The sequence below is a fragment of the Acidovorax sacchari genome (genome assembly GCF_042847045.1).
In the GTDB taxonomy this organism is placed as follows: domain Bacteria; phylum Pseudomonadota; class Gammaproteobacteria; order Burkholderiales; family Burkholderiaceae_C; genus Paracidovorax; species Paracidovorax sacchari.
Genome location: NZ_AP035783.1, coordinates 2,439,119 through 2,549,795 on the forward strand (window position 1 = coordinate 2,439,119; position 110,677 = coordinate 2,549,795).

Below are 110,677 nucleotides of genomic sequence, written 5' to 3' on the forward strand. Positions count from 1 at the left end.
GGCGCCGGCCGGTGGCGGGATCCAGGTCCCAGACATGGATGGCCCCGGACTGCATGGCCTGCCGCAGGCGCGAGCGGGACGCCTGCAGGGCCTGCTGTGCCTGCCGCTCCTTGGCCACCATGTCGTCGGCGCGCTTGCGGGCGGCCAGCAGTTCGCGCTCGTATTTGTTGCGTTCCTCCGCCACCATCACGGCGATTTCGTCGTAGGTGTCCTCGCCGCTGGTGCGGCGCACCACGTTGAGCAGCGCTGGGAAGGTGCTGCCGTCGCCGCGGCGGATGTCGAGCTTGACCTCCGAGATGGCGCCCTGCATTTCCAGCATGGGTTGCCAGTGGGTCTGGTGGAAGATCCGGCCGCCCACGGTGAAGAGTTCCTGCAGCTTTTTCTGCCGGACCAGTTCGTGCGGGGGGATGCCGGTCCACTGGCACAGGGTCCGGTTGACCTTGAGGATCAGGCCGGACGTGCTGGTCACCAGCAGCCCGCAGGGCATGCGGTCGAAGAGTTCTTCCGCGTCTACCATCCGATCGAGCCGAGGAATTCGTCCATCACGGCGCTGCACGCGCCGGGGGCGCTGAGGTGCGGGCAGTGCCCGACGTTCTCGATCACCCGCAGCGTGCCGCGGGGCAGGTGGCGGAGCATGTAGTCACCCACCGGGCGGGGCGCGATGATGTCCTCGCTGGACTGGATGACCAGTGCCGGCTCCTTCAGCCGGTGCAGGTCGGCCCGGTTGTCGGAGAGGAAGGTGACGTGCGCGAACTGCCGGGCGATGTCGGGATCGGTGCGGCAGAAGCTGGCCGTGAGTTCTTCGCCCAGTTCGGGGCGGTCGGGCGCACCCATGATGGCGGGGGCGATCTGGCTTGCCCAGCCGAGGTAGTTGGCGTCGAGGGTGTCCAGCAGGGAGTCGATGTCTTCGCGGGAAAAGCCGCCCACGTAGTCGCCGTCGTCGATGTAGCAGGGAGAAGGGCCGACCATGGCGTGGCCGGCGATCCTTCCGGGCCGGTGGATGCCGGCCAGCAGGCCGATCATGGCGCCCACCGAATGCCCCACGAAGACCACGGGGCCGTGCGCGAATTCATCGATGACCTCCAGCACGTCGTCCGCGTAGCCGTGGAGCGATGCGTATTTGCCGGGGTCGTAGGCGCCGAGGTCGGACAGGCCGCTGCCCACCATGTCGAAGGTGATGGTGCGACAGCGCGAGGCATAGCGCGGCGCCAGCAGGCGCCACATGTTCTGGTCGCAGCCGAAGCCGTGGGCGAACACGAGGCAGCCGGCGCCATCGCCCTGGACCTTCACGTTGTTTCTGCGCCCGACCGACATGCAAGCTCCTGGTGATGTCCGGGCGATGCCAGCCACGGTACGACTCGACCATTATGGGACATCTGTCCTGCCGGCCACGGGCCATGACCAGCGGGGCCGTGGGTGAAACGGCGGGGCTGCACGGGTGCGCGATGGCGGTTCCGTCCCGCGGTGTGTTTCGTGCCTGTCCGTGCCGCTTCGCGGGCAGGGCGCGCGGCGGCTTCCCTTGTCCGTAGATTGGGCGGATCGCAGGCTTCCCGCGAGAGCGTGGGAGGCCGTTGTCCGCACTCCATACCTTCATTTGCTGCCATGCCCACTTCGTCTTCCCTGCGTACCGCTTCTGCGTCACCCACCAACGTCGCCGCTGCGCTGTTGCCCCACCGGGGCGCCGACAGCGCGGCCGGGCCCGAGCCCGGGGCTCCGCGCGGCTCCCTGGCGGCCCTGGATGCAGGTTCCCTCCGCAGCCTGCGGCGCGCGAACTCCATGCCATCGCCGCAGGCCGCGGACGCCCTGTTGCGGGCTGACCTGCCCGCGCGCCCCGCCAGCGATGCCGTGGCGCTGCCGGAGCACGCGCTGCCGGTGCTGCACGCCGCGGAAGGGATCGTCCATGCCCTGATGGCACCCGCCCAGGCGCGGGACGCGGAGGTCGTGCAGCGGCTGCAGCGCAATACCCAGGTATTGCTGGACAAGGGCATCGATACCCCGGAGAAGCTGCGGAGTTTTCTCTCCACGGCCTGGCGCCACGACGCGGTGCTCGGTTTCGCGGGGCTGGGTTTCAGCAACGGGGCGGGGTACATGGCCGGGATCACGGCGGCCAACGAGAAGCTGGTATCGCTGCTGCCCACGGACCTGCTGCGGAACACGGCGCGGCTGGGCTTCGTGGTCGGCGTGGGCGTGGGTGCGTTGGACGTGCTGGTGAGCGCGGTCGGCAATGCGGTGGTCGCACCGCGCCTCTACAACGGCCCCTCCGGGCTGGACCGCCTGCCCGCCGCGCTGCGCCCGGACCCGCATGCCGAGCAGATCCGCAATGCGGGCCTGGCGGCAGGATTCAACGTCGCGAAGAACCTGCCGCGCGTGGTGGCGCCTTTCGTGCAGGCGGCGATCGAGGGCCGGGGCGACAACAGCGTCGACCGCGTGTGGGCCGACCGCATCGACGCGTCGCTGCTCGACGGCTTCGGAGGCATGCTGGCGGCGGGTGCCCGGGGCGTGCACAGGCTCTCGCAGGCGGTGCCCTACGATGCGCGCATGCTGCTGCGCAGCGACCTGGGCGAGGTCATCGACCAGACCCGGCGCCCGTGGAAGGAATCGCTGCAGGGTGTCGGCGCGTCGGCGCTCGAGGGCGCGAAGTCCCTCGTGACGTCCCCCGTGCCCGTGGCGGTGGTGGCCACGGTGGGCTGCTTCATCGCAGAGCTGTTTGCGGCCAATGCGTCCATCGACCGCGGCGGATCGCCCGCTGGATTGCCGGCGGACCGGGCGGACGCCGGCATGCTGTCGGGCAAGCGGGCGTCGTCGGTCCTCATCATGGGGCTGATGTCCGGCACGATCGCACTGGGGGCGCCCTATGCCGCGCAGGGTGGTGCCTACGTGGCCCGCACGATCCGCCAGGGCCTGCAGCAGACGTCCTCCAACCTGATGGCCTGGGCCCAGGCCCGCTTCGGCGCCGCGGAGCCGGACCTGGAAGCGGGCCGGCCGCGGTAGGGCGGGTGGCGAGCGGGCTGGGCCCTGGGCCTGCGCGTTTTCCCTGGGTTGGATGGCATCGCAATTAGTTGACATCTAAATCATCTATTCCTAAAGTTGCTGCAGGCCCGGACGGCCCTGGAGACCTGCGCATGAAGATCGTTTGCATCGGTGGCGGCCCGGCGGGCCTGTATTTCGCGCTGCTCATGAAGCAGCAGGACCCCGCCCACGACGTCACCGTGGTGGAACGCAACAAGCCCTACGACACCTTCGGCTGGGGCGTGGTGTTTTCCGACGCCACCATGGACCACATGCGCGCGTGGGACCGCGAGACCGCCGACGAAATCCAGGAGGCCTTCAACCACTGGGACGACATCGAGCTGCGCTTCAAGGGCCGCACGATCCGCTCGGGCGGCCACGGTTTCGTGGGCATCGGGCGCAAGAAGCTGCTGAACATCCTGCAGGCGCGCTGCGAGCGCCTGGGCGTGAAGCTGGTGTTCGAGACCGAGGCCGCCTCGGACGAGGACTATCCCGATGCCGACCTCGTGGTGGCCTGCGACGGGGTGAACTCCCGCATCCGCGGACGCTACGCCAACGTGTTCCAGCCCGACATCGTCACGCGGCCCAACCGCTACATCTGGCTGGGCACGCACAAGCTGTTCGATGCCTTCACGTTCGATTTCCAGCGCACGGAGCATGGCTGGTTCCAGGCGCATATCTACAAGTTCGACGACCGCACGACCACCTTCATCGTCGAGTGCCCGGAGACGGTGTGGAAGGCGCACGGGCTGGACCAGGCCGACCAGGACCAGTCCGTCGCCTTCTGCGAGCGCGTGTTCGCGGACACGCTGGGCGGCGCGCCCCTGATGAGCAATGCGCGCCACCTGCGCGGCTCGGCCTGGCTGAACTTCCAGCGCGTGGTGTGCGCGCAATGGTGGCTGCGCAACCCCCGCGGCAGCCACGTGGTGCTGATGGGCGACGCGGTGCACACGGCGCATTTCGCGATCGGCTCGGGCACCAAGCTCGCGATCGAGGATGCGATCGAACTCGCGCGCCAGTTCGGCCGCCTGGGCGGAGGCCGCGAGGGCATCCCCGCCGTGCTCGCGGTCTACCAGGAGGCGCGCCGCGTGGAGACGCTGCGCATCCAGAACGCCGCCTGGAACGCGATGGAATGGTTCGAGGTGTGCGGTGACCGCTACTGCGACCAGCTCGAGCCCGAGCAGTTCATGTATTCGATGCTCACGCGCAGCCAGCGCATCAGCCACGAGAACCTGCGCCTGCGCGATGCGGGCTGGCTGGAGGGCTACGAGCGCTGGTTCGCGCACCGCGCGGGCATCGACGTGCCGGCTGGCAGCCGGCCGCCGCCGCCCATGTTCACGCCGCTCACCGTGCGCGGCGTGACGCTGAAGAACCGCATCGTGGTCTCGCCCATGGCGCAGTATTCGGCGGAGGACGGCCAGGTGGGCGACTACCACCTGGTGCACTTGGGCGCGCGCGCCATGGGCGGTGCCGGCCTCGTGTTCGCCGAGATGGCCTGCGTGAGCGCCGACGGCCGCATCACCCCGGGCTGCCCGGGCCTGTACCGGCCCGGGCACACGGCGGCCTTCCGGCGCATCGCCGACTGGATCCATGCGAACACCGATGCGAAGTTCGGCATCCAGATTGGCCACGCGGGCGCCAAGGCCTCCACGCGCCGGGCCTGGGAGGGCATCGATCAGCCGTTGCCCGAGGGCAACTGGCCCATCGTGTCCGCCTCGCCGCAGCAGTACCTGGAAGGCGTGAGCCAGCGCGCGCGGCAGATGGCCCGCGCCGACATGTATGCCGTGCGCGAGCAGTTCGCCCAGGCCGCGCGCGCCGCCGATGCCGCGGGCGCGGACTGGCTGGAGCTGCACTGCGCCCACGGCTACCTGCTGTCGAGCTTTCTCTCGCCGCTCACCAACCAGCGGGATGACGAATACGGCGGCACGTTGGAGAACCGCCTGCGCTATCCGCTGGAGGTGTTCGCCGCGGTGCGTGCCGCCTGGCCGCAGGACAAGCCGCTGTCGGTGCGCATCTCCGCCCACGACTGGGTGGAAGGCGGCACCACGCCGCAGGACGCGGTGGAGATCGCCCGGGCGTTCAAGGCGGCAGGGGCGGACATGATCGATTGTTCCTCGGGCCAGGTGAGCAAGCGCGAGAAGCCGGTCTATGGCCGCATGTTCCAGACGCCGTTCGCTGACCGCATCCGGCAGGAGGCGGGCATCGCCACCATCGCCGTGGGCGCGATCAGCGAGGCGGACCATGCCAACAGCATCCTGGCCGCCGGCCGGGCCGACCTGTGCGCGGTCGCACGGCCGCACCTGGCGAATCCGGCCTGGACGCTGACCGAGGCTGCGCGCATCGGCTACACCGCCGTGGAATGGCCGCGGCAGTACCGTTCCGGCAAGCAGCAGTTGGAGGCGCATTTCGAGCGCGAGAAATCCCTGGCGGCGGCCGCGGGCGGGAAGGGCTGAGGATGGACAAGATTCCACGGCATGCCCTGGTGACCGGCGGCACGCGCGGCATCGGCGCCGCCATCGCCCGGCGGCTCGCGGCGGATGGCCTGCATGTGACGGTGCTCGGCCGCGATGCGGAGGCTGCGCGGGCCTTCGCCGCCACCGATGCAGCGCATCTGCACGGCGTGGCCGCCGACGTGGCCGATGCGCGGCAGGTGGCGCAGGCGCTGGCATCCGCCCGGGAGCGGTTCGGGCCGGTGCAGGTGCTGGTCAACAACGCGGGGCAGGCCGAGAGCGCGCCGTTCCTCAGGACCGACGCGCGGCTCTGGCAGCGCATGCTGGACGTGAACCTGACCGGCACCATGGTCTGCACCCAGGCCGCGCTGCCGGCCATGCTGGAGGCCGGCTGGGGCCGCGTCGTCAACGTGGCGAGCACAGCGGGGCAGGTGGGCTATGCCTACGTGGCGGCCTACTGCGCGGCCAAGCACGGCGTGATCGGCCTCACGCGGGCGCTGGCGCTGGAACTGGCCGCGAAGGGCGTCACCGTGAACGCCGTCTGCCCGGGCTACACCGATACCGACATCGTGCGCGAGAGCATCGACCGCATCGTCGCCAAGACCGGCCGCAGCGCCGAGGCCGCGCGCGAGGGCTTCGTGCGCGCCAATCCGCAGGGCCGGCTGGTGGCGCCGGACGAGGTCGCCGACGCGGTGGCCTGGCTGTGCACCGATGGCGCGCGGTCGGTGAACGGGCAGTCCGTCTCGGTCAGCGGCGGCGAGGTCATGTGAGCGGCCGACCGTACAGGACGAAGCACCCCATGGCCACCCGCAAGCAGAGTTTCCGCCTCGTGCAGGCGCTGGGCGACGAGCACATCGGCCTGGAGGCGCGCGCCCAGGCTGGCGACCATCTGGACATCAAGATCTGGCTGCGGCTGCTGGCCTGCAGCACGCAGATCGAGCAGCAGGTGCGGCAGTGGCTGCGCACCCGCTTCGACACGACGTTGCCGCGCTTCGACTACCTCGCCCAGCTGGACCGGCATCCCGGCGGGCTGCGCATGAACGTGCTCTCGCGCTACCTCATGGTCACGGGCGGCAACGTCACGGGCCTGACGGACCAGCTCGTGAAGGAAGGGCTGGTCGAACGCACCGAAGACCCGGAGGACCGCCGCTCCTGGCGCGTGCGCCTGACGGACAAGGGCCGGACCGATTTCGCGGCCATGGCGGCGGAGCACGAGCGCTGGCTCTCCGGCCTGTTCGACGGCCTGCCCGCGGCGAGCAAGGACGCGCTCTACGAACACCTCGGCCTGCTGCGCGTGCACCTCGTGCAGCGGCAGGCCCCGGGCGAGGCGGCCAGCCTTCCGGACACCCCATCGAAACGCAGCAGGAAATCCCTTCCATGACCGAACCCCGCATCGATCCCCGGCTCGTCGCCGGCAACCGCCGGCCGCTCGCCGGCTACCAGGCCGAACACTTCCTGTGGGAGGTGCATGCCGGCGTGGCCACGATCACGCTGAACCGGCCCGAGCGCAAGAACCCGCTCACCTTCGACAGCTATGCCGAGCTGCGTGACCTGTTCCACGGCCTGCGGCTGGCCGACGACGTGCGTGCGGTGGTGCTGGTCGGCGCGGGCGGCAATTTCTGCTCGGGCGGCGACGTGCACGAGATCATCGGCCCGCTGGTCGCCTTGAAGGCACCCGAGCTGCTGATGTTCACCCGCATGACGGGCGAGCTGGTCAAGGCCATGCGCACCTGCCCGCAGCCGATCGTGGCCGCGGTGGACGGCGTGTGCTCCGGCGCGGGCGCGATCATGGCGATGGCTTCCGACCTGCGCCTGGGCACGGCGCGCAGCAAGACGGCCTTCCTCTTCAACCGCGTGGGGCTGGCGGGCTGCGACATGGGCGCCTGCGCGATGCTGCCGCGCATCGTCGGCCAGGGCCGCGCGAGCGAATTGCTCTACACCGGCCGCAGCCTGGGCGGGGAGGAGGGCGAGCGCTGGGGCTTCTTCAACCGCCTGTGCGAGGCCGATGCCCTGCTGCTTGAGGCGCAGGCGCTCGCCGCACAACTGGCCGAGGGTCCGGCCTTCGCCAACGGCATCACCAAGACCATGCTGCACCAGGAGTGGGCCATGACCATCGAGCAGGCCATCGAGGCCGAGGCGCAGGCACAGGCGATCTGCATGCTGACGGAGGATTTCTCTCGGGCCTACCATGCGTTCGTCGCCAAACAGAAGCCCCGCTTCGAAGGAAACTGACATGGCGGACGTGACTTATCTCGACTGGCCGTTCTTCGAGCCGCGGCATGCGCAACTGGCCCGCGACCTGGATGCCTGGGCGCAGGCCCATCTGCATGCCGACCATGGCCCCGACGTGGACGCCGAATGCCGCGCCCTGGTGCGCGCGCTCGGCGAGGGCGGCTGGCTGCACCATGCCGTGGGCGAATCGGGCGCCGCCATCGACACCCGCACGCTCTGCCTGATCCGCGAGACGCTGGCGCGTCATTCGGGCCTGGCGGATTTCGCGTTCGCCATGCAGGGCCTGGGCAGCGGGGCGATCAGCCTGCACGGCACGCCGGAGCAGCGCGCGCGCTACCTGGAGCGCGTGGCGCGCGGCGAGGCCATCGCCGCCTTCGCGCTCTCGGAGCCCGAGGCCGGCTCCGACGTCGCGGCCATGGGCTGCACGGCCCGCGCGGAGGACGACGGGTACGTGCTCGACGGCGAGAAGACCTGGATCTCCAATGGCGGCATCGCCGACTTCTACGTGGTGTTCGCGCGCACCGGCGAGGCGCCCGGCGCACGCGGCATCAGCGCCTTCATCGTCGATGCCGATGCGCCGGGCTTCTCGATTGCCGAGCGCATCGAGGTGATCGCACCGCACCCGCTGGCCCGGCTGCGCTTCGACGGCTGCCGTGTGCCCGCCGCGCAGCGCCTGGGCGCGCCCGGCGAGGGCTTCAAGGTGGCCATGCGCACGCTGGACGTGTTCCGCACCTCGGTGGCCGCGGCGGCGCTGGGCTTCGCGCGCCGGGCGATGGACGAGGCGCTGTCGCGCGCCACCACGCGCCGCATGTTCGGCGGCGTGCTGGCCGATTTCCAGCTCACCCAGGCGAAGCTCGCGCAGATGGCCACGGCCATCGACAGTGCGGCGCTGCTCACCTACCGCGCCGCCTGGCTGCGCGACCGCGGCGCGGTCGTCACGCGCGAGGCCGCCATGGCGAAGATGACGGCCACCGAGAACGCGCAGCAGGTGATCGACGCGGCGGTGCAGCTCTTCGGCGGGCTGGGCGTGGTGAGCGGGCAGCCGGTGGAGCGGCTCTACCGCGAGATCCGCGCGCTGCGCATCTACGAAGGGGCGACCGAGGTGCAGCAGCTCATCATCGGCCGCGACCTGCTCAAGTCCGCGGCGGCTGCCGGGGCCGCCGCCGGCTGACGCCGGCCAGCTGTACGACGGCCTTTTCGCACGACGCCCCATCGATCCGGACCCTGGAAAGGACAAGGAAGACGCCATGCATGCCAGCGCCCACGCCGATACTTTCGCGCGCGACCGCCTTCCGCCGGCCGAGCAGCAGCCCGAGTACCTGTTCGACCTGCCGGAACTGCAATTCCCCGAGCGCCTGAACTGCGCCGATCCGCTGCTGGACGTGCATGTGCGCGAAGGACGGGGCGGGCGGTTGTGCATCCGGGCGCCGGGCGGTGTCGCCTGGACCTATGCCGACCTGCAGGACAAAGCCCACCGCATCGCCAACGTGCTGGTGCACCGCATGGGCCTGCAGCCGGGCAACCGCGTGCTGCTGCGCGCGCCCAACAATCCCATGCTCGCGGCCTGCTGGTTCGCGGTGATGAAGGCCGGCGGCATCGCCGTGGCCACCATGCCGCTGCTGCGCGCCAAGGAGTTGAAGGCCATCATCGACATCGCCCAGGTCACGCATGCGCTGTGCGACGCATCATTGGCCGAGGAACTGGCGCTGGCCGCGCAGGAGCCCGGTTCGTCCCTGCGTGCGGTGCGGCATTTCCACGATGCCGGGCCGGAGGGCCTGGAGGCGCTCATGGCCGAGGCCTCTGCCCGGTTCACCAACGTGGATACCGCCTCCGACGACTGCTGCCTGCTGGGCTTCACCTCCGGCACCACGGGGGTGCCCAAGGCGACGATGCACTACCACCGCGATGTGATGGCCATCTGCCACTGCTGGCCGCCGCATGTGCTGCGTCCACGCGCGGACGACGTCTTCATCGGCAGCCCGCCGCTGGCCTTCACCTTCGGGCTGGGCGGGCTGCTGCTCTTTCCGCTGCACATCGGCGCCTCCACGGTGCTGCTGGAAAAGGCCGGGCCGCCGCAGCTGCTGGAGGCCATCCAGCAGTTCGGCGCGACGGTGCTCTTCACGGCGCCCACTTCCTACCGCGCGCTGGCGGCCGACGGTGCGCTGCTGCGCGGCACGCCGCTGCGCAAGTGCGTGTCCGCCGGCGAGGCGCTGCCCGCCTCGACGCGCGCGCTCTGGAAGGAGGCGACCGGCATCGAGCTGATCGACGGCATCGGCGCCACGGAGATGCTGCACATCTTCATCTCCCACGACGAAGCGGGGGCGCGGCCCGGCGCCACGGGCAAGCCCGTGCCGGGCTACCGGGCCCGCGTGGTGGACGAGGCGGGCCGGGAGGTACCGCCGGGCACCGTGGGCCGGCTGGCGGTGCGGGGGCCAACGGGCTGCCGCTACCTTGCGGACGCGCGGCAGCAGGCCTACGTGCAGGACGGCTGGAACCTGACCGGCGACGCCTACCTGATGGATGCAGACGGCTACTTCTTCTACCAGGCGCGCACCGACGACATGATCGTTTCGGCCGGCTACAACATCGCCGCGCCCGAGGTGGAGGAGGCGCTGCTGGCCCACCCCGCGGTGGCGGAATGCGCCGTGATCGGCGTGCCGGACGCGCAGCGCGGGCAGATCGTCAAGGCCTTCGTGGTGCTGCGTCCCGGCACCGCGGCGGACGACGGCACCGTGCAGGCATTGCAGGATTTCGTCAAGCGCACGGTCGCTCCGTACAAATACCCCCGCGCCGTGGAATTCACCGATCGGCTTCCGCGCACGCAAACGGGGAAGCTGCAGCGCTTTAAGCTACATGCCCCGGCATGATGCCGGCGCGCGGGCCACCGGGCCGCGCGCTTTCCTCCCTTCCATCCACCGCCTGCCGCCCACTGCCAAGGAGCCCTCGATGCCATTCCTCCCGTCCCGCGCGCACCGTTCCTCCACGTCCGCTGCCCTCTGCGCGGCCCTCGCCCTGCTGGCTGGTGGCGCCCAGGCTGCGGACAAGGTCAAGGTCGGCCTGTTGACCACGCTGTCGGGCCCCGGGTCGGGCCTCGGGATCGACATCCGCGATGGCTTCCAGCTCGCGGTGAAGCAGGGCGCGGGCAAGCTCGGCGACCTGCCGGCCGAAGTGACCGTGGCGGACGACCAGCAGAGCCCCGATGCGGCCAAGCAGACGGCCGACCGGCTGGTCAAGCGCGAGCGCGTCGATTTCATGACCGGAATCGTGTTTTCCAACGTGATGCTGGCCGTCGGGCAGCCGGTGTTCCAGTCGCGCACCTTCTACATCAGTGCCAACGCCGGTCCGTCGCAGTATGCGGGCGCGCAATGCAACCCGTACTTCTTCAGCGCCTCCTACCAGAACGACAACATGCACGAGGCCGTGGGCAAGACCGTGCAGGACCGCGGATTCAAGAAGGTGGCCCTGCTCGCGCCCAACTACCCGGCGGGCAAGGACGCGCTGGCCGGCTTCAAGCGTTTCTACAAGGGCGAGGTGGTCATGGAGGCCTACACGCCGCTGAGCCAGCTCGACTACGGCGCGGAGCTGTCCAAGATCCGCGCCTCCGGCGCCGACGCGGTGTTCGTGTTCCTGCCGGGCGGGCTGGGCGTGAACTTCGTCAAGCAGTTCACCGGCGCGGGCCTGGGCAGGGAGATGAAGCTCTTCGCCCCGGGCTTCTCGGCCGACGAGGACGTGATCCGCGCGGTGGGCGATGCCATGGTGGGCATCTTCAACAGCTCGCAGTGGGCGCACGACATGGACAACGCGGCCAACAAGCGCTTCGTGGCCGATTTCCAGAAGGAGTACGGCCGCATGCCGACGCTGTATGCCGCGCAGGGCTACGACGCCGCCCGGCTCATCGACGGCGCGGTGCGCCGCGTGGGCGGCAAGCTGGAGGACAAGGCCGCGCTGCGCAAGGCGCTGGAGGCCGCGCCGTTCGAGTCGGTGCGCGGGCCGTTCCGCTTCAACACCAACCACTACCCGGTGCAGGACTACTACCTGCGCGAGGTGGTGAAGGACGGGCAGGGCCGCATCACCAACAAGACCGTCGGCCGCGTGTTCGAGGCGCATGCCGATGCCTACGCCGGCGAATGCCGCATGCCCTCCTGAGGCCGCGGGCCGGTCGCGCGCATGACGGGGCTCCTGCTTCTCGAGCAATCGCTCAACGGCCTGCAGTTCGGGCTGATGCTGTTCCTGCTGGCCGCCGGCCTCACGCTGGTGTTCGGCATCATGGACATGATCAACCTGGCGCACGGCTCGCTCTACATGGTGGGTGCGTACCTGATCGCGGCCATCGCCACGGCGTCCGGCTCGTTCTGGATCGGCCTCGCGGGCGGCACGCTGGCCACGGCGGCGATCGGCGTGCTGCTGGAGGTGTCCGTGCTGCGGCGCCTCTACCGGCGCGACCACCTCTCGCAGGTGCTGGGCACTTTCGCGATCCTGCTGATGGCCAACGAGGCCGTGCGCATGGCGTGGGGTTCGCAGCCGGTACCGCTGAATCCGCCGCCCGCGCTGGCCGGCCCGGTGGAGCTGCTGCCGGGCTTTTCCTACCCCGCCTACCGGCTCTTCATCATCGGCGTGGGGCTGGCGGTGGCGCTGGCGCTCTACCTGCTGGTCACGCGCACGCGCGTCGGCATGCAGGTGCGCGCCGGTGCCTCCAACCGCGAGATGGCGATGGCCATGGGCACCAATGTGCGCCGGCTGTTCACGGGCATCTTCGCGCTGGGCGCCGCGCTCTGCGCGATCGCGGGCGGCATGCTCGGGCCGCTGCTGGCGGTGCAGGTGGGCATGGGCGAGAGCATCCTGATCCTCGCCTTCGTGGTGATCGTGATCGGCGGCATCGGCTCCATCCGCGGCGCGCTGGTGGGCGCGCTGCTGGTCGGGCTGGTGGACACCGCCGGCCGCACCCTCGTGCCGCTGCTCGCCGAGCGCCTGCTGGGGCCCGCGGCCGCGGCCGGCGCGGGTCCGGCCGTCGCCTCGATCCTGATCTACGTGCTGATGGCGGCGGTGCTGTTCTGGAAGCCGCGCGGCCTGTTCCCCTCCCATGGCTGAAAGCACCATGCCGCCGACCCCATCCCATCCCCCCAGCCTGCTGGACCACGGCCTGCACCCGCGCTGGAGCATCCCGCTGCTGGTGCTGCTGGCGCTGCTGCCCACCATCGCGCAGGCGCTGGACGAGGGCTTCTACATCGGCGTGGCGAGCCGCATCCTGGTCTTCGCGCTGGCCGCCACCAGCCTGAACCTGATCCTCGGCTTCGGCGGCATGGTCAGCTTCGGCCATGCGGCCTTCGTGGGCGTGGGCGCCTACGCGGTGGGCATCCTGATGCAGGAGGGCATCGCCTCCGCCTGGATCGCCTGGCCGGCCGCCATCGCCGCGGGCGCGCTGTTCGCGTTCGTGATCGGCCTGGTCAGCCTGCGCACGCAGGGCGTGTACTTCATCATGATCACGCTCGCGTTCGCGCAGATGCTGTTCTACCTGATGGTGTCGCTCAAGGCCTACGGCGGCGAGGACGGCCTGTCGCTCGCGTCGCGCTCGCAGCTCGGCCCCTGGCTCGACCTGGCGGATGACGCGCGCTTCTACTACTGCGTGCTGGCGATCTGCGTGCTGGTCTTCGTGGGCCTGGCGCGGCTGCTCAACGCCCGCTTCGGCCATGCGCTGCAGGGCATCCGCGAGAACGAGACGCGCATGGCCGCGCTGGGCTTTGCCGTCTATCGCACCAAGCTCGCGGCCTTCACGCTGGCGGGCGCCATCGCCGGGCTCGCTGGCGCGCTGCTGGCCAACCAGGCCGGCTTCGTGAGCCCCGCGGCGCTGCAGTGGAGCCAGTCGGGCATGCTCATGGTGATGGTGATCCTGGGCGGGGTGGGGCGGCTCTACGGCGGCTTCGTGGGTGCGGTGGCGTTCCTGCTGATCGAGGAAGTGCTCGCGGCACACACCATGCACTGGCAGTTCGGACTGGGTGCGGTGCTGCTGGTCGTGGTGCTGGTGGCACCCAACGGGCTGCTGAGCCTCGCGCGGTCCCGCGGTGCGAAAGCGGGGCGGCCATGAGCGCGCGCGTCCTCCTGCGGACCGAGCAGCTGGTGCGCCGCTTCGGCGGCCTGCTCGCCACCGACCATGCGGAACTGTCGGTGCTCGAAGGCGAGGTGCATGCGCTCATCGGCCCCAACGGCGCCGGCAAGACGACGCTGATCCACCAGCTCTCCGGCACGCTGGCGCCCACCAGCGGGCACATCCATTTCGACGGGGAGGATGTCACCGGACTGCCGATCCATGCGCGGGTGCGGCGCGGGCTGGTGCGCTCCTACCAGATCACGAGCGTCTTTCCCCGCCTGCCGGTGCTGGACAACCTCGCACTCGCCGTGCAGGCGCGCACCGGCGGCAGCCGCGGTTTCTGGCGTCCGGCGCGCGCCGAGCGCGAGCGCTATGCCGAGGCGCAGGCCGTGGCGGAGCGCGTCGGCCTGGGCGATCAATCGTCGCAACTGGCCGGTGCGCTGTCCCACGGCCAGCAGCGGCAGCTCGAAGTGGGGCTGGCGCTGGCGCTGCGGCCCCGGCTGCTGCTGCTCGACGAACCCATGGCCGGCATGGGACCGGAAGAATCCGAGCGCATGGTCGGCCTGCTGCAGGGGCTGCGCGGCGAGGTGACGCTGCTGCTGGTCGAGCACGACATGGATGCCGTCTTCCGCCTGGCCGACCGCATCTCCGCGCTCGTCTCGGGCCGCGTGATCGCCACCGGCACCCCGCAGGCAATCCGCCAGCACCCCGACGTGCGACGCGCCTACCTGGGCGACGAACTCGAGGAGGCCACGCCATGAGCGCATTGCTCGAAGTCGAGGGGCTGGAGGCCGCCTACGGCAGCAGCCAGGTGCTGTTCGGCATCGCGTTCGACATCCGTGCCGGCGAGGTCGCCACGCTGCTGGGCCGCAACGGCATGGGCAAGACGACCACGGTGCGCGCGCTGCTCGGGCTCACGCGCGCCAGGGCCGGATCGGTGCGCTTCCGTGGCGAGCGCATCGAGCGGCTGGCGCCTGACCGCATTGCCCGCATGGGCCTGGCGGTGGTGCCCGAGGGACGGCAGATCTTCCCCAACCTCTCGGTGCGCGAGAACCTCGTGGCCTTCGCCGCGCGCCGCAACGCCGCCGCCGACCCGTGGACGCTCGACCGCGTGCATGCGCTGTTCCCGCGGCTGGCCGAGCGGGCCTCGCACATGGGCGGGCAGCTCTCGGGCGGCGAGCAGCAGATGCTGGCCATCGGCCGTGCGCTCATGACCAACCCGCACCTGCTCGTGCTGGACGAGGCGACGGAAGGGCTGGCACCGCTGATCCGCGAAGAGATCTGGCGCTGCCTGGACGCCCTGCGCGCGCAGGGCCAGACCATCCTGGTCATCGACAAATACGTGCGCCGCCTCGTGCGGCTCGCCGACCGCCACACCATCATCGAGCGCGGCCGGGTGGCCTGGCAGGGCGATTCGGGCGCGCTCGCGGCCGACCCGGCGCTGTGGCAGCGCTACGTGGGCGTGTGAGCGCCGCGCAAGAACGATAACGATTTTCGAGAACCGAACGGACAGGAGATTCGCATGCAAGTCCTTCTTCCCCCCGGATGGCCCCGGCCCAAGGGTTACGCCAACGGCGTCGCGGCGCGCGGCCGCATGGTCTTCGTGGCCGGCATGATCGGCTGGGACGCCCAGGGCGTCTTCCATACCGACACGCTGTGCGGCCAGGTGCGGCAGGCGCTGCAGAACATCGTCGAGGTGCTCAAGGAAGGCGGCGCGCGCCCCGAGCACATCGTGCGCATGACCTGGTACGTGACGGACAAGAAAGACTATGTGGCCTCGCTGCGGCAGATCGGCCAGGACTTCCGCGAGATCATCGGCAGCTTCAACGCGGCGATGACGGCGGTAGAGGTTTCGGCGCTGATCGAGGACCGTGCCAAGGTCGAGATCGAGGTCACGGCCGTGGTGCCGGACTGAAGCGCGGGTGGCCTCGATGGCGACGGTGTTTCCCCACGGCTTCCCGAACCAGCAGGAAATCGACGAGGCCTACGACCCCCTGAAACGCGCGCACGATGCCGCGGCCTCGAACCGGCATTTCGCCGAACGCAGCGAGGCCACGCGCCAGGCGCTGCCGTACCGGCCCGCCGTGCCCTACGGCCCCACGCGGGCCGAAACGCTGGACATCTTTCCGGCCGGACGCCCCGGCGCGCCGGTCTTCTTCTTCATCCACGGCGGCTACTGGCGCGCCCGCAGCGCGCGCGATTTCAGCTGCGTGGCACAGGGCCCGCATGCGCTGGGCTTCACCACCGTGGTGGTGGACTACGCCCTGTGCCCGGCCGTCACGATCGACGAGATCGTGCGGCAGGTGCGCGCCGCGGCGGCCTGGGTGGTGCGCCACATCGGCGAGCATGGCGGCGACCCGGCGCGCATCGTCGTCGGCGGGCATTCCGCGGGCGGGCACCTGGGCGCGATGCTGCTGTGCTCGCCCTGGGAGGAAGACTACGGCCTGCCGGCCGACCCCTTCGCCGGGGCGGTGCTCGTGAGCGGCCTCTACGACATCGCGCCGCTGCGCTACAGCTACCTGCAGCCCGCGATCCAGCTGGACGAGGGCACGGTGCGCCGCAATTCGCCCGTGCTGCATGCGCGGCCCAGCGCCACGCCGGTCGCGCTCTGCTGGGGCGGGGCCGAGCAGGAGGCCTTCGCCCAGCAATCGCAGGGCTTCCACGCCGCATGGCGCGCGGCCGGCAACGCGGCCGAGCTGCAGCCGATGCCGGGGGCCGACCACTTCGATGCCGTGCAGGCGTTCGAGGACCCGGCCAGCCTGCCGTGCCGCGCCCTGGTGCGCATGGCGGGCGGGTAGAACAGGAGCCACGGATGACCCTCTTCGCCTACATCATCGAACCGCCCTTCAATGAGCTTGCGGCCGACGGCAGCTTGACCGGCTGCGATGTGGAAGTGGCCCGGACGGTGCTGCGGGCTGCCGGACTATTGCCCTTCCAACCCGTTGAAACCACCTTTGCCGAACTTCTGCCGGGTCTCGCGGCGGGGCGGTGGCAGATGACCACCGGACTATTCGTCACCGAGCAAAGGCAGCGCCTGGTGAGTTTCAGCCGGCCGATCTGGGCGCTGGCCGATGGCATGCTGGTCGCCCGAGGCAATCCGCTGGCCCTGGACGGCTACCGGTCCGTCGCCCTGGATCCCGACTGCCGCCTGGCCGTGGTGCGTGACCAGATCCAGCACCGGACGGCCCACGAAGACTTCGCCATACCGGCCGCCAGGATCCAGCTCTACGACAGCTATGCGGAAGCCGCCGAGGCGGTATCGAATGGCCGGGCCGACGCTTATGCCAGCGTTGCCCGTGCCCATACGGCCTTCGCCCTGCAGAACCCTGCAGCCAGAGTGCAGACGGTGGTCGTCCCCGCGGCGGAAAAGCCGCCGGCGTTCGGCGCCTTCGCCTTCGCCCGGAATGACGGCGATTTGCTCCAACGGGTGGATGCCGTCCTGGACCGTTACCTCGGTAGTCCGGAACACCGCCGGATGCTGGGGCGCTTCGGCTTCACCGACCAGGAAATCGATCTGGTTGTCTAGCAGAGCCTGCGGATACCCCGCTCAGAGCCGGCGCAGCCGCTGCACCGCCTCGCGCAGCGTCTCGTCGCGCTTGGCGAAGCAGAAGCGCACCACCCGGTGGTCGAACCCGTCGCCGTAGAACGGCGACAGCGGGATGGCGGCCACGCCGATCTCGCGCGTGAGCCACTGGCAGAACTCCACGTCGCCCAGGTCGCTCACCTGCGAGATGTCCACGCACTGGAAGTAGCTGCCCGCGCTCGGCAGCAGCTTCAGGCGCGAGCCTTCCAGGCCCTGGCGGAACAGGTCGCGCTTGGCCTGGTAGAAGGCCGGCAACTGCCGGTAGGGCGCCGGATCGGCGAGATAGGCGGCGAGGCCATGCTGCACGGGCGTGTTCACCGTGAACACGTTGAACTGGTGCACCTTGCGGAATTCGGTCATGAGCGGCGCGGGCGCGACCACCGTGCCCACCTTCCAGCCCGTGACGTGGAAGGTCTTGCCGAAGCTCGACACGATGAACGACCGCGCGGCCAGCCCGGGGAAGCGCGCAACGCTCTGGTGCTCCGCACCGTCGAACACCATGTGCTCATAGACCTCGTCGCTGACCACGACCACGTCGGTGGGCGCGAGCAGCGCTTCGAGCGCGCGCATGTCCTCTTCCGTCCATACGGTGGCCGAGGGGTTGTGCGGGGTGTTGACGATGATCGCGCGCGTGCGCGGCGTGAGCGCGGCGGCGATGCGGCCGAAATCCGGCCGGAAGGTGCCGGGCGTGAGCGGCACGCGCACCGCCGTGCCGCCCGCCAGCTCCACGTTGGGCACGTAGCTGTCGTAACAGGGATCGAGCACGATCACCTCGTCTCCCGCCTGCACCACGGCCAGGATCGCCGTCAGGATGCCCTGTGTCGCGCCCGCCGTCACGGTGATCTCGGTGTCCGGAGAATAGGCCCGGCCGTGCAGCGCTTCGATCTTGCGCGCCACGGCCTGGCGCAGCGCCGGCACGCCCGGCATCGGCGGGTACTGGTTGTGGCCCGCGCGCATGGCGCCGGCCACCGCATCGACCAAGGCCGGATCGCAGTCGAAATCGGGGAAGCCCTGGCCCAGGTTCACGGCGCCGTGCTCCGCCGCCAGGGCGGACATCACGGCAAAGATCGTCGTGCCCACCTGGGGCAGCTTGCTGGGGAGGGCCGGCGTGCGCGCGGCAGCGGTGGTGTTCATGTGCGTGGGAGGCAGGAAATCAAAGCTCGTAGTCGTTCACGTGCCCGGTCATCGCGCGGGCCACGAGTTCGCGGTTCAGCCGGTCGCTGAGCAGCTCCGCGAATTTATAGACGAAGTTGCGCAGGTAGGCGCCGCGCTTGAAGGCCACGCGCGCCACGCTCTGTCCGAACAGGTGGCCGACCGGCCGTACCACCAGGTCGCCCAGCGGATCGTCGCGCATGGCCATCTCGGCCACGATGCCCACGCCCAGGCCCAGGCGCACGTAGGTCTTGATCACGTCGGAGTCGATGGCCTCCAGCACGATGCGCGGCTGCAGCTTGCGCGCGGCGAAGGCCTGGTCGATCTTGCCGCGCCCCGTGAACGAGGGGTGGTAGGTGATGAGGGATTCGTGGGCGATGTCGTCCACGCTGATGCGCTCCTGCTGCGCCAGCGGATGGCCCGAGGGCATCACCAGCACGTGCTGCCATTCGTAGCAGGGCAGGGTGACGAGGTCCGGGTAGTCGGCGAGCGATTCCGTCGCCATGCCGATCTCCGCCACTTCGTCGATCACCATGCGCGCCACCTCGTGCGGCGTGGCCTGGTGCAGGCTCACGTTCACCTTGGGATAGGCCTCGCGCAGCTTCGCCACAGGCACCGGCAGCACGTAGCGCGCCTGCGTGTGGGTGGTGGCGATGCTCAGCGTGCCGCTGTCCTGCGCGCTGAACTGCTCGCCGATGCGCTTGAGGTTGCCCACCTCGCGCATGATCAGCTCGATGCTCTTGAGCACGTGCTGCCCGGGTTCGGTGATGCGCTTGAGCCGCTTGCCGTGGCGCGCGAAGATGTCCACGCCCAGCTCGTCTTCCAGTTCGATGATGGCCTTGGACACCCCGGGCTGCGAGGTGTGGAGCGCCTTGGCGGCCTCCGTCAGGTTGAGGTTGCGGCGGGCGGCTTCCTGGACGAAGCGGAACTGGTGCAGGTTCATATCTGATTGCTGCTAAGGATTCCCTTGATTATGCGGCAATCGTCTAAGCCATCGGCGGGACCCGGACGCAAAAATAATCCACTGCCGCCGGCCATGGCGGCGCGCGCACCGCGTCAATGCCCCGCGGGGGGCTCGACCGAGGCGATCTCCGCCATCAGCGCCGTCATGCGCGCATCCTCGCCGATGGCGCCCTGCACGGTGATGGCCATGTCCGGGTGCTCGGCGCGCAGCGCCTGCACCAGTTGCGGAAGATCTTCCCGCGCATGCTTGCCGGTGCCCAGGAACATCGGCACCACCGTGAGCCGGCGCACGCCCCGCGCCGCCAGTTCGCGCACTGCGGCGGGCAGGTCGGGCTCTGCGAGTTCCAGGTAGGCGCAGCGCACCTCCAGCCCGGGCGACTGCTGCCGCATGCGGGCTTCCACGGCCTCGATCGGGGCGCGCCAGAGCGGATCGCGCGAGCCATGGGCGAACAGCACCACGCCGCGGGGGCCCCCGGCCCCGGATGTGTCGTGCACCATGTTCATCGCCTCAGCACCAGCCAGCCGAACGCCCCGAGCGACAGCAGCGAATAGATGATGCCCGGCGCGGCCGCGGTGAGCCAGGGCGACCAGTTCTGCAGGTTGCCCGCATAGCCGAACACGTTGTTGAGCAAAAAGAAGCTGATCCCCGCCATCACCCCGCCGAACACATAGCCGGCAATGCCACCGGAGCGGAAGTGCAGGTAGGCGAAGGGCAGCGACAACACCACCATCACCAGGCAGCTCAGGGGATAGAAGACCTTGCGCCAGAACTCGATCTCGTACTTCTGCGCCGCCTGGCCGTTGGATTCCAGGTGGCGGATGTACTGGAACAGGTCGATCGTCGCCATGCGGTCGGGCTTGAGCAGCGATGCCGCCACCATGTCGGCGCTGATGTGCGTGGGCCAGCGGAAGCTGGGCTCCTGCAGCCGCTCCACGTGCGCCTCGGCCTCGCCGCGGCGGTGGAAGACGCTGCGCCTGACGTCGCGCAGTTCCCAGGCGTCCGCGCCGAACTCGCCCGACGCCGCCTGCAGGGTGGATGCCAGGCGCCCGTCGCCGTCGAACTCGAAGATACGCACGTTGCTCATGCCGCCGTCGTGCCGCAGCGCGCGCACGTTCACCGCCACGGAGCGGTCGCCCTGGCGCTCCTTCAGCCAGGCCCCGGTCGCGCCGGTGGTGATCTGGCCCAGGTAGCGGGCCCGCACGAGCTGCGCGAGCCGGTCCGTCGCGGGCGCGAGGTAGTCGCCCACGGCGAAGGTGAGCATCACGAAGCCCAGGCCCAGCACCAGCAGCGTGCGCAGGGCGCGCCACGGCCCCAGCCCGCTGGTGCGCATGATGGTGAATTCGGAGCTCTGCGCGAAGCGCGCCATCACGAAGATCGTGCCGATCAGCACGGTGATCGGCAGCAGCTCGTACAGGTGGCTCGGGATGCCGAGCGCCACGTAGAGCAGCGCGTGCGACATCTGGTAGCCCTCGACGCGGCCGACGTAGCGCAGCTCGTCCACCATGTCGAAGAAGAAGAACAGCGCCAGGAAGCCCAGGGTGACGAAGCCCACGGCAGCCAGGGCTTCGCGGTAGATGAGTCCGCGGATCGTCTTCATGCGGACCTCCGCGCGCGCAGGGATGGCAGCCGCGGCGACCAGCGGTTGTGGCGCGCCACGAGCAGCAGCATCGCCAGCGCCAGCGTGCCTCCGTGCAGCGCGACCATGAAGGCGCCCAGGCTCAGGCGGCCCGCACCCACCCAGTTCTGTCCGAAGGTCATGAGGTTGTAATAGACCACGAAGGCGAAGAGCGCGAACACCAGGCTGGTGCTGCGCGCTGCGCGCGGATTGGCGCTGGCCACGGCCAGCCCCAGCACCACGAAGTTGAGCGCGGCGAGCGCCAGGCCGAAGCGCCACCCGAGTTCGGCGCGGAACACCGGATCGCTGGAGGCGAACAGCTGCGCCGTGCTGCGGGTCTTGACCGCGGCGTCGTCGCTGGAGCTGCTGGCGGCGCCGCCGATCCGCGTGCCGTACTCGGTGAACTCGCTCACCTTCAGCCCGGGCTTGTCCAGCGTGGTTTCCAGGCGCTGCCCGTCGCTCAGCAGGGCCATGCGCTGGGTGCCCTGGGTTTCCAGGCGCGCGCTGCGGGCCGAGGTGACGGTCTCGCGGCCGTGCTCGCTGGAGGCGATGAACACGTTGGTGGCCTGCTGGTTGTCAGGCGTTTCGCGGTCGATGAAGAACACGCGGGCGCCGTTGGCCGACTCCTGGAACTCGCCCGGGGCGATGCGGTCCACGTCGCTGCGCTGTTCGTACTGCACCTTGAGCTCCTGGATCTGCTGGTTGGCCCAGGGCCAGATCAGCAGCGCCAGCGTGGCGATCGCCAGGATCACCGGCCAGGCGAAGCGCAGCAGCGGCGGCAGCAGGTGCAGCATGCCGCGTCCGCTCGCGAACCAGATGACCATCTCGCTTTCGCGGTACATGCGCGCCAGGGCGCCGACCACGGCCACGAACAGGCTGAGGGTGAGGATGGTGGGCAGCTGGCCGAGCACGGTGAAGCCCATCACGAGCATCACGTCCGAGGGGTTCACGCTGCCGCGCGACGCCTGGCCGAGCGTGCGGATCAGCATCATGGTCATGACCACGGTGACCAGCACCACCAGCGTCGCTCCGAAGCTGCGGGCCAGTTCCTTGCGAATGGATGAATCGAATAACATTGGCTCGAAGGAAAACGCCGATTATGAACTTCGATCTGAAGACCCTGTCCCTGGCCTCCGCCGCCGCCGAGAAATGCGACCTGCTCGCCGTGCTGGTACCCGAGGGCTTCAAGCCCGGCGGCGATGCGCTCTCCGCCCTGGTGGCGCTGGCGATCCGCCAGGGGGACTTCGAAACCAAGCCCGGCAAGAGCCTCGCGCTCTACCAGGCGCCTGCCGTCTCTGCGCGGCGCGTGCTGCTGCTGGGGGCCGGCGACGGCGGCGCGCGCGCGGTGCGCCAGGCGCTGGCCGGTGCGGCAGCGCACTGGAAGGCGCCCCAGGTCAAGCGCGCGGCCGTGTGCCTCGCGGCCCTGTCCGACGGCGGCGCGGCGGCCTGCACGGCCGTGCAGGCCGTGGCGGAGGCCAGCTATGTCTATACGGCCACCAAGTCCCAGTCCGAGCCGCGCGCTCTCTCGCGCGTGGTGGTCGGCGTGGCCGATGCCGCTGCGGCCAAGGCCGGATTCGCCCGCGGGACGGCGCTGGCCCTGGGCATCGAATACGCCCGCGAATGGGCCAACCGCCCCGGCAACCACGCCACGCCCACCCTGCTGGCCGGCGCCGCCAAGGCGCTCGCCAAGCACGGCCCCATCCAGGTCAAGGTGATGGGTCCCGCGGAAGTGCAGAAGCTCGGCATGGGCGCCTTCATGGCGGTGGCCAGGGGCTCCGAGGAGCCCCTGCGCTTCATCGAGCTGCGCTACCAGGGCGCGGGCCGCTCCGAGGCGCCCGTGGCGCTCATCGGCAAGGGCATCACCTTCGATACCGGCGGCATCTCGATCAAGCCCGCCGGCGAAATGGACGAGATGAAGTTCGACATGGGCGGCGCCGCCAGCGTGCTGGGCGTGTTCCGCGCGCTGGCCGAACTGCGGCCCGCCATCAACGTGGTCGGCCTCATCCCGGCCTGCGAGAACATGCCCGACGGCCGTGCCGTCAAGCCGGGCGACGTGGTCACCAGCCTGAGCGGCCAGACCATCGAGGTGCTCAACACCGACGCCGAAGGCCGGCTCGTGCTGTGCGACGCCATCGCCTACGCGGCCCGCTTCAAGCCCTCGGCCATGGTGGACATCGCCACGCTGACCGGCGCCTGCGTGGTGGCGCTCGGCGGGGTGCGCAGCGGCCTGTTCGCCAACGACGAGGCCCTGGCGGCCCGGCTGCAGTCCGCGGGCGAGGCGGCGCTGGATCCGTGCTGGCGCATGCCGCTGGACGACGAATACGCCGAAGGCCTGAAGAGCAACTTCGCCGACATGGGCAACGTGGCGGGGCGCGCGGCCGGGGCTGTCACGGCCGCCAAGTTCCTGCAGAAATTCGTGGACGGCAAGCCTTGGGCCCACCTGGACATCGCGGGCACCGCGTGGAAGAGCGGTGGCGCCAAGGGCGCCACCGGCCGTCCGGTGGGCCTGCTGGTGCAGTTCCTGCTCGATTCCGCGCAGGCCCCGGCGCCCCGTGCGCGCTCCGGCGCGGCCGCGGCGCCGGCCTCCGGCGCGGGCCGGGCACGCCGCGCGGCCCGCGCCGCCTGAACGCGGATGCCGCTGCCGTGCCCCTGGATCCCGGCATGACCGAGATCGCCTTCCACTTCAACGCGCCCGACAAGCTGGCCTATGCGTGCCGTTTCGCGCGCAAGGCCCTGCGCAACGACGCGCTCCTGGTGATCACCGGGCCCGCGCCCGTGCTCGACGCGATGGACCGTGCGCTGTGGGCCCTGAGCCCGCAAGACTTCCTGGCGCACTGCCGCCAGGAAGACGAGCCCGAGTTGCGCGAGGCCTCGCCCGTGCTGCTGGCTGCCGACCCGCGTACCGTCGCGCGCCCCGATGTCCTGCTGAACCTCGGGCCCTCCGTGCCCGAAGGTTTCGAGCGCTTCGCGCGGCTCGTCGAGGTGGTGAGCGCGCACGACGAGGGGGACCGGGCCGGTGCGCGCGAGCGCTGGCGGCACTACGCGCAGCGGGGCTACGGCATCGTCCGCCACGACCTGGTGCTGAAGGGAGGTTGAGCCGTGCCCGTGCCGCCGAAGCAGCCCCCCAGATTCGTGCCGACGCTCACCGATGTGGTGCAGGTGACCGGGGCCATGCCCGGGAGCGGCCCGCTGCCGGGCGTGCAGGCACCGGCACCGGTCCCGGTGGCCCCGCCTGCAGGGCCCGTGCCGGCCGTGGCGCCGTGGCCGGCGATGCCTCCGGCGGGCGAACCGGTCTCCGCCGCGGCCTTGAACCATCTCCCGGCCGCCACACCGGCCAGCGCTCCGGCACCCGCCGCGCCGGTGCCTGCTGCGCCTTCGCCTGCGTCCGCATCATCGCAGCCCGCGCCGGCCCCCGATTTCTCGGGCATCGAGGAAGTGGTCATCCACCGCATCATCCAGCGCGTGGACGTGGTGCTGGACCAGCGCCTGCGCGAAGCCATCGCCACGGTGGTCCAGGAGCAGACCCGCTCCATGGTGCCGCGCCTGCGCGAAGAGGTGGAATCCGTCGTGCGCCACGCCGTGTACGAAGCCGTGGCGGACGAACTGGCGTCGCCCGGCAGCCCTGCGCAACGCTGATACCTGGCGCCCGCGGGCGCGCCCCTAGGGTAACCCCCTGTGGTTTTCGGTCACTTTCCCTCGCATCTACGGGTGCCCTGGCCCATAAATTGCGATATGTTTCCGGCGCTGGGGGAAAAAACAAAGGTTCTCAGCGATCACCCTTTATGGAGATTCATATGCAATTGAAGTTGAAACTGACCGTGGTTGCCGCTATCGCGGCGTTTGCCGGTGTCGCCTCTGCACAAGAACAGGTGGTGAAGATCGGCCACGTGGGACCGGTTTCTGGCCCTCAGGCTCACTACGGCAAGGACAACGAAAACGGCGCCCGCATGGCTGTCGAGGAACTGAATGCCCAGGGGGTCACGATCGGCGGCAAGAAGATCAAGTTCGAATTGCAGGCTGAAGACGACGCCGCAGATCCGAAGCAGGGCACGGCCGCTGCCCAGAAGCTGTGCGACGCCAAGGTCGCCGGCGTGGTGGGCCACCTGAATTCCGGCACCACGATCCCCGCATCGAAGGTGTACAACGACTGCGGCATCCCGCACGTCACCGGCGCCGCCACCAACCCCAACCTGACCAAGCCCGGCTACAAGACCACGTTCCGCATCATCGCGAACGACAACGCCCTGGGCGCCGGCCTGGCCGCCTACGCTTCCGACACGCTGAAGCTCAAGACCGTGGCCATCATCGACGACCGCACGGCCTACGGCCAGGGCGTGGCCGATGTGTTCAAGAAGACCGCCGCCACCAAGGGCATCAAGGTGGTGGACGAGCAGTTCACGACCGACAAGGCCACCGACTTCATGGCCATCCTGACGGCCATCAAGTCCAAGAACCCCGACGCCATCTTCTACGGCGGCATGGATCCGCAGGCCGGCCCGATGCTGCGCCAGATGGAACAGCTGGGCATGGCCAACGTGAAGTACTTCGGCGGCGACGGCATCTGCACGGCCGAAGTGGCCAAGCTGGCCGCTGGCGCCAAGACCCTGGCGAACGTGATCTGCGCCGAAGGCGGCGCCTCGCTGGCCAAGATGCCCGGCGGCACGGCCTGGAAGGCCAAGTACGACGCCAAGTACCCCGGCCAGTTCCAGGTGTACAGCCCCTACACCTACGACGCCACCATGCTGCTGGTCGATGCCATGAAGCGTGCCAACTCCTGGGATCCCAAGGTGTACATCCCCGAGCTGGCCAAGTCCAACTACAAGGGCGTGACGGCCCAGATCGCCTTCGAGCCGAACGGCGAGCTGAAGAACCCCGCCATCACCCTGTACACGTACAAGGACGGCAAGAAGACGCCCCTGAACTGATACGGCTCGCCCGTTTCAGCGAAAAGGCCTCCGCGTGCGGAGGCCTTTTTTCATGGGTCCTGCCCGAGCGGCGTGCCGAAGGACAGCCCCAGGTGTTCCCGCACGGCTTCCCGCAGGAGGGAGGCCAGGCGCTCGGAGGCGGTGTCCAGCGGGCTGCGGGCGCGGCCGAGCACCAGGTCCATCGGCGGGAGTTCAGGCAGGCCGCTGGCGAGCGGATCGATCAGGCGCACGTGTGCCGGCAGGCCGAACGCCGTGCGCACCGACAGGCCCAGGCCGGCAGAGGTCGCGGCCCAGAGTGCGGCCAGGCTCGCGCTGTTGAAGGCATGCCGCCAGGGAATGCCGGCGCGCTCCAGGGCTGCCGTCACGATCTGGCGCAGCGGGCAGGGCGCATCGAGCAGCACCAGCGGCAGCGGATGCCGCTCCACTCCACCCGGTCCGGAGAGCCCCAGCCACCAGGGCGCGTCCAGCGTGTCGAGGGCGGCGGGACCGATCCAGTGCAGCGGCAGGCGCATGATGGGCTCGGCCCGTACGCACGACAGGTCGATTCCCGCATCCCACAGCAGCGCCAGGTCGAGCTGGCCCAGCGCGAACCGCTCGCGCAGTTCGGCGCTGCGCGCGACGCAGACCTCGATCCGGACATGCGGATGCGCCCGGGCGAAGCGGCCCAGTACCGCCGGCAGGAGCGTCTCGCCCAGGTCTTCCTGCAGCCCCAGGCGGACCAGGCCGCGCAACTGGCTGCCGCCGACGGCGGCGACCGCTTCGTCGTTCAGCGCCAGGAGCCGGTGGGCGTAAGCCAGCAGGGTTTCGCCGGCATCGGTCAGCACCAGCCCGCGGCCGGACTTGCGCAGCAACGGTGTACCGGACTGGGCCTCCAGCTTCTTGAGCTGGGCGCTCACTGCCGAAGTCGAGCGACCCAGGCGGTCCGCCGCGCTGGCGAAACTGCCGAGCGCCACCCCCGTGGCAAAGGTACGCAAAACGTCGAGGTCATACAGGACACGGGTCATGGAGCATGCAGTGTGCAATGTGAATCGTCCCAAAAACCAGGACGATCGATCAAATATTTTCTGATATTCATCATGATCCAGGACGCGCACACTGCCGGCCATGACAAGCGCCTGCTCCTTGCCCCAGCCCGTGGATCCCTCGCTGGCCATCCGTTCCCGGCACCGCTGGAAGGTGCTGGCCGCCGGCGTCTTCGCCAATGCAGCGTTCTCGGTCGCCTTCAGCGGCATTCCGATGACCGCGGTGCTGATGCGCACCAGCTACCAGCTCGACAACGCGACGCTGGGATGGATGCTCGGCATGCTGGGCCTGGGCATCGCCGTCAGCGAGCTGCCTTGGGGGATGCTGACCGACCGCTGGGGAGACAGGCCGGTGCTGTTGGCCGGTCTCGTGGGGACTGCGCTGGCATTGGCCGCCCTGGCGCTCTGGGCGGTGCCGTCGCCCGGCCACGTGCCTGCACCCGCCTGGGTGGGCTGCGGGTTGATGCTGGTCGGCCTGACGGGCGGAAGTGTCAATGGCGCCAGCGGGCGGGCCATCATGCTGTGGTTCCCGGACGGTGAACGCGGCCTCGCCATGAGCATCCGCCAGACCGCCGTGCCTCTCGGCGGGGCCATCGGAGCGCTGCTGCTGCCGCTGCTCGCGGTGCGCGGCGGCTTCGTGGCCGTCTACGGCGTGCTCTCGTCACTGAGCCTGGCAGCCGCCGGATTGGCATGGGCGTGGGTCCGGGAGCCGTCACGCACGCAGGCCCGTTCCCGGTGGCCTGCCGCCATCGCAGCAGACCGCACGGGACCACTGCGTAACGCGGGTGCGTGGCGCCTGGCAGCGGGAATCGGGATCCTGTGCGCCCCGCAGTTCGCGGTGCTGTCCTTCGGAACGGTGTTCCTGCACGACTTCGCGCATGCACAGCTGGCGTCCATCTCCATGACGCTGGCGCTTGTCCAGGCCGGCGCCATGGTGATGCGCGTCTGGAGCGGCCGCTGGACCGACCGCAGGCGCAACCGTCCCGCCTATCTGCGCGCCTGCTGCAGCCTGAGCGTGCTGCTGTTCGCCGGCCTGGCGGTGGCCAGCCTCCGGGGCGCCGCCGTGCATTCCGATAGCGTGCCGCTCCGGCTGTTCCTGATGTCATTGCTGGCAGCCTGCGGCATCTGCATTTCCGCATGGCATGGCGTGGCCTATACCGAGCTCGCGGTGCGTGTCGGTGCCACCCATGCCGGCACGGCGCTGGGTATGGCGAACACCAGCGTCTTCGTCGTGTGCTTCGTGGTGCCCCTCGCCATTCCGCATCTGCTGGCCCTGCAGGGGTGGGCCCTGGTGTGGAGCCTTGCCGTGCTGTGCGCGTGGGCCGGGGGACGATTGCTGGTGGGCCGTTCGCCGCCGCGGCCTTGAATGGCATATCTTCGTCGGTGCGGGCTATCGGGTGCTGAAGAAAGCGGCAGCCAGATCGTTGCCTGGCACGGCATGCTGCGGCGCGCGCCGCTGGGTGGACCGTCCATGGGTTCGAGGCTTCCCCTGTTCGACAGGGGGGCCGACATACACGGCGCGGGGCCGGATCAGGCCGGGTTGCCCGCGTTGCTCCAGTCCGTGTGCGATCCATCCGATCGACCGGCCCAGCGCGAACAGGCCGAACGCGGCACCCGCGGGAAGCCGCAAGTGCCTGCGCAACGCCACGAGTGCGAGGTCCATGGACGGCTTCTGGCCCACCAGTGCCGTCCCGGCATCGATCATGCGTTTCCATGGGGAATGGCGCGGCAGAATGCGCGCCAACAGATACGCCGCGCGCGCGTCGCCATCGGGGTACAGGGCGTGTCCGAAGCCTGGCAAATCGTCTCCCCTCGCGAGCCTGTCCTGCATTTTCCGTTCGATGTCCCGCGTACCGAGTTCATCCCACAACGCCTCGACGCGCCCCGTGGTGGCGCCGTGCCGTCCGCCGGAGAGGCCGGCCAGGCCACCGATCACGACCGCCCGCAGGCTCGCGTTGGTCGAGGCCACGCACCGGCCCGTGAAAGTTGATGCGTTGAGCTCGTGGTCCGCGCCCAGCACGAGGGCCATCCTGATCAGTTCGGCTCCCGAAGAATCCACGCCCCACGCACGCGCGCATTGCTCGTGGATCGGCGCCGTGCCGGGACGGGTGCGCAACAGGCACGCGGCCAGGATCCGTACCAGATCTCCGCAGCCTTGCGCCTGCCGCCCGGCCGCTTTCTGCCAGATGGCAGTGGGCGCATCCTCGCTCGCGACAGCGAAAAGCGGCAGGAGGGCGTCCTCTGCACGTTGATCCTGGTAGTGCCTGAAGAGGGGCCGCAGGACGGCCGGCGCAGTGGCCGCCCGGGGATCGAAGGCCACCTGCCTGTCGCATTGCCAGAGTAGCGCCGCGACGTCCTCGAGGCTCGCGTGGTCGGCGAGTCCCGAAGCGTCCACGCCACGGTAGAAGAGCCGCCCGCCATCGATCAGCGTGATGCCCGATTCGAGCACGGGCGTGCCCCAGTTGAGAGCAGCCTTCGCCACTTCCTTCGGCTTGCGCCCGCGCGCGCGCTGTGCCGCGAACCTGTCGATATCGGCTGCGAAATAACGGCTTTCGCGTTGGTTGTCGCCAGGCTCGGCATGCAGCAGGCCGCGGCTGACATAGGCGTAGAGCGTCTGCCGCGACACCCCGAGCCTCGCTGCGGCTTCGGTGGAATTCAGGTAGTTCGACATCGTGGAAGAGGGCAGTCGTCCGATCAGTTGACCAAGATAATCAACATTGACAATCAATGCCAGCCCGCCGATCTTCGCCCCACCTGAACCATTCGAGGCGAACATGCGTGTCGATCAAGTGCCACAAAGTACCGTCGTGGACGACGAGAGTCCGGCATCGGACCATTTGCGGGAGTTCTGGGCATCGCTGGGTGGGGCCCCGCAGTCCCTCGATACCTGCAGTTTTGCCGGAGCTGGAGAGTTGTTTTCCCCGTTCCGCGTGACCGACCTGGCAGCGGCGGCCATCGGCGCGGCGGGAACTGCAGTCGCCGAACTGTTGCAGGCCTCGACCGGCAGGCTGCCGGCAGTCCGGGTCGATCGGCGCATGGCGTCGCTGTGGTTCGGCACGTCGCTGCGTCCGCTGGGATGGTCGCTGCCGCCGCTATGGGACCCGATCGCCGGCAACTACCGGGCGCGAGATCGCTGGATCCGGCTGCACACCAACGCGCCGCACCATCGCGATGCCGCGCTGTCGGTACTCGGCTGCGCCGCCGATGCGCAATCCGTCGCGCACGCGGTGGGCCGCTGGGAGGCCGCTGCACTCGAGGACGCCGTGGTCGCGCGCGGCGGCTGTGCCGCCGTCATGTACTCGCGCCAGGAATGGGCCGTGCACCCGCAAGGCCAGGCCGTCGCATCCGAGCCCTTGCTGCACGTCCACACGGCAGGCCGCGTCGCGGCGCGCGATTGGCAGCCGTCCCCGGACCGTCCGCTGCGCGGCATCCGCGTGCTCGATCTGACGCGCATCCTCGCGGGGCCCGTGGCGACGCGGTTCCTCGCAGGCCTGGGTGCCGAGGTGCTGCGCATCGATCCCCACGGCTGGGAAGAGCCGGGCACGGTGCCCGAAGTCGTCCTGGGCAAGCGCTGCGCGCGGCTGGACCTGAAGAATGCCGCGGATCTCGATACGCTCCGGCGGCTGCTGCGCGGCGCGGACATCCTGGTCCACGGCTACCGGTCCGATGCGCTCGCCCGCCTGGGGCTGGATGCCGCCCAGCGGCGCGCGCTGAATCCCGCGCTGATCGACGTATCGCTCGATGCGTATGGCTGGTCCGGTGCGTGGCGCTGCCGGCGCGGCTTCGACAGCCTCATCCAGATGAGCACGGGCATCGCCGAGGCGGGCATGCGCGCGGTGCACGGCGATGAACCGGTCAACCTGCCGGTCCAGGCGATCGACCATGCGACCGGCTACCTGATGGCGGCGGCAGCGCTGCGCGGATTGGCGCAGCGGATGGCGCAAGGGGCCGGGACCGAGGTGCGCGCCTCGCTGGCGCGTACCGCCGCGGTTCTGCAACTGCGCCCCGAGCCCGTGAGCGAGGTGGTCAGGTTGGAGGCGGATACCCCGCGCGATCGCGCCGGGCATGTCGAGGAGACATCCTGGGGGCCGGCAGCCCGGCTGCTGCCTCCACTGGAGATCGAGGGGGCGCCGCTCGCATGGCGTCATCCGGCGCGCGCGCTGGGCTCCTGCCCGCCTGAATGGCTGTCTTCGAATGCAGAACTGTGAGCGGGAGGAGGACCCGGTGAACCGGCATCGGCCCTGCCACGGCGAGGTACGTTGCCCGGCGCGATGCACAGGTCGTCCAGGCCGAGCGGTGCAACCCCTTTGCCGTCAGCGCCGCACCTGCAGCGCGCCAGGGTTCACGATGTTCGTCGGCGTGCCCCGGATGTAATTGATCACGTTGTCGAACGCGGCCCCGAAGTACAGCTCGTAGCTGTCCTGCTCCACGTAGCCGATGTGGGGCGTGCAGATGCAGTTCTCCAGCCGCAGCAGCGCGTGGCCCTGCAGGATGGGCTCGCTCTCGAACACGTCCACCGCGGCCATGCCGGGGCGGCCGCGGTTCAGGGCGGCGATCAGCGCGTCCGGCTCGATCAGCTCCGCGCGCGAAGTGTTCACCAGCAGGGCGTTGGGCTTCATGCCGGAGAGGTCCTCCAGGCGCACGATGCCGCGCGTCTCGTCGTTGAGCCGCAGGTGCAGCGACACCACGTCGCACTGCGAGAAGAACTCCTCGCGCGTGGTGGCCACCTGCAGCCCGTCGCTCAGCGCCTGGGCGCGCGAGGCCTCGCGGCCCCAGACGCGCACGTTCATGCCGAAGGCGCGGCCGTAGCCCGCCACGATCTGGCCGATGCGCCCGTAGCCCCAGATGCCCAGGGTCTTGCCGCGCAGCACCGTGCCGATGCCGAAGTTGGCCGGCATGGAGGCCGCGCGCAGCCCCGATTGCTGCCAGGCGCCGTGCTTGAGGTTGGAGATGTACTGCGGCAGGCGCCGCATGGCCGCCATGATCAGTGCCCAGGTCAGCTCGGCCGGGGCGACGGGCGAGCCCACGCCTTCGGCCACCGCGATGCCGCGCTCGGTGCAGGCGGTCACGTCCACGTGCGAACCCACCTTGCCGGTCTGTGCGATGAGCTTCAGGCGCGGCAGCTTCTCCACGAGCTGGCGCGTGATCTGGGTGCGCTCGCGGATCAGCACGATGATGTCGGCATCCCGCAGCCGCACCGACAACTGGCCGAGGCCCTTGACGGTGTTGGTGTAGACCTTGGCGGAGTAGGCGTCGAGACGCGTGGCGCAATGGAGCTTGCGGACGGCGTCCTGGTAGTCGTCGAGGATGACAATGTTCATGGAGTCCATGGGCCGCGGGCCGGGACCGCGGACGGGCGCCGCGCGGCCGGCACGAAAAAGCGATGAATGTGCGGAAAAGGAAGTGCAGCGCCGGCCGGGCGGGCAGGCTCGACCGTGAGCGCGGGGCCCGGGCGGCGCGCAGCGTAGCCCCCATTGTCGTTCATGGTGGCGCCGCTGCCGCCCGCAAGGCCCCCAAAGGCCCCCCGCGGGGACAAGCCGTTACAAAAACCCGGGCCGCTGCCCGTGCCCCGGGGCCGGGCATTCCCGGTGCCGCCGCCGCGTCGCCTGGGTGACGGGCGATTGGGGCCATCCCCAATACGTGCGCGGCCCACGGGCCGCAGGATGCGGGTTCGTACCGATCCACGGAAAACTCCCGCCCTCCCATGCCCGCACACCACGCCTTCTGGCCCAAGCGCCTGCCGCACGCTCTCACTCCGCCCGCCACCTCGCTCTGGAACAACCTGGCCGTCAGCGCCCAGCGCTACCCGGACAAGCCGGCAATGGTGTTCTTCGGCACGGCGCTGGGCTACCGGGAGCTGGCGCGCACGGCGGAACGGCTGGCCGCCCACCTGCACACGCTGGGCGTGCGCAAGGGCGACCGCGTGCTGCTGTGCATGCAGAACTGCCCGCAGCTCGTCGCCGCCCATTTCGCCATCCTGCGCGCCAACGCCGTCGTGGTGCCCGTGAACCCGATGAACCGCGCCGAGGAGCTCAAGCACTACATCACCGATCCGGACGCGCGCGTGGCCATCACCACTGCCGATCTCGCGCCCGAGCTGGCCGCCGCCAGCCATGCGCTGCCGCCGGACCGCCGCCTGCGCCATCTCGTGGTCTCGCAGTTCACCGACGCCTTCGACCCGGCCTCGCCCGAAGCGCAGGCCATGCCCGAGGCGTGGCGCGAGTGGCTTTGCCCGGTGCGCCCGCTGCCCGCGCTCGAAGGCGGCGCGGTGCATGCCTGGAGCGAGGCCGCGGCCTGCGGTGCCGAGCCGCCGGCCTGCGAGGCGGGACCGGAAGACCTGGCCGTGCTGCCCTACACCAGCGGCACCACCGGCCTGCCCAAGGGCTGCATGCACCCGCACCGCAGCATCATGCACAACGCCGTCGCCAGCGCGCTCTGGGGCACGGCCACTTCCGAGAGCGTGACGCTGGCCGTGGTGCCCATGTTCCACATCACCGGCATGGTGAGCCTGATGCATTCGTCCATCTATGCCGGCGCCACGCTGGTCATGATGCCGCGCTGGGACCGGGACCTCGCCGGCCGCCTCATCTCCCGCTACCGCGTGACCAACTGGACCAACATTCCCACGATGGTGATCGACCTGATGGCGAGCCCGCGCTTTTCTGAGTACGACCTCTCCAGCCTGGTCTATATCGGTGGCGGCGGGGCCGCCATGCCGCAGGCCGTGGCGCAGCGGTTGCTGGAGCAGTTCGGCCTGCGCTTCTGCGAAGGCTACGGCCTGACCGAGACCGCCGCGCCCTCGCACACCAACCCGCCGGACCACCCCAAGCAGCAGTGCCTGGGCGTGCCGTTCATCAGCACCGATTCGCGCGTGATCGACCCGGACACCCTGCGGGAAGTGCCCGTGGGCGAGCAGGGCGAGATCGTGATCCATGGACCGGGCGTGTTCAGCGGGTACTGGAAGCAGCCTGCCGCGACGGAAGCGGCCTTCATCGAGATCGACGGCAAGCGGTTCTTCCGCTCGGGCGACCTGGGCCGCGTGGACGAGGAGGGCTATTTCTTCATCACCGACCGCCTCAAGCGCATGATCAACGCCAGCGGCTTCAAGGTCTGGCCGGCCGAGGTGGAGGCGCTCATGTTCCGCCACCCCGCCGTGCAGGAAGCCTGCGTGATCGCCGCGCGCGACAGCTACCGCGGCGAGACGGTGAAGGCCGTGGTGGTGCTGCGGCCCGCGCACCGCGGGCAGGTGTCCGAGGCCGACATCATCGCCTGGTGCCGCGAGAACATGGCCGTGTACAAGGTGCCGCGCGTCGTGCAGTTCGCCGAGGCGCTGCCCAAGAGCGGCAGCGGCAAGGTGATGTGGCGGCAGCTGCAGGAGACGGAACTGGCCGCGGGCCCGGCCGCCGCGGAGGTCCCGGCGGCCTGACACCGCGCGGAGTGAGCGGAGCGGGACAGGGCGGGCGGCTCAGTGCCCGGTCGCCGGCTGCGCCGGCATGCCCCGGCCGCGGTGCGCCGACACCAGCGTCTGCAGGTCGCGCTCCAGCAGGGCCGGGTCGCCGAGCCGCAGCTCGATCACGCGGCGCAGGTGGGTGGCGCTGTCGAGGTCCATGGTGTGGCCCTGCAGGCCCGCGCAATGGCCTTCCACGTGCACCAGCTCGCCGGACATCGCGATCTGCTCCTCGCCCGCCATCAAGGGGATGGAGAGCGCGCAGGGCGTGCCCGGCGGCAAGGCCTGGCCGCCGGGCAGCTCCAGCAGCGCGCCGCGCAGGGACACGTCCAGCACATGCACGTCGAAAGTGCCGTGGCCGCTCACGGCGAGGCGCGCGGGTGCCTCGAAGGCGACTCGGACATAGTGGCGGCGTTCATGGGCCATGGTGTTCTCCTGGAGCGCGCGCCACTGCCGGCGCTGCGCCCACGGATGCTACTGCAGCCGCGTTTGCGGCGGCGCAACCTGTCGCTGAAATTCCAGTGCGGCACCCTCCCGGTGCGCACACGGCATGCCGGGCGGGGTTAAGCTCGCGCCACATGGCGCACATCACGTTTCCCCCTCCCTACCTGCGGCCCGACCAGGTCGCCGACCACCTGCGCAGCACGGGGTACGCCGTGCTGAGGCCCGAGGACACCGCCGCCTGGATCGGCGTGCCGCTCGCGGCGCTGCAGGTGCTGCATGCGGACTGGCCCTCGCTGCCGCCCGATGAATTCCTGAAGGACGGCGGGCGCTATCGCCGCCGGCGGCACTCCTGCTTCGTGGCGGACGGACCCATGCTGCGGCAGGTGCCGCACCGCGCCCACTGGCAGCCGCTGGACTACAACGCCCTGCACGGCGGCATGCAGCGCTGGTTCGCTCCCATGCAGGATGCCACCGTGGCGCAGCCGGCCTGGCAGCAGCTGCTGGCCGCGCTGGCCGGCCTGTCGCAGCAGGCGCTGGCGGAGAAGCCCGAGCGCTGGTTCCTGGAGGCCCACCAGTTCCGCATCGACACCACCGACGGCATCGGCCGGCCCACGCCCGAGGGCGCGCACCGCGACGGCGTGGACCTCGTGGCCGTCTTCCTGGTCGGCCGCGAGGGCGTGAAGGGTGGCGAGACGCGCATCTTCGAGGCGGCCGGCCCCAGCGGCCACCGGTTCACCCTCAGCGAGCCCTGGTCGCTCATGCTGCTGGACGACGCCCGCATGATCCACGAGACCACGCCGATCCAGCCCCTGGGGGATGCCCCAGGCTTCCGCGACACGCTGGTGGTGACCTGCCGGCGCGGCGGGTTCCAGGAAGAGGGCGGAGAAAAGGCCGCGACAACCCCTGCCGCTTGATGCGAATCAACCCGGTGGCGCCGCATTGCGGCACACTGGTCCCATCGGTTCCACACCACCATCGACGAAGGAGAAGTTCATGTTCAAGCACATCCTGATTCCCGTGGACGGTTCGCCCACTTCCATGATGGCCGTCACCAAGGCGGCCGGCCTCGCCAAGACCTTCGGCTCCCAGGTCACCGCCGTCTATGTGGTGGATCCCTATCCGTTCACCGGCGTGGGCGCGGATTTCGCCTACGGCCAGTCGCAGTACATGAATGCCGCCACCGCCGAGGCCAACACCGCGCTGGACGCCACGCGCAAGGCCCTGGAGGAAGCCGGCGTGGCCGTGACCACCGTGATCGGCGAGGGCCATGCCGTGCACGACGGCATCCTGCGCGCGCTGGAGAGCACGGGCGCCGACCTGATCGTCATGGGCTCCCATGGCCGCCGCGGGCTCGAGAAGCTGGTGCTGGGCAGCGTCACCCAGCGCGTGCTGGGCGTGGTCCACGTGCCCGTGCTGGTCGTGCGCGACTGATACACCCCCGGCAGCAGCGGCATCGCGCCGCGGCAGACAGCGGCTCCCTCGTGGAGCCGCTTTTTCATGGACCCGCGCACGGCGCGGATGCCGCTATAGGGCTCGGCTGTTTTGTTTATGCGCCAGATAATTGTTCTTGGCGGTGGGTGGGTTTTTGTTCATGAATAATCCGGTTGCGCAGCGGAGGTATTCTCGGCGCATTAAACCACCGGAGATGATTTTCCGGTGGTTTGTTTTGTGTGTGCGCAATTCAATTGACGAAGAATCGATACAGGGAAATTCATGATCGGTAAAAAACACCTCGCCGGACTCGGCATGCTCGTGGCGCTCATGTCCGGCAATGCCTATGCAGTGAATTGTGGAGCCGGGCAGACCAAGCATTACATCAAGGTTTCATCATCCGGCCAGACCGGCTATAAATGGTCTGTGTTCGCGGATCTGGCGGCTGGCAACGGAGTGAAGGTATATCACTGGGAAGAAACCGACAAAACATACGGAAGCAGCACGTATTGGGAATACTGCGATGGCCATGATAACGGCAGGCTTTACGTGTGGATCCATCCCACGGGTGTCAACCAATTCGAGTACCTCAATCTTCCGCTGGGCACGGACCATTGCTTCGAGATATGGGGGAGCAACAACGTCCTGGTCCCCACGTCGAGAAAGGTCAACTGCTGACACATTCCGGGCGCTCCCCTGGCCGAGCGCCTGCATCCTGTCCGTGCAGTGTCTCCGGGCTACATTTCCGTTTTCGACCCCATCTCCACCACCGCGTTGTTCGGCAGTTTCAGGAAGTCCGCCGCCGAACTGGCGCTGTGGTGCATCTGCGCGAACAGCTTCTGCCGCCAGACGGCCATGGCGGCGCCCAGCGTGGGCACGACGGTCTCGCGCGCCAGGAAGTAGCTGGTGCGCATGGGGTCCAGCAGGCCCTCCAGTTCCGTGGCCTGATGGAGGGCGCGGGGAATGTCCGGCTCGTCCATGAAGCCGAAGCGGATCCGCACGCTCCAGGCACCGTCGGCGAGCGGCTGGACGGCCACCTGTTCGCGCAGTGGTATGCGGGGCACACCCCCTGCCTGGACGTGGACGAACAGGTTGTGGTCGTGCAGCACCTTGTTGTGCTTGAGGTTGTGCAGCATCGCCCCGGGCACCACGCCGGCATGGGCGGTGAGGAAGACGGCGGTGCCGTCCACGCGGGTGGTGCCGGCCGAGAGGATCGATTGCAGGAAGGGCAGCAGCTCGATCGCCTCGGCGTTCTGGCGCTGGCGCAGCAGGCCGCGGCCGTCGTGCCACGTGGACATGACGAGGTACAGCGCAGCGGCCATCAGCAGGGGGAACCAGCCGCCTTCCGCGATCTTCAGCGAATTGGAAGCGAAGAAGGCGACATCCACGCAAAGGAACGCGCCCGTGGCTGCGATGCACAGCGGCAGGGGCAGTTTCCAGCCGTGGCGGATGACGAAGAAGGTCAATGTGGTGGTGATGACCATGACCAGGCTGACCGAGATGCCGTAGGCCGCGGCCAGGGCGTTGGAGCTGCGGAAGGCCACCACCGCCAGCGCCACCCCGGCGAGCAGCGTCCAGTTCACCATGGGCACGTAGATCTGTCCGGATTCGTTCTCCGAGGTGTGGCGCACCGACAGGCGCGGCAGGTACCCCAGCTGGATGGTCTGCTTGGCCGCGGAGAACGCGCCGGAGATCAGCGCCTGCGAGGCGATGACGGTGGCAGCCGTGGCCAGCACCACCATCGGCAGCGTGGCCCAGCCCGGCATCATGAGGAAGAACGGGTTGGCGGCGGCGGACGGCGTGGCGAGTACCAGCGCGCCCTGTCCCAGGTAGTTCAGCGTGAGGCAGGGCATGACGAGGAGGAACCACGCCAGCCGGATGGGCCGGGCGCCGAAATGCCCCATGTCGGCGTAGAGCGCTTCCGCGCCGGTCACGCACAGGAAGACCGCGCCCAGCGTGATGAAGGCGATGCCGTAGTGGTCCAGGCAGAACGCCAGCGCATGGTGGGGCAGGAGCGCGGCCAGGACCTCGGGGCGCGCGGCGATGTGGGGAATGCCCGCGAGCCCCAGGCACGCGAACCACACGAGCATGGCGATGCCGAAGAACCGCCCCAGCCGCGCCGTTCCCCAGCGCTGCGCGAGAAAGAGCGCGAGCAGCACGGTGAGCGAGATCGGCAGGATGTAGGGCGTGGCGCGCGTGGTGACGACCTCCAGCCCCTCGACCGCGGAGAGCACCGAGATCGCGGGCGTGATGACGCCGTCGCCGAAGAAGAGCGCCACCCCGAAGACCCCGACCGTCATCAGCGCCCGCTTCAGGCGGGGTTGGTCCTGCACCGACTGCGTCGCCAGGGCCAGCAGCGCCATCAGGCCCCCCTCGCCGTGGTTGTCGGCCCGCATGATCAGGGCCACGTACTTGACCGAGACGATCACCGTCAGGGTCCAGAAGAAGAGCGAGAGGATGCCGATCACGTTGGCCGGCGTGATCTCCAGCCGGCCGGCGGCGAACACCTCCTTGAAGGCGTAGAGCGGCGACGTGCCGATGTCTCCATACACCACCCCGATCGCAGCGATGGTGAGTGCCGTGAGCGATGTCGGAGTCTTTGCGTCTGCCATGGCGTGTCTCGTGGGTTCGAATGTGTCGGGGAACGCGTCGGTGCGCGCAGGCCCGCATCAGAACACATTTCGATACGCCATGGCAGAGCCCCGGGGCGCGGCGCGCCCGGGCTGGCCGGCGGTCAGGGCCGGCCGGCCATGTTCACTCGATCTTCGCGCCGGACGCCTCGACGATGCCCTTCCACTTGGCGTAGTCGGCCTTGAGCAGGGCGGAGAACTGCGCGCTGGTCATCGTTTCGGGCTCGGCGCCCTGGGCCTGGATGGCGGCGCGCATGTCGGGCTGGGCGAGCAGCTTGTTGACCTCGGTGTTCACCGTGGCGACCACGTTGGCGGGCGTGCCGGCGGGAGCGAGGATGCCGTACCAGGAGCTCACGTCGAAGCCCTTGTAGCCGGACTCGGCCACGGTGGGCACGTCGGGCAGGGAGGAGCTGCGCTTGATCGAGGTGACGGCCAGGGGGCGCAGCTTGCCGGACTTGATCTGCGCCATGGCGGACGGCACGGACGATACGAGCAGGTCCACGTTGCCGGCCAGCGCGTCCATCAGGGCCGGGTTGGAGCCCTTGTAGGGGATGTGGCTGAGCTTGATGCCCGCGGCCTTCTCGAACAGGTCGCCCGCCAGGTGGATGGTGGTGCCGTTGCCGGGCGAGCCGTAGGTGATCTTGCCGGGCTCGGCGCGCGCGGCGGTCACGACGTCGGCCAGCGTCTTGAAGCGCGAGTTGGCGCCCGTGGCGATGATGACCGGCGTGTAGGCCACGTGCGCGATGGCGACGAGGTCCTTCGTGGGGTCCCACGGCAGGTTCTTGTAGAGGTAGGGCGCGACGACGAGGTTGTCCTTCTGGCCCATGACGAGGTCGTAGCCCGTGGGCGCGGCCTTGACGGTCTCGGTGATGCCGATGGTGCCACCCGCGCCGGCTCGGTTGTCGGGCACCACGGTCCAGTGCAGCGTCTCCGTCAGCTTGGTCGCGACGAGGCGCGAGAGGATGTCCGTGCCGCCGCCGGGCGGGAAGGGCACGATGAGGCGCACCGGCTTGGCGGGATATGCGGCGCCTGCGGGCGCGGGTGCGGCGGTCGGCGCGGTCTGTGCCGTGGCGGCGCCCAGCGCGAAGGCGAGGGCGGTGAACGAAATCAGCGAACGGATCATGGGTGCTTGTCTCCGGGAAAGGAACGCCTGGCTGCGGACGGACAGGCAGTGCCTAGTTTCTCATGCGCGGGGCCGCTCAGGCCTCGCGCACGTCGGCCACCGGCGCGTCGCCGAAGTCGGGCCGCGCGAGCCAGGCCAGCACGCGCGCCGCGGCCTCGTCGGGCGAGGCGAGCGTGCCGTTCGTCTTCAGGTTGGCGAAGTTCTGCAGGTCGGGGAACGCCTCCGGGTCGGCGCCGCGCAAATGGACCTGCATGTCCGTGTCGATCACGCCGGGCGCCAGCGAGCACACCCGTGCGCCGCCGGGCTGCCGCGCCTCGTCCAGCGCCAGGCAGCGCGTGAAATGGTCCATGCCGGCCTTGGCCGCGCAGTAGGCCGATTGCGAGGCCATCGGGCGCCGCCCCAGGCCGGAGGAAATGTTGAGCACCTTGCGCGGCACGCCCCAGCCGCGCGTGGCGGCCAGGAACGCGGCGGTGAGCTGCATGGGCGCTTCCAGCCCGATGCGCAGCGCATTGGCGAGATCGGCCGGGTCGCTGTCCGCCAGCGGTGCGATGCGCGGCACCACGCCCGCGTTGTTGATGAGCGTGGCGCTGGCGTAGCGGCCGGCCGGCTGGCCTTCCAGCCAGGCCCGCAGCCGCGCGGCGGCCCGGGCACCATCGGCGAGGTCCTGCGGCCATTGCGCCAGCGGCATGCCGGCGCGCAGCGCGGCGTCTGCCAGCTCGTCGCTCGTGCCGCGCGAGAGGGTGACGAGTGCATGTCCGCCCTGCAGCAGTTGCCGGGCCATGGCCAGGCCCATGCCGCGCGAACCGCCGGTGAGCACGACCAGCGGCAGGGGGCCTGGCGTGGCCGAGAAGGAGCGGGAGGGGGAGGAAGGAGCGGAGGTGTCCTGCATGGTGCCGCGATGGTACTGCGGCACGGCGGCCGGGTCAGAACGGTGCCGGCAGGTCGAAGGCGAGCGGTGCCCCGGTGCGCGGATGGGCGAAGTCGATGTGCTGCGCATGCAGCAGCAGCCGCGGCGCGAGCGCCTGCACGGCCGGCGGGGCGTAGAGCGTGTCGCCGAGGATGGGCTGGCCGATGGCCGCCATGTGCACGCGCAGCTGGTGGGTACGGCCTGTCACGGGCTCCAGCAGTACGCGCAGGGTGCCGTCCGCCGCCGGCCAGGGGCCTGCGCCGTCCCCGGGCGCGGCGGGGCGCCAGCGCGTCAGGCTGGCTTTGCCGCCCTGGGCGCCGTGGGGGACCACGATGCGCAGCGGCCGGCGCTCCCAGTCGGCGGCGATGGGCAGGTCGATCTCCCGCCAGGCCGCGCCGTCCGCGGCCGGGCCCGGCGCCTGCACGACCGCGACATAGCGCTTGTGCACCTGGCGCGCGGCGAAGGCATCGCCGAGCGCGCGCTGGGCCTGCGCGTGGCGCGCCATCACCACGATGCCGGAGGTGGCCTGGTCGAGCCGGTGCACGATGCAGGCGCCGGGCCAGTGCAGGGCGGCGCGGGCGCTCAGGCAGTCCTGCTTGTCCGGGCCGCGGCCGGGCACGCAGAGCAGGCTGGAAGGCTTGGCCAGCACCAGCAGGTCGTCGTCCGCATGCAGGCAGGCGGGGGGCGCGCCGGCATCGGAATCGGCCGGCGCCAGTGCGGGCAGGGCCGCGCTCACGCCGGCCCGCCGTGGACCAGGCGGTCCACCGTGGCGCACAGCTCATCCACGTCGTTGGGCTTGTGGATCAGCGCGCTCGCGCCTTCGGCCAGCGCCTCGCGCTCGATCTCCGCCGTCACGTGCCCCGAGGCGAGCGCCACGGGCAGGTCGGCGCGGATGCGCTTGGCCTCGCGCACCAGGTCGACTCCGCAGTAGCCGGGCATGTTGTAGTCGGTCACGACCAGGTCGTAGGCCTGCGGGTCCGTGCCCAGCGCCACGGCGGCCTCGCGCGGGTCGGTGAAGCCGGTCACGCGGTAGCCGCGGCGGCGCAGCAGGCGCTGCACGAGGAAGACCAGGGCCTGGTCGTCGTCCACGTACATCACGTGGCGCTGGCGTTCGTCGGGGGCGCCCGCCGCAGGCGCGGCGGGACCGGCCGCGCCGGCTGCCGGTGCGGCATCGCCGGCGGGCGCGGCGGCAGCGGGCTCCGCTCCGGGTCCGGCCTCCGCCGCCGGGAAATACAGCGTGAAGCGGCTGCCCTCGCCGGGCGCGCTCTGCACGTCCACCGCGCCGCCGTGGGTGCGCATCACGCCGTGCACCACGGCCAGGCCCAGTCCCGTGCCCTGGCCGACGGGCTTGGTGGTGAAGAACGGCTCGAAGATGCGCTGCTGCGTGGCGGCATCGATGCCGGGGCCGTTGTCCACCACGCTGATGGCCACGTATTCGCCATGCGGCAGCGCGAGGCGCTCGCACAGGCGGTGGTCGGGCTGCACGGCCGACGCTTCCACGCACACCGTGCCGCGCGCATCGCCGATGGCATGGATGGCGTTCGTGCAGAGGTTCAGCAGGGCCTGCTCCACCTGGGTGGCGTCGGCCAGCAGGGCGGGCAGGTGGCGGTCCAGGTGCAGGCGCAGTTCGATGGCCGGCGGCAGGGTCACGCGCAGCAGGTGCTCGGTGTCGTGGATGGCCTCGGCCACCGGCACGGCGGTGCGCCGGGGCGGCTCGTTGCGGCTGAAGGTGAGGATCTGCCGGACGAGGTCGCGCGCGCGCCGGCCGGCCTTCTCGATCTCGCGCAGGCTCTCCAGCACCGGGGAGCCTGCGGCGCAGTCCGCCTTGGCCAGTTCCACGTTGCCGAGGATGGCGCTCAGGATGTTGTTGAAATCGTGCGCGATCCCGCCGGCCATGGTGCCCACGGCCTGCATCTTGTGGGATTCTCGCAGCTGCGCTTCCAGTTCGCCGCGGTGCGCCTCGGCCTTCTTGCGGCCGGTGAGGTCGCGCGCGAACACGGTGGTGGTCTCGCCCTCGGCGTGCCGCTCGAACGACACGCTCACTTCCACGGCCAGTTCCTTGCCGCTGGCCGTGAGCGCGACCATCTCGCCGAGCACGGCCTGGGTGGCCAGCTGGGCGAAGGCCAGGGCCTGGACGGCATCGGGCAGGAAGCGGTCCAGCGGGCTGCCCAGCGCGTCGGCCGTGGCGCACTGGAACAGGGCCGCGGCAGTGGGGTTGAAGACGGTGATGCGCTGGTTCTGGTCCACGCAGATGATGGCGTCCAGCGCGGAGTTGATGACGGCCTCCAGGCGGCGCTCGCTGGCGTAGAGCTGGGCGTTGCGCTCCTGCAGGGCCGTGGCGCTCTGCTGGAGCGCGCGGCGCTCGGCCACCAGCGGGCCCTGGTCCACCACGGCGCAGAGGAACTGCCACTGCTCCGGGGCGCCGTCCGCCTGGGGGGCCTCGATGCGGGCGATGTACAGGTCGCCGATGATGCCCGCGTCCCCGTCGCCGATGGGGAACAGCACCTCGCTGGCTTCTCCGTGGCCATGGTCCCGGGCCTGCTCGAACGTGGCGCGCACGCGGGCGGCATCCGCCGCGCTGACGAAGGGCATGAGCGAGGTCAGGGGGCGATCGGATTCGGTGGGCTGGAAGCAGCGGTGCGCCATCGAGTTGGCCTGCACCACCATGTCGTGCTCGTCCAGCACCATGAGCGCCAGCGGCACGCTGGCGAACAGCGTCTCGAATCGCTCGGAAGCGCTCTCCGCGGCGGTCTGGCTGTAGCGCAGCACCTTGTTCTGCACTTCCAGCTCGGCCTGGTAGGCGCGCAGTTCCGCGATGAGCGCCGCCACGGGGCCTTCCGGGCGGCCGGACTGGCGGCGGTTGCCGCTGACGTCGCCAGGGAGCACGGCGGGCTCGTCGGCCGTGCCCGCAGGCTCGCCACCGGACGGGGCTCCGCGGTCATCCTCCGGGTCGGGCGGCAGCAGGAAGGACAGGTCGGGGCGGCTCATGGGCGGCTCGGGCGGCCCGGCGGTTCACGCCGGGGCGGTGTGCGGAACGCGGCGGTGCCGCGGGCGAGCCCGCCAGTGTACGCCCCTGAACCGCGCAGCGCGTCGCGGGCCCGGCCCGGACCCGGGCCGCGGCGCGGCCACCGCCCGGGCGGGCAGGGCAGCGCGCCATTCAGGGCGCGGCGTCCTGCATGCGGCGCATCGGCGTGGCCACCGCCGCCAGGGCGGCCAGCAGCACCAGGGTGCCGCCGCACAGCAGGAAGAGGCGGCCCGGCGGCACGACCTGCAGCAGCCAGCCCGTCGCCGCCGCGGCCACCGGCTGCAGGCCCATGAAAATGAACATGAACAGGCCCATGGTGCGCCCGAGCAGCGCGGGGGGAACGCGCTGCTGGATCCACGTGAACAGCCCCACCTGCATGAAGCCGCCCAGCAGGCCCACGCTGCCCAGGAGCAGCGCCCCCTGCCAGACCGCCGAGATGCTTCCCAGCGGCGCGATCAGCAGGCCCGCCACGGCATCCACCGCCAGCAGGGTGGTGCCCAGGTTGACGATCCGCAGGCGGGGCAGCGCGCCCGCCGCCACCATGCCCGCCAGCGTGCCCGCGCCGTGCATGCCCACCAGGATGCCGAATGCTGCGGCGCCGAGCTGCGGCTGGCCATGGGTGAGCACGGGCAGGGCGATCTGCGTCGGCCCCATCACCAGGATCGACAGCAGCCCCCAGTACAGGAAACAGGTGCGCAGCGGCCGGTCGCGCCAGGCATGGGACAGGCCCTGGGCGACGGCGGCCAGCACCGCGCCGCCGCCTGGAGCCGCTCCGGGCGCGGACGCATGCAGCCGCACCCGGCCGAGCATCCACGCGGACACCACGAAGCTGAGCGCGTCCACCGCGAAGGCGAAGCCGATACCCGCGTGGTCCGCTGCCTGCGTGCCTGCGCCGCCGAAGCCGGCGATCAGCAGGCCGGCGAGGAGCGGGCCGACGGACATGCCGATCTGCCGCAGCCCCATGCCGATGCTGTTGGCCGCGTGCAGCTGTGCCCGGCCGACCACGCGCGGCGTGATGGACGTGGCGGCCGGGATGCTGAAGGCGGTGGAGATACCGAGCGCCAGCGACAGCGCGTAGAGCGCCCAGAGCGGGCAGTGGCCGGCGAGCACCAGCGCGGCCAGCAGCCCGGTCAGCACGGCGTTCAGCCAGCGCGTCAGGCGCAGCACCCGCAGCGGCGAATGCCGGTCCACGATGGCGCCGCCGACGAGGATGAAGACGGCGCGGGGCACGCTCATGAGGGCCAGCACGGTGCCCAGCACGCGCGTGTCGTCCGTGGTCTGCAGCACCAGCCAGGGCATGGCGATCAGCGAGAACTGGTCGCCCAGCAGGGACAGCGCCGAACTGGCGGTGAGCCACCGGAAGCCGGCGTTGCGCGACAGCGGCTCGCCGGGCGGCGCAGGCGCGTAAGAAGGGGAGTTCGATTCAGAAGCCATGGCCCCGACTGTGAAGCCTCACGTTGCGTGAGGGTCAAGCGGGTCCCGGGGCCTGTTGCGCGAATGCCTGCGCGGATTCCAGATAGGCACGCGCCGCCTCGCTCAAGGGGGTGCCTGCGCGCAGAAGGGGCTCGTTGGCCGTCGCCGCGATCAGCTTGCGCCGCAGTTCGGGGTCCTGGTGGGTCAGCGTGTCGAACAGGGCTTTCCAGCGCCGGCATGCCGCCAGGGCGGCGTTGCTGGACGGCGGCACCTGCCGTGCGATCAGTGCCTGCACTTCCTCGTCGAGTGCCGCCCAGTCCGTGTAGGGAACGTGCCCCAGGCGGTACAGGTCCGGCAGGTCGATGTAGCGGGAGAGCAGCGCCACGCGCAGCTGGATGGCGGATTCGATGTAGGCGATCATGTCGCCGGAGGGCGCATGGTTGCGGCCCTGGGTGCCCGGCTCGGTGCGGAACATGTGGCCCCAGCGGTCCAGCAGCGCCATGTCGCCGTCCATCCAGTGCAGCATCAGTGCCATCCAGCGGTAGGCCAGCCGCTGCACCTCCGGGTCATGGGGGGGCAGCCCGCGGTCCATCGCGCTCCGCACGAGGTCGCGCACCACGGTCCAGTCGGCTTCGATGCGTTTCCAGTTGCCGAAAATGCGCTGCAGTTCGGCGGCGTTGAAATACTTGCCGTACGTGCCCATCAGGGCCAGCGTTTCCAGCCAGTCCCCCATGCCGGGCGCCGGCCCGGCCACCAGGCCGTTGCGCAGCAGGGCCAGCCGGCCGCGCAGTTCGGTCGCCTGGGCGATCTGCCGGTCCAGCGCCTGGATCTGCTGGGCGATGATGGATTCCGGGTCCGGCCCGCCGCCCTGCAGCAGGCCGGCGATGTCGCCGAGCGGCAGGCCGAGGTGGCGCAGGGTCTGGATGGCGTGCAGCCGCTGCACGTCTGCCTCGCTGTAGAGGCGGTAGCCGGATTCCGAGCGCGCGGAAGGCCGCAGCAGCCCGATCTCGTCGTAATGGTGCAGGGCACGCACCGTCAGGCCGGTGCGCCGGGCCAGTTCGCCCACCCGTAGCCGCTGCATGCCCGGCACCCCGCTCAGCGGCGCACGGAGACCAGTTCGACCTCGAAGCGCAGCGTGGCGTTGGGCGGAATCACGCCGCCGGCGCCAGCCGCGCCGTAGGCAATGGCGGGTGGGCAGGTGAGGCGGGCCTTGCCGCCCGGCTTCATGCGCTGCACGCCTTCGGTCCAGCAGGGGATCACGCGGTTGAGCGGGAATTCGGTGGGCTCGCCGCGCTTGTAGGAGCTGTCGAATTCCTTGCCGTCCAGGAACGTGCCGCGGTAGTGCACCTTCACGACGTCGGTGGCCTTGGGCGATTCGCCCGTGCCTTCCTTGAGCGACTCGTACACCAGGCCGCTGGCGGTGGTGACGGGTGCCGGTGCGGCCGCGGCCGAAGCGGCGGGTGCCGCGGTCGGCTTCTGGGCGCAGGCGGTACCGGCCAGCAGGACGGCGGCGAGAGCGGGCAGGAAGGTCTTCTTCACGGTAAGGGGTCTCCGGTCAAAAGACGCGATGGTAGCCCGCGCGCGTTCTCAGGCGAAGTCGGACACCGGCACGCAGCTGCAGAACAGGTTGCGGTCGCCATACACGTTGTCCACCCGGCCCACGGGCGACCAGTACTTGGCCTGCCGCAGCGCCGCGACCGGATAGGCCGCCGCCTCGCGCGGGTAGGGGTGCGTCCAGTCGCCGTCCAGCAGGCTGTGCGCGGTGTGGGGCGCGTTCTTCAGGGGGTTGTCGTCCTGCGGCCACTCGCCCTGCTCGATGCGGCGGATCTCGCCGCGGATGGCGATCATCGCGTCGATGAAGCGGTCCAGCTCGGCCAGCGTCTCGCTCTCGGTGGGCTCCACCATAAGCGTGTTGGGCACGGGGAAGGACAGGGTGGGCGCGTGGAAGCCGTAGTCGATCAGCCGCTTGGCGACGTCCTCGGCCATCACGCCGCTGGTCTCCTTGAAGCCGCGCAGGTCCAGGATGCACTCGTGCGCCACGTGGCCGTTGGCGCTCGCGTACAGCGTGGGGTAGTGGTCCTTCAGGCGCGCGCTGATGTAGTTGGCCGAGAGGATGGCCGTCTCCGTCGCGGCGCGCAGGCCGTCCGCGCCCATCATGCGGATGTACATCCAGCTGATCGGCAGCACGGCGGCATTGCCGAGAGGAGCCGCGCTGACGGCTCCCGTGCCGCCCGCCACGCCGGCCGTGGCATGGCCCGGCAGGTAGGGCACGAGGTCTTCGACCACGCAGACGGGGCCGACGCCGGGGCCGCCGCCGCCGTGCGGGATGCAGAAAGTCTTGTGCAGGTTCAGGTGGCTCACGTCGCCGCCGAAGGCGCCGGGCGCCGCCACGCCCACCATGGCGTTCATGTTGGCGCCGTCCACGTACACGCGGCCGCCGTGGCGGTGCACGAGCTGGCAGAGTTCCTTCACCTGCGTCTCGAACACGCCGTGCGTGCTGGGGTAGGTGATCATCACGCAGGCGAGCTTGTCGGCATGCTGCTCGCACTTGGCGCGCAGGTCGTCCATGTCGACGTTGCCGCTGGCGTCGCAGGCCGTGACCACCACCTGCATGCCCACCATCTGCGCGCTGGCCGGGTTGGTGCCATGGGCGCTGCTCGGGATGAGGCAGATGTTGCGGTGGCCCTGGCCCTGCGCCGCATGGTAGGCGCGGATGGCCAGCAGGCCCGCGTACTCGCCCTGCGATCCGGCATTGGGCTGCAGGCTGATGCCGGCATAGCCCGTGGCCTGGCAGAGCCAGGCGCGCAGCTGCTCGTCGAGCTGGCGGTAGCCCTCCAGCTGGTCGGCGGGCGCGAACGGGTGCACCTGCGCGAACTCCGGCCAGGTGATCGGGATCATCTCGCTCGTGGCGTTGAGCTTCATGGTGCAGCTGCCCAGCGGGATCATGCTGCGGTCGAGCGCGAGGTCCTTGTCCGAAAGCTGGCGGATATAGCGCAGCATGCCGGTCTCGGAATGGTGGGTGTTGAACACCGGGTGCGTGAGGAAGGCGCTCGTTCGGCGCAGTTCGGCGGGGATCAGCGGATTCACGCCGTTCGCGAAATCCTCGACGCGGGGCAGGGCCTGCCCGTCGGCGGCGAAGATCGACCAGAGCAGTTCGATGTCGGCCCGTGCCGTGGTTTCATCGAGCGAAATGCAGAGATAGTCGTCCCAGGCCACGCGCAGGTTGGCGCCGCGCTCCACGGCACGGGCCAGCAGCGCGCCGGTCTGCTCTTTCGTGTGCAGGCACAGGGTGTCGAATGCGGACTCGTGGTGGTGCGCGGTATGGCCGAGCGCCACGAGGCCCTTGGCCAGGATGGCGGTGAAGCTCGCCACGCGCTGGGCGATGCGCTTGAGGCCCTCGGGGCCGTGGTACACGGCGTACATGCTGGCGATCACGGCCGGCAGCACCTGCGCCGTGCAGATGTTGGAGGTGGCCTTCTCGCGGCGGATGTGCTGCTCGCGCGTCTGCAGCGCAAGGCGGTAGGCCGGCTGGCCGTGCACGTCCACGCTCACGCCCACGAGGCGGCCGGGCAGCGAGCGCTTGAATTCGTCGCGGCAGGCCATGAAGGCGGCGTGCGGGCCGCCCGCGCCCATCGGCATGCCGAAGCGCTGCGTGCTGCCCACGACGATGTCCGCGCCCCATTCGCCGGGCGGCACGAGCAGCGTGAGCGCCAGCAGGTCGGCGCACACGATCGCAGCGGCCTGCTTCGCGTGGATCTTCTCCACGTCGGCGCGCCAGTCGGCGAGCCAGCCGCTGCTGGCCGGGTACTGGATTACGGCGGCGAAGAAGTCGCCCTCGAGCGCCGCGTTCCATTCGGCTTCGGAGTTCGCGATCACCACGCTGATGCCCAGCGGCTCGGCGCGCGTGCGGATCACCTCGATGGTCTGCGGATGCGTGTCGCCCGAGACGACGAGGGTCTGGCTCTTCGACTTGACGGAACGCCTGGCGAGCGTCATGGCCTCGGCTGCGGCCGTGGCCTCGTCCAGCATCGAGGCGTTGGCGATGGGCATGCCCGTGAGGTCGCACACCATGGTCTGGAAGTTGACCAGCGCCTCCATGCGGCCCTGCGAGATCTCGGCCTGGTAGGGCGTGTAGGCGGTGTACCAGGCGGGGTTCTCCAGGATGTTGCGCAGGATCACGCCCGGCGTGTGCGTGCCGTAGTAGCCCTGGCCGATGAAGCTGCGCAGCACGCGGTTCTTCGAGGCGATCGCCTTGAGCTCCGCGAGGGCCGCGGCCTCGGTGGTGGCGGGCGGCAGCTGCATCGGCTCGGTACGGGCGATGGACGCCGGCACGATGCCACCCACCAGCGCCGCGCGCGACGCCTCCCCGATGACGGAGAGCATGCGCTCCTCGTCCGCCGCATCGATGCCGATGTGGCGGGGCTGGAATTCGGCGGCGTTTTCGAGCGCGGAAAGCGGCGGGAGGGTGGACGTGGGCATGGGAGGGGTCCCGGTCAGCGGAAAGAGGGGAAAAGGGAAAACGAAAAGGGCGCCCTGCGCGGGCGCACCGCGGCGGGCCGGCCCGAAGCCGCCCGCCGCCGGGGCCGGATCAGGCGTTCTTCGAGAACTCGGTGTAGGCGGTTTCGTCCATGAGCGCATCGAGCTGCGACGCGTCGGACAGGCGCACCTTGAAGAACCAGCCGTCGCCCAGCGGCGCGCTGTTGGCGAGCGACGGATCGGCGCGCAGCGCCTCGTTCACTTCCACGATCTCGCCGGACACGGGCATGTACACGTCGGCGGCAGCCTTCACGGACTCGACCACGCCGGCCACTTCGCCCTGGGCGAAAGTCTTGCCCACCTCGGGCAGGTCGACGAAGACGACGTCGCCGAGCGCATCCTGCGCATGGACGGTGATGCCGACGACGGCGGCGCCGGTGTCGGCGGCGTTGATCCACTCGTGGTCGCGGGAAAACTTGACGGTCATGGGGGCTCCTGAAAGAAAGGTCCGCGAAAAGGCGGTGGGAAAACGGAAAAAACGATGCGCGCTCCCGGAAAGGGGCCCGCGACTGCGACTGTAGCCGCGGCCGGGGCGCTGCCGGGCGCGGCTCGCGCGCGCCGCGGTCAGCCGCGGTGGTAGCGGGGCTGCAGGAACGGCATGGGGCTGACCTCCATCGGCACGGCCTTGCCGCGCACGATCGCGTGCACCACGGTGCCGGTGGCGGCGAATTCCGGCGCCACGTAGCCCATGGCGACGGGCTGGTTCACGCTCGGGCCGAGCAGGCCGCTGGTCACTTCGCCGATGGCCGCGCCGTCGGTGCTCTGCAGGGCGGTGTGCTCGCGCACGGGCACGCGCTCGCGCGCCACCAGTCCCACGCGGCGGCGGGTGAGCCGCGACGGGTAGTCGATCTGCGCCAGCACCTTCTCCGCGCCCGGGAAGCCCCCCGCGCGCGCGCCACCGGTGCGCCGCACCTTCTGGATGGCCCAGTTCAGCGCGGCCTCGGGCGGCGTGGTGGTGGTGTCGATGTCGTTGCCGTAGAGGCACAGGCCGGCCTCCAGCCGCAGCGAGTTGCGCGCGCCGAGGCCGATGGGCTTCACCTCGGGCTGGGCCAGCAGCGCGCGGGCCAGTGCCTCGGCCTGGGCGGCGGGCACGGAGATCTCGAAGCCGTCCTCGCCGGTGTAGCCGCTGCGCGTCACGTAGCAGTCGCAGCCGGCGATCTCGAAGCGCCCGCCCGTCATGAAGACCAGCGATGCGGTGCCGGGCGCCAGGCGCGCGAGCGCCGCGGCGGCCTGCGGGCCCTGCAGGGCGAGCAGGGCCTGGTCGGGCAGGGGGATGACTTCGCAGCGGCCGCCGATGCGCTCCTGGATGTGGGCGATGTCGCCGGCCTTGCAGGCGCCGTTCACGATCACGAACAGGTCGTCGCCGCGGTTCACGAACATCAGGTCGTCGATGATGCCGCCCTCGTCGTTCAGCAGCAGGCCGTAGCGCTGCTTGTTCAAACCGAGGCCGATCACGTCCACGGGCACCAGGGTCTCGAAGGCCGCGGCGGCGTCGGGGCCGGCGAGGCGCAGTTGGCCCATGTGCGAGACGTCGAACAGCCCGGCGGCCTGCCGCGTGTGCAGGTGCTCTGCCATCAGGCCGGCAGGGTATTGCACGGGCATGGAGTAGCCGGCGAAGGGCACCATGCGGGCCCCGAGTTCGAGGTGCAGCGCGTGCAGGGGCGTGGTGTGCAGGGAGGCGGATTCGGCGGACATGGGCGGAGCGGGCCTTTCACTCAGGCAGGGACGGACGACGCGCGTGCCGCCACGGGGCGCCACGCCTGTGCCCGCTGTCCGCTTTACCTGAGAGATTCACCACGCCGTGCGCGCTGCCACGGGGGCGGTGCGTTGCGGGGCTTGCTCCTTCGGTGGGCCTGCCAAGTTGGAGGCAGGCCTCTCTCCAGCCGGGGAAACGCCCGCATCCCTGCGGGCGCCTTGCCAGTCCTTTTGCCTGAGCGTTCGGGATTCCCTGCGCCTTCGGCGGCGCCCGCCACCCGTTGCGGGCGCGGCGCTCTCTCCTGACCCGGCGGATTCTAACGGCTGCGCGGTGGCCCGCGGCGCCGGCAGCGCAGGTTTTTCGGGCGGTTGTGCCAAGCACCCCGGTCCGGCGGTAACCGGCCGGGGTCTTGCCATTCGCACGCGCCCCGGTAGGGGCGCCCTGTGGAGGAAATTGTGCCGCCAGGGCCGCCGATGGTTTTTCCGTATTTCCAGAAAATGGCGCAATGCAAAGAAAAATATTCTGCGATCGGGCGAATATCTGCACAATCCTTCCATGGACCGCATCGACCGAAAAATCCTCGCCGTGCTCCAGGCCGACGCGCGCGCCAGCCTGCAGGACATCGGCCAGGCCGTGGGCCTGAGCCCGTCGCCCTGCTGGGCGCGCATCCGCCGCATGGAGGAATCCGGCGTGATCGAGGGCTACACGGTACGCCTCAACGCCCAGGCGCTGGACCTGGCCGATACCGTGCTCGTGCAGGTCACGCTCGACAGCCATTCCGACAACACCCTGGAGAAGTTCGGCGAGACGCTCGCGAGCATTCCCGAGGTGGTGGAGGCGCATCTGGTGTCGGGCGACTACGACTACCTGCTGCGCGTGGTGGTGAAGGACACGCGCGACTACGAGCGCCTGTTGCGCGAGAAGCTCTACAAGATCAAGGGCATCCGCCACAGCCGCTCGAGCTTCGTGCTGCGCACGCTCAAGAAAGCGGACCTGCCCCTGCGCGCGGACTGAGCGGCCGAGCAAGGGCGGGCATCCCGGCAGCGCCGGGGCGGGCGTGGCGCGCCGTCAGCCCAGCAGCAGCGCGTCGTCCGCCAGTTGCTCGCCGCGCACCTTCTCGAACATCTGCAGCAGGTCCGGCACGCCCAGCCGGCTGCGCTCCTCGCCCGACACGTCGAGCACCACCTGGCCCTGGTGCAGCATCACGGTACGCTGGCCCACGTCCAGCGCCTGGCGCATGCTGTGCGTGACCATCATGGTGGTGAGCTGGTTCTCGGCCACGATGCGCGCCGTGAGCTGCAGCACGAAGTCGGCCGTGCGCGGGTCGAGCGCGGCGGTGTGCTCGTCCAGCAGCAGGATGCGCGAGGGCTGCAGCGCCGCCATGAGCAGGCTCACGGCCTGGCGCTGGCCGCCCGAGAGCAGGCCGATGCGGTCGGTGAGGCGGTTTTCCAGGCCCAGGCCCAGCGTGGCGAGGCGTTCGCGGAAGGTCTCGCGCTGCTGCGCTTTCACCGCGCCGCGCAGGCCGCGCAGCGTGCCGCGCTGCTGGGCGAGCGCCATGTTCTCCTCGATGGTGAGATCCTCGCAGGTGCCGGCCATCGGGTCCTGGAAGACGCGCGCCACGCGCTTCGCGCGCGCCCAGACGGGCTGGCGGGTCACGTCCTCGCCGTCGATGGCGATGCGGCCCGTGTCCACCGACAGGTCGCCCGAAATGGCATTCAGGAAGGTGGATTTGCCGGCCCCGTTGGAGCCGATCACGGTGACGAACTGCCCGGCCGGAATGTCCAGCGACATGCCGCGCAAAGCGCGCGTCTCGATGGGCGTGCCGGGATTGAAGGTGATGTGCAGGTCTTGTGCGCTCAGCATGGTGCGGTTCCTTATCGAGGCTGCTTCGATGAGAGCTTGCGCTTGATCTGGGGGATGACCAGGGCGACGGTCACCAGCACGGCCGTGACCAGGTTCAGGTCCTGCGCCTTCAGGCCGATGAAGTCGCTGTTGAGCGCCAGCGCGATGAAGAAGCGATAGACGATGGCGCCGATGACGACGGCGAGCGTCGCCCACACCAGCCGGCGAGAGGGCAGGATGCTCTCGCCCACGATCACGGCGGCCAGGCCGATCACGATGGTGCCGATGCCCATGGAGATGTCCGAGCCGCCCTGGGTCTGCGCGAAGAGGGCGCCGGCGAGCGCCACCAGCGCGTTCGACACGGCCATGCCCAGCAGCACCATGGCGCCGGTGTTCACGCCCTGGGCGCGGGCCATGCGGGCGTTGGAGCCGGTGGCGCGGATGGCCAGGCCCCGCTCGGTGGCGAAGAACCAGTCCATGGCCAGCTTGGCGGCGACCACGATCACCAGCAGCAGGGCGGGCCGGGCGATGTAGTCGGCCAGGCCCTCGGGCTGCAGCAGCGTGAAGAGGGTCGGATCGTTGATGAGCGGCACGTTGGGCCCGCCCATGATGCGCAGGTTGATCGAGTAGAGCGCGATCATCATCAGGATGCTGGCCAGCAGGTCCATGATCTTCAGCTTGACGTTGAGCCAGCCGGTGACGAGGCCGGCCGCCGCGCCTGCCGCGGTGGCCGCGAGCGTGGCCACGTAGGGGTTGGTGCCCGTGGAGATGAGCACGGCGCATACCGCGCCGCCCAGCGGGAAACTGCCGTCCACCGTCAGGTCGGGAAAGCGCAGCAGCCTGAATGAAATGAAGACGCCCAGCGCGACCAGGCTGAAGATCAGCCCGATCTCGACGGCGCCGAGCAGGGAAAAGAGGGACATGGCGGGTGGGGCTTCGGGAAAAACGAAACAGGAGCCGAAGCTCCTGCGGTCGGGGCGGCGTTCCCGGCACGGGGCCGGGAACCGCACCTTACTTCACGATGTGGGCGGCGGACTTCACGAATGCGTCGGAGAGCTTCACGCCCTGCTTCTCGGCCGCGCCGGGGTTCACCGTGAGTTCCAGCTTCGTGCTGATCTCGGGTTGGATGTCGCCGGGCTTCTCGCCCTTGAGCACGCGCACCACCATGCGGCCGGTCTGCTCGCCCAGGTCGCGGTAGTTGATGCCGAAAGAGGCGATCGCGCCGCGCTTGACGCTGTCGGCGTCGGCGGCCACCAGGGGCAGCTTGGCTTCCTGGCCGACCTTGACCAGCGATTCGTAGGCCGACACCACGTTGTTGTCGGTGCTGGTGTAGATCACGTCGGCCTTGCCGATCAGGCTGCGCGCGGCGCTGCCCACATCGACCGAGCGCGGCGCCGCGGCCTCGACCAGCGTCATGCCCATCCTGGGCAGCAGCTCCTTGAGTTCCTTGACGACCACGGCGGAGTTGGCCTCGCCGGGGTTATAGACCACGCCGACGCGCTTCGCATTCGGCACCACCTGCCTGACCAGTTCCATCTGCTTGTCCAGCGCCAGCAGGTCGGACACGCCCGTCACGTTGGTCTTGCTGGGTTCCCAGTTCTTCACCAGCTTGGCGGCGACCGGGTCGGTCACGGCGGAGAAGACCACCGGCACCGTCCTGGTGGCGGCCACCACCGCCTGGGCCGAAGGCGTGGCGATGGCGACGATGGCGTCGGGCTGGTCGCCGACGAACTTGCGTGCGATCTGCGCTGCCGTGCCGGTGTTGCCCTGCGCGCTCTGGTACTGCCACTTGAGCGTCTTGCCTTCTTCATAGCCGGCGGCCTGCAGGCTCGCCTTCACGCCGTCGCGGATGGCGTCGAGTGCCGGATGCTCCACGATGGCCGTCACGGCCACGGATTTGGGCGCGGGGGCCTGCTGGGCCATCGCTGCGGGGGAGGCGGCCGCGGCGGCGGCGGCCACGGCCAGCGCCAGGGCGCCGAACGGATGCTGCTTCATGCTCGAACTTTCTCGCCGCCATGCCCGGTATGCAGGAGCGTCCGATGACATCGGGTGCTGCGTCGCGGGTGGCGGCTGCGGAATGCCCGCCGGCAGGCGGGCGCGTTTCTGGCGACAACGGAGCCAGGCCCGCACAGAAACGATACCGCAGCCTGGAATGTCGAGTGTACCGGCTGCACCATGCGGGTGCGGGGCCGGGGCGTGGCCGGTTCAGCGGGCCGCGGGTTCGGGCGTGGCCGCGTCGGCCTGGGGCACCCACAGGATGCGGCGCATGTCCACGCCCAGCGCCCGTGCGCGGGCCAGCAGCCGCTCGCGCACCGCCATGGGCAGCGTGGGCGTGCGCGAAAGAATCCAGAGCGCATCCAGGCGCGGGCCCACCACCATGGCCCAGCGGTAGTCTTCGTCCAGCGCGGCCACGAAGTAACCCGCATAGAACGGCCCGAAGAACGACACCTTCAGGGCGGCCGTGGACGGATCGCCCAGGAACACGGCGCGGCCCTCGGCCTCGCGCCAGCGGCGGCGGTCGGGGTCGTAGCCGCGGTTCACGACGCGCAGGCTGCCGTCGCCCCGGCGGCTGTAGTGGGCGCTGGTACGGATGAGGCCGCGCTCGAAGCGCTGGTCGATGCGGGCCACTTCGTACCAGTGGCCGGCATAACGGTCCACGTTGAAGTGCTGCACCGGCTGCACGCCCGGCGGCGGGCGCAGGGCAGAGCGCAGGTAGAGGGCCGCGGCGCCGGCGGCAGCGGCCACGGTGGCGGCCGCTGCCCAGGGCACGACCGGGCGGCGGCGCTGGGTGGTGTAGTGCTGGAGGTCGGGACGGGGCATGGCGGTTCGGGGCTCCTGGCGGACCCGGCAGGAAATGCGGACCTCCGCGAGTCTGGCCTGCGGATCCGGACCACCCTGTAGGCCGGAGGCCAACGGGCGGGTCGGAACGGCGGCTGCTGCCGCCGACGCCCGGGCCCCGCGCCTTACATGCCCGAGTAGTTCGGGCCGCCGCCGCCCTCGGGCGTGACCCACACGATGTTCTGCGTCGGGTCCTTGATGTCGCAGGTCTTGCAATGCACGCAGTTCTGCGCGTTGATCTGCAACCGCTGCGCATTGCCGCCCTGGGTCTCGTCCGGCACGAACTCGTACACCGCCGCGGGGCAGTAGCGGGCCTCGGGTCCGGCGTATTTCGCCAGGTTGATGTTCACCGGCACGCCCGGGTCCTTGAGCGTGAGGTGGGCCGGCTGGTTCTCCGCATGGTTGGTGTTGCTGATGAACACGCTGGAGAGGCGGTCGAAGGTGAGCTTGCCGTCGGGCTTGGGATAGACGATGGGCTTGCACTCGGCCGCGGGCTTCAGGTAGGCGTGGTCGGGCTTGTCGCGGTGCAGCGTCCAGGGGATGTTGCCCTTGAGCACGAACTGCTCGATGCCGTTCATCAGCGTGGCCGTGACCAGGCCCTTCTTGAACCACGCCTTGAAGTTGCGTGCCTTGTTGAGCTCTTCGTGCAGCCAGCTGTTCTCGAAAGCCTGCGGATAGGCCGTGAGTTCGTCGTGCTGGCGGCCGGCGCGGATCGCGTCGTAGGCGGCCTCGGCGGCCAGCATGCCGGTCTTGATGGCGGCGTGGCTGCCCTTGATGCGGCTCACGTTCAGGAAACCCGCGTCGCAGCCCACGAGCGCGCCGCCCGGGAACACGAACTTCGGCAGCGACAGCAGGCCGCCGGCCGTGATGGCGCGCGCGCCGTAGCCGATACGCTTGGCCGGCTTGATGCCCTTGGCCTCGTCGCCTTCCAGGTAGTAGCGGATGTTGGGGTGGGTCTTCCAGCGCTGGAATTCCTCGAACGGGCTCAGGTAGGGGTTGGAATAGTCCAGCCCGGTGATGAAGCCCAGCGTGACCTTGTTGTCCTCGGCGTGGTAGAGGAAGGCGCCGCCGTAGGTGTCGGCATCCATGGGCCAGCCGGCGGTGTGCATCACGAAGCCGGGCTGGTGCCGCTGCGGGTCGATTTCCCACAGTTCCTTCACGCCGATGCCGTAGGTCTGCGGGTCGCGGCCTTCGTCGAGCTTGTAGCGGGCGATGATCTGCTTGCCCAGGTGTCCGCGCGCGCCTTCGGCGAACAGGGTGTACTTGGCGTGCAGTTCCATGCCCAGCTGGAAGTCGCCCGTGGGCTCGCCGTCCTTGCCCACGCCCATGTTGCCGGTGGCCACGCCCTTGACGGAGCCGTCCTCGTTGTAGAGCACTTCGGCGGCGGGAAAGCCCGGGAAGATCTCCACGCCCAGCTCCTCGGCCTGCGCGGCGAGCCAGCGCACCACGTTGCCGAGGCTGACGATGTAGTTGCCGTGGTTCTGGAAGCAGCCGGGCAGCAGGAAGTTGGGGGTGCGCCAGGACGATTTCTCGCCCAGGAAGATCATGGCGTCTTCCGTCACCGGCTGCTTCAGGGGCGCGCCGCGCTCCTTCCAGTCGGGAATCAGCTCGGTGAGCGCGCGCGGGTCCATGATGGCGCCCGAGAGGATGTGCGCGCCGGGCTCGGAGCCCTTTTCGAGCACCACCACCGACACGTCCTGCCCGTTCGTGGCAGCCATCTGCTTGAGCCGGATGGCCGCGGAGAGCCCGGCCGGGCCGCCGCCGACCACGACCACGTCGTATTCCATGGCCTCTCGCGGACCGTACTGGGCAAGGATTTCGTCTTTCGTCATGGGTTGTCTCGTCTCGGCATTTGATAATCGAACGATGTCGCGTCCAGGGCGTGGGGCCCCGCGCGGGCGCTGTGCGGCCCATTGTATGCACCCGGGGCGCAACAATCGAACGATCGTTCTTTTTTCTTTCTTCCGGAGGCTGTTTCCATGGCATACACCATCGATCTGTCGGGCCGCGTGGCCCTGGTGACGGGCGCTTCGAGCGGCCTGGGCGAGCAGTTCGCCCGCACCCTGGCGCGCGCGGGGTCCGGCGTGGTGCTGGCCAGCCGGCGCATGGAAAAGCTCAAGGCCCTGCGCGCGCGCATCGAGGGGGAGGGCGGCGACGCCCACGTGGTGGAGCTGGACGTGACCGACCACGATTCCATCAAGGCCGCCGTGGCCCATGCGGAGACCGAGATGGGCTCGATCGACATCCTCGTGAACAATTCGGGCGTCTCCACCACCCAGCGCATCCAGGACGTCACCCCGGACGACTTCGACTTCGTCTTCGACACCAACGTGCGCGGCGCCTTCTTCGTCGCGCAGGAGGTCGGCAAGCGCATGCTGGCGCGCTCGCGCGGCGCCGCGCCGGGCAGCTTCACGGGCGGGCGCATCATCAACATCGCCTCCATGGCAGGCCTCAAGGTGCTGCCGCAGATCGGCGCCTACAGCATGAGCAAGGCGGCCGTGGTGCACATGACCCGCGCCATGGCCCTGGAATGGGGGCGCTTCGGCATCAACGTGAACGCGATCTGCCCGGGCTACATCGATACGGAGATCAACCACCACCACTGGCAGACCGAGCAGGGCCGCAAGCTCGTGGACATGCTGCCGCGCAAGCGCGTGGGCGAACCGCGCGACCTGGACGCGCTCATCGTCATGCTGGCCAGCGACCAGAGCCATTTCGTGAACGGGGCGGTGATCGCGGCCGACGACGGTTTCGGCGCCTGATGCTGGCCGGCATCCTCGCGGGGCTCGCCGCGGGCGCGCTCTGGGGGCTGGTCTTCATCGCGCCGCGCCTCGCATCGGGGTTCGCGTCCGTGGACCTCACGGCCGGCCGTTTCGTCGCCTATGGCGCGGTCGCCGCGGGCATGGTGCTCTGGGGCGCGGCCCGCCGCCAGGCCGGCCAGCCGCGGCGCCTGCCCACCCTGCGGCAGGCCGGCGCCGCGCTCTGGCTGAGCATCCTGGGATTCACGGGCTACTACCTGCTGCTGGTGCTGGCGATCCGCGATGCCGGCGCGCCGCTGCCGGCCCTCATCATCGGCACGATCCCCGTCTGGGTCATGGTGCTGGGCAAGCCCCGCGGCCTGCGCTGGGGCGCGCTGGCACCGGGCCTGTTGCTCACCATCGCAGGGATCGTGCTGATGGCCTGGGCGCCGCACGGCGGGGAGGCGGGGCAGGGCGCGGCCGCCTCGCCCACCTTCTGGCGCGGCATCGGCATCGCCCTGGTGGCACTGGTGTTCTGGACCGCCTTCGCGATCCTGAATGCGCGCTGGCTGCAGCGGCATCCGGAGGTCGGCGCCACGGACTGGGCCAACTGGCTGGGGCTGGCCACCGGCCTGGGCGGCGTGCTGCTCTGGCTCGTGGCGGGCAGCCCCCTGTCCGCCATCGCGGCGCAGCCCGGCATCGCCACCTTCGCGGCGGTGTGCGCGGCCATCGGTTTCGGATCGAGCTGGCTGGCCACCATCCTCTGGAACGTGGCGAGCCAGCGGCTGCCCGCCAGCCTCTGCGGCCAGCTGATCGTGAGCGAGACGCTCTTCGCCATCGTGTACTCCTTCGCGCTCGAGGGCCACTGGCCAGCGCCCCTGCAATGGGCCGCCTGCGCGCTTTTCACGCTGGGCATCCTGGCATCCATCAACGCCCACCGGTGAGCGGCGGCCGGGCGTAACCAGTTGCTCGGCAGTGCAAGCAGGAATTGCAGATTCCATTTTCATGCTACTGAAAAAATAGCATGAAGATGATTGGATTCGAGGGCTATCCGATGATGGCGGCAAAGGTTGCAAATTCCACTCATCGGAAAATTTGATGGACGCCATAGTTCCGGCCCTCTTGCTGCCGAGCTGTCCGCCCGCCGATGATTCGCTCCGTTTTTCACCAACCACGGAGTGGAGTCGTCCCCATGAAATTCCAGAGACTTGTGACCGCAGCCGTCGTGCTGCATGCGGCCATGGCACCGGCCGCGTTCGCGCAATCGGTGCTCACGCGCGACAACGGAGCGCCGGTCGGCGACAACCAGAACTCGCAGACGGCGGGCCCGAACGGACCCAGCCTGCTGCAGGACGTGCAGCTCATCCAGAAGCTCCAGCGCTTCGACCGCGAGCGCATCCCCGAGCGCGTGGTGCACGCGCGCGGCACGGGTGTGAAGGGTGAATTCACCGCGTCCGAAGACATCTCCGCGCTGACCAAGGCCAAGCTCTTCCGCCCCGGCGAGCGCACCCCGGTGTTCGTGCGCTTCTCGTCCGTGGTGCACGGCAACCATTCGCCCGAGACGCTGCGCGATCCGCGCGGCTTCGCCACCAAGTTCTACACGTCCGAAGGCAACTGGGACCTCGTGGGCAACAACTTCCCCACCTTCTTCATCCGCGACGCGATCAAGTTCCCCGACATGGTCCACGCGTTCAAGCCGGATCCGCGCAGCAACCTCGACGACGACTCGCGCCGCTTCGACTTCTTCTCGCACGTGCCGGAGGCCACGCGCACGCTCACGCTGCTCTACTCGAACGAGGGCACGCCCGCGGGCTACCGCTTCATGGACGGCAACAGCGTGCATGCCTACAAGTTCGTGAACGCCCAGGGCCAGGTGCACTACGTCAAGTTCCACTGGAAGAGCCTGCAGGGCCTGAAGAACCTCGACCCGAAACAGGTCGAGCAGGTCCAGGGCAAGGACTACAGCCACATGACGAACGACCTGGTGAATGCCATCCGCCAGGGCGACTTTCCCAGGTGGGACCTGTACATCCAGGTGCTCAAGCCCGAAGACCTCGGCAAGTTCGACTTCGATCCGCTGGACGCCACCAAGATCTGGCCCGGCATTCCCGAGCGCAAGATCGGCCAGATGGTCCTGAACAGGAACGTGGACAACTTCTTCCAGGAGACCGAACAGGTGGCGATGGCGCCGGCCAACATCGTGCCCGGCATCGAGCCGTCGGAAGACCGCCTGCTGCAGGGCCGCGTGTTCTCGTATGCGGACACCCAGCTCTACCGCGTCGGCACCAACGGCCTGTCCCTGCCCGTGAACCGCCCCCGCGTCGCGGTGAACAACGGCAACCAGGACGGCACCCTGAACACCGGCCACACCACCAGCGGCGTGAACTACGAGCCCAGCCGCCTGGAACCGCGCCCGCAGGATCCCACCGCGCGCTACAGCCAACTGCCGCTCACGGGCACGACCCAGCAGGCGAAGATCGCGAAGGAGCAGAACTTCAAGCAGGCCGGTGACCTGTACCGCAGCTACGGCAAGAAGGAGCAGCAGGACCTGATCCAGAGCTTCGGCGAATCCCTCGCGGGCGCCGATGCGGAGAGCAAGCACATCATCCTGTCGTTCCTCTACAAGGCCGATCCCGAATACGGCACGGGCGTGGCCCGCGTGGCCAAGGGCGACCTGGCGCGCGTGAAGCAGCTCGCCGCCGCCCTGCAGGACTGAGACCGCGGCGTTCCACGAAGCCGGCCGCACGCCACCGTGGTGGCGGCCGGCCCCTTGCGAAGGAGGACTCCATGCGCAGCCTTTGCCTTCCGGCCTGGTGCCTGGCCGCGGGTCTCGCGGCCTGTGCCCCGGCCCTGGCGGCCCCGGCCGCCCCCGAAGCTCCACCGCCCCGGGCGGTGGCCCCTGACGCTGCCGCCGCACCCCAGGATCCCGCCCGGCTGCAGGCGCAACTGCGGCAGTATCTTTTCGACGCCGCGCGCCAGGGGCGCTCGGACATGGTGGGCGAGTTCGTGGCGGCGGGCTACGACCTGAACGTGCGCGACGAGAAGGGGTACACGCCGCTCATCCTCGCCGCCTACCACGGCCACCGCGAGGTGGTCGAGCAATTGCTGAAGGCCGGTGCCGATCCCTGTGCGCAGGACCGGCGCGGCAACACCGCCCTGATGGGCGCCATCTTCAAGGGCGAAATGGCGATCGCCCGCCGCCTCGTGCAGACGGCCTGCGCGCCGGACCAGCGCAACAACGCGGGCCAGACGGCCGCGATGTACGCGGCGCTGTTCCAGCGCGCCGAACTGCTGCGGGACCTCGCCGCGAAGGGGGCGGACCTCGGCGCGCGGGATGCCCGGGGCAACGGCGTCGCCGAGCTGCAGCGCGGCGAGTTCGCCGCCACGCGCTGAGCCGCTCAGGCGGCCCGGGCGGCGGGGCCCACGGTGCGCAGCCGGTCGGCATTTGCCGCGAGCCAGCTTTGCGCCAGTTCCGCGGCCCCGGGCGCGGCATGCTCCCGGTCGGGGTGGAAGTCCCGGCGCAGGTAGCGCAGCAGCGCCGGCAGGCTCCGCCAGGCGACACCGTCGCGGCCCCAGAACATGCGCACCGCGCTCACCCACGTGCCCGGGCGCCACAGGCTGCCGTCGCTGCGCAGGTTCACGAGGGTCTGGCGCACCGAGTCCACCATGAACACCATGCCGACATAGAGGTACCAGCGCACCCGCCAGTCGTGGCGGCCGCCGAGGGCCTCGTAGAGCGCGAAGGCCACGGCGCGGTGCTCTGTTTCCTCCGCCGCGTGCCAGCGCCAGATGGTCTGCATCCGCGGATCGGCGCCTTCCAGCCAGCGCGGGTAGCGCAGCGTGCCATCGGCCAGCAGGGCGGTGAAATGCTCGTAGGCGCAGGTGATGGCCAGCGCGTGCAGGGGATTGGCGGTGCGCTCGTGCAGCCGGGCGATGCGTGCGCGGGCCCGGTGCTGCCACTGGTTGTCCAGGCCCTGCCGCTCGAGTTCGGCGTTGTAGAGGCCGTGGATGTGGCGGTGCGTGGCCTCCTGTCCGACGAAGCCGCGCACCATGGAGCGCAGGGCGTCGTGATCGGGGCGGCCGGGTTCGAGCCGGTCCGCCGCGGCACGCACCGAGTCGATGAAGAACTGCTCGCCCACCGGGAAGCTCATCGACAGCGCATTGAAGAACTGGGTGCGGAAGGCGTCCCCGCCGTGCCAGCGGCGCGGGAAGCCCTGCGCCATGTCCACGGCGAGCTTGCGCACCGGCAGCACGGCGGTGCCATGGAGTCCGGGGCGGGCGGAGGCGGAAGTGTGCATGGTCGATCCTTTCGGAAAAAACGCGCGGCCCGTGATCGTGGTTGCGGCGTCGCGCATTTCTGAGCATTATTCAGTTTTGGAACGCGTCCGCTACTCGCCTAGCGCTCACATTTTTTCCCATGGCCACGAAACGAACATCCCCCTCCGCAAGCCCCGTGGGCATGCGGCGCCAGCCCACCCAGGAGCGCGCGCGGCAGACCATCGAGGCCATTTTCGGAGCCACTGCTCAGATTGTGGAAAACGATGGCGACACCGCCTTGACCACCAACCGCATCGCCCAGGTGGCGGGGGTGTCCATCGGCACGCTCTACCAGTACTTCCCGTCCCGGGAATCCGTGCTGCTGGCGATGGTGGACCGCGAGCGCGAACGGGTGCAGCGCGAACTGCAGCAGATGCTGGACGACGCGCTGGCCCGGCAGCGGCCCGTGCGCGAGGTGCTGCAGGACATGGTCCGGCTGCTGGTATCGGCCTTCGGCACGGGCGGGCAGTCCCGCGTGCGGCGCGCCATGGTGCGCCTGGGCTGGCGCGTGGACCAGCATGACCGCTTCACCGCCGCGCTGCGCGAGGGCGCCGAGCGCAACGCCATGGCGCTGGCCCGGCTGGTGGAGGCCGGCGATGCCTCGGTGCGGCCACCCACGCCGGCCATGATGTTCGTGGCCACCCGCGCGGTGATGGGGGCGATCCGCAGCGCATCGCTGGAGAATTCGCCGCTGCTCGGCCAGCCGGCTTTCGAGGATGAACTGGTGCGCATGCTCTGGGGGCTGCTGCGCGCAGGGGAGTGACCGGGGATCACCGCTGCTGCGGCAGGATGCGATCCCACGAGGAGCGCGGCATGCCTGCCTGCGGTCAGTTTGCCGAGGGGACGGTTGCCTGCTGCGGATAGAAGATCGGCTGGGCAGGGTCGCGATGCCAGCCGTATTCGGCGACCAGGGCCGCGATGCCAGCCGTATTCGGCGACCAGGGCCGCGGTTTCGGCTACCGCGCGGCCTGCGAGCCGGGACACGAGGTGCCAGGCCATGTCGGTGCCGGCGGAGACGCCGGCCGAGGTGACATGGTGGCCCGCATCCACCCAGCGCGATGTGTTGTCCCAAAGCACCCCGGGGCCGAAGCCGGCCACCCAGCCGAATGCCTGCTGGTTCGTGGTGGCCGGCTGTCCGTCCAGCAACCCCGCTTTGGCCAGCAGGGCCGCTCCGGTGCAGACGGAGGCGAGAACGGATACCCGGCCATCCATGGCGCGGAGCCAGTCCAGCAACTGCGCCAGTTCCTCCGTGCCGCCACCATCCAGCAGGTGGTTCACGCCCCGGCCTCCAGGCACCATCAGCAGGTCCGGCGGCTGCTCCAGCGCCTCGTCGCGGGACCGGTCCGGCACCACGCGTGGACCGTTGAAGCTTCGCACGGGAGCGGGCGTGCCGCCTGCTGCGGATCGGCATTCGTTGGAAATCAGCAGGATTTCGAAAGGGCACGGCCCTGGCGGCTGGCTGTAGCCGGTGCCGATGAAGCGGGCTATGGAGAACGCCTCGATGAAGCCCCAGACATCAAGCGGTTCGAAATCAGGAAACACCAGGATGCCGATGCGTTGCGTGCGTGGGAATTCGTCTGGGAAGTCATGGAGGTGGCCTGGGTGTGAGGGCGTAGGGGATGCGGTGCGGGTGTTGCCTTCCGGGGGCCACGGCACGCGCGGACGGAGGGTCACGGGTGGCGGACCGGCGCCAGAGCGGCGCTTCCCGCGCTGCCGGATCGAAGAGTGCCGAGAAATTGGCGAGGCGCTCCCGGTCGACCGGGCCGCTGATTTCCGAATAGATCTGGCGGATCACATCGGGCCCGACGAGACCGTCCGTGAGCGCATAGGGCCCCGTGAGCGCGTTGCGGTGCGGCATGGCGAACTGCAGGTTGCCCGCAAGCACTGCAGCCGCCCGCTCGTACATGTCCACGAAGCCGCGGCGCCACGGCAGGAAGACCCAGTCCCCGTGCGGGCAGTACTTGCATTGGGTCGTTTTTTCCCTGCATATCGGACCCGCGGCGATGGGCTCAATGCCGGTGGCCCGTGCTGGTGCCGCCGGCGCCGTCGGGCAGCGCCACGCGCACCAGCTGCATCATTCCCTGGTCTTCGTGGTCGAGGATGTGGCAATGCAGCACGTAGTCCCCGATGTAGCGCTGGTAGCGCGTCCGCACGATGACCGTGTACTTGCCCTTCGGATGCGTCTCGGTCGCACTGTTCTTGATCCAGAGCGTGTCCTTCCAGACGCCCTTGAGGCCTGGACACTGCGGATCGGCCGTGCCGTCGGAGGGATCGATGTCCCTGGCACCCGGCAGGGAGACGTCCTTGCCCTCTGGATCCATGATGCGGACCACCTGGAACGGGTTCACGTGGATATGGAAAGGGTGGCTCGCGAGGTCCGACTGGAGGGTCCATTCATCGACGCCGCCCAGGGTGAGCACGCGGTCGATGCGGCCGGGCTCGAATGGCTTGCCGTTCACCTGGAACTGGATCGGCTTCTGGTTCAGGTCGATGTTGAACGCCAGCAGCTGGGTGCCGGTGACTTCGCCATCCCCGATGGCGGGATGGGGCACGAAGCTTGTGAGCTTCAGCCCCTCGCGCAGATCGGAAACCACCTCCGGGCGCACGTCCGCAGGCATGTTGACGGCCGCTGCCGCTGCCAGCTCCCGGGCCAGGTAGGCCGATATGTCCTGTGGCACGGGGTTCCCGGGCGCCACGCCCCGTACCGTCGCCAGCAGCTGGCGTGAGGGCGTGCGCTGGTTCACGCTGGCCGACGGCGGCGCGGCCGCATTGATCACGCAGTAGTCGCCCGGCTCGGGAAAGACCATGAGCGTGTCCCAGCGGTAACCGGGCTGGTAGACGGTTTCCTTCGACGGCATGGCCGCTGCGGTCGTCAAGCCGTCGGCCGCGACCAGGTGCTGGGCAAGGGGGGCGCCCGTGCAGTACTGCGCGATGTAGGCGTCCTGCTCGCCGGGCTTCAGGCCCTCGGCGGTGGGTGCTCCGGAACGCATCTTGCGGAACTGCAGGTTGATGGTGTCGCGCACGCCGCCATGGATGGCGCGCCAGCGCTCGATCTGGCCGGCCCGCGCATTCCGGAACGTGGGCAGCACCTCGCCATTGATGCTGGTATAGCGGCCGGATTTCTCCCAGGTTTTCGGGCCGAACTGCGCCACGTCCCCGGGGCCGACGGCCGCGTAATGCTCGATGCCGCCCACGTCGCCCGGATCGCAGCGGTAGCTGCCATCCGCGTTGCGTTTGATGTAGTCGTTCTGGTCGCGGCAGGCGTACTGGATCTGCTGGAACACCAGTACCCGCTCGCGGAACGACTGCCGGGGCGTGGAGCGCAGCAGCGTGTCCAGGTCGCCGTTCTTCCCGGGGGCCGGGAGGCGGTTGCCGCGGACGACGAGCGCGCCCGCCATGCCGCTGGCGACCTGCAGCGCGGTCGAGCCGTGCCGGTGGGTGTGGTACCAATAGGTGCCCGCAGGGTGGTCCGACGGAATGTTGTATTCGTACTCGAAGCTCACCCCCGGATTGATCGAGATGAGCACGTTGTCGCCGTTGCCCGCAGGATTGACCCACAGGCCGTGGGTATGCAGGTTGGTGCCGTTGAAGCAGTGGGGCGTGTTGACGCCATCCTGCGGCTGGATGCAGCCGGCATCGGGCGGCAACCGGTTGTGGAGCCGCATGCGGATGGTGTCGCCTGGACGGACCTCCAGCATCGGCGAGACGAACGGCGTTCGGGGATTCACGCTCGAGCCCTGGTAGCTGCGCAGCCTGACCCGGTCGCTGCGCTGCGTGGCCGGATTCCAGAGGGTGCCCTCGGTGTAGACGACGTTCAGGTCGAGCGACGCCTCATGCGACGGCGACAGCGAGGCCGCGTTCAGGACGTTCGAGAACGGCTTGAGCCGCAGGGCCCTCGTGGCTGTGCCGGCGGCCTGTCCGCCGGCAGGCGGCTCCTGCAGCACGACGGCCTGGGGCGCCTTGCGCTGGAGCTCCAGCAGTGGGGGGTTTTCGAAGTCCCTGGCCGTGGCCGGATCGGCCTGGGCCCATGCGGGCGCTGTGGTGGTGCCGGCGACGATGGCGGCGATGGCGGCGATGGCGGCGAGCGATGGCAACGCCGCCCGTGTGCGATGAAGCACGGGTTCCATGGTTTTCCTCCCTCGATATGCAGGTCTTGCACGCGGGAATTCTTCGAGTCCCGTCGTGCAGCCAGTATGGATGAGCCAGGCCCGTCCGGTCAATGTCCTTCGTCAGCGCTGCCGAGGCACCCGCCCCATCAGGTAGAACTCCGGATTGGGCTGCATGCCCGCGAAGCTGGCCATGCGATTGGAGAGCCCGAAGAAGGCCGTGATGGCGGCGATGTCCCAGATGTCCTCGTCGTCGAAGCCGTGGGCGTGCAGCGCGGCGAAGTCGTCCTCGCCGATCGCCTGCGACTGCTGGCAGACCTTCATGGCGAAGTCGAGCATGGCGCGCTGGCGCGGCGTGATGTCGGCCTTGCGGTGGTTCACGGCCACCTGGTCGGCCACGAAGGGCTTTTTCTCGTAGATGCGCAGCAGCGCGCCGTGGGCCACGACGCAGTAGAGGCACTGGTTGGCCGCGCTGGTGGCGGTGACGATCATCTCGCGGTCGCCCTTGGTGAGCGAGCCTTCCTCCTTGAGCATCAGCGCGTCGTGGTAGGCGAAGAAGGCGCGCCATTCGGCGGGCCGGCGCGCGAAGGCCAGGAACACGTTCGGGATGAAACCGGCCTTTTCCTGCACTTCGAGGATGCGGGCCTGGATGTCCTCGGGCAGCGTGTTCAGTTCGGGAAGGGGGTAGCGGCTCACTGTGGTCGTCTCCTGTCGTCGTTCGAATGGGCGGTGAGCGAAAACGGTATCACGGATGCCAGTGGCTGGCGCGCACGCCGGTGCCCCCGGGCGCTGCCGCGCTGCCGGCCAGCGCGTACGACAGCTGGTTGGCCGCCGCGACCACGGTCTGCGCAAGCGCCTCGAGCTTTTCCGCCTGCAGCCGCGATGCGGGCCCCGAGATGCACACCGAGCCCAGCAGCCGCCAGTGCATCCCGAACACCGGTGCGGAGACCGTGGCCACGCCCTGTTCGCGCTCTCCGATGGACCAGTGGTATCCGCGCTGGCGGATGCGTTCGTACTCGGTGCCGGGAGCGCCGGAGAAGGCCAGGATCACGCGGCCCGGCGATCCCCGGTCCAGCGGAAGGCCTTCGCCCATGCGGGCATGGTGCCGCAGGGCCTGGGGGCCTTCCACGCGCACGAGGCAGGTGCGCACCTCGCCTTCCCGCACATAGAAGGCCGCGCTCTCTCCGGTGGCCTGCGTGAGGGCGCGCAGCGCCGGCTCCAGCACGTTCTGCACGTCGAAGCCCGCCTGGTAGCGCGCGCCCAGCCAGCCCGCGGCGGGCCCCAGCCGCCAGTCGCCGTCCTCGCGCTGCACCAGGTACCCGGACTGCGCCAGCGTGCGCGCGAGCCGCAGCACCGTGGTCTTGTGCAGCGCGCAGCGCCGGCTCAGTTCGGCGAGAGACAACCGGGATTCCCCCACGGCGAAGGCCGCGAGCACCTGCAATGCGCGCGTGACGGCGGTGACGCCGCCGTCGCGGGCGGTGGCGGGCGGCTCGGCGCCGCCGGCGTCGGAGGGCGATGCCTGCGGAGTGGATGCGGGCGAAGGGGAGGGGGGCGGAGCGGCGGAGATGGGCCGGGGTCGGGTGCGGGAAGGGTTGCTCATGGCAGTATGCGTTGCATTGTGCGAAACATCATTGTATGCAGCGAAACGTTTTTCTAAAGTCGCATCACGCCGGGCCTTCACCGCCACGGCGCCGGGCCGACAAACACAACGGAGACAACCGACATGCCTTACCTTCCGGCTTCCCGCCTTGCCCTGCCGCGCCGCGGCGCCCTGCTGCTGGCCCTGGCCGCCACCGCCGCCCTGAGCGCCGGCGGCGTGCACGCCCAGGCCGCCTATCCCAGCAAGCCCATCCGCCTCATCGTGCCGTTCCCGCCGGGCGGCGGTACGGACATGATCGCGCGCACCGTGGCGCAGAAGCTCACCGACCAGCACAAGTGGAACGTGGTGGTGGACAACCGCCCCGGCGCCGGCGGCAACCTGGGCGTGGACGCTGCGGCCAAGGCCGCGCCGGACGGCTACACGCTCGTCATGGGCCAGACCAGCAACCTGGCCATCAATCCCTCGCTCTACGCCAAGCTGCCCTACGACCCGCTCAAGGACCTGGTTCCGGTGGCGCTGGTGTCGTCCGCGCCGATCGTGATGGCAGCGCCCGCCAATTCGCCCTACAAGACCTTCGCCGACGTGGTGGCCGCCGCCAAGGGCAAGCCCGACGGCATCACGCTGGGCTACTCCGGGAACGGCACCGTGGCCCACCTGGCCGGAGAACTGGCCGAGAACGCCGCCGGCATCAAGCTGCGCCACGTGCCCTACAAGGGCGCCTCGCAGGCCATGACCGACCTGGTGGGCGGGCAGATCGACCTGTACATGTCGGCGGTGCCCACGCTTCTCGGCCAGGTGCGCAACGGCAAGCTGCGCGCGGTGGCGATCACCTCCCTCAAGCGCTCGGCCCAGCTGCCGGACACGCCCACGCTGGCCGAGTCCGGTTACAAGGATTTCGAGGCTGCATCGTGGTTCGGCGTGCTGGCGCCCGCGGGCACCCCCGCGCCGATCATCCAGACGCTCAACAAGGCCATCAACCAGGCGCTCGCCCAGCCGGACGTGGCCGAGAAGCTGAAGTCCGAGGGCGGCGACGTGCTGGGCGGCACGCCCGAGAAATTCAGCGCGCTGCTCAAGGCCGAAGTGCCCCGCTGGGCCAAGATCGTCAAGGATTCCGGCGCCAGCCTCGACTGATTCCGTCCGCCGCAATCCGACGCTGACGCATGACGCTCGCCATGGCCCGCGACGACAGCCCCGCCACGACCGTGCGCTTCTCGGCCGGCACCGCCGCGCCCCGTACGCCGGTGCCTGCGGGCGCCTGCGACTGCCACGTCCACCTGTATGACAGCCGCTTTCCGGCCCACCCCGCGGCCCGCCTGCGGCCGCCGGACGCGTGCGTGGAAGACCTGCGCGCGCTGCAGCGGCGCATCGGCACCACGCGCGCCGTGCTGGTCACGCCCTCCACCTACGGAACCGACAACCGCTGCATGCTGGAAGGACTGGCGGCATTCGGGGCCGATGCGCGCGGTGTGGCGGTGATCGGCGGCCAGGAGAGCGATGCCGAACTGCTGCGCCTGCACGAGGCGGGTGTGCGCGGCGTGCGGCTCAACCTGTCGCTGGGCGTGGCCGGCACGGTGGATTCGCTGCTGCCGCTGGCGCGGCGCATCGCGCCGCTCGGCTGGCATCTGCAACTGCTGATGGCACCGGACCTGCTGGTCGAACAGGCGGGCGTGCTGCGCCAGCTGCCGGTGCCGCTGGTGTTCGATCACTTCGGACGCATTGCGCCCGCGCTCGCCGGCCGCCACCCCGCCCATGCGCTGCTGCTGGAGCTGCTGCAGGACGGGCGCGCCTGGGTGAAGCTGTCCGGCGGCTACATCGTGAGCGAACGGCATGCGGTGGACGACCCGGCGCTGGACGCGCTGGCCGCCGGCTACCTGCGCGCGGCGCCGGAGCGCGTGGTCTGGGGCAGCGACTGGCCCCACGCCACGGCCACGGCCGGCGTTCAGCCGCTGCCCGACGACGCGCTGCAGGTGGACCGCCTGGCCGACTGGGCGCGGCAGGCGGGCGATCGCGCCGCGCTGCAGCGCGTGCTGGTGGACAACCCGGCGGCTCTCTACGGTTTCTCCCCCGTGCAGGCCGCGCCCTGAATTCCCTTCACAACAACCACAAAGAGACAAGCCATGACCGACTCCCTTCATCCATCGACGTCTCCCGCGGGTGCCGCCGGCATCGGCCGCCGCAGCCTGATCGCCTCCGCGGGCGCGCTGCTGCTCGGCTCCCTGGCCGCGGCGCCCCGGCCCGCGATCGCGCAATCCGACTGGCCCGCCGGCAAGATCATCACCTGGGTCGTGCCGTACCCGCCGGGCGGCGGCACCGACGTGCTGGGCCGCAACGTGGCGCAGCGACTGGGCCCGGCCCTGAACACCAACGTGATCGTGGACAACCGGGCCGGCGCCACCGGCACCATCGGCGCCGCCTTCGTGGCCAAGGCCGCCCCCGATGGCACCACGCTGCTCGGCACCACGATCGGCCCGCAGGCCATCGCGCCGCACCTCCTGGGCAAACTGCCATACGATCCGATTTCCGGCTTCGAGCCGGTGGTGACGATCGGCACCATCCCGCACATCCTGGTCGTGAACGCGGACCAGCCCTTCAAGACCGTGGCCGACCTCGTGGCCGCGGCCAAGGCGCAGCCCGGCCAGCTGGCCTATGCGTCCGGCGGCAACGGCACCATCCTGCAGATGCAGGGTGAACTGCTGCAGCAGCAGACCGGCGCGCGCTTCATCCATGTGCCTTACAAGGGCGACACGCCTGCCCTGCAGGACACACTGGCCGGCCAGGTGCAATTCATGTTCGCGCCCGCGGCCGCCGCGCTGCCGCACGTGCAGGCCGGCAAGCTGCGCGCGCTCGCCGTCACCTCCGCGCAGCGGCTCCAGGCGCTGCCCGCCGTCCCCACCATGGGGGAGGCCGGCATGAAGGATTTCGTGGTCGAGCAGTGGCAGGGCGTGTTCGCGCCTGCCAGAACGCCCGCCGCCGTGGTGCAGCGCCTCAACCAGGAAATCAACAAGGTTCTGAAAGATCCGGCTGTCGTGGCCCTGGCCGACAAGCTGGGTGTGACGCTGGTCGGCGGCACGCCCAAGCAGCTGGGCGATCTGCAGAAGGCCGATTCCGCCAAGTGGGCGAAGGTCATCAAGGACGGAAACATCAAGGCCGATTGAAGCCGCAGCCGTTCCTCCCGCGCTCTTTTTTCTTCTCCTCTTTCTCCATCGCATTGGAAACAACCACTATGAGCCAACTCCCCGAAGTCATCCGCGACATCGAGCGCGTGAGCGCCGACGTCGTCGCCAAAGCCGCGACCTTCCAGGCCGCCATCCTGGCCGACGTGGCCGGCCGCCGCGGCACCATGCACGCCCGCGTGTCCCCCGTGCAGCAGGACATGAAGGTGGCGGGCCCGGCCTTCACCGTCGAGGTGCGCCCCGGCGACAACCTCATGATCCACGCGGCCATCGCTCTGGCCAGGCCCGGCGACGTGCTGGTGATCGATGGCAAGGGCGACCAGACCGCCGCGCTGATGGGCACGCTGATGCTCAGCGCCTGCAAGAAGATCGGCCTGGCCGGCGTGATCGTCGATGGCGCGATCCGCGACAAGCTGGAGATCCTGGAACTCGACTTCCCCGTGTTCAGCGCGGGCTTCAATCCTGCCGGGCCCACCAAGTTCGTGCCCGGCCGAATCAACCACCCCATCTCCGCCGGCGGCGCCGTGGTGAACCCGGGCGACCTGGTGGTGGGCGATGCCGACGGCGTGGTGGTGATCGAGCGCGCCAAGGCCCCCGCCATGATGGCCCTGGCCGACAAGAAGGTGGCCGACGAGGCCGCACGCATCGAGGCCATCGCCCGCGGCGACACGGCATCGAAGTGGCTGCCGGCCGCACTGCGCGCCGCCGGCGTGCTCAAGGAAGGGGAAACGCTGTGAGCGCCCGTACCATCATCATCACCGGCGCCGACCTGGCGCAACAGGCCCTGGATCTGCTCGAGGGTTTCGAGATCGTCTATGCCGGCAAGACGCCCACCGAGGACGACCTCGTGGCGCTGTGCCGCCAGCATGACCCGGTAGCCATGATCGTGCGCTACGGCAAGGTGGGCGCGGCCGTGATGGACGCGGCGCCGTCGCTCAAGGTGATCTCCAAGCACGGCAGCGGCACCGACACCATCGACAAGGTCGCGGCGAAAGCGCGCGGCATCGAGGTGGTGGCCGCCGTGGGTGCCAACGCCGCCGCGGTCGCCGAGCAGGCGCTGGCGCTGCTGCTGGCCTGCGCCAAGTCGGTGGTGGAGCTGGATGCGCGCATGCATGCCGGCCACTGGGACAAGGCCACGCACAAGAGCCTGGAGCTGGGCGGCCGCACCGTGGGCCTGGTGGGCCTGGGCGCCATCGGCCTGCGCTTCGCGAAGATGGCCGATGCGCTCGGCATGCGGGTGATCGGCTTCGATCCGTTCGCGAAGAACCTGCCGGACTACGTGCAGAGCGTGTCGCTCGAATCCATCTGGCGCGAGTCGGATGCGATTTCGCTGCATTGCCCGCTGACCGACGAGAACCGCGGCATGCTGAACGCGGCCACGCTGGCGCAGTGCAAGCGCGGCGTGATCGTGGTGAACACCGCGCGCGGCGGCCTGATCGACGAGGCGGCGCTGCTGGAGGCCGTGCGTTCCCGTCATGTGATGGCGGCGGGCCTGGACAGCTTCGCCGTGGAGCCGATGACCGCCGGCCACCCGTTCCAGGGAGAGAAGCACTTCGTCCTCTCGCCGCACATCGGCGGAGTGACCAGCGATGCCTATGTGAACATGGGCGTGGGCGCGGCGAAGAACCTGCTGGCCGTGCTGGAGCGTGCTCCGGCCATGGCGGGCTGACCGGCGAAAGACCGGCGGTGACAGGAGGGCGCGCCGCAGGTGCGCGCCCGATCCGGGGCCGGGCCCGTGTCCGGCCCCGGAGCAGAACGAAAACACGAAGAGGCGGCCTTGCGCAGCCCTGGACCGGAGACATCCATGCATTCAAGAATCCATCCGAGATGGCCTGCAGCGCTTGCCGTGCAGGCACTGGCTGCCATCACTGTCGCATTCGGCGCCGCCAGCCCGCAGGCGGTGCAGGCCCAGCCGCAGGGCGCGTGGCCCGACAAACCCATCAAGCTCGTCGTGCCGTACCCGGCGGGCGGCAACGCCGACAACACGGCACGCCTGCTGGCCACGCAGCTGTCCGAGCGCCTGGGCCAGCAGGTCGTGGTGGACAACCGCCCCGGCGGCAGCGGCACCATCGGCGCGGCGGCCGTCGCCAAGGCGCAGCCCGACGGCTACACGCTGCTGCTGGACGCCACGGCCTTCACCGTCAATCCGAGCCTGTTCGCCAAGCTGCCTTACGACACGGCCAAGGACTTCGCCCCCATCTCGCTCGTCATGCAGGCGCCGCTGCTGATGGTGGTGCCCGCCGCGTCGCCCTTCAAGGCCGTGGCCGACGTGGTGCAGGCCGCCAAGGCGAAGCCGGGCCTGCTGACCTATGCCTCGGCCGGCAATGGCGGCGCGCAGCATCTGGCCGGCGAACTGTTCAAGCAGGGCGCCCATGTGTCGATGACGCACATTCCCTACCGCGGCGGCGCGCCCGCGCTCACCGACCTGATCGGCGGCCAGGTGGATCTGATGTTCAGCGCCACCACGGCCAGCGGCCCGTTCGTCAGGAGCGGCAAGCTGCGAGCGCTCGCCGTGACCTCGGCCCAGCGCGCGCCGGGCTGGGAGCAGGTGCCCACGGTGGCCGAGTCCGGCCTGCCGGGCTTCCAGGTCAATGAGTGGAACGGCCTGTTCGCGCCCGCAGGAACGCCCCAGCCCATCCTGCAGCGCCTGGAGACGGAAACCCGCTCGGTCGTCGCCAGCCCCGAAATGAAGAAGCGCTTCGCGGAACTGGGTGTGCAGGGCGTCGGGTCCAGCGCGCAGGAGTTCAAGGCGTTCGTGCAATCGGAAACCGCGCAGTGGGCCCGGGTGATACGCACGGGCGGCATCCGCATGGACTGAAGCCGCCACGCGCGTTCGCCTCACACACCGAAGGAGACAGATCCCCATGACCCGCATGACATTCCCCCTGGCCGCCGCGCTCGTGCTGGCCTGCACCGCCATGGGCGTGCAGGCGCAACAGGCCTATCCCGACAAGCCCGTCAAGATCGTGGTGCCCTATCCGCCAGGCGGTGCCGTGGACCAGGTGACCCGCCGCATCGCGCAGAAGCTGACCGAGCAGACCGGCCAGAGCTTTTTCGTGGAGAACAAGGCCGGTGCCACCGGCACCATCGGTGCGGCGCAGGTGGCACGTTCGCCTGGCGACGGCTACACGCTCATGGCCAACGACACGACCTACTCGATCCTCCCGCAGGTCTTCAGGAAGCTGCCCTGGGACCATGCGCAGGACCTCGTGCCCGTGGCCGGCTTCAATTTCGCACCCACCGCGGTGGTGGTGGCGGCCGGCTCGCCATTCAAGACGCTGGGCGAGATGGTGGCTTATTCGCAGGCCCATCCCGGCAAGCTGAACTACGGCACCGGCGGCGCCGGCACCATGCCGCACTTCGCCACCGCGGCACTGGAGGGCGCCAGCGGGTTGAAAGCCACGCACGTGCCATTCAAGGGCGCGGGCGAGGCCACGATGGCGCTGCTGAGCGGCACCATCGACTTCCAGATCGCCTCCACCCCCGGCGTGATGGGGCAGGTGCGGGGTGGCAAGGTGCGGCTGCTGGCCGTGAGCGGCGACCAGCGCCTCAAGGCGCTGCCCGACGTGCCCACCTTCGCGCAGGCCGGCGTGCCGGGCTACAAGGTCGTCAACTTCACGGGGCTGTGGGCTCCGCGCGGTACGCCCGGCCCCGTGCTGGAAAAGCTCCGCAGCGAGATCGCCACGGCCATGGCCAGCAGCGACGTGCAGGCGTTTGCCGACGATCTGGGCGCGGTGCCCCGCGTGGTGAGCGGCAAGGCGTTCAGCGACAAGCTCCAGGCCGATGGCCAGCTGTGGGAAGCCGTGGCCGCCAGGGTGAGCATCGACAAGCAGTGAGCGCATCGGCCCGGCCAGGAGACAAGACCATGATCCACCGACTTTCCCGCGGACTGCTCGCCGGAGCACTCGCTGCCGCCCTGTGGGGCTGCGGCAGTTCGCCGCCGGCCGCGCAGCGGCCATCCGAGGCCAGCATTGCGGCCCATGTCGCAGCGGCCACGCGCGCCGCAGGCAGCGACCTGGGCGAGGTGCTGAAGCTGTGCAAGCCCGTGCCCGCCGTCCGGCCGGGGCAGGGCGAGGATGCCGACCACGGGCTGCGAGCCCTCATCGACCGTCCGGCACCGCCGCCCGGCCGTGCCTTCGACAACCTCTACTTTGTGGGCGGCGACTGGGCCAGTGCCTGGGCCATCGACACGCCCGAGGGCATCATCCTGATCGATGCGCTCAACAACGAGGCCGAGGCCGCCGCGCTGATCGAGGGCGGCCTGCGCAAGCTGGGACTGGATCCGGCGCGCATCCGCTACATCGTGGTCACCCACGGCCATGGCGACCACTACGGCGGTGCGCCCTACCTGGCGCACAAGTACGGTGCCCGCGTGGTGATGAGCGACACGGACTGGACCATGATGGAGACGGGGCTGGAGTTCCGCGCGGCCGTCTGGGGCGCGCCGCCGCGGCGCGATATCACGGTCAGGGATGGAGACCGCCTGACGCTGGGTGGCACGAGCCTGACGCTGTACATGACGCCGGGCCACACCTGGGGCACGCTCTCGCCGGTGTTCGACGTCACCTGGCTGGGCCGCAGGCACCGCGTTCTGCTGTGGGGTGGCACCGGCTTCAATTTCGGTGCCGACATTCCGCGCATGGAGGCCTATGGCCGCTCCACGCAGCGCATGGCGCAGGTGGCGCGCACCGAAGGCATCGACGTGATGCTGTCCAACCATTCGCGCGTGGACGGCTCCCAGGGCAGGCTGGCCCGGCTGCGCGAGGTGGGCGGCACCGGTCCCAATCCCTTCGTGGTGGGCGAGCCGACGGTCGAGCGCACGCTCACGGTGATGAACGAATGCTCGCTGGCCCAGCGCGACCGCTTTGCGCTGCTGCCCTGACGCGCTGGATACCGCCATGTACCTCTCCTCCTTCAAGACCTCGCGCATTCTTGCCGCTGGTGTGTTCGCCGCCTGGGCATTCGCCGCCACGGCCCAGGCGCAGGCGCAGGTCTATCCCGCCAAGCCCGTCAGGCTGGTGGTCGGCTTCGCGGCCGGCGGCCCCACCGACGTGGTGGCGCGCGCCTTCGCCGACCATGCCAGCCGCACGCTGGGCCAGCCGTTCATCATCGACAACAAGCCCGGCGCCAACACGATCCTGGCCGCGCAGGCGGTGGCCAGCGCGCCGGCGGACGGCTACACACTGCTCTTCGGTGCCACCAACCACACGATGATCCCGGGGCTCTACAGCGGCCGGGTGAAGTTCGATGCGGTCAAGTCCTTCAGGCCGCTGTGCACCGTGGCCACCAGCCCCACGGTGCTGGTGGTGGGGCAGGGCCTGCCGGTGAAGACGCTGGCCGACTACATGGCCCGCGCCCGCCAGGAACCGGGCCGCCTCACGGCGGGCACCGCGGGCGTGGGCAGCTCGGGCCACTTCGCCACCGAGATGTTCGCGCGGGCCAATGGCCTGAAACTCAACCACGTGCCTTACAAGGGAGCCGCGCCCGTGGTCACCGACCTGATGGGTGGTCAGCTCGACAGCTCGTTCGCCACGCTGGGCTCGGTGCTGCCGCAGATTCGCAGTGGCAAGCTGGCGGCGCTGGCCGTGGCGTCGCCCCGGCGGTCGTCGCTGCTGCCGGACGTGCCCACCTTCGCCGAAGCCGGCGGCGGCAACTACTCCGCCGATGCGTGGTACGGCGTGCTGGCGCCAGCCGGCCTCCCCGAGCCCGTCGCGCTGCAACTGGAAAAGGTGGCGCGCGAATTCGCAGGCAGCGCCGCTGCTGCCGAGAAGCTGCGCGGCCTGGGGCTCGACGCGGACTCCACCTGCGGCAAGGCCTTCACCGCGCAGGTGGAGCGCGAAGTCGCCACCTACACGCAGATCGCCCGTGATCTGGACCTGAAGGCGGAGTAGCCGCGCACTGCCTGCGCCCGCTGCCACCGCATCGGGACACCTCTTTCCGTTGATTGAAAACCCAAGGAGACCCCATGCACCGTTTCATCAAACCCCTCGTCGCGGCCATCGCCCTGGCCGCCGGACTGGCCCACGCCGCCTTCCCGGAGCGCCCCATCACCATCGTCGTGCCCTATGCCCCGGGAGGCGCCGCCGATGCGGTGGCGCGCGTGATCGCCACGCGCATGGGCGCCAGGCTGGGCGGCAGCGTGATCGTGGACAACAAGCCGGGCGCCAGCGGCACCATCGGCGCGAGCTTCGTGGCCAAGGCGCAGGCCGACGGCTACACCATGCTGTACGACGCCACGCCGTACTCCATCAATCCGCACCTGTTCCCCAGGATGCCGTATGCGGCCAGCGCGCTCCAGCCGCTGTCGCTGGTGCTGCTGGCGCCCAACGTGCTCATCGTGAAGGCCGATTCGCCCCTCAAGACTGTGAACGACCTGATCGCCCGGGCCAAGGCGCAGCCGGGCAAGCTCAACTTCGCCTCCGGCGGCAGCGGCACGGTGCAGCGCCTGGCCTCGGAGCTGTTCCGCCAGAAACTGCAGCTCGACATGGTGCACGTGCCCTACAAGAGCGGCGGCCCCGCGATCGCCGACGTGATGGGCGGGCAGGTGGACTTCATGTTCAGCACCGTGGCGGCCTCCTATCCGCTGGTCGCGGGCGGCAAGCTGCGCGCGCTGGCCGTGTCCGCTCCCGAGCGCTCCAGGCGCCTGCCCGACGTGCCCACCGTGGCCGAGACGGTGATCCCCGGCTACGAGGCCTACGAATGGAACGGCGTGTTCCTGCCCGCCGGCACGCCCGCGCCCGTTGCCGCGCAGTTGCAGCAGGCACTGACCGAAGTGCTGAAGGAAGACGAGGTGCGCCAGCGCCTGAGCGACCTGGGCGCGCAGCCCATCGGCTCCACGCCGGCCGAGTTCGCCGCCTTCCTGAAAAAGGAAGATGCAAAGTGGGGCGAGGTAGTGCGCAAAGGCAACATCCAACTCGACTAGAACACGATGAATCTGCCCGACCTCTCCGAACCCGTGCCCCATTCGGTGGGAACGAACCGTCCCTCGCGCGCGCTGCCCGCGCTGGCCAGCGACAGCCACATGCACATCTTCGACCGGCGGTTCGCGCCGTCGCCGCACTGGCCGCGCACGCCGCCCGATGCGCCGGTGGCCGCCTACCGCCGGCTGCAGCAGCGGCTGGGCACGTCGCGCGCGGTGGTGGTCACGCCGTCCACCTACGGCACCGACAACGCCTGCACGCTCGACGCGCTGGACCAGCTGGGCGACAGCGCGCGCGGCGTGGCCGTGGTCGGGCAGGACGTCTCCGGCGCCGAGCTGTCCCGCCTGGCGGCGCGGCGGGTGCGGGGGCTGCGCGTCAACTTCGTCTCGCCGCAGTCCTGGGGCGAGACCACGCCCGACATGCTGGCCAACCTGGCGCGGCAGGTGGCGGGCCACCCGGACTGCGGGGGCTGGCACATCCAGGTGTTCGCGCACCCGGAGCAGATCGTGGCGCTGGCGCCCCTGCTGCGGGCATTGCCCCTGCCACTGGTCATCGACCACCTGGGGCGCATCGACCCGGCCGGAGGCACGGCCGGCGCGGCCTACAGCGTGCTGCGGGGGCTGCTGGACGCCGGCAACACCTGGGTCAAGCTCTCGGGCGCCTACATGCGCTCCACGGTGCACGGTCCCGGCTATGCGGATACGCTGCCCCTGGGCCGCGCCCTGGTGCAGGCCGCGCCGCAGCGGCTGGTGTGGGGCAGCGACTGGCCTCACACCACCGAGGCGCCCGGCACCGTGGACGATGCGGCGCTGGTGGACCTGCTGCGTGCCTGGGCCGGCTCGGACGCCGCGATGGATGGCATCCTGGTCGACAACCCGGCGCGGCTCTACGGTTTCGGCGTCGCGGCCTGAGCGCTGTTTCCAAGGAAAGGAACCCCTCTTCATGTTCTTGCTGCAAGCCCCCCAGATCCGCGAGCTCGAAGCCTTCACGGCCATGCCCGCATCCCTGCGGCGCCCGGAACGCAGCGACTGGGCCGACGCAAACCGCGGCGGCACGGTCACCGATTCGTTCCTCGAAGGCCCGGTGTTCGACGAGGCCGGCAACCTCTACGTGAGCGACATCCCCTGGGGCCGCATCTTCCGCATCGACCCGCAGGGTGCCTGGAGCCTCGTGGCCGAATACGACGGCGAGCCCAACGGCATGAAGTTCCTCGACGCCGGCACGCTGCTCATCACCGACTACAAGAACGGGCTGATGCGGCTGGACGTCGCCACCGGCCAGGTAACCCCCTATCTGCAGCGCCGCAACAGCGAGCGCTTCAAGGGCGTGAACGACCTGGTCTTCGATGCCGAGGGCAACCTCTACTTCACCGACCAGGGGCAGAGCGGCCTGCACGATCCGTCCGGGCGCCTCTACCGCCTGCGCCCCAACGGCCAGCTCGACCTGCTGCTGCACAACGTGCCCAGTCCCAACGGCGTGGCGCTCTCGCCCGACGGCCGCGTGCTGTACCTGGCCGTCACGCGCGGCAACTGCGTCTGGCGCGTGCCGCTGCTGCCCGACGGCAGCGTGGCCAAGGTGAGCCAGTTCTTCACGTCCTACGGGCCCAGCGGCCCGGACGGTCTGGCCGTGGACGCCGAGGAGGGGCGCGTGCTGGTCGCCAACCCGGGCCTGGGGGTGGTCTGGGTGCTCAATGGCCGGGCGGAGCCGGTGCAGGTGCTGCGCGGCGTGCCCGGCAGCTCCACCACCAATCTCGCCTTCGGCGGGGAAGGGCGGCGCACGCTGTACGTGACCGACTCCACGCATGGCCGCGTGCTGCGCGCGTCCATGGACGCGCCGGGGCTCCCGCTGCACGGGGCCGCGCGCTGAGCCATGCCGCAGCCGGGGGCCAGGGAGCCGGTCCAGTCCGTGGCGCGCGCGCTGGCGGTGCTGCGGGCGTTCTCCGGCGACGAGGCCTTCGTGCCGCTGGCCGAACTGGCGCGGCGCACCGGCCTGCACAAGCCCACCGTGCTGCGCCTGGCGCGCACCCTGGCCGACGAGGGGTTCCTCGTGCAGCGCGCTGCCGATGGCGCATGGCGCCTGGGGCCCGGCGCGGGAGCGATCGGTGCACGCTACCAGGCGCAATTCGACGTCAATGCCATCATCGAGCCGCTGCTCATGGAGCTGTCCGCGGCCACGGGCGAGAGCGCGTCCTTCCATGTTTACGAGGGCGACATCCGCAGCTGCCTCGTGCGCTGCGAAGGGCCGCGCGGCATACGCCGCCATGTGCGTCCCGGCGAGCTGCTGCCGCTGGAGCGCGGCTCGGCCGGCCGCGTGATCCTGGCCGCCCTCGGTGAGCACGGCGCCCTCTACGACCGGATCCGGCGCGAAGGCTACGGCATCACGCGCGGCGAGCGCAGCGCGGGCGCGGCCAGCGTGTCGGCTGCCGTGCAGGGCGCGCAGCGCGCGGTGCTGGGCTCGGTCAGCATCTCCGGCCCCATCGACCGCCTGACCCAGGCGCTGCTGCAGGCCTGTGCACCGGCCGTGGTGCGTACGGCGGCGCAGCTGTCCTGGAAGCTGGGGGGCGTCTCGGTGGCGGCGCTGCGCTCCACCTGGCATCCGTGATGCATCAGGGCCCGCATCCAGCCGCGTTACGCCTGCCGTAACGCGCTTCGCGGCGCTCCGCTTCGTTCCTACGATCGCGCCGCGGCCCCACTTCGAGGGCCTTCAGGAGACACACCGTGATGACGAAGCGAGCCCTTTTCGGCGCAGCCCTGTGCGCGTGCACTGCCTTGATCGCCCCGCCGGCCCTGGCCCAGGCGGACCCCTATCCCGCAAAGCCCATCCGCGTGGTCGTTCCGTTCGCCGCGGGCGGCCCTGCCGACGTGATCGCCCGCGAAATGGCGCAATCGCTCGGCAGGGACCTGGGGCAATCGCTGGTGGTGGAGAACCTGGGCGGTGGCGCCGGCGTACCGGCGCTGAACACCGTGGCGCGGGCGCCAGCCGACGGCTACACGCTGCTGTTCGCGGCATCGGGCAACGTGGTGATCCAGCCGTTGCTGACCAGGAACCGCGTGGACGTCCTCGCGCAGCTCGCGCCCGTGGGCATGGTGACCACCAGTCCGCACGTGCTGGTGGTGTCCAGCAAGCTGCCCGTGCGCACGGTGAAGGAGTTGACCGATTACGCCCGGGCGCATCCCGGAGCGGTGAATTTCGCGTCCGCCGGCGTGGGCGGGCTGGCGCACCTGGGTGCCGAGATGTTCAAGCGTGCTGCGGGCATCGACGCGCGGCATGTGCCCTACAAGGGAACCTCCCAGGCGATGACCGACCTGGCCGCGGGCGAGGTCCAGGCCATGTTCAGCAGCCTGCCCTCGATGAAGGGAATGATCGACAAGGGCGCGATCCGCGTGGTGGGGGTCACCGGGCCGTCCACCTCCGCCGCGTACAAGGACATCCCCCTCATCGGCAAGGCGGGCGTGCCCGGTTTCGAATACACGACGTGGTATGCCCTGTACGCGCCGGCGGGCACGCCCGCACCGGTCATCGCCCGGCTGGGCAAGGCCCTGTCCGGGCTGGCGGCCGACAAGGCGTTCGACAGCCGGCTGGAGGCCCAGGGCGTGGACCTGCACGTGACCTCGGCCAGGGAGCTCGGCGACATCACGCGCAAGGAGTCGGCAGGGTGGGACAAGCTGATCCGCGAGTCCGGCATCGAGCTGAACTGACCCCCCCGGGGCCCGCGCGCCCTGCCACGGAGACCACCTCAATGATCATCGATTGCCACGGCCACTACACCACCGCGCCCAGGGCGCTCAACGACTACCGCGCCCGGCAGGTGGCGCTGCTGGACGAGCCCGGCGCGCCTGCCCTGAGCCCGGACGTGCGCATCAGCGACGACGAGATCCGCGACAGCCTGGAGCCGCACCAGATCGCCACCCAGCGCCTGCGCGGCGTGGACATGACGATCTTCTCGCCCATGGCCGGCGCCATGGCCCACCACGTCGGCAACGCGGTGACCAGCCGGCACTGGGCGCAGGCCTGCAACGACCTGATCCACCGCGTCACCCGGCTCTACCCGCGCGAATTCGCCGGGGTATGCCAGTTGCCCCAGTCACCGCGCTCCGGCATGGCGGAGTGCGTGGCGGAACTGGAGCGCTGCGTGAACGGGATGGGCTTCGTGGGCTGCAACATCAACCCCGATCCGTCCGACGGCTACTGGACCGATCCCCCGATGACGGACCGCTACTGGTATCCGCTCTACGAGAAGATGGTCGAACTGGACGTGCCCGGCATGGTGCATGTGAGCTGCTCGTGCAACCCCAACTTCCACCATACGGGCGCGCACTACCTGAACGGCGACACCGCCGCCTTCATGCAGTTCGTGCTGTCGGACCTGTTCAGGGACTTTCCCACGCTGCGGTTCGTGATACCGCACGGCGGCGGCGCCGTGCCCTACCACTGGGGCCGCTACCGCGGGCTTGCCCTGCAGCTGGGACGCCCGCCGATGGAGGACCTGCTGCGCAATGTGTTCTTCGACACCTGCGTCTATCACCAGCCGGGGATCGACCTGCTGTTGAAGGTGATCCCGGCGGACAACGTGCTCTTCGCCTCGGAGATCTTCGGCGCCGTGAAGGGGGTGGACCCCGAGACGGGCTTTCCCTTCGACGACACACGCCGTTATGTCGATGCGGTGCAGGGCGTCTCCGATGCCGAGCGGCACCTGCTGTTCGAGCGCAACGCGCGCCGCGTGTATCCGCGGCTGGATGCGCTGCTGCGCGCGCAGGGGCGCTGACCGCGCGCGCATGCGCCCGTGTCTCAATCCGCCGTCAACAGCCCGGAGTGGATGAGTGCTGCATAGGTCGCTGCGTGGCGCGCCAGGAACTGCTCGAAATCCGCCGTTGCCATGCGCGTCGGCACGCCGCCGATGTCCTCCACGCGCTTGCGCGTGGCGGCGTCAGCGAGCACGGCGTCGTTGGTGGCGACGATCCGGTCCACGATGGCCTGCGGGACATTGCGCGGCGCCATGACGGCGGTGAACGGCGCGATGTCCACCTCGGGCTGGCGCGCCTCGGCCATCGTGGGCACGTCGGGCAGCGAGGGTACCCGCTGCGGAAAGACCACGCCCAGCGCCCGCAGCTTGCCACCCTTGACGAGCTGCAGGGCGGAGGGCAAGTCGGTGGCCACGGCGTCCAGCTGCCGGCCCAGCAGATCCTGCACGGCGGGGCCGGCGCCCTTGTAGCCGGCAATCACGAACGGGGTGCCGAGCGCCTTCTGGATCTGCAGGATATTGACGTGGCCCGCGGTGCCGTTGCCGGGGTGGCCGATCCGCACTTCCCCCGGGTGCGCCCTGGCGTGGGCCACGAAGTCCTGGTAGGTCTTGAAAGAGGATTCGGCATTCACCACCAGCACGCCCGGCACCAGCGTGAGCAGGGCCACGGCCTTCATGTCCTTGAGCCCGTACGCGGCCTTGCCCGCGAGTTGCCAGCTGGAGACGATGGGCGCCGTCGTGCCCATGAGCAGCGTGTAGCCGTCGGGCTCCGAGCGCACCACCTGCAGCGCGCCGATCATGCCGCTCGCGCCCCCGCGGTTGTCGATCACGAAAGGCTGGCCCAGCCGCTGGGCGTAGGCTTCCGCGAAGATGCGAGCGGTGCTGTCGGCGTTGCCCCCGGGCACGAAGGGCACGACCACCTTGACGGGACGGGCGGGGTAGCCGTCCTTCGCGGACTGGGCCCGGGCAGGCTGCAGGGGGGCGAGCGAGAGGGCGAGCGGGGTCGCGAGCGTGGCGGCCAGGGCGGCGCGGCGGGTGATCCGTGGTGGCATGGATGTCTCCTGTAAGTTTCAAGCGGGGATGAGATGGGCGGGATGCAGTTCGGCCAGCGAGGACACGCCCAGCAGGGCCATGTCGCGGTGGATTTCGTCCTGCAGCAGGCCGATGGCATGCGCCACGCCGGCCTGGCCGCCCACCGCCGCGGCATAGGCCATCGGGCGGCCGACGAATACGTGGTCCGCGCCCAGGGCCAGGGCCTTGAGCACGTCGGTGCCGCGGCGCACGCCGCTGTCGAGCATCAGGGCCATGCCGCCCTTCACGCGTGCGGCCTCCTGCAGGACGCGCAGCGGCGGTACCGTGCCGTCGAGCTGCCGGCCTCCATGGTTGGACAGGATCACGCCGTCCGCGCCGGCCTGCCCGGCGCGCTCCACGTCCGCCGCCGAAATGACGCCCTTGACGACCAGCCGGCCCTTCCATTGCCTGCGGATGAGGGCGAGGTGCTCCCATTGGAGGTGATCGCGCAGGCCGAACTGGCGCACCACGCTGCGCGAGATGATGGGAACGCCCCGTCCCGCGCCGGCGTTCTCGAAATGCGGCATGCCCCGCTCCAGCAGCGTGCGGGCGAGCGTGCCCACCAGCCAGCGCGGGCGCACCAGCCCGTCCCATGCCAGCCGCGGGCCGGGCCGCAGCGGCGTGGAAAAGCCCACGCGCACATTGTTCTCGCGGTTGGCGAGCGTGGCCGTGTCCACCGTGACCACCAGCGTCCGGAAACCCGCCTGAGCGACCCGCTGCACCAGCCCCTCGATGTGCGCCGGCTCACCCGGGATGTAGGCCTGGAACCAGCCACAGGTGGGCGCTGCGCGCGCCACGTCCTCCAGCCGGGTCAGCGAGGCGCCGCTCAGCACGAACGGGATGCCCGCCGCCTCGGCGGCGCGTGCCAGCACCAGGTCGCCCTCGAACGCGAACAGGGCGCACAGGCCCATGGGGGCGATGCCGAACGGCGCGCGGTAGCGCTCGCCCATCAGCGTGGTGGCCTGGCTGCGGCCCGAAACATCGACCAGCACGCTGGTACGGAACAGCCATTGTCGGAAGGCGGCATGGTTGGCCTGCAGCGTCACGTTGTCTTCCACGCCGCCCTGCAGGTAACCGAAGATCGGCCGTGGCAGCGTGCGGCGCGCGGCGGCCTCGAAGTCGTTCAGCGACAGAATGCCGCGCAGGCGGCGGGGCAGGTGGGCGCGGGCATTCGGCGCGGGGCCGAACTGCGGGCGGGAAGGCTGGGTGGTCATGGTGTCGAAGGGTCCGGGGTCCGTGTCGCCTGCGCTGCGCAGGACGTGGCCGCATTGGAAAACGCCCGGATGCCCGCCGCAACGCGTTACGCATTGCGTAACGGAAGCTTGGAGCTATGCGAGGCGGTATGCGGCGGGTTCCCGGGCGCGGAGTTGCATCACGGGTGCCAGGTCGCACGCAGCGCGGTGGCCGGCATGCCGCCGAGTGCCGCGCCCAGCTGCCGTGCCGCCGCCACGGTGTGGGGCGCATGGGCGCGCAGCACGGCCGTGGTCAGCCGCTCCACGGGGCCCGAGGTGCTGACGGCGCCCAGCACCGCGCCTTGCGCGCCGCGTACGGCAGCCGCCACGCTGGCCGCGCCGGTACTGCGTTCGGCCCGGGCGTGGTGGTAGCCGCGGCGGCGGATGCGCTCGTACAGGTCGCCGGGCTGGCCGAGCGCCGCCAGGATGACGTGGCCGGGCGCGCCCAGCTCCAGGGGCAGCAGTTCGCCGGAGCGCGGATGGTCGGGCCGCGCGTTGGGCCCGTCGAAGCGCATGAGGCAACTGCGCAGATTGCCCTCATGCACGTAGAACGACGCACTTTCCCCGGTGAGCATGGACAGCTTCTGCAGGATGGGTTCGATGGCCGATTCCGCATCGAACTGCGCCTGGTAGCGCGAGCCGATCCAGCCGGCCGACGGCCCCAGCCGCCAGGCCCCGTCCTCGCGCTGCACCAGGAAGCGCGAGAGCGCGAGCGTGCGCGCCAGCCGCAGCGCCGTGGGTTTGTGCATGCCCGTGCGCCGGGCCAGCTCGGCGAGCGGCAGGAACTGTTCGTCACCATGGAACGCCGTGAGCAGGCCCATCGCGCGATGCACGGCCTGCACATGGTCGCGGGAAAGCTCCGGCGGCGCGCCGCCGTCCGGCTGCAGCAGGGAGCGCACCGGCGTGCTGGCGGGCGCCGAAGCCGTGCGGGAGGGCGGCCGTTTCGCCGCGTGCCTGGACATGCCGCGATGGTAGCGCCGGCCGGCGTGCCGCTGCGTTCCATGGCCGCAAGCGTTACGCAGTGCGTAATGGATTGGCGGGCGGGCGAGGCTTCGCCATCATCACCGGTCCTGCCGACGGCCCGCCCACAGAAATGCCATGAACCCACCTGATCGCCCGGCCGGCCCCCTTGCCGAACCGGGGGCTGGACCGGCGCTCCCCACGGAGTCTTTTTTCGCGGCGGTCGGCGATCGCCTGGTCCGCCATGCGCTGGATGCGCAGGGCGGCATGCGCGAGATCGACCGGCTGGCCATGCCCTCCGGCGTGCAGTTCGCCTGCCTCGACCGCGAGCGCGGTCTGCTCTACGTCGCTTGCAGCAATGGCGGTGTCGGCCGCCCGGGAGACCGTCACCGGCTGGCCCGGGTGGCCGTGGACGGCCCCATGCGCCTGCTGGAAGCGCCCGCAGCGCTGCCGTACCGGCCCATCCATGCCGCGCTCGATCCGGCCGGGCGCCGCCTGCTCATCGCCTACAACCTGCCGGCGGCATTGACCGTGCATCCGCTGGACGAAGCGGGCAGGGGGGGAGAGTGCCTCGGCCCGTTCGAAGGCGAGGAACTCGTGGGCTGGTTCCCGCACCAGGTCCTTCCCATGCCCGGCAGCGACGAGGTGCTGCTGACCTGTCGCGGCGACGACGCCACGGCGGTGCGCGCGGAAAATCCCGGGTCGCTCAGGCGCCTGCGCATCGGGCCGCAGGGCGGTGCGCGGCCCATGCAGACGGTCGCGCCCTCGGGGGGCTTCGGCTTCGGCCCGCGCAACTGTGCTTTCCACCCAGCCGCGCCCTGGCTGTACGCAGTGCTGGAGCGGCAGAACGCGCTGGCGGTGTTTTCCATCCGTGGCGGGCGCATCGCCGCGCAGCCTGCCCACACGGTGGGCATGCTCCAGCGACCGGATCGCATCCACCGCCCGCAACTGGCCGGGGGGCTGGCGCTGCATCCGGGTGGCGGATTCGCGTACGCCGTGAACCGCTCGCATGCGGTGGTGCAGGAGGGGGCGCACACCGTCTGGGCCGGAGGCGAGAACAGTATCGTCGTCTTCCGCCTGGACACGCGCACGGGCGAGGCGGCGCCGGTACAGTGCCAGCCCCTGCAGGGCCTGCACGCACGCTGCATCGCCCTCGCGCACGGCGGCCGGCTGCTCGTGGCGGCCATTCGGCAGGCCAGCGCGCAGCGCACCCCGGAGGGCATCCGGCACTGTCCCGCCGGCTTCAGTACCTTTCGCATCGGGCAGGACGGCTGCCTGCAGCCTCTGGGGCACCACGCCGTGGAGGTCGGGGCCGAGCAGATTTTCTGGGCCGGCTGCAGCGAAGGACTGCCGTGCAGCGTCTGATCCCGAGCCACCTGGGCCATTGCCGTTCCGTCGAAGTTGTTTGTTAAAAGCTATGGAAGAAATTTGATCAATTGATTTTTTCTTCCTGTCGACTTTGCGTAGCATTCCCTCCATTGCTCAGCCACAAAAGGAGTGCCCCATGACGCAAGACGCAACCAAGTGCCCGTTCCATGCAGCAGCTGCCAATGGCGGCACCATCAACAAGGATTGGTGGCCCAACCAGTTGCGCCTGGACCTGCTCAACCAGCATTCGAGCAAGTCCGACCCGCTGGGAACATCCTTCAACTACGCCGAAGAGTTCAAGAAGCTGGACTACGAAGGCCTCAAGCGCGACCTGCGCGCCCTCATGACGGATTCGCAGGACTGGTGGCCTGCCGACTTCGGCCACTACGGCCCGCAGTTCGTGCGCATGGCCTGGCATGCCGCCGGCACCTACCGCACCGGTGACGGCCGCGGCGGCGCGGGCCGGGGCCAGCAGCGCTTCGCCCCCCTCAACAGCTGGCCCGACAACGTCAACATCGACAAATCCCGCCGCCTGCTCTGGCCCATCAAGCAGAAATACGGCCAGAAGATCTCCTGGGCCGACCTGCTGGTGCTGACCGGCAACGTGGCGCTCGAAACCATGGGCTTCCGCACCTTCGGCTTCGCCGGCGGCCGCGAGGACACCTGGGAACCCGACCAGGACGTGTACTGGGGCAGCGAGAAGACCTGGCTGGGCGGCGACGCGCGCTATGGCAAGGGCACGCCGGGCGACGGTACCCTCGTGGCCGAGCCGGCCATGCACGGCCACGAGAAGGAGCGCGTGCTCGAGAACCCGCTGGCCGCCGTGCAGATGGGCCTCATCTACGTGAACCCCGAAGGCCCGGAGGGCAACCCCGACCCGGTCGCCGCCGCGCACGACATCCGCGAAACCTTCGCCCGCATGGCCATGGACGACGAAGAGACCGTCGCGCTGATCGCCGGCGGCCACACCTTCGGCAAGACCCACGGCGCCGGCGCCGCCGACCACGTCGGCCCCGAACCGGAAGCCGCTGGCCTGGAACAGCAGGGCCTGGGCTGGGCCAGCAGCTTCGGTTCCGGCAAGGCCGGCGATGCCATCACCAGCGGCCTGGAAGTCACCTGGACCAGCACGCCCGCCCAGTGGGGCAACGAGTTCTTCGAGAACCTGTTCAAGTTCGAATGGGAACTCACCCCGAGCCCTGCCGGCGCCCACCAGTGGCAAGCGAAGAACGCTCCCGCGACCATCCCCGACGCGTACGACCCGTCGAAGAAGCGCGTGCCGACCATGCTCACGACCGACCTGTCGCTGCGCTTCGACCCTGCCTACGAGAAGATCTCGCGCCGCTTCCTGGAAAATCCGCAGGCCTTCGCCGAAGCCTTCGCCCGCGCCTGGTTCAAGCTGACGCACCGCGACATGGGCCCGCGCGCCCGCTACCTGGGCCCCGAAGTGCCGAAGGAAGAACTGATCTGGCAGGACCCGATCCCGGCCGTCACCCACGACCTGGTCGAGGCCGCCGACGTGGCCGCGCTCAAGGCAAGCGTGCTGGCTTCCGGCCTCACCGTGCAGGAACTGGTCGGCACCGCCTGGGCTTCGGCCTCCACCTTCCGCGGCTCCGACAAGCGCGGCGGCGCCAACGGGGCGCGCATCCGCCTCAGCCCCCAGAAGGACTGGGCCTCCAACCAGCCCGGGCAGCTGGCCCGCGTGCTGCAGGTGCTCGAAGGCATCCAGCGCGACTTCAACAAGGGCGCCGCTGGCGACAAGCGCATCTCGCTGGCCGACCTGATCGTGCTGGCCGGCGCGGCCGGCGTGGAGCAGGCCGCCAAGGCCGCGGGCGTGGCCGTGAACGTGCCCTTCAACCCGGGCCGTGCCGATGCGCGCCAGGACCAGACCGACGTGGAATCGTTCTCCGTGCTGGAACCGGTGGCCGATGGCTTCCGCAACTACACCAAGGCCCGCTACAGCGTGCCGGCCGAGGTGCTGCTGCTGGACAAGGCGCAACTGCTGACCCTCACGGCGCCGGAGATGACGGTGCTGGTCGGCGGCCTGCGCGCCATCAACATCAACGTGGGTGGCGCCACGCACGGCGTGTTCACCGCCACGCCGGGCGCGCTCACGAACGACTTCTTCGCCAATTTGCTGGACATGTCCACCGAATGGAAGCCGGCCGGCGACCTGTTCGAGGGCCGCGACCGCAAGACCGGCGAGAAGAAGTGGACCGGCACCCGTGTCGATCTGGTCTTCGGCTCCAACGCCGTGCTGCGCTCCCTGGCCGAGGTGTACGCCAGCGCCGACGCGAAAGAGAAGTTCGTGCAGGACTTCGTGGCCGCCTGGGCCAAGGTGATGGACCTGGACCGTTTCGACCTGCGCTGATCGACCGGCGCGGCCACGCCGCCTGCCGCGAAGCCCGCTGCCTGGAAAGGCCGCGGGCTTTTTTCTTGCCGGCCCCCGCGCCGGCGCTGCCGCCCCTCCTGCCACTCCTGCCACTCCCATGGATCACCGGGTTCTGGCGGCATACTCCCGGCCGGTGCCCATGGCACCTGTTTTTTTTCATGCAACGGAATCGACAATGGACAACAAGAAAGTGGGAGTGGCAGCCGCCGTGGTGGCTGCGGTCGCAGCGGCCTACGGTGGCGCGACCTGGTACCTGGGCCAGCGCGCCCAGGCGGGCTACCAGGATGCCGTGGCCGAGTTGCGCAATGCGCTCGGCGACGATGCGGTGGTCTCCACCGATTACGACAGGGGGTTCTTCGCATCGAAGGCACGCATGGTGCTGCAATGGGCGCCGGCGCCCGCGCAAGAGGGCCGTCCCGCTTCCCCGCCGCTGCGGCTGGTGGTGGACGCCCTGGTACGGCACGGCCCGCTGGCCGGTGCACGGGTCGCAGCTGCGGTGGCGGACTACCGGTTCGCGCTGGAGGGGCTGGACGACGAGGCCCTTGCCCATCTGGGAAAGGCGTCCGCCCCCGTGCTGACGAGCGTGCACCATCTCACGGGCAGCCACGATGTCCATCTGCGGCTGCCGGCCGGCGAGGCGGAGGGCAGCGACGGCGTGACCCTGCGGTGGCAGGAGATGGTCTCCGACTTCGCCATTGGCCGTGACGGCCGCCGGCTGCAAGGTAGCTTTCGCTGGCCGGAGTTCAACATGACGGGCCTACCGGACTCCGCCGCGCAGGCGGCCGCCGAGGATGAGGACGAAAACGACGCCGACGAGACGGCGTCCGCCGAGCCGGTGGACCGCACGTCGATCACCGTGGAGGGCATGGAGGGCACCTTCGACTACGTCCCGATCAACGGACTCTGGGGCATCGGCCCCGGCAAGGGCGACATGCGTTTCGCGCGGGTGGCGGCGAGCGTCCAGCCCGCGGAAGGCCGCGACCCCCGCCCTCTGCTGGACGTCAAAAATGCCACGGGGATCTATCTCATCGACGCGACCGACAGCACGCTCAGCATGACGACGACGATGAGTGCGGCGGGACGCATCGGCGCGCTCGACTTCGAGTCGATCGGCCTGGAAGAGAAAATCCAGCGCATCGACATCGAAGCCATCCGCAGCTTCCAGCGCATGCTGCTCGACGGATACCGCGCGGGCGGTCTTGCGCAGGCGATGGCCTCGATGGAAGAGCGAGGTGCGGCCGTGCTCACCGAGAATGCGCCTCGTCTGGTCGCTGCCTTGCCGGCGTACTCGATGAAGATGAAGGCCACCTACCAGGGGCGCACCGGCCAGCTGGAATACGGCGGCGAAGTGCAGCGCGCGCCTTCCGAAGCGGAGGTGGCGCAGGCGGGCTGGACGTCGGCCCTGATGAGAGCCTCGGTGCTGCAGGCCAGTGCGCGGGTTCCCAAGGCCTGGGCCCTGCCGCTGATGCAGTCCACGGGCCGGCCCGGCGCCCGGGCGCAGGATGTGGATGCCATGGTGGCGATGGCCCAGTCCTCGGGCTACCTGCTCCAGGAAGGCGAGTTCCTGACCAGCACGATCCAGCTGCAGCCGGGCCAGCTGACACTCAATGGCAAGACCCTGCCGCTGCCCTCCGGCCCGGCGCGCTGAACACCGCCGGGCAGCCCGCCCGGAAGCCCGCCGCGACCCGCGGCGGGCTTGTCCTTCGGCATCGGCAGGCCATGGCCGCCCCCGGATGGCGAATCAGGGATTACCGCAATAGACTTCGCCATTGCATTGCATCATTGGAGAGCCATTTCATGCATTCCGACATCGTGATCGTGGGCGGCGGGGCCGGCGGGCTGGAACTGGCGGCGCGCCTCGGGCGCAGCCTCGGTGCGAAGCAGGGCCGCGAACGCGTGCTGCTGGTGGACCGTTCGCCTTTCCACATCTGGAAGCCCACCCTGCACGAGGTGGCCGCCGGCACGCTGGACGCCCACCAGGAAGGACTGTCCTACCCCGTGCTGGCACGGCGCAACCATTTCGGCTTCGCCATCGGAGACCTGGTGGGCCTGGACGCGGCGCGCAAGACCATCGAGCTGGGCGAGATCCGCAACGCCGAGGGCGAACTGCTGGTCCCGCGCCGCACGGTGAGCTACACCCGCCTGGTGCTGGCCATCGGCAGCGGCTCCAACGCCTTCGGCACGCCCGGCATCGAGCATGCCTACCTGCTGGAGAACGTGCGCGATGCGCAGCGCTTCCACACGGACTGGCTGGGCGCGTGCGCGCGGGCCTCGTTCTCCGAAAGCCGGGCGCTGTCGATCGCCATCGTGGGCGCGGGCGCGACGGGCGTGGAGCTGTCCGCAGAATTGCTCGAGGCCTATGCCGAACTGCTCGAAAGCCTGGGCAGCAGCCAGCGCTTTCGCCTGGACATCACCCTGGTCGAAGGCGGCAACCGCATCCTGGGCGGCCTGCCCGAAAAAATCTCCGCGCAGGCCGAAGTGGCGCTGCGCCGCAAGCAGGTGCAGGTGTTCACCGGCACGCGCGTCACCGAGATCCGCCGCGGCGCCCTGGTCACCCCCGCCGGGGAGATCCCGGCCGACATGGTGGTCTGGGCCGCCGGCATCAAGGCGGCGGACGGCAATGCGCGCCTGGGCCTGGAAGTGAACCGCCTCAACCAGTTCATCGTGGACGACCGCCTGCGCACCTCGGCGCCCGACGTGCTGGCCTTCGGCGATTGCGCCGCCTGCCCGTGGGTCGATGGCAAGACCGTTCCCGCCCGCGCGCAGGCCGCGCACCAGCAGGCGGACTACCTCGCGAAGGTGCTCGGTGCGCTGATGCGCGAGCGGGAGGTGACGGAACCCTTCGTCTACAAGGACTTCGGCTCGCTCGTCTCGCTCGGCGACAACAAGGGCGTCGGCAACCTCATGGGCGGCCTGGGCGGGCGCAACTTCTTCGTCGAAGGCCTGATCGCCAAGTGGATGTACATCTCCCTGCACCTGAACCACCACCGCGCCATCCTGGGCACCGGCAAGACGGTGGTGCTGGCCCTGGCTCGGCTGCTGCAGCAGCGCGTGTCCGGCCGGCTCAAGCTCCATTGACGCGGCCCGGGCCCGATCCGGGCCCGCGGCCTGAGGTCACTTCGACGTGTAGGTGATTTTCGTCATCTCGGTCGTCGAGGGGACCCCGTTCGACGAAGAGCTGGCGATCTTGATCGTGCGCCCGCGATAGGGACCGTCCGACACCGTCCACAACTGGAAGTTGGCCTGCACCGTACCGGCATTCGGCGAGACGATGACCTGGTCCGTGTTGAACTTGCAGACGTTGAACGTGCCCATCGCCGTCTGCACCGTCTGCATGCCGGTATAGGTGAAGCGTTCCTGCACCGTGTCCTTGGTCGTCACCGTGCCGTTGTCCGCCTTGGCGACCACCGTGGTCTGGATGGTGTAGTTGCGCTCCACCGTCTGCCCGGGCTGCATGTCCAGGGGCGTGGAGACGGGCGGGTCGTACACCTGCGTCAGGACCTGCGTGGACGTGTCCGACACCACCCCGTAGGCCAGTTCGTTGCCGTTCACCAGATCGCGGAATTCCCGGTTGTCGCCCACGGCGGCGTCGGAGCGCGGTATGAACATCACCGGGCGCGCACCGGCGAAGTCCTGCCGGGCACCCGTGGTGGTCGTGCGCGTGAACGCGATGTCGGCCTGGCCTTGCATTTTGGTGATGCCTTCCTCCACGAGCACGGTGCCTTCGTTGTAGTCCGCCACGTTGTAGCAGGCGGCAGAGCTGCCGGCAGACGGCGCGGGTGCCGGAGCAGGTGAGGGTGACGGAGATGGCGACGGCGAAGGGGACGGAGAAGGGGACGGCGACGGAGACGGAGAGGGGGAAGGCGAGGGAGAAGGAGAGGGCGAGCTTCCAGGCGCCGGGGTCAGCTCGCCACCACCGCCACCGCCGCCGCAGGCGGTGAGGGATGCCGCGGCGAATGCGGCGAACGCTGCGAAGGCCGCGGCCTTCCGGAGGGATGCAACAGAATGGGTCATGGCGGTGGGGGGGGCCGTGGTTGGGGAAGGCGCGAAAGTTATCTGCCCGCACGGCAGTTCCGAACCCCCCCACAGGAGAGGAGATGCAACCAAGTGTTGTCCAGCCCGGTCCCCGCCCTCAGCCGGCCATCAATTTCTGCACCAGATCGGCGGCGGTCGAGGCGCCGTACTTGCGCATCAGGCGCGCCCGGTAGATCTCCACCGTGCGGTGGCTGATGTCCAGCGCCCGGCCGATCTCCTTGGAGGTCATCCCGTCCAGCAGCCGCGCGGCCACCTCGCGTTCGCGGCCCGTGAGTTCGGCCTTCACCGGGCGCTGCGAACTCAGGTCCTCGAAGCTCCAGATGCCCGATTCGTGCGGGTCCTCGCGGTTGAGCGCCCGGCCCGACACATGGCACCAGAACACCTCTCCGCTGGTCCGGCGCATGATGCGGTTGTCCGCGTAGTGGCCCTTCGCATTCAGGATGGGCTCCATGCGCCGGCCCAGGCGCTCGTACTCGTCGGCACTGGGGTAGAGAATGCGGAACGACTGGCCGATCAACACCTCGCGCGAGGCACCGAACATCTCGCACACCTGCCGGTTGCAGTCCACCATGGTGCGGTTGCGCGAGATGACCAGGCCCACCGGGGCCATGTCGAACGCGAGGCGGTAATCGGCGACATCCATGGAAGTATTTAGGGAAAACTACGTAACGATATACGTAGTATCGTAGCGGCCATCCACCTTGTTGTTGAGGAGTCTCCAAGTGAACAAGCTTTTCCCCTCCGCGGCCGAGGCGCTCAAGGGCGCCGTGGCCGACGGCCAGTTGCTGGCCGTCGGCGGTTTCGGGCTCTGCGGCATCCCCGAGGCGCTGATCGACGCCCTGCGCGACAGCGGCGTGAAGGGTCTCACCGTGATCTCCAACAATGCCGGCGTGGACGGCTTCGGCCTCGGCAAGCTGCTGGAGACGCGGCAGATCAAGAAGATGATCTCCTCCTACGTGGGCGAGAACAAGGAGTTCGAGCGCCAGTACCTCGCGGGCGAACTGGAGCTGGAATTCACGCCCCAGGGCACGCTGGCCGAGAAGCTGCGCGCCGGCGGCGCGGGCATCCCGGCCTTCTTCACCAGGACCGGCGTGGGCACCATCGTGGCCGAGGGCAAGGAACTGCGTGAATTCGATGGCGAAACCTACGTGATGGAGCGCTCCCTCGTGCCCGACGTGTCGCTGGTCAAGGCGCACCGGGCCGACAAGTCGGGCAACCTGCAGTTCCGCCTCACGGCGCGCAACTTCAATCCCGCAGCGGCCACGGCGGGCAAGCTCTGCATCGTCGAGGTGGAAGAGATCGTCGAAACCGGCGAGATCGCGCCCGACGACGTGCACCTGCCTGGCATCTACGTGCACCGCATCGTGCACAACCCGAATCCTGAAAAGCGCATCGAGAAACGCACCGTGAGCGCCGCCGCGCCTGTCGATCCCGTGGCCGCCAAGGTCGAGGCCCAGGCCGTGATCGCCCAGGCCGCCGTCGCGGCCGATGTTCCCGTGGTGCCGACCGTGCCCGCCAACAAGAAAGAAGGAGCCTGAGATGCCCTGGACCCAAGACCAGATGGCCGCGCGCGCGGCGCAGGAGCTGGAAGACGGCTTCTACGTGAACCTCGGCATCGGCATTCCCACGCTGGTGGCCAACCACACCGGCGACAAGGAGGTGTGGCTGCAGTCCGAGAACGGCATGCTGGGCATCGGCCCGTTCCCGACCGAGGACGCGGTGGACGCCGACCTCATCAACGCCGGCAAGCAGACCGTGACCACCATTCCCGGTTCGTCCATCTTCGGCAGCGACCAGTCGTTCGCCATGATCCGCGGCGGCAAGATCAACCTCTCGATCCTGGGCGCCATGCAGGTCAGCGAGAAGGGGGACCTGGCCAACTGGATGATCCCGGGCAAGATGGTCAAAGGCATGGGCGGTGCCATGGACCTCGTGGCCGGGGTCAAGCGCGTGATCGTGCTCATGGAGCACGTGGCCCGGAAGAAGGACGGGACCGAGGACCTGAAGATCCTGCCGGCCTGCACGCTGCCCCTGACGGGCGTGGGCGTGGTGGACCGCATCATCACCGACCTGGCCGTCCTGGACGTGACGCCCGAGGGCCTGAAGGTCGTGGAACTGGCGCCGGGCGTGGACTTCGAGGCGCTGCAGGCCAAGACCGGCGTGAAGCTGCTGCCCGCCTGAGCGGCAGGGCCCGGGCCGCCCGGGAGGGGGCGGTGGGCCCGGCCTTTTTCGCTGTCGTGGGGCCTTCGCAACGGCCCTCGGTCGGGATCTGTTCCGACAGTCCGCGGAGTGGGAAAATGGTTAAATGTCACTACAAGTAACGACGGGCTGCCATTTTGCCCTGACAATGTGATAAACGTGCCGGATCGCGTAGCCCGGCCGCGCACCTGACCCGCTTCATCAAAGGATCCGCCATGCTGTCCACCCCTTCTGCCGCCCAGCACCGCTCCGGCGCCCAAGCCGCCACTCCGCCCGCGGAGTACCTGACTTTCCGCCTGGGCCAGGAGGAATACGGCATCGACATCCTGCGCGTGCAGGAAATCCGTTCCTACGAGCAGCCGACGCGCATGGCGCATGCGCCGGAGTTCATCAAGGGCGTGATCGACCTGCGCGGCGTGATCGTTCCCATCGTGGACCTGCGCCTGAAGCTCAACTGCGCCCAGGCCGAGTACACCGACTTCACGGTCGTCATCATCCTGAACGTCGGCGGAACGGTCCTTGGCGCGGTGGTGGATGCGGTGGCGGACGTGGTGGAGCTCTCCGCCGAGGCGATCCGTCCCGCTCCGCAGTTCCAGGGCCAGGTGGACTCCGCCTTCGTGACCGGCATCGCCACGCTGGGCGAGCGCATGCTGATCGTCATGGACATCGAATCGCTGCTGAGCAGCTCCGAGATGGGCCTCGTGCGCTCCGTCGCGGCCAACTGACGCCATCGGCCCGGCGGCTCGCCGGGCATCCCTCAGTCCCGGTGCCGCGGGCCGTCCGTGGACCGGAAGGGGCTGTGCGCCTCCAGTTCCTGCAGGTAGCCCTGCACCCCCCGGCCTTCGCGGTGCAGGAAATCCTCCACCGCCGCCGCGAACCCGGGATGCGCCAGCCAGTGCGCGCTGGAGGTCGCCACCGGCATCAGCGCCCGGGCCATCTTGTGCTCGCCCTGGGCGCCACCCTCGAAACGGCCGGCGCCATGCGCGATGCACCAGGCCAGCGGCTGGTAGTAGCAGGCCTCGAAATGCAGGCAGTCCACGCGCTCCAGAGCGCCCCAGTAGCGCCCATACGCCACCAGGCGGCCGTGCGGGCCCGCGTCTTCCCCCAGTGCGACCAGGCTGCAGGCGATCGGCTCGCCATCGCGCTCCGCCACGAAGAGCAGCCAGGCCTCGGGCATGTCGCGCTCCATCCGGTGGAAGAAATCGCGCGTGAGGTACGGCGGATTGCCGTGTTCCCAATAGGTGCGCTCGTAGCAGCGGTAGAAGAAATCCCAGTCCTGGGGGGCGATGCCGCTGCCGCGTTCCCAGCGGAAGGTCACGCCGGCGTCCGCCACGCGGCGCCGTTCCTGGCGGATCTTCTTGCGCTTGTCCTGCGAGAGCGTCGCGAGGAATGCGTCGAACGTGGCGAAAGCCGCGCCCGTGGCCGGATCGGCATTGCGCCAGTGGAACTGCACCGTCTGCCGCAGCATCAGCCCCGCCGCGCGTGCGGCCTCCACGTCCTGCGGAGCGGCGAACAGCAGGTGCAGCGACGACATGCCCGCTTCCTCGCACCACTGCACCAGCGCCCGGACGAGCACCTCGCGCGCTGCTTCGTCCACCGCCAGCAGCCGTGCGCCGGGCACCGGGGTGAACGGTACCGCGACCACCGCCTTGGGGTAGTACTCCACGCCATGCCGGGCGTAGGCGTGGGCCCAGGCATGGTCGAACACATACTCTCCGTAGGAATGGGGCTTGGCGTACAGCACGCAGGCGCCCACCAGCACGCCCGACCGGTGCAGGGTGCAGAACACCGGAGACCAGCCGGATTCCGGCACCGCGCTGCCGCTGGCATGCAGCGCGGCCAGGTAGGCGTGCCGCATGAACGGCGTCGGTGCGTCCTGGGCCTGTAGCAGGGCGTCCCATTCCCGGGCATTCACGCCCTCGGGCGAACCATGGCATTGCAGGGTGTAGTCGCCGGGGGATGGCGGAAGATCGTCAGGGGCACTCACGGGGCGGTCCGAAGGTGGAAGCAGGGAAGGGCGGCCGCTGCTGCCGGGCGGCGGCCTGTGCCCATGATGGCGCAAAAACGATCTCCCCCGCCCGCCGCGGAGATGCACGATCCACTGCCCAAAAATACGGCACTGCAACAAATCTGTAATCGTCACAAGGGTTTACCCGCGTCCTACAGCGCAAGCCACGGCTTATCCACAGAGTTGTCCAGCGTACGCGGGGATAACGTGGCGCGCCGTGCGTGGCGGGTACGGATGACATAATCTCCCGAGTCCTTTCCCGCAGCCTTTCCATGCCATTCGTCATCAGCATCGCGCAATTCAACTTCATCGTCGGCGATGTCGAAGGCAATGCCCGCAAGATCATTTCCGCCGCCCAGGAGGCCCGTGCCCAGGGCGCTGCGCTGCTGCTCACCCCCGAACTGGCCCTGTGCGGCTATGCCGCCGAAGATCTCTTCCTGCGTCCCGCGTTCCTCGATGCCTGCGACCGGGCGCTGCAGGACATCGCGCAGGCCACGGCGGCATGCGGCGACCTGGCCGTGGTGGTCGGCCACCCGTGGCGCAGCGTGGCCGGCGGCGCCGAACGGTGCCACAACGCCGCCAGCGTGCTGCGCGGCGGGCGCATCGAGCAGACCTACGCCAAGCAGGAACTGCCCAACTACGCCGTGTTCGACGAGCAGCGGTATTTCGACCCGGGCACGCAATCCTGCGTGTTCGACGTGCAGGGCGTGCGCGTCGGGCTGCTGATCTGCGAGGACGCCTGGTTCCCCGGGCCGGCGGCCCGCGCCGCGCAGGCGGGCGCCCAGTTGCTCGCGACGCTGAACGCCTCTCCCTTCCACCTCGGCAAGAGCGCGGAGCGCGAGCAGATCATGCGCGAGCGGGTCGCGGAAACGGGGCTGCCCCTGGTCTATGCCCACCTGGTCGGCGGTCAGGACGAGGTGGTCTTCGAAGGCCGCTCGTTCGCGCTGGATGCCACCGGCTTCGTCGGTGTCCGCGCACCGGGCTTCACCGAGGCGCTGGTACGGGTGGTGGCGCATGCCGAAGAAGGCGTGCTCCGGTTCGAGCCCGACGTGGCCCCCATTCCCGCGCCCGAGGCCGACCTCTGGAGCGCGCTGGTGCTGGGCGTGCGCGACTACGTGGGCAAGAACGGATTCCCCGGCGTGCTGCTGGGCCTGTCCGGCGGCATCGATTCGGCGCTGGTGCTCGCCATCGCGGTGGACGCGCTCGGCGCCGACAAGGTGCGCGCAGTGATGATGCCCTCGCCCTATACGGCCGACATCAGCTGGATCGACGCGCGCGACATGGCCGAGCGGCTCGGCGTGCGCTACGACGAGATCGCCATCGCCCCGCAGTTCGAGGCCTTCAAGGCCGCGCTGGCCTCCGAATTCGCCGGGCGCGCGGAAGACGCCACCGAGGAAAACCTGCAGGCGCGCATCCGGGGCACGCTGCTCATGGCGCTGTCCAACAAGTTCGGCTCGGTCGTGCTCACCACCGGCAACAAGAGCGAAATGGCCACGGGCTATTGCACGCTCTACGGCGACATGGCCGGCGGCTTCGCGGTCATCAAGGACGTGGCCAAGACCGCCGTCTACGGCCTGGCCCGCTGGCGCAATGCGCACGATCCCTTCGGCACCGGCGCCTCGCCCATTCCCGAACGCATCATCATCCGCCCGCCGAGCGCGGAACTGCGGCCGGACCAGAAGGACCAGGACAGCCTGCCGCCCTACGACGTGCTGGACGCCATCGTCGGGCGCTACATGGAAAACGACGAGCCCATCGAGTCCATCATCGCCGCAGGCTATGCGCGCGCGGACGTCGAGCGCGTCACCCGGCTCATCCAGGTCAACGAGTACAAGCGCCGGCAGTCCCCCGTCGGCATCCGCGTCACCCGCCGCAGCTTCGGCAAGGACTGGCGCTATCCGATCACCAACCGTTTCCGGGCCTGACGGCCCGTGACCATCCGTCCGCGGCGCGGCGGCGGCCCCCAGGGCTTGCGCAGCGTCCGCCGGCACCACGTTTCGAGGAGTTCCCGCCATGAAAATGATTACCGCCGTCATCAAACCCTTCAAGCTCGAAGAGGTCCGCGAGGCGCTGGCCGAATGCGGCGTCACCGGCCTCACGGTGACGGAGGTCAAGGGTTTCGGCCGGCAGAAGGGCCACACCGAGCTCTACCGCGGGGCCGAGTACGTGGTGGACTTCCTGCCCAAGGTGAAGGTGGAGGTCGTTGTCAAGAGCGATGACGTGGACCGCTGCGTGGACGCCATCGTCAGCGCGGCGCGCACCGGGAAGATCGGCGACGGCAAGATCTTCGTGACGGAGGTCGAGCGGGTGGTACGCATCCGCACGGGCGACCTCGACGACGCAGCCGTCTGAAGCGGCGGCGCGTTCCGGGCGCGAGGGGCGCGCCGCATCGCCCCTGTTGCCCTCAGATCACCGTGCGCAGCGGTACGGAATCCATGTTGGTGCCGGCGGCCTCCACCAGCGTGCGCAGCAGGGCATCGGGGTCGGAGCCTACCGACAGCAGACCCATCTGCCAGTCGCTCATCAGGCCGCTGCGCACGCTGTGCCGCAGGAATTCGAGCAGCCCGCCGTAATATCCGTCCACGTCGAGCAGGCCCAGCGGCTTGTCGTGGTAGCCGAGCTGGCGCCAGGTCCAGACCTCGAAAAGCTCCTCGAACGTGCCGATGCCCCCGGGCAGGGCAACGAAGGCATCGCAGCGTTCGGCCATCATGGCCTTGCGCTCGTGCATGGTCTGCACGATGTGCAACTCGTCGCAGGCCTGGTTGGCCAGTTCCTTGTCCACCAGGGCCTGCGGGATGATGCCCACGACCCGCCCGCCGGCCCGGCGCGTGGCCTCGGCCATCGTGCCCATCAGCCCGCTGCGGCCACCGCCGTACACCAGTTGGCCGCCATGGTGCCCGATCCATTCGCCCACGGCGATGGCCGCATCGGTGAAGGCGGGGTTCTCGCCGGGACGCGAGCCGAGATAGACACAGATCGAAAAAGCGGGTGCGGTCATCCGTAAAACCTCTGGAACAATGCCGCGGCCCATACCGCGCCACAGAAGATCAGGCTCAGCAGCACGGCGGCGCTGCCCATGTCCTTGGCGCGCTTGGACAGCGCGTGCCATTCGGGTCCGATGCGGTCGATCGCGGCCTCGACGGCGGAATTCAGCAGTTCCGTGACGAGCACCAGGACCACGGCGCCGCACAGCAGCGCGGCCTCCACCCAGCCGCGCGCGACCCAGAAGGCCAGTGGAAGCAGGATGCAGGCCAGGATGGCCTCCAGCCGGAAGGCCTTCTCGGACCAGCCGGCCTGCAGGCCGTGGAATGAGTGGATGCCAGCGTGCCAGATGCGGCCCAGCCCACGCCGGGCCTTGTGGGGATTGTCGAAGATCGGTGCGTTCATTCGGAAAGAGCAGGAGACCGGGCAGTATCGCGGCGGGCCGTGACGGTGCCGGGACACCGGATCAGGGGCCGGCAGGCGGTGCCGGCCGGGGTTCCTCCGTCAGGCCTGCACCAGCCGGGTGCCGGCCCAGGCATCGTGCCAGAACTGGCGCTGCGGGTGGAAGCGGCTGAGGAGGGCCCAGACGGCCACCCAGCCCAGGGTGATGACGGTGATCTCCCCCGCACCCAGCCCCAGCGGGGCGACGATGGCCAGCGGAGGCAGGAACCACAGCCAGCTCAGCACGTAGCGCCAGAGCGCGCGTGCCTGAGTCACCGGGGCGCCGTGGCGGTCCCGCAGCCGGATGTGCCAGGTCTTCATGGCGAGCGTCTGGCCCTTGGCCCAGAACCAGGTGAAATAGATGCCGAAGACCACGAACAGGAATCCCATGCGCAATGCGCGGAGATCGAGCGCGTGGCGTGACTGGCTCAGCGAATCGAAGAGATAGCCGGAAATGAAGACGACCCCGAACATCAGGATGCCTTCGTACACCCAGCAGGCCATGCGCCTGCGCAGCGACGGCGCACGCAGCGGGGTGGACGAAGCAGGGCCGGCGTGGAGCGGCGCTTCGGGAAGGGGCGTTTCGAGGCTGGAGGATGTCGTGGAGGGCATCCCCGGATTATTGCGGCGCATACTGCGACTCGCTGTCCCTGGATTCCTGGGCGGAGGGTGCCGCCACGGGTGGAGAGGCCTCGGGGGCCGTGGAAAGCGGTGGCAATGGGCCCGGCACCGCGTTGGGTACCGCCACGGGCTGCGTCTCGACCACGGCCGCGGAAGCCGGAGGCACTGCGGCGGGCGCCACGATCACGGGCAGCGCCTGCATGGGGTGGGAGGCCGGCGGCGAAGGGATCTTGGGGGCGTTGGCGCGGTTCACCGCGGCGGTCGCGGCCGGCACCCGGGCCAGCTTGCGCGGGGAAATCGGGCGTATCGCGGTCGCGGCACCCGCAGGGCGGGGCGCGGCGTGGGCCGCCAGCTGCCTGCGTTCTTCCTCGCTCAGCGCCAGGTAGGCCTCCCACTGGGCGCGCTTGTCATCGACGGACAGCTTGTTCGTCAGGGCGTAGTTCAGCCGGGCCTGGCTGCGCTGCTGGCCGCTGAGGCTGGCCCAGTCGGTGATGCGGGCCTGCAGTTTCTGCTGTTCATGGGGGGAGAGATGCGGGAACGACGCGGCCAACGTCAGCCAGTGGCGCTTCTGCGCCTCGCTCATGGTGGCCCAGCGGACGCCCAGGGGGGCCAGGGCGTGCTTCTGCGCGGCAGTGAGTTCGTTCCACGACGGCCCCGTACCCGCACCGTCCGGGTCGGGGGCGGCGAAGCGGACTTCGGGGCCGCGGGCGGTGTGCTTGCTGGCCAGGGCCTCGGCCGGCAGCGGCGTGCTGGGCGCCATGCCCGCCTGCTTCCACGCCTGCCAGCCCAGCACGGACAGCGCGCCCAGCAATGCGAAAGCCAGCGCGGTGGCTGGCATCAGTCGTGGGGCGGCGAGCGAGGCTATGGGCATGCAGGAAAGGGAGTCAGCGTTTCGGGGTCTGCGCGGTGGTCTTGAGGTATTGCAGGAAGCCCGGATCGGCATAGGCGGACGGGGGGAGGTCGTCGGTGAGCAGGGCAGCGTCCACTTCCGCCACCTCGTTCATGCCTTTCTCTTCCTGGGACACGTTGATGACCACGAGGCCGACGGCCAGGGCCGTCAGGGGAATGGCGGACACCAGCGCGCGCCACCAGGTCCGGCCTTCTCCGCCCCCGCCCAGGATGGCGCTGCCCTTACTGCCGAACACGGCGGCCGCGCCCGTGGTCTGCAGCACCGGAACGGACGCCACCCGCTTGCGGCGGGAAACGGCCTGGACGCGGGCCGCCCGCAGGCGTTCCGAAATGTCGTAGGGCATGTCCGCCGTGCCCTCGGACAGGCGCGCGGTGACGCGGCGGGCGAATCGCTCCGCGCCGGCTTCCTGGACGGAAAGGGATTGGGAAGTGGAGTTCATAGTTCGATTCCTCGTGCCTTCAGTGCCTTGCTGAGGGTCTGGATGGCGCGGAAACAATGGGTTTTGACGCTGCCTTCCGAGCAGCCCATGGCCGCAGCTGTTTCCGCAACATCCATCTCTTCCCAGTAACGCATCAAAAAGGCCTCCCGTTGACGGGCGGGCAACTCCTGTATCTCGGATTCGATGTCACGGAAGACCTGGGCACGCCGCACCAGATCTTCCGCGCTCTGCGACGTCTGCCGGTCCTCGGGGCCCGAATAGGCTTCCAGCAGATCGAAATCGTCGCCGTCCTCGCCCGCTCCCTCGAAGTCGCTCATGTTCGAAAAGAGCGCATTGCGTGTCTTCTGGCGCCGGAACCAGTCCAGCGTGCAGTTGGACAGGATGCGCTGGAACAGCATGGGAAGCTCCGCCGGGGGCTTGTCCCCGTAGTGCTCGGCCAGCTTGAGCATGCTGTCCTGGACGATGTCCAATGCCGCTTCCTCGTTGCGCACATGGTAGAGCGAGCGCTTGAAGGCTCGCTTTTCCACGCTTTTGAGAAAGTCGGACAGTTCCTGTTCGGTCGCCAAGAGAGGTCGGGGCCCGGGAAGGGCAGGGGATAAGGGCCGTCCGGCGCGCAACGCGACGGCGGGTGTTCGGCATGCATTATCGCATCGGCGTGATGTTTTTTGGACCGGGCGCGGCACCGGGCAGGTCGGCAGTGCCATAATCCGCCCTGCAATTCAAAAAGGCAAACGGGTCCCGGTCCGGCGCGTCCATCATTTCGCCCATGTCCGAGGCCTCAAGTTCCACGCTGGTTCCACAAGAACCTTGCAAGGAGCACCCTAGGTTTTTCGTCAGAGAAATTCACAAAGGTTGATCATGGAAATCTCCAGGGCCGAACTCTCTTCGGCATCCACCGCCGCGCAGGCGGGCGGAACCCACGCCTCCGGCATCTCCGCTGCTCCCCAGGACCTCATGGGGGCCGAAATCCTCATCAAGGCATTGCAGGCCGAAGGCGTGCAGTACATGTGGGGCTACCCGGGCGGTGCGGTGCTCTACATCTACGACGCTCTCTACAAGCAGGACACCATCCAGCACGTGCTGGTGCGGCACGAGCAGGCTGCCGTGCACGCGGCGGACGGCTATGCGCGCGCCACCGGCGACGTGGGCGTGGCGCTGGTGACCTCCGGCCCCGGCCTCACCAACGCGGTGACCGGCATCGCGACGGCCTACATGGATTCGATTCCCATGGTCATCATCTCCGGCCAGGTGCCCACGCCGGCGATCGGCCTGGATGCCTTCCAGGAATGCGACACCGTGGGCATCACGCGCCCCATCGTCAAGCACAACTTCCTGGTCAAGGACACGCGCGACCTCGCGGACACCCTGAAGAAGGCCTTCCACATCGCCCGCACCGGCCGGCCCGGCCCGGTGGTGGTGGACATCCCGAAGGATGTCTCCTTCAAGAAGGTGCCCTACCACGGCTATCCGCAGAGCGTGGAGATGCGCTCCTACAACCCGGTCCGCCGCGGGCATGGCGGGCAGATCCGCAAGGCGCTGCAGCTGCTGCTGTCCGCCAGGCGCCCCTACATCTATACCGGCGGCGGCGTGCTGCTGGGCAACGCCACGCAGGAACTGCGCACGCTGGTGGACATGCTGGGCTACCCGGTCACCAACACGCTCATGGGCCTGGGCGCCTATCCTGCGAGTTCGCCGAAGTTCCTGGGCATGCTGGGCATGCACGGCACGATCGAGGCCAACAACGCCATGCAGAACTGTGACGTGCTGCTGGCCGTGGGTGCGCGCTTCGACGACCGCGTGATCGGCAACCCCAAGCATTTCGCGCAGAACGATCGCAAGATCATCCACGTGGATATCGACCCGTCGAGCATTTCCAAGCGCGTCAAGGTGGACGTGCCGATCGTGGGCGACGTCAAGGACGTGCTCACCGAACTGATTTCGATGATCCGCGAATCCACGGTGCGGCCCGACGCGGGAGCGCTGGCCTCCTGGTGGGACACGATCGAAGGCTGGCGCCGCCGCGACTGCCTCAAGTACGACCGGGGCAACCAGGAGGTCATCAAGCCGCAGTACGTCGTCGAGACGCTGTGGAACATGACCAGGGATGCGGACACGTACATCACGTCCGACGTCGGCCAGCACCAGATGTGGGCGGCGCAGTACTACCGCTTCGACGAGCCGCGCCGCTGGATCAATTCCGGCGGGCTGGGCACCATGGGCGTGGGAATTCCCTACGCCATGGGCATCAAGCTGGCGAAGCCGCAGAGCGAGGTGTTCTGCATCACGGGCGAAGGCTCGGTGCAGATGAACATCCAGGAGCTCTCGACCTGCCTGCAGTACAACACGCCGATCAAGATCTGCTCGCTGAACAACCGCTACCTCGGCATGGTGCGGCAGTGGCAGGAGATCGAGTATTCCGGCCGCTACAGCCACAGCTACATGGATGCGCTGCCGAACTTCGTGAAGCTCGCCGAGGCCTATGGGCACGTCGGCATGCTCATCGAGCGCCCGCAGGACGTGGAGCCCGCGCTGCGCGAGGCCCGGAAGCTCAAGGACCGGACCGTCTTCCTGGACTTCCGCACCGATCCCACCGAAAACGTGTTCCCGATGGTGCAGGCCGGCAAGGGCATCACGGAAATGCTGCTGGGCTCGGAGGACCTCTGAGCCTTTGAGCGCCGCCGGGGCCGGCTCCCGCCCTGTCGCGCCATCCTCGCGGGTGGTGCCTTTCGACGAATCTATTGTCTGCCGAGCCTGGGGCTTACCGGTCCCAGGGGAGGGCAGCGAAAAGAGGAATCTCCAGTCATGAAACACATCATTGCCGTTCTGCTCGAGAACGAGCCGGGCGCCCTGTCGCGCGTGGTGGGCCTGTTCTCCGCCCGTGGCTACAACATCGAATCCCTCACGGTGGCGCCCACCGAGGATGCGTCCCTCTCGCGGATGACCATCCAGACCACGGGCTCTGACGACGTGATCGAACAGATCACCAAGCACCTCAACCGCCTGATCGAAGTCGTGAAGGTGGTGGACCTGACCGAGGGCTCCTACACGGAGCGCGAACTCATGATGGTCAAGGTCCGGGCCGTGGGCAAGGAGCGCGAGGAGATGAAGCGCATGGCCGACATCTTCCGCGGCCGCATCATCGACGTCACCGAGAAGAGCTACACCGTGGAGCTGACCGGCGACCAGTCCAAGAACGATGCCTTCCTGCAGGCCATCGACCGCACCGCCATCCTGGAGACCGTGCGCACCGGCGCCTGCGGCATCGGGCGCGGCGAACGCATCCTCCGCGTCTGACCGTGAAGCACCCCCTGAGTCGCCTGCGGCGCCTTCTCCCTCCAGGGGGACGACGCCGGTGGCCCGGCGAAGCCGGTTCCACGGCGCCTGCTGGCGTGGCCCGCTCCGCTGCCTCCGGATTCGCGGGGCAGTGCAGGCCGCTGGCGTTGCATGCCACGCGGGGTTGCATGCGCTGAGGTTTCCTTTTCCGAGCCCTTTTTCTTTTACCGATTTCCCAACCCATTCAACCTGGAGCCCACAACATGAAAGTTTTCTACGACAAGGACTGTGACCTGAGCCTGATCAAGGGCAAGACCGTGGCCATCATCGGCTACGGCTCGCAGGGCCATGCACACGCCCAGAACCTGAACGACAGCGGCGTGAAGGTCGTGGTCGGCCTGCGCAAGGGCGGCGCGTCCTGGGACAAGGTCGGCAAGGCCGGCCTGACGGTGCTCGAAGTGAACGAGGCCGTGAAATCCGCCGATGTCGTGATGATCCTGCTGCCCGACGAGCAGATCGCCGAGGTGTACAAGAACAACGTGGAACCGAACATCAAGCAGGGCGCTTCCCTGGCGTTCGCCCACGGCTTCAACGTGCACTACAACCAGGTGGTGCCCCGCGCCGACCTGGACGTGTGGATGGTGGCGCCGAAGGCCCCCGGCCACACGGTGCGCTCCACCTACAGCCAGGGCGGCGGCGTGCCCCACCTGGTGGCCGTGCACCAGGACAAGTCCGGCAAGGCCCGTGACCTGGCCCTGTCCTATGCCATGGCCAACGGCGGCGGCAAGGCCGGCATCATCGAGACCAACTTCAAGGAAGAGACCGAGACCGACCTGTTCGGCGAGCAGGCCGTGCTGTGCGGCGGCGCGGTCGAGCTGATCAAGATGGGCTTCGAGACGCTGGTGGAAGCCGGCTACGCTCCCGAGATGGCCTACTTCGAATGCCTGCACGAGCTCAAGCTCATCGTGGACCTGATCTACGAAGGCGGCATCGCCAACATGAACTACTCGATCTCGAACAACGCCGAGTTCGGCGAGTACGTGACGGGCCCCGAGGTCATCAACGAACAGTCGCGCGCGGCCATGCGCAATGCGCTCAAGCGCATCCAGAACGGCGACTACGCGAAGATGTTCATCCAGGAAGGCCGCCTGAACTACCCGAGCATGACGGCCCGCCGCCGCAACACGGCCGACCACAAGATCGAGGTCGTGGGTGCGCAGCTGCGTGCGATGATGCCCTGGATCGCCAAGAACAAGCTCGTGGACCAGAGCCGCAACTGATCCGTGTCCGCCGTGGCGCGCGCCACGCGGTCCCTGCAAGGCCACCCGCCCGGGTGGCCTTTCTTTCTTTGCGGGCCCGGGTCCCGGGCGCTCTACACTCCACGGTTTCATTCGCCTACGCCGTATATCCCATGTCCATGAATCCACTGGTTGAACGCACCGCCGCACCTGCAGCGGCCGGAGGAGCGCCTGATGCATGACGGCAAGGACGCCGAGGGCATCCCGGGCGTGATGACGCGCAAGCGCCGCAAGGGCATCTACATCCTGCCCAATCTCTTCACGCTGGCGGCGCTGTTCGGCGGCTTCTATGCCATCGTGATGGCCATGAACGGCCGCTTCGACCTCGCCGCGGTCGGCGTGTTCTGCGCGATGGTGCTCGACAGCCTCGACGGCCGCGTGGCCCGGATGACCAATACCCAGAGCGCCTTCGGCGAGCAGATGGATTCGCTGTCCGACATGGTGTCGTTCGGGGCGGCTCCCGCGCTCATCGCCTACGAGTGGGCGCTCAAGGGCCTCGGGCGCTGGGGCTGGATCGCGGCCTTCGTCTATTGCGCGTGCGCGGCGCTGCGGCTCGCCCGCTTCAACGTCAACACCGGGGTGGTGGACAAACGGTACTTCCAGGGGCTGCCATCCCCGGCGGCGGCGGCCCTGGTGGCGGGTTTCATCTGGTTGATGACGGAGCTGGGCGTGCAGCGCGGGGCGGACACCTGGGTCGCCTGGGGCCACATCTGCTGGCTGATGTTCGGCGTCACCCTGTACGCCGGCCTGACCATGGTGACCAACGTGCCGTTCTACAGCTTCAAGGACATCCAGATGAAGCGCAGCGTGCCGTTCGCGACCATCGTGCTGATCGCGCTGGGCATCGCGGTGGTGAACATCCACCCGCCCACGGTGCTCTTCGGCGTCTTCGTGCTCTACGGTCTGAGCGGCTACGGCGTCTATGCCTGGCGCAAGGCCAAGGGCCAGCACAGCAGCGTCATCAGCATCTCCACGGACGAGCCCGACGAGCGCGGCCTGCACAAGTGACGCGGCCCGGCGCCTGCCGGGCTTGTGCTACATTGCCTGCGGAGTGCCCCCTTCCCGCGTCGAGGCACCGCAAGGCATACCGACGAAGGCCCGCATGCACATGGCAGCGGGCCTTTTTCTTGCGGGCCCCGCGCCCGGCGGGGCGGGGTGCCGGCCCACCAACGACAAGGAGCACACGATGTCCGACAAACTCATCATCTTCGACACCACCCTGCGCGACGGCGAGCAGTCGCCCGGCGCCTCGATGACCCGCGACGAGAAGCTGCGCATTGCCCGCCAGCTCGAGCGCCTCAAGGTGGACGTGATCGAGGCCGGCTTCGCCGCCAGCTCGAACGGGGATTTCGAGGCGGTGCAGGCCATCGCGCAGGCCATCAAGGATTCGACGGTGTGCTCGCTGTCCCGCGCGAACGACCGCGACATCGCGCGCGCGGCAGAGGCGCTGAAGGATGCGCAGCGCGCGCGCATCCACACCTTCATCG

At 69.7% G+C, this 110,677-nt stretch carries 104 protein-coding genes, 1 pseudogene and 2 riboswitches (2 of these 107 cut by a window edge); of the genes and pseudogenes, 60 read left to right on the top strand and 45 right to left on the bottom strand.

The genetic code is table 11. The features are described 5' to 3' along the window. Positions 1–517 carry the 5' portion of a sensor histidine kinase gene (locus ACGHC0_RS11065; RefSeq protein WP_415268221.1) on the bottom strand. It extends 1,007 nt beyond the left edge of the window, so 517 of the gene's 1,524 nt are visible here — the first part of the coding sequence; the start codon lies at positions 515–517; its stop codon lies off the left edge, out of view. Beyond that, positions 511–1,314: an alpha/beta fold hydrolase gene (locus ACGHC0_RS11070; RefSeq protein ID WP_415268222.1), complete on the bottom strand. Its 804-nt coding sequence runs from the start codon at positions 1,312–1,314 to the stop codon at positions 511–513. Before ACGHC0_RS11070 ends, ACGHC0_RS11065 begins: the two co-directional genes overlap by 7 nt. Positions 1,315–1,602: 288 nt before the next feature. Between ACGHC0_RS11070 and ACGHC0_RS11075 the strand changes: the two genes are divergently transcribed. The 15 genes from ACGHC0_RS11075 (at position 1,603) to ACGHC0_RS11145 (ending at position 17,302) form a co-directional block, all read left to right on the top strand. Further along, positions 1,603–2,991, top strand: coding sequence for a hypothetical protein (locus ACGHC0_RS11075; protein ID WP_415268223.1), 1,389 nt, complete (start codon positions 1,603–1,605; stop codon positions 2,989–2,991). 131 nt (positions 2,992–3,122) lie between these two features. Next, positions 3,123–5,462, top strand: a complete 2,340-nt coding sequence (locus ACGHC0_RS11080; protein ID WP_415268224.1) for a bifunctional salicylyl-CoA 5-hydroxylase/oxidoreductase — start codon at positions 3,123–3,125, stop codon at positions 5,460–5,462. A 2-nt stretch (positions 5,463–5,464) separates the two neighbouring features. Further along, positions 5,465–6,229 (top strand): SDR family NAD(P)-dependent oxidoreductase, encoded by a 765-nt coding sequence (locus ACGHC0_RS11085; protein ID WP_368355264.1) that lies wholly within the window; start codon positions 5,465–5,467, stop codon positions 6,227–6,229. A 29-nt stretch (positions 6,230–6,258) separates the two neighbouring features. Then, the gene (locus ACGHC0_RS11090; protein ID WP_415268225.1) at positions 6,259–6,840 is read left to right on the top strand and encodes a MarR family winged helix-turn-helix transcriptional regulator; all 582 of its coding nucleotides are present in this window, start codon (positions 6,259–6,261) and stop codon (positions 6,838–6,840) included. Beyond that, a complete protein-coding gene (locus tag ACGHC0_RS11095) occupies positions 6,837–7,691 on the top strand; it encodes an enoyl-CoA hydratase family protein (protein ID WP_415268226.1) in 855 nt (284 codons plus the stop codon). Before ACGHC0_RS11090 ends, ACGHC0_RS11095 begins: the two co-directional genes overlap by 4 nt. A 1-nt stretch (position 7,692) precedes the next feature. Further along, complete coding sequence (locus ACGHC0_RS11100) at positions 7,693–8,862, top strand: acyl-CoA dehydrogenase family protein (RefSeq protein WP_415268227.1); 1,170 nt, start codon at positions 7,693–7,695, stop codon at positions 8,860–8,862. 76 nt (positions 8,863–8,938) lie between these two features. Then, positions 8,939–10,558, top strand: coding sequence for an AMP-binding protein (locus ACGHC0_RS11105; RefSeq protein ID WP_415268228.1), 1,620 nt, complete (start codon positions 8,939–8,941; stop codon positions 10,556–10,558). 79 nt (positions 10,559–10,637) lie between these two features. Then, entirely contained in the window at positions 10,638–11,837 is a 1,200-nt protein-coding gene (locus ACGHC0_RS11110) for an ABC transporter substrate-binding protein (protein WP_415268229.1), read from the top strand. A 21-nt stretch (positions 11,838–11,858) separates the two neighbouring features. Next, a complete protein-coding gene (locus tag ACGHC0_RS11115) occupies positions 11,859–12,779 on the top strand; it encodes a branched-chain amino acid ABC transporter permease (protein WP_415268230.1) in 921 nt (306 codons plus the stop codon). 7 nt (positions 12,780–12,786) lie between these two features. After that, positions 12,787–13,773, top strand: coding sequence for a branched-chain amino acid ABC transporter permease (locus ACGHC0_RS11120; RefSeq protein ID WP_368355270.1), 987 nt, complete (start codon positions 12,787–12,789; stop codon positions 13,771–13,773). Further along, entirely contained in the window at positions 13,770–14,537 is a 768-nt protein-coding gene (locus tag ACGHC0_RS11125) for an ABC transporter ATP-binding protein (RefSeq protein ID WP_368355271.1), read from the top strand. Before ACGHC0_RS11120 ends, ACGHC0_RS11125 begins: the two co-directional genes overlap by 4 nt. After that, the gene (locus ACGHC0_RS11130) at positions 14,534–15,244 is read left to right on the top strand and encodes an ABC transporter ATP-binding protein (RefSeq protein ID WP_368355272.1); all 711 of its coding nucleotides are present in this window, start codon (positions 14,534–14,536) and stop codon (positions 15,242–15,244) included. Before ACGHC0_RS11125 ends, ACGHC0_RS11130 begins: the two co-directional genes overlap by 4 nt. A 54-nt stretch (positions 15,245–15,298) precedes the next feature. Further along, positions 15,299–15,691 carry a RidA family protein gene (locus ACGHC0_RS11135; RefSeq protein WP_208910687.1) on the top strand — a complete coding sequence of 131 codons (393 nt, stop codon included), beginning with the start codon at positions 15,299–15,301 and terminating at the stop codon, positions 15,689–15,691. 16 nt (positions 15,692–15,707) lie between these two features. Then, positions 15,708–16,574, top strand: coding sequence for an alpha/beta hydrolase (locus ACGHC0_RS11140; protein WP_415268231.1), 867 nt, complete (start codon positions 15,708–15,710; stop codon positions 16,572–16,574). A gap of 14 nt (positions 16,575–16,588) precedes the next feature. Beyond that, a complete protein-coding gene (locus ACGHC0_RS11145; RefSeq protein ID WP_415268232.1) occupies positions 16,589–17,302 on the top strand; it encodes a transporter substrate-binding domain-containing protein in 714 nt (237 codons plus the stop codon). A gap of 21 nt (positions 17,303–17,323) precedes the next feature. On the opposite strand, the gene ACGHC0_RS11150 is transcribed toward ACGHC0_RS11145, so the two are convergent. The 5 genes from ACGHC0_RS11150 to lptF form a co-directional block, all read right to left on the bottom strand. After that, positions 17,324–18,493: a pyridoxal phosphate-dependent aminotransferase gene (locus ACGHC0_RS11150; protein WP_415268233.1), complete on the bottom strand. Its 1,170-nt coding sequence runs from the start codon at positions 18,491–18,493 to the stop codon at positions 17,324–17,326. A gap of 19 nt (positions 18,494–18,512) precedes the next feature. After that, the gene (locus ACGHC0_RS11155; protein ID WP_208910690.1) at positions 18,513–19,454 is read right to left on the bottom strand and encodes a CysB family HTH-type transcriptional regulator; all 942 of its coding nucleotides are present in this window, start codon (positions 19,452–19,454) and stop codon (positions 18,513–18,515) included. Positions 19,455–19,567: 113 nt separating this feature from the next. Continuing rightward, a complete protein-coding gene (locus ACGHC0_RS11160) occupies positions 19,568–19,972 on the bottom strand; it encodes a sirohydrochlorin chelatase (protein ID WP_368355276.1) in 405 nt (134 codons plus the stop codon). Positions 19,973–19,974: 2 nt separating this feature from the next. After that, positions 19,975–21,072 carry an LPS export ABC transporter permease LptG gene (lptG, locus tag ACGHC0_RS11165; RefSeq protein ID WP_368355277.1) on the bottom strand — a complete coding sequence of 366 codons (1,098 nt, stop codon included), beginning with the start codon at positions 21,070–21,072 and terminating at the stop codon, positions 19,975–19,977. Then, positions 21,069–22,166: an LPS export ABC transporter permease LptF gene (gene lptF / locus ACGHC0_RS11170; protein ID WP_415268234.1), complete on the bottom strand. Its 1,098-nt coding sequence runs from the start codon at positions 22,164–22,166 to the stop codon at positions 21,069–21,071. The genes lptG and lptF overlap by 4 nt, the downstream gene beginning before the upstream one ends. Before the next feature lie 23 nt (positions 22,167–22,189). Between lptF and ACGHC0_RS11175 the strand changes: the two genes are divergently transcribed. The 4 genes from ACGHC0_RS11175 (at position 22,190) to ACGHC0_RS11190 (ending at position 26,015) form a co-directional block, all read left to right on the top strand. After that, positions 22,190–23,716, top strand: coding sequence for a leucyl aminopeptidase (locus ACGHC0_RS11175; RefSeq protein ID WP_415268235.1), 1,527 nt, complete (start codon positions 22,190–22,192; stop codon positions 23,714–23,716). A gap of 35 nt (positions 23,717–23,751) precedes the next feature. Next, complete coding sequence (locus tag ACGHC0_RS11180; protein WP_415268236.1) at positions 23,752–24,186, top strand: DNA polymerase III subunit chi; 435 nt, start codon at positions 23,752–23,754, stop codon at positions 24,184–24,186. 3 nt (positions 24,187–24,189) lie between these two features. Next, positions 24,190–24,726, top strand: a complete 537-nt coding sequence (locus ACGHC0_RS11185; protein ID WP_415268237.1) for a hypothetical protein — start codon at positions 24,190–24,192, stop codon at positions 24,724–24,726. 158 nt (positions 24,727–24,884) lie between these two features. Beyond that, positions 24,885–26,015: a branched-chain amino acid ABC transporter substrate-binding protein gene (locus ACGHC0_RS11190; protein WP_415268238.1), complete on the top strand. Its 1,131-nt coding sequence runs from the start codon at positions 24,885–24,887 to the stop codon at positions 26,013–26,015. Between the two features lie 50 nt (positions 26,016–26,065). On the opposite strand, the gene ACGHC0_RS11195 is transcribed toward ACGHC0_RS11190, so the two are convergent. Then, positions 26,066–27,019: a LysR substrate-binding domain-containing protein gene (locus ACGHC0_RS11195; RefSeq protein WP_415268239.1), complete on the bottom strand. Its 954-nt coding sequence runs from the start codon at positions 27,017–27,019 to the stop codon at positions 26,066–26,068. 100 nt (positions 27,020–27,119) lie between these two features. On the opposite strand from ACGHC0_RS11195, the gene ACGHC0_RS11200 reads away from it, so the two are divergent. Further along, the gene (locus ACGHC0_RS11200; RefSeq protein WP_415268240.1) at positions 27,120–28,403 is read left to right on the top strand and encodes an MFS transporter; all 1,284 of its coding nucleotides are present in this window, start codon (positions 27,120–27,122) and stop codon (positions 28,401–28,403) included. A gap of 24 nt (positions 28,404–28,427) precedes the next feature. Here the strand turns inward: ACGHC0_RS11200 and ACGHC0_RS11205 are convergent, their stop codons facing one another. Continuing rightward, positions 28,428–29,708: a citrate synthase family protein gene (locus ACGHC0_RS11205; protein ID WP_415268404.1), complete on the bottom strand. Its 1,281-nt coding sequence runs from the start codon at positions 29,706–29,708 to the stop codon at positions 28,428–28,430. Between the two features lie 103 nt (positions 29,709–29,811). Here ACGHC0_RS11205 and ACGHC0_RS11210 point away from each other — a divergent pair, with 103 nt between their 5' ends. Continuing rightward, entirely contained in the window at positions 29,812–31,245 is a 1,434-nt protein-coding gene (locus ACGHC0_RS11210; RefSeq protein ID WP_415268241.1) for a CoA transferase, read from the top strand. A gap of 105 nt (positions 31,246–31,350) precedes the next feature. Here the strand turns inward: ACGHC0_RS11210 and ACGHC0_RS11215 are convergent, their stop codons facing one another. Then, positions 31,351–32,358 carry a D-2-hydroxyacid dehydrogenase family protein gene (locus tag ACGHC0_RS11215; protein ID WP_415268242.1) on the bottom strand — a complete coding sequence of 336 codons (1,008 nt, stop codon included), beginning with the start codon at positions 32,356–32,358 and terminating at the stop codon, positions 31,351–31,353. A 383-nt stretch (positions 32,359–32,741) separates the two neighbouring features. On the opposite strand from ACGHC0_RS11215, the gene ACGHC0_RS11220 reads away from it, so the two are divergent. After that, on the top strand, positions 32,742–34,463 hold the full coding sequence (locus tag ACGHC0_RS11220; RefSeq protein ID WP_415268243.1) for a long-chain fatty acid--CoA ligase: 1,722 nt from the start codon (positions 32,742–32,744) through the stop codon (positions 34,461–34,463). A 39-nt stretch (positions 34,464–34,502) separates the two neighbouring features. On the opposite strand, the gene ACGHC0_RS11225 is transcribed toward ACGHC0_RS11220, so the two are convergent. Further along, positions 34,503–34,910, bottom strand: a complete 408-nt coding sequence (locus ACGHC0_RS11225; protein ID WP_415268244.1) for a PilZ domain-containing protein — start codon at positions 34,908–34,910, stop codon at positions 34,503–34,505. A gap of 152 nt (positions 34,911–35,062) precedes the next feature. Between ACGHC0_RS11225 and ACGHC0_RS11230 the strand changes: the two genes are divergently transcribed. The 3 genes from ACGHC0_RS11230 (at position 35,063) to ACGHC0_RS11240 (ending at position 37,037) form a co-directional block, all read left to right on the top strand. Next, the gene (locus ACGHC0_RS11230; RefSeq protein WP_415268245.1) at positions 35,063–35,842 is read left to right on the top strand and encodes a 2OG-Fe dioxygenase family protein; all 780 of its coding nucleotides are present in this window, start codon (positions 35,063–35,065) and stop codon (positions 35,840–35,842) included. A gap of 79 nt (positions 35,843–35,921) precedes the next feature. Next, on the top strand, positions 35,922–36,359 hold the full coding sequence (locus tag ACGHC0_RS11235) for a universal stress protein (RefSeq protein ID WP_019700895.1): 438 nt from the start codon (positions 35,922–35,924) through the stop codon (positions 36,357–36,359). A gap of 282 nt (positions 36,360–36,641) precedes the next feature. Further along, positions 36,642–37,037 carry a hypothetical protein gene (locus ACGHC0_RS11240; protein ID WP_368355290.1) on the top strand — a complete coding sequence of 132 codons (396 nt, stop codon included), beginning with the start codon at positions 36,642–36,644 and terminating at the stop codon, positions 37,035–37,037. A 59-nt stretch (positions 37,038–37,096) separates the two neighbouring features. Here ACGHC0_RS11240 and ACGHC0_RS11245 read toward each other — a convergent pair whose 3' ends face one another. The 11 genes from ACGHC0_RS11245 to gcvT form a co-directional block, all read right to left on the bottom strand. Next, on the bottom strand, positions 37,097–38,971 hold the full coding sequence (locus ACGHC0_RS11245) for a potassium transporter Kup (RefSeq protein ID WP_368355291.1): 1,875 nt from the start codon (positions 38,969–38,971) through the stop codon (positions 37,097–37,099). A 142-nt stretch (positions 38,972–39,113) separates the two neighbouring features. After that, positions 39,114–40,112: a Bug family tripartite tricarboxylate transporter substrate binding protein gene (locus tag ACGHC0_RS11250; protein WP_368355292.1), complete on the bottom strand. Its 999-nt coding sequence runs from the start codon at positions 40,110–40,112 to the stop codon at positions 39,114–39,116. 76 nt (positions 40,113–40,188) lie between these two features. Continuing rightward, positions 40,189–41,001: an SDR family NAD(P)-dependent oxidoreductase gene (locus ACGHC0_RS11255; protein ID WP_415268405.1), complete on the bottom strand. Its 813-nt coding sequence runs from the start codon at positions 40,999–41,001 to the stop codon at positions 40,189–40,191. Positions 41,002–41,035: 34 nt separating this feature from the next. Beyond that, positions 41,036–41,755 (bottom strand): RluA family pseudouridine synthase, encoded by a 720-nt coding sequence (locus ACGHC0_RS11260; protein WP_415268246.1) that lies wholly within the window; start codon positions 41,753–41,755, stop codon positions 41,036–41,038. Further along, a complete protein-coding gene (locus tag ACGHC0_RS11265; RefSeq protein ID WP_415268247.1) occupies positions 41,752–44,007 on the bottom strand; it encodes an ATP-binding protein in 2,256 nt (751 codons plus the stop codon). The genes ACGHC0_RS11260 and ACGHC0_RS11265 overlap by 4 nt, the downstream gene beginning before the upstream one ends. A gap of 169 nt (positions 44,008–44,176) precedes the next feature. Continuing rightward, positions 44,177–45,478, bottom strand: coding sequence for an MFS transporter (locus ACGHC0_RS11270; protein WP_415268248.1), 1,302 nt, complete (start codon positions 45,476–45,478; stop codon positions 44,177–44,179). Between the two features lie 34 nt (positions 45,479–45,512). Beyond that, positions 45,513–46,538: a MerR family transcriptional regulator gene (locus ACGHC0_RS11275; RefSeq protein WP_415268249.1), complete on the bottom strand. Its 1,026-nt coding sequence runs from the start codon at positions 46,536–46,538 to the stop codon at positions 45,513–45,515. Positions 46,539–46,552: 14 nt separating this feature from the next. Beyond that, the gene (locus ACGHC0_RS11280) at positions 46,553–46,957 is read right to left on the bottom strand and encodes an FKBP-type peptidyl-prolyl cis-trans isomerase (RefSeq protein ID WP_368355627.1); all 405 of its coding nucleotides are present in this window, start codon (positions 46,955–46,957) and stop codon (positions 46,553–46,555) included. 87 nt (positions 46,958–47,044) lie between these two features. Then, positions 47,045–49,936 carry an aminomethyl-transferring glycine dehydrogenase gene (gene gcvP / locus ACGHC0_RS11285; protein ID WP_415268250.1) on the bottom strand — a complete coding sequence of 964 codons (2,892 nt, stop codon included), beginning with the start codon at positions 49,934–49,936 and terminating at the stop codon, positions 47,045–47,047. Between the two features lie 109 nt (positions 49,937–50,045). Further along, on the bottom strand, positions 50,046–50,420 hold the full coding sequence (gcvH, locus tag ACGHC0_RS11290) for a glycine cleavage system protein GcvH (RefSeq protein WP_368355299.1): 375 nt from the start codon (positions 50,418–50,420) through the stop codon (positions 50,046–50,048). A gap of 137 nt (positions 50,421–50,557) precedes the next feature. Continuing rightward, positions 50,558–51,688 (bottom strand): glycine cleavage system aminomethyltransferase GcvT, encoded by a 1,131-nt coding sequence (gene gcvT / locus ACGHC0_RS11295; protein WP_415268251.1) that lies wholly within the window; start codon positions 51,686–51,688, stop codon positions 50,558–50,560. A gap of 64 nt (positions 51,689–51,752) precedes the next feature. After that, positions 51,753–51,886: riboswitch (glycine riboswitch) on the bottom strand. A 19-nt stretch (positions 51,887–51,905) separates the two neighbouring features. Next, positions 51,906–52,003: riboswitch (glycine riboswitch) on the bottom strand. 241 nt (positions 52,004–52,244) lie between these two features. On the opposite strand from gcvT, the gene ACGHC0_RS11300 reads away from it, so the two are divergent. After that, entirely contained in the window at positions 52,245–52,703 is a 459-nt protein-coding gene (locus ACGHC0_RS11300) for an Lrp/AsnC family transcriptional regulator (RefSeq protein WP_011796218.1), read from the top strand. A gap of 54 nt (positions 52,704–52,757) precedes the next feature. Here the strand turns inward: ACGHC0_RS11300 and ACGHC0_RS11305 are convergent, their stop codons facing one another. The 5 genes from ACGHC0_RS11305 to ACGHC0_RS11325 form a co-directional block, all read right to left on the bottom strand. Further along, positions 52,758–53,552, bottom strand: coding sequence for an ABC transporter ATP-binding protein (locus tag ACGHC0_RS11305; protein WP_368355301.1), 795 nt, complete (start codon positions 53,550–53,552; stop codon positions 52,758–52,760). Positions 53,553–53,563: 11 nt separating this feature from the next. Continuing rightward, positions 53,564–54,454: an ABC transporter permease gene (locus ACGHC0_RS11310; protein ID WP_415268252.1), complete on the bottom strand. Its 891-nt coding sequence runs from the start codon at positions 54,452–54,454 to the stop codon at positions 53,564–53,566. Positions 54,455–54,542: 88 nt separating this feature from the next. Beyond that, entirely contained in the window at positions 54,543–55,526 is a 984-nt protein-coding gene (locus ACGHC0_RS11315; RefSeq protein WP_368355303.1) for an ABC transporter substrate-binding protein, read from the bottom strand. A gap of 210 nt (positions 55,527–55,736) precedes the next feature. Next, positions 55,737–56,351, bottom strand: coding sequence for a lipocalin family protein (locus ACGHC0_RS11320; RefSeq protein WP_368355304.1), 615 nt, complete (start codon positions 56,349–56,351; stop codon positions 55,737–55,739). A gap of 143 nt (positions 56,352–56,494) precedes the next feature. Continuing rightward, a complete protein-coding gene (locus tag ACGHC0_RS11325; RefSeq protein ID WP_368355305.1) occupies positions 56,495–58,201 on the bottom strand; it encodes an electron transfer flavoprotein-ubiquinone oxidoreductase in 1,707 nt (568 codons plus the stop codon). A gap of 147 nt (positions 58,202–58,348) precedes the next feature. Between ACGHC0_RS11325 and ACGHC0_RS11330 the strand changes: the two genes are divergently transcribed. From ACGHC0_RS11330 to ACGHC0_RS11345, 4 genes are all read left to right on the top strand, one after another. After that, positions 58,349–59,131: an SDR family oxidoreductase gene (locus tag ACGHC0_RS11330; RefSeq protein WP_415268253.1), complete on the top strand. Its 783-nt coding sequence runs from the start codon at positions 58,349–58,351 to the stop codon at positions 59,129–59,131. After that, positions 59,131–60,051 carry a DMT family transporter gene (locus ACGHC0_RS11335; protein WP_368355306.1) on the top strand — a complete coding sequence of 307 codons (921 nt, stop codon included), beginning with the start codon at positions 59,131–59,133 and terminating at the stop codon, positions 60,049–60,051. Before ACGHC0_RS11330 ends, ACGHC0_RS11335 begins: the two co-directional genes overlap by 1 nt. A 248-nt stretch (positions 60,052–60,299) precedes the next feature. After that, on the top strand, positions 60,300–61,823 hold the full coding sequence (katB, locus tag ACGHC0_RS11340) for a catalase KatB (protein WP_405045347.1): 1,524 nt from the start codon (positions 60,300–60,302) through the stop codon (positions 61,821–61,823). A gap of 71 nt (positions 61,824–61,894) precedes the next feature. Next, positions 61,895–62,500, top strand: a complete 606-nt coding sequence (locus tag ACGHC0_RS11345) for an ankyrin repeat domain-containing protein (protein ID WP_368355307.1) — start codon at positions 61,895–61,897, stop codon at positions 62,498–62,500. A 5-nt stretch (positions 62,501–62,505) separates the two neighbouring features. On the opposite strand, the gene ACGHC0_RS11350 is transcribed toward ACGHC0_RS11345, so the two are convergent. Continuing rightward, the gene (locus ACGHC0_RS11350) at positions 62,506–63,405 is read right to left on the bottom strand and encodes a metal-dependent hydrolase (RefSeq protein ID WP_415268254.1); all 900 of its coding nucleotides are present in this window, start codon (positions 63,403–63,405) and stop codon (positions 62,506–62,508) included. A gap of 119 nt (positions 63,406–63,524) precedes the next feature. On the opposite strand from ACGHC0_RS11350, the gene ACGHC0_RS11355 reads away from it, so the two are divergent. Next, entirely contained in the window at positions 63,525–64,187 is a 663-nt protein-coding gene (locus tag ACGHC0_RS11355; RefSeq protein WP_368355308.1) for a TetR/AcrR family transcriptional regulator, read from the top strand. Between the two features lie 278 nt (positions 64,188–64,465). Here ACGHC0_RS11355 and ACGHC0_RS11360 read toward each other — a convergent pair. The 5 genes and pseudogenes from ACGHC0_RS11360 to ACGHC0_RS11380 all read right to left on the bottom strand — a co-directional run. Then, positions 64,466–65,098: pseudogene (locus tag ACGHC0_RS11360) on the bottom strand (DJ-1/PfpI family protein); the annotation flags it as partial. After that, complete coding sequence (locus tag ACGHC0_RS11365; RefSeq protein WP_415268406.1) at positions 65,010–65,438, bottom strand: tyrosinase family protein; 429 nt, start codon at positions 65,436–65,438, stop codon at positions 65,010–65,012. The gene ACGHC0_RS11365 and the pseudogene ACGHC0_RS11360, both read right to left, overlap by 89 nt. Further along, positions 65,434–67,551 (bottom strand): multicopper oxidase family protein, encoded by a 2,118-nt coding sequence (locus ACGHC0_RS11370; protein WP_415268255.1) that lies wholly within the window; start codon positions 67,549–67,551, stop codon positions 65,434–65,436. The genes ACGHC0_RS11365 and ACGHC0_RS11370 overlap by 5 nt, the downstream gene beginning before the upstream one ends. Positions 67,552–67,653: 102 nt before the next feature. After that, positions 67,654–68,226 (bottom strand): peroxidase-related enzyme, encoded by a 573-nt coding sequence (locus tag ACGHC0_RS11375; protein WP_107172334.1) that lies wholly within the window; start codon positions 68,224–68,226, stop codon positions 67,654–67,656. A gap of 49 nt (positions 68,227–68,275) precedes the next feature. Then, positions 68,276–69,130 (bottom strand): IclR family transcriptional regulator, encoded by an 855-nt coding sequence (locus ACGHC0_RS11380; RefSeq protein WP_415268256.1) that lies wholly within the window; start codon positions 69,128–69,130, stop codon positions 68,276–68,278. A 123-nt stretch (positions 69,131–69,253) separates the two neighbouring features. Between ACGHC0_RS11380 and ACGHC0_RS11385 the strand changes: the two genes are divergently transcribed. From ACGHC0_RS11385 to ACGHC0_RS11455, 15 genes are all read left to right on the top strand, one after another. After that, positions 69,254–70,261 (top strand): Bug family tripartite tricarboxylate transporter substrate binding protein, encoded by a 1,008-nt coding sequence (locus ACGHC0_RS11385; RefSeq protein ID WP_368355313.1) that lies wholly within the window; start codon positions 69,254–69,256, stop codon positions 70,259–70,261. Between the two features lie 29 nt (positions 70,262–70,290). Then, positions 70,291–71,214: an amidohydrolase family protein gene (locus tag ACGHC0_RS11390; RefSeq protein ID WP_415268257.1), complete on the top strand. Its 924-nt coding sequence runs from the start codon at positions 70,291–70,293 to the stop codon at positions 71,212–71,214. Between the two features lie 33 nt (positions 71,215–71,247). Further along, complete coding sequence (locus ACGHC0_RS11395) at positions 71,248–72,285, top strand: Bug family tripartite tricarboxylate transporter substrate binding protein (RefSeq protein ID WP_415268258.1); 1,038 nt, start codon at positions 71,248–71,250, stop codon at positions 72,283–72,285. 68 nt (positions 72,286–72,353) lie between these two features. Continuing rightward, positions 72,354–73,040 carry an RraA family protein gene (locus ACGHC0_RS11400; protein ID WP_368355316.1) on the top strand — a complete coding sequence of 229 codons (687 nt, stop codon included), beginning with the start codon at positions 72,354–72,356 and terminating at the stop codon, positions 73,038–73,040. Next, the gene (locus tag ACGHC0_RS11405) at positions 73,037–73,972 is read left to right on the top strand and encodes an NAD(P)-dependent oxidoreductase (RefSeq protein WP_368355317.1); all 936 of its coding nucleotides are present in this window, start codon (positions 73,037–73,039) and stop codon (positions 73,970–73,972) included. The genes ACGHC0_RS11400 and ACGHC0_RS11405 overlap by 4 nt, the downstream gene beginning before the upstream one ends. 135 nt (positions 73,973–74,107) lie before the next feature. Next, positions 74,108–75,121 (top strand): tripartite tricarboxylate transporter substrate binding protein, encoded by a 1,014-nt coding sequence (locus ACGHC0_RS11410; RefSeq protein ID WP_415268259.1) that lies wholly within the window; start codon positions 74,108–74,110, stop codon positions 75,119–75,121. Between the two features lie 46 nt (positions 75,122–75,167). Then, positions 75,168–76,139, top strand: a complete 972-nt coding sequence (locus ACGHC0_RS11415) for a Bug family tripartite tricarboxylate transporter substrate binding protein (protein ID WP_368355319.1) — start codon at positions 75,168–75,170, stop codon at positions 76,137–76,139. Between the two features lie 29 nt (positions 76,140–76,168). Beyond that, positions 76,169–77,185: an MBL fold metallo-hydrolase gene (locus ACGHC0_RS11420; protein WP_415268260.1), complete on the top strand. Its 1,017-nt coding sequence runs from the start codon at positions 76,169–76,171 to the stop codon at positions 77,183–77,185. 16 nt (positions 77,186–77,201) lie between these two features. Beyond that, positions 77,202–78,194 carry a tripartite tricarboxylate transporter substrate binding protein gene (locus ACGHC0_RS11425; protein ID WP_368355321.1) on the top strand — a complete coding sequence of 331 codons (993 nt, stop codon included), beginning with the start codon at positions 77,202–77,204 and terminating at the stop codon, positions 78,192–78,194. Positions 78,195–78,268: 74 nt separating this feature from the next. After that, entirely contained in the window at positions 78,269–79,225 is a 957-nt protein-coding gene (locus tag ACGHC0_RS11430) for a Bug family tripartite tricarboxylate transporter substrate binding protein (RefSeq protein WP_415268261.1), read from the top strand. A 6-nt stretch (positions 79,226–79,231) separates the two neighbouring features. Continuing rightward, positions 79,232–80,134: an amidohydrolase family protein gene (locus tag ACGHC0_RS11435; protein WP_415268262.1), complete on the top strand. Its 903-nt coding sequence runs from the start codon at positions 79,232–79,234 to the stop codon at positions 80,132–80,134. Between the two features lie 31 nt (positions 80,135–80,165). Continuing rightward, the gene (locus ACGHC0_RS11440) at positions 80,166–81,089 is read left to right on the top strand and encodes an SMP-30/gluconolactonase/LRE family protein (protein WP_415268263.1); all 924 of its coding nucleotides are present in this window, start codon (positions 80,166–80,168) and stop codon (positions 81,087–81,089) included. A 3-nt stretch (positions 81,090–81,092) separates the two neighbouring features. After that, positions 81,093–81,824 carry an IclR family transcriptional regulator gene (locus ACGHC0_RS11445; RefSeq protein ID WP_368355325.1) on the top strand — a complete coding sequence of 244 codons (732 nt, stop codon included), beginning with the start codon at positions 81,093–81,095 and terminating at the stop codon, positions 81,822–81,824. 119 nt (positions 81,825–81,943) lie between these two features. Then, a complete protein-coding gene (locus ACGHC0_RS11450) occupies positions 81,944–82,921 on the top strand; it encodes a Bug family tripartite tricarboxylate transporter substrate binding protein (protein ID WP_415268264.1) in 978 nt (325 codons plus the stop codon). Between the two features lie 41 nt (positions 82,922–82,962). Continuing rightward, positions 82,963–83,988: an amidohydrolase family protein gene (locus tag ACGHC0_RS11455; protein WP_415268265.1), complete on the top strand. Its 1,026-nt coding sequence runs from the start codon at positions 82,963–82,965 to the stop codon at positions 83,986–83,988. Between the two features lie 23 nt (positions 83,989–84,011). On the opposite strand, the gene ACGHC0_RS11460 is transcribed toward ACGHC0_RS11455, so the two are convergent. From ACGHC0_RS11460 to ACGHC0_RS11470, 3 genes are all read right to left on the bottom strand, one after another. After that, a complete protein-coding gene (locus ACGHC0_RS11460) occupies positions 84,012–85,016 on the bottom strand; it encodes a tripartite tricarboxylate transporter substrate binding protein (RefSeq protein ID WP_415268266.1) in 1,005 nt (334 codons plus the stop codon). Between the two features lie 18 nt (positions 85,017–85,034). After that, positions 85,035–86,249, bottom strand: coding sequence for an alpha-hydroxy acid oxidase (locus tag ACGHC0_RS11465; protein ID WP_415268267.1), 1,215 nt, complete (start codon positions 86,247–86,249; stop codon positions 85,035–85,037). A gap of 158 nt (positions 86,250–86,407) precedes the next feature. Next, positions 86,408–87,229 (bottom strand): IclR family transcriptional regulator, encoded by an 822-nt coding sequence (locus ACGHC0_RS11470; RefSeq protein ID WP_405045348.1) that lies wholly within the window; start codon positions 87,227–87,229, stop codon positions 86,408–86,410. Between the two features lie 136 nt (positions 87,230–87,365). On the opposite strand from ACGHC0_RS11470, the gene ACGHC0_RS11475 reads away from it, so the two are divergent. The 4 genes from ACGHC0_RS11475 to ACGHC0_RS11490 all read left to right on the top strand — a co-directional run bounded on the left by ACGHC0_RS11475 (position 87,366) and on the right by ACGHC0_RS11490 (position 94,062). Further along, on the top strand, positions 87,366–88,592 hold the full coding sequence (locus tag ACGHC0_RS11475) for a lactonase family protein (protein ID WP_415268268.1): 1,227 nt from the start codon (positions 87,366–87,368) through the stop codon (positions 88,590–88,592). A gap of 139 nt (positions 88,593–88,731) precedes the next feature. Continuing rightward, positions 88,732–90,963, top strand: coding sequence for a catalase/peroxidase HPI (gene katG, locus ACGHC0_RS11480; protein WP_415268269.1), 2,232 nt, complete (start codon positions 88,732–88,734; stop codon positions 90,961–90,963). 196 nt (positions 90,964–91,159) lie between these two features. Then, the gene (locus ACGHC0_RS11485; RefSeq protein ID WP_415268270.1) at positions 91,160–92,632 is read left to right on the top strand and encodes a YdgA family protein; all 1,473 of its coding nucleotides are present in this window, start codon (positions 91,160–91,162) and stop codon (positions 92,630–92,632) included. 149 nt (positions 92,633–92,781) lie between these two features. Next, positions 92,782–94,062 (top strand): NAD(P)/FAD-dependent oxidoreductase, encoded by a 1,281-nt coding sequence (locus tag ACGHC0_RS11490; protein ID WP_415268271.1) that lies wholly within the window; start codon positions 92,782–92,784, stop codon positions 94,060–94,062. 36 nt (positions 94,063–94,098) lie between these two features. Here ACGHC0_RS11490 and ACGHC0_RS24780 read toward each other — a convergent pair whose 3' ends face one another. Together ACGHC0_RS24780 and ACGHC0_RS11500 are read right to left on the bottom strand one after the other, a co-directional pair. Beyond that, positions 94,099–94,998: a hypothetical protein gene (locus ACGHC0_RS24780; protein WP_415926607.1), complete on the bottom strand. Its 900-nt coding sequence runs from the start codon at positions 94,996–94,998 to the stop codon at positions 94,099–94,101. Positions 94,999–95,116: 118 nt separating this feature from the next. After that, positions 95,117–95,662: a PAS and helix-turn-helix domain-containing protein gene (locus tag ACGHC0_RS11500; protein ID WP_011796202.1), complete on the bottom strand. Its 546-nt coding sequence runs from the start codon at positions 95,660–95,662 to the stop codon at positions 95,117–95,119. A 79-nt stretch (positions 95,663–95,741) separates the two neighbouring features. On the opposite strand from ACGHC0_RS11500, the gene ACGHC0_RS11505 reads away from it, so the two are divergent. The 3 genes from ACGHC0_RS11505 (at position 95,742) to ACGHC0_RS11515 (ending at position 97,943) form a co-directional block, all read left to right on the top strand. After that, positions 95,742–96,557 carry a CoA transferase subunit A gene (locus tag ACGHC0_RS11505; protein ID WP_368355334.1) on the top strand — a complete coding sequence of 272 codons (816 nt, stop codon included), beginning with the start codon at positions 95,742–95,744 and terminating at the stop codon, positions 96,555–96,557. 1 nt (position 96,558) lies between these two features. Then, positions 96,559–97,200, top strand: a complete 642-nt coding sequence (locus tag ACGHC0_RS11510; protein ID WP_368355335.1) for a 3-oxoacid CoA-transferase subunit B — start codon at positions 96,559–96,561, stop codon at positions 97,198–97,200. A gap of 233 nt (positions 97,201–97,433) precedes the next feature. Further along, a complete protein-coding gene (locus ACGHC0_RS11515; RefSeq protein WP_013594585.1) occupies positions 97,434–97,943 on the top strand; it encodes a chemotaxis protein CheW in 510 nt (169 codons plus the stop codon). A 32-nt stretch (positions 97,944–97,975) separates the two neighbouring features. Here ACGHC0_RS11515 and ACGHC0_RS11520 read toward each other — a convergent pair whose 3' ends face one another. After that, positions 97,976–99,205, bottom strand: a complete 1,230-nt coding sequence (locus ACGHC0_RS11520) for a GNAT family N-acetyltransferase (RefSeq protein WP_368355336.1) — start codon at positions 99,203–99,205, stop codon at positions 97,976–97,978. Between the two features lie 293 nt (positions 99,206–99,498). On the opposite strand from ACGHC0_RS11520, the gene ACGHC0_RS11525 reads away from it, so the two are divergent. Both ACGHC0_RS11525 and ACGHC0_RS11530 read left to right on the top strand, forming a co-directional pair. Further along, positions 99,499–101,151 carry an NAD+ synthase gene (locus ACGHC0_RS11525; protein ID WP_415268272.1) on the top strand — a complete coding sequence of 551 codons (1,653 nt, stop codon included), beginning with the start codon at positions 99,499–99,501 and terminating at the stop codon, positions 101,149–101,151. Between the two features lie 88 nt (positions 101,152–101,239). Further along, entirely contained in the window at positions 101,240–101,578 is a 339-nt protein-coding gene (locus ACGHC0_RS11530) for a P-II family nitrogen regulator (protein WP_288535480.1), read from the top strand. A 52-nt stretch (positions 101,579–101,630) separates the two neighbouring features. On the opposite strand, the gene ACGHC0_RS11535 is transcribed toward ACGHC0_RS11530, so the two are convergent. The 6 genes from ACGHC0_RS11535 to ACGHC0_RS11560 all read right to left on the bottom strand — a co-directional run bounded on the left by ACGHC0_RS11535 (position 101,631) and on the right by ACGHC0_RS11560 (position 105,185). After that, positions 101,631–102,224, bottom strand: coding sequence for a TIGR00730 family Rossman fold protein (locus tag ACGHC0_RS11535; RefSeq protein WP_415268273.1), 594 nt, complete (start codon positions 102,222–102,224; stop codon positions 101,631–101,633). Further along, entirely contained in the window at positions 102,221–102,613 is a 393-nt protein-coding gene (locus ACGHC0_RS11540) for a diacylglycerol kinase (protein WP_368355340.1), read from the bottom strand. Before ACGHC0_RS11540 ends, ACGHC0_RS11535 begins: the two co-directional genes overlap by 4 nt. 99 nt (positions 102,614–102,712) lie before the next feature. Next, on the bottom strand, positions 102,713–103,261 hold the full coding sequence (locus ACGHC0_RS11545; RefSeq protein WP_368355341.1) for an RDD family protein: 549 nt from the start codon (positions 103,259–103,261) through the stop codon (positions 102,713–102,715). 7 nt (positions 103,262–103,268) lie between these two features. After that, entirely contained in the window at positions 103,269–104,141 is an 873-nt protein-coding gene (locus ACGHC0_RS11550) for a DUF3106 domain-containing protein (RefSeq protein WP_368355342.1), read from the bottom strand. A 13-nt stretch (positions 104,142–104,154) separates the two neighbouring features. Next, on the bottom strand, positions 104,155–104,619 hold the full coding sequence (locus ACGHC0_RS11555) for a DUF3619 family protein (protein WP_368355343.1): 465 nt from the start codon (positions 104,617–104,619) through the stop codon (positions 104,155–104,157). After that, a complete protein-coding gene (locus tag ACGHC0_RS11560; protein WP_368355344.1) occupies positions 104,616–105,185 on the bottom strand; it encodes an RNA polymerase sigma factor in 570 nt (189 codons plus the stop codon). The genes ACGHC0_RS11555 and ACGHC0_RS11560 overlap by 4 nt, the downstream gene beginning before the upstream one ends. Positions 105,186–105,477: 292 nt before the next feature. Here ACGHC0_RS11560 and ACGHC0_RS11565 point away from each other — a divergent pair, with 292 nt between their 5' ends. From ACGHC0_RS11565 to ACGHC0_RS11585, 5 genes are all read left to right on the top strand, one after another. Then, positions 105,478–107,283 carry an acetolactate synthase 3 catalytic subunit gene (locus ACGHC0_RS11565; RefSeq protein WP_415268274.1) on the top strand — a complete coding sequence of 602 codons (1,806 nt, stop codon included), beginning with the start codon at positions 105,478–105,480 and terminating at the stop codon, positions 107,281–107,283. Between the two features lie 138 nt (positions 107,284–107,421). Further along, entirely contained in the window at positions 107,422–107,913 is a 492-nt protein-coding gene (ilvN, locus tag ACGHC0_RS11570; protein ID WP_011796185.1) for an acetolactate synthase small subunit, read from the top strand. Positions 107,914–108,155: 242 nt separating this feature from the next. After that, the gene (gene ilvC, locus ACGHC0_RS11575) at positions 108,156–109,172 is read left to right on the top strand and encodes a ketol-acid reductoisomerase (RefSeq protein WP_011796184.1); all 1,017 of its coding nucleotides are present in this window, start codon (positions 108,156–108,158) and stop codon (positions 109,170–109,172) included. 192 nt (positions 109,173–109,364) lie between these two features. Further along, positions 109,365–110,198, top strand: coding sequence for a CDP-diacylglycerol--serine O-phosphatidyltransferase (pssA, locus tag ACGHC0_RS11580; RefSeq protein WP_368355346.1), 834 nt, complete (start codon positions 109,365–109,367; stop codon positions 110,196–110,198). A 178-nt stretch (positions 110,199–110,376) separates the two neighbouring features. After that, positions 110,377–110,677: the start of a 2-isopropylmalate synthase gene (locus tag ACGHC0_RS11585; protein WP_368355347.1), read on the top strand. It continues 1,238 nt past the right edge of the window; the window shows 301 of its 1,539 coding nt (coding positions 1–301); it begins with the start codon at positions 110,377–110,379; its stop codon lies off the right edge, out of view.

Excerpts from the sequence above, each read along its gene's own strand:
- ACGHC0_RS11115 (WP_415268230.1), top strand. The coding sequence starts at position 11,859 with ATGACGGGGCTCCTGCTTCTCGAGCAATCGCTCAACGGCCTGCAGTTC.
- ACGHC0_RS11515 (WP_013594585.1), top strand. The coding sequence starts at position 97,434 with ATGCTGTCCACCCCTTCTGCCGCCCAGCACCGCTCCGGCGCCCAAGCC.
- ACGHC0_RS11440 (WP_415268263.1), top strand. The coding sequence starts at position 80,166 with ATGTTCTTGCTGCAAGCCCCCCAGATCCGCGAGCTCGAAGCCTTCACG.
- ACGHC0_RS11310 (WP_415268252.1), bottom strand. The coding sequence starts at position 54,454 with ATGTCCCTCTTTTCCCTGCTCGGCGCCGTCGAGATCGGGCTGATCTTC.
- gcvP (WP_415268250.1), bottom strand. The coding sequence starts at position 49,936 with ATGCCCACGTCCACCCTCCCGCCGCTTTCCGCGCTCGAAAACGCCGCC.
- ACGHC0_RS11205 (WP_415268404.1), bottom strand. The coding sequence starts at position 29,708 with ATGTCGAACTACCTGAATTCCACCGAAGCCGCAGCGAGGCTCGGGGTG.
- ACGHC0_RS11525 (WP_415268272.1), top strand. The coding sequence starts at position 99,499 with ATGCCATTCGTCATCAGCATCGCGCAATTCAACTTCATCGTCGGCGAT.
- ACGHC0_RS11485 (WP_415268270.1), top strand. The coding sequence starts at position 91,160 with ATGGACAACAAGAAAGTGGGAGTGGCAGCCGCCGTGGTGGCTGCGGTC.
- ACGHC0_RS11155 (WP_208910690.1), bottom strand. The coding sequence starts at position 19,454 with ATGAACCTGCACCAGTTCCGCTTCGTCCAGGAAGCCGCCCGCCGCAAC.
- ACGHC0_RS11415 (WP_368355319.1), top strand. The coding sequence starts at position 75,168 with ATGACCCGCATGACATTCCCCCTGGCCGCCGCGCTCGTGCTGGCCTGC.
- ACGHC0_RS11430 (WP_415268261.1), top strand. The coding sequence starts at position 78,269 with ATGCACCGTTTCATCAAACCCCTCGTCGCGGCCATCGCCCTGGCCGCC.
- ACGHC0_RS11235 (WP_019700895.1), top strand. The coding sequence starts at position 35,922 with ATGTTCAAGCACATCCTGATTCCCGTGGACGGTTCGCCCACTTCCATG.
- gcvH (WP_368355299.1), bottom strand. The coding sequence starts at position 50,420 with ATGACCGTCAAGTTTTCCCGCGACCACGAGTGGATCAACGCCGCCGAC.
- ACGHC0_RS11460 (WP_415268266.1), bottom strand. The coding sequence starts at position 85,016 with ATGCCACCACGGATCACCCGCCGCGCCGCCCTGGCCGCCACGCTCGCG.
- ACGHC0_RS11150 (WP_415268233.1), bottom strand. The coding sequence starts at position 18,493 with ATGAACACCACCGCTGCCGCGCGCACGCCGGCCCTCCCCAGCAAGCTG.
- ACGHC0_RS11080 (WP_415268224.1), top strand. The coding sequence starts at position 3,123 with ATGAAGATCGTTTGCATCGGTGGCGGCCCGGCGGGCCTGTATTTCGCG.
- ACGHC0_RS11250 (WP_368355292.1), bottom strand. The coding sequence starts at position 40,112 with ATGATCCGTTCGCTGATTTCGTTCACCGCCCTCGCCTTCGCGCTGGGC.
- ACGHC0_RS11325 (WP_368355305.1), bottom strand. The coding sequence starts at position 58,201 with ATGACGAAAGACGAAATCCTTGCCCAGTACGGTCCGCGAGAGGCCATG.
- ACGHC0_RS11230 (WP_415268245.1), top strand. The coding sequence starts at position 35,063 with ATGGCGCACATCACGTTTCCCCCTCCCTACCTGCGGCCCGACCAGGTC.
- ACGHC0_RS11510 (WP_368355335.1), top strand. The coding sequence starts at position 96,559 with ATGCCCTGGACCCAAGACCAGATGGCCGCGCGCGCGGCGCAGGAGCTG.
- ACGHC0_RS11245 (WP_368355291.1), bottom strand. The coding sequence starts at position 38,971 with ATGGCAGACGCAAAGACTCCGACATCGCTCACGGCACTCACCATCGCT.
- ACGHC0_RS11210 (WP_415268241.1), top strand. The coding sequence starts at position 29,812 with ATGCGTGTCGATCAAGTGCCACAAAGTACCGTCGTGGACGACGAGAGT.
- ACGHC0_RS11090 (WP_415268225.1), top strand. The coding sequence starts at position 6,259 with ATGGCCACCCGCAAGCAGAGTTTCCGCCTCGTGCAGGCGCTGGGCGAC.
- ACGHC0_RS11455 (WP_415268265.1), top strand. The coding sequence starts at position 82,963 with ATGATCATCGATTGCCACGGCCACTACACCACCGCGCCCAGGGCGCTC.
- ACGHC0_RS11450 (WP_415268264.1), top strand. The coding sequence starts at position 81,944 with ATGACGAAGCGAGCCCTTTTCGGCGCAGCCCTGTGCGCGTGCACTGCC.
- ACGHC0_RS11175 (WP_415268235.1), top strand. The coding sequence starts at position 22,190 with ATGAACTTCGATCTGAAGACCCTGTCCCTGGCCTCCGCCGCCGCCGAG.
- ACGHC0_RS11145 (WP_415268232.1), top strand. The coding sequence starts at position 16,589 with ATGACCCTCTTCGCCTACATCATCGAACCGCCCTTCAATGAGCTTGCG.
- ACGHC0_RS11180 (WP_415268236.1), top strand. The coding sequence starts at position 23,752 with ATGACCGAGATCGCCTTCCACTTCAACGCGCCCGACAAGCTGGCCTAT.
- ACGHC0_RS11125 (WP_368355271.1), top strand. The coding sequence starts at position 13,770 with ATGAGCGCGCGCGTCCTCCTGCGGACCGAGCAGCTGGTGCGCCGCTTC.
- ACGHC0_RS11565 (WP_415268274.1), top strand. The coding sequence starts at position 105,478 with ATGGAAATCTCCAGGGCCGAACTCTCTTCGGCATCCACCGCCGCGCAG.
- ACGHC0_RS11395 (WP_415268258.1), top strand. The coding sequence starts at position 71,248 with ATGACCGACTCCCTTCATCCATCGACGTCTCCCGCGGGTGCCGCCGGC.
- ACGHC0_RS11390 (WP_415268257.1), top strand. The coding sequence starts at position 70,291 with ATGACGCTCGCCATGGCCCGCGACGACAGCCCCGCCACGACCGTGCGC.
- ACGHC0_RS11385 (WP_368355313.1), top strand. The coding sequence starts at position 69,254 with ATGCCTTACCTTCCGGCTTCCCGCCTTGCCCTGCCGCGCCGCGGCGCC.
- ACGHC0_RS11190 (WP_415268238.1), top strand. The coding sequence starts at position 24,885 with ATGCAATTGAAGTTGAAACTGACCGTGGTTGCCGCTATCGCGGCGTTT.
- ACGHC0_RS11490 (WP_415268271.1), top strand. The coding sequence starts at position 92,782 with ATGCATTCCGACATCGTGATCGTGGGCGGCGGGGCCGGCGGGCTGGAA.
- ilvN (WP_011796185.1), top strand. The coding sequence starts at position 107,422 with ATGAAACACATCATTGCCGTTCTGCTCGAGAACGAGCCGGGCGCCCTG.
- ACGHC0_RS11305 (WP_368355301.1), bottom strand. The coding sequence starts at position 53,552 with ATGCTGAGCGCACAAGACCTGCACATCACCTTCAATCCCGGCACGCCC.
- ACGHC0_RS11075 (WP_415268223.1), top strand. The coding sequence starts at position 1,603 with ATGCCCACTTCGTCTTCCCTGCGTACCGCTTCTGCGTCACCCACCAAC.
- ACGHC0_RS11435 (WP_415268262.1), top strand. The coding sequence starts at position 79,232 with ATGAATCTGCCCGACCTCTCCGAACCCGTGCCCCATTCGGTGGGAACG.
- ilvC (WP_011796184.1), top strand. The coding sequence starts at position 108,156 with ATGAAAGTTTTCTACGACAAGGACTGTGACCTGAGCCTGATCAAGGGC.
- ACGHC0_RS11470 (WP_405045348.1), bottom strand. The coding sequence starts at position 87,229 with ATGTCCAGGCACGCGGCGAAACGGCCGCCCTCCCGCACGGCTTCGGCG.
- ACGHC0_RS11500 (WP_011796202.1), bottom strand. The coding sequence starts at position 95,662 with ATGGATGTCGCCGATTACCGCCTCGCGTTCGACATGGCCCCGGTGGGC.
- ACGHC0_RS11255 (WP_415268405.1), bottom strand. The coding sequence starts at position 41,001 with ATGCAGGACACCTCCGCTCCTTCCTCCCCCTCCCGCTCCTTCTCGGCC.
- ACGHC0_RS11240 (WP_368355290.1), top strand. The coding sequence starts at position 36,642 with ATGATCGGTAAAAAACACCTCGCCGGACTCGGCATGCTCGTGGCGCTC.
- ACGHC0_RS11270 (WP_415268248.1), bottom strand. The coding sequence starts at position 45,478 with ATGGCTTCTGAATCGAACTCCCCTTCTTACGCGCCTGCGCCGCCCGGC.
- ACGHC0_RS11225 (WP_415268244.1), bottom strand. The coding sequence starts at position 34,910 with ATGGCCCATGAACGCCGCCACTATGTCCGAGTCGCCTTCGAGGCACCC.
- ACGHC0_RS11135 (WP_208910687.1), top strand. The coding sequence starts at position 15,299 with ATGCAAGTCCTTCTTCCCCCCGGATGGCCCCGGCCCAAGGGTTACGCC.
- ACGHC0_RS11100 (WP_415268227.1), top strand. The coding sequence starts at position 7,693 with ATGGCGGACGTGACTTATCTCGACTGGCCGTTCTTCGAGCCGCGGCAT.
- ACGHC0_RS11330 (WP_415268253.1), top strand. The coding sequence starts at position 58,349 with ATGGCATACACCATCGATCTGTCGGGCCGCGTGGCCCTGGTGACGGGC.
- ACGHC0_RS11545 (WP_368355341.1), bottom strand. The coding sequence starts at position 103,261 with ATGCCCTCCACGACATCCTCCAGCCTCGAAACGCCCCTTCCCGAAGCG.
- ACGHC0_RS11410 (WP_415268259.1), top strand. The coding sequence starts at position 74,108 with ATGCATTCAAGAATCCATCCGAGATGGCCTGCAGCGCTTGCCGTGCAG.
- ACGHC0_RS11445 (WP_368355325.1), top strand. The coding sequence starts at position 81,093 with ATGCCGCAGCCGGGGGCCAGGGAGCCGGTCCAGTCCGTGGCGCGCGCG.
- ACGHC0_RS11355 (WP_368355308.1), top strand. The coding sequence starts at position 63,525 with ATGGCCACGAAACGAACATCCCCCTCCGCAAGCCCCGTGGGCATGCGG.
- ACGHC0_RS11335 (WP_368355306.1), top strand. The coding sequence starts at position 59,131 with ATGCTGGCCGGCATCCTCGCGGGGCTCGCCGCGGGCGCGCTCTGGGGG.
- ACGHC0_RS11220 (WP_415268243.1), top strand. The coding sequence starts at position 32,742 with ATGCCCGCACACCACGCCTTCTGGCCCAAGCGCCTGCCGCACGCTCTC.
- ACGHC0_RS11420 (WP_415268260.1), top strand. The coding sequence starts at position 76,169 with ATGATCCACCGACTTTCCCGCGGACTGCTCGCCGGAGCACTCGCTGCC.
- lptG (WP_368355277.1), bottom strand. The coding sequence starts at position 21,072 with ATGAAGACGATCCGCGGACTCATCTACCGCGAAGCCCTGGCTGCCGTG.
- ACGHC0_RS11130 (WP_368355272.1), top strand. The coding sequence starts at position 14,534 with ATGAGCGCATTGCTCGAAGTCGAGGGGCTGGAGGCCGCCTACGGCAGC.
- ACGHC0_RS11425 (WP_368355321.1), top strand. The coding sequence starts at position 77,202 with ATGTACCTCTCCTCCTTCAAGACCTCGCGCATTCTTGCCGCTGGTGTG.
- ACGHC0_RS11555 (WP_368355343.1), bottom strand. The coding sequence starts at position 104,619 with ATGAACTCCACTTCCCAATCCCTTTCCGTCCAGGAAGCCGGCGCGGAG.
- ACGHC0_RS11070 (WP_415268222.1), bottom strand. The coding sequence starts at position 1,314 with ATGTCGGTCGGGCGCAGAAACAACGTGAAGGTCCAGGGCGATGGCGCC.
- ACGHC0_RS11095 (WP_415268226.1), top strand. The coding sequence starts at position 6,837 with ATGACCGAACCCCGCATCGATCCCCGGCTCGTCGCCGGCAACCGCCGG.
- gcvT (WP_415268251.1), bottom strand. The coding sequence starts at position 51,688 with ATGTCCGCCGAATCCGCCTCCCTGCACACCACGCCCCTGCACGCGCTG.
- ACGHC0_RS11300 (WP_011796218.1), top strand. The coding sequence starts at position 52,245 with ATGGACCGCATCGACCGAAAAATCCTCGCCGTGCTCCAGGCCGACGCG.
- lptF (WP_415268234.1), bottom strand. The coding sequence starts at position 22,166 with ATGTTATTCGATTCATCCATTCGCAAGGAACTGGCCCGCAGCTTCGGA.
- ACGHC0_RS11215 (WP_415268242.1), bottom strand. The coding sequence starts at position 32,358 with ATGAACATTGTCATCCTCGACGACTACCAGGACGCCGTCCGCAAGCTC.
- ACGHC0_RS11530 (WP_288535480.1), top strand. The coding sequence starts at position 101,240 with ATGAAAATGATTACCGCCGTCATCAAACCCTTCAAGCTCGAAGAGGTC.
- ACGHC0_RS11475 (WP_415268268.1), top strand. The coding sequence starts at position 87,366 with ATGAACCCACCTGATCGCCCGGCCGGCCCCCTTGCCGAACCGGGGGCT.
- ACGHC0_RS11345 (WP_368355307.1), top strand. The coding sequence starts at position 61,895 with ATGCGCAGCCTTTGCCTTCCGGCCTGGTGCCTGGCCGCGGGTCTCGCG.
- ACGHC0_RS11540 (WP_368355340.1), bottom strand. The coding sequence starts at position 102,613 with ATGAACGCACCGATCTTCGACAATCCCCACAAGGCCCGGCGTGGGCTG.
- ACGHC0_RS11320 (WP_368355304.1), bottom strand. The coding sequence starts at position 56,351 with ATGCCCCGTCCCGACCTCCAGCACTACACCACCCAGCGCCGCCGCCCG.
- ACGHC0_RS11110 (WP_415268229.1), top strand. The coding sequence starts at position 10,638 with ATGCCATTCCTCCCGTCCCGCGCGCACCGTTCCTCCACGTCCGCTGCC.
- ACGHC0_RS11200 (WP_415268240.1), top strand. The coding sequence starts at position 27,120 with ATGACAAGCGCCTGCTCCTTGCCCCAGCCCGTGGATCCCTCGCTGGCC.
- pssA (WP_368355346.1), top strand. The coding sequence starts at position 109,365 with ATGCATGACGGCAAGGACGCCGAGGGCATCCCGGGCGTGATGACGCGC.
- ACGHC0_RS11275 (WP_415268249.1), bottom strand. The coding sequence starts at position 46,538 with ATGCAGCGGCTACGGGTGGGCGAACTGGCCCGGCGCACCGGCCTGACG.
- ACGHC0_RS11265 (WP_415268247.1), bottom strand. The coding sequence starts at position 44,007 with ATGAGCCGCCCCGACCTGTCCTTCCTGCTGCCGCCCGACCCGGAGGAT.
- katG (WP_415268269.1), top strand. The coding sequence starts at position 88,732 with ATGACGCAAGACGCAACCAAGTGCCCGTTCCATGCAGCAGCTGCCAAT.
- ACGHC0_RS11400 (WP_368355316.1), top strand. The coding sequence starts at position 72,354 with ATGAGCCAACTCCCCGAAGTCATCCGCGACATCGAGCGCGTGAGCGCC.
- ACGHC0_RS11140 (WP_415268231.1), top strand. The coding sequence starts at position 15,708 with ATGGCGACGGTGTTTCCCCACGGCTTCCCGAACCAGCAGGAAATCGAC.
- ACGHC0_RS11550 (WP_368355342.1), bottom strand. The coding sequence starts at position 104,141 with ATGCCCATAGCCTCGCTCGCCGCCCCACGACTGATGCCAGCCACCGCG.
- ACGHC0_RS11315 (WP_368355303.1), bottom strand. The coding sequence starts at position 55,526 with ATGAAGCAGCATCCGTTCGGCGCCCTGGCGCTGGCCGTGGCCGCCGCC.
- ACGHC0_RS24780 (WP_415926607.1), bottom strand. The coding sequence starts at position 94,998 with ATGACCCATTCTGTTGCATCCCTCCGGAAGGCCGCGGCCTTCGCAGCG.
- ACGHC0_RS11085 (WP_368355264.1), top strand. The coding sequence starts at position 5,465 with ATGGACAAGATTCCACGGCATGCCCTGGTGACCGGCGGCACGCGCGGC.
- ACGHC0_RS11120 (WP_368355270.1), top strand. The coding sequence starts at position 12,787 with ATGCCGCCGACCCCATCCCATCCCCCCAGCCTGCTGGACCACGGCCTG.
- ACGHC0_RS11160 (WP_368355276.1), bottom strand. The coding sequence starts at position 19,972 with ATGGTGCACGACACATCCGGGGCCGGGGGCCCCCGCGGCGTGGTGCTG.
- ACGHC0_RS11195 (WP_415268239.1), bottom strand. The coding sequence starts at position 27,019 with ATGACCCGTGTCCTGTATGACCTCGACGTTTTGCGTACCTTTGCCACG.
- ACGHC0_RS11465 (WP_415268267.1), bottom strand. The coding sequence starts at position 86,249 with ATGACCACCCAGCCTTCCCGCCCGCAGTTCGGCCCCGCGCCGAATGCC.
- ACGHC0_RS11380 (WP_415268256.1), bottom strand. The coding sequence starts at position 69,130 with ATGAGCAACCCTTCCCGCACCCGACCCCGGCCCATCTCCGCCGCTCCG.
- ACGHC0_RS11350 (WP_415268254.1), bottom strand. The coding sequence starts at position 63,405 with ATGCACACTTCCGCCTCCGCCCGCCCCGGACTCCATGGCACCGCCGTG.
- ACGHC0_RS11105 (WP_415268228.1), top strand. The coding sequence starts at position 8,939 with ATGCATGCCAGCGCCCACGCCGATACTTTCGCGCGCGACCGCCTTCCG.
- katB (WP_405045347.1), top strand. The coding sequence starts at position 60,300 with ATGAAATTCCAGAGACTTGTGACCGCAGCCGTCGTGCTGCATGCGGCC.
- ACGHC0_RS11370 (WP_415268255.1), bottom strand. The coding sequence starts at position 67,551 with ATGGAACCCGTGCTTCATCGCACACGGGCGGCGTTGCCATCGCTCGCC.
- ACGHC0_RS11535 (WP_415268273.1), bottom strand. The coding sequence starts at position 102,224 with ATGACCGCACCCGCTTTTTCGATCTGTGTCTATCTCGGCTCGCGTCCC.